The organism is Microbacterium sp. DMC48 (assembly GCF_056313825.1).
The window spans coordinates 678,705-776,497 of record NZ_JBQUZN010000004.1; the positions used below are offsets into that span (position 1 = coordinate 678,705).

Annotated in this window: 98 protein-coding genes, 1 tRNA gene and 1 rRNA gene (1 of these 100 only partly in view); 31 read left to right on the forward strand and 69 right to left on the reverse strand. The window is 68.3% G+C overall.

Going from position 1 to position 97,793, the window contains the following annotated elements:
* On the forward strand, positions 1 to 89 hold the 3' portion of the coding sequence (gene pknB / locus ACT53O_RS08570; RefSeq protein WP_476151841.1) for a Stk1 family PASTA domain-containing Ser/Thr kinase. 1,837 nt of this gene lie to the left of the window's left edge; the window shows 89 of its 1,926 coding nt (coding positions 1,838-1,926); its start codon lies off the left edge, out of view; the stop codon is at positions 87 to 89.
* 29 nt (positions 90 to 118) lie between these two features.
* Here the strand turns inward: pknB and ACT53O_RS08575 are convergent, their stop codons facing one another.
* From ACT53O_RS08575 to ACT53O_RS08585, 3 genes are all read right to left on the reverse strand, one after another.
* On the reverse strand, positions 119 to 1,456 hold the full coding sequence (locus ACT53O_RS08575; protein WP_036286495.1) for a class II 3-deoxy-7-phosphoheptulonate synthase: 1,338 nt from the start codon (positions 1,454 to 1,456) through the stop codon (positions 119 to 121).
* 51 nt (positions 1,457 to 1,507) lie between these two features.
* A complete protein-coding gene (locus ACT53O_RS08580; protein WP_476151843.1) occupies positions 1,508 to 2,191 on the reverse strand; it encodes a lysophospholipid acyltransferase family protein in 684 nt (227 codons plus the stop codon).
* Positions 2,192 to 2,257: 66 nt separating this feature from the next.
* A complete protein-coding gene (locus ACT53O_RS08585; protein WP_036286497.1) occupies positions 2,258 to 3,196 on the reverse strand; it encodes an ROK family glucokinase in 939 nt (312 codons plus the stop codon).
* 191 nt (positions 3,197 to 3,387) lie between these two features.
* Between ACT53O_RS08585 and ACT53O_RS08590 the strand changes: the two genes are divergently transcribed.
* Positions 3,388 to 5,223, forward strand: coding sequence for an AMP-dependent synthetase/ligase (locus ACT53O_RS08590; protein WP_476151846.1), 1,836 nt, complete (start codon positions 3,388 to 3,390; stop codon positions 5,221 to 5,223).
* Positions 5,224 to 5,283: 60 nt separating this feature from the next.
* Here the strand turns inward: ACT53O_RS08590 and ACT53O_RS08595 are convergent, their stop codons facing one another.
* From ACT53O_RS08595 to ACT53O_RS08605, 3 genes are read right to left on the reverse strand one after another with little or no spacing between them, the layout of a single operon-like run.
* On the reverse strand, positions 5,284 to 5,775 hold the full coding sequence (locus tag ACT53O_RS08595) for a peptide deformylase (protein ID WP_036286501.1): 492 nt from the start codon (positions 5,773 to 5,775) through the stop codon (positions 5,284 to 5,286).
* A complete protein-coding gene (locus ACT53O_RS08600; RefSeq protein WP_208657002.1) occupies positions 5,775 to 7,241 on the reverse strand; it encodes a MinD/ParA family ATP-binding protein in 1,467 nt (488 codons plus the stop codon). The genes ACT53O_RS08595 and ACT53O_RS08600 overlap by 1 nt, the downstream gene beginning before the upstream one ends.
* Before the next feature lie 33 nt (positions 7,242 to 7,274).
* Positions 7,275 to 10,682 (reverse strand): pyruvate carboxylase, encoded by a 3,408-nt coding sequence (locus ACT53O_RS08605; protein ID WP_135949327.1) that lies wholly within the window; start codon positions 10,680 to 10,682, stop codon positions 7,275 to 7,277.
* A 116-nt stretch (positions 10,683 to 10,798) separates the two neighbouring features.
* Here ACT53O_RS08605 and ACT53O_RS08610 point away from each other — a divergent pair, with 116 nt between their 5' ends.
* Complete coding sequence (locus tag ACT53O_RS08610) at positions 10,799 to 11,605, forward strand: ParA family protein (RefSeq protein ID WP_036286515.1); 807 nt, start codon at positions 10,799 to 10,801, stop codon at positions 11,603 to 11,605.
* Between the two features lie 90 nt (positions 11,606 to 11,695).
* Here ACT53O_RS08610 and ACT53O_RS08615 read toward each other — a convergent pair whose 3' ends face one another.
* From ACT53O_RS08615 to ACT53O_RS08625, 3 genes are all read right to left on the reverse strand, one after another.
* Positions 11,696 to 12,241: a MerR family transcriptional regulator gene (locus ACT53O_RS08615; protein WP_036286573.1), complete on the reverse strand. Its 546-nt coding sequence runs from the start codon at positions 12,239 to 12,241 to the stop codon at positions 11,696 to 11,698.
* Between the two features lie 103 nt (positions 12,242 to 12,344).
* Positions 12,345 to 13,028: a transcriptional regulator FtsR gene (gene ftsR, locus ACT53O_RS08620; protein ID WP_039416160.1), complete on the reverse strand. Its 684-nt coding sequence runs from the start codon at positions 13,026 to 13,028 to the stop codon at positions 12,345 to 12,347.
* Positions 13,025 to 13,519: an FHA domain-containing protein gene (locus tag ACT53O_RS08625; protein ID WP_187289962.1), complete on the reverse strand. Its 495-nt coding sequence runs from the start codon at positions 13,517 to 13,519 to the stop codon at positions 13,025 to 13,027. The genes ftsR and ACT53O_RS08625 overlap by 4 nt, the downstream gene beginning before the upstream one ends.
* A gap of 208 nt (positions 13,520 to 13,727) precedes the next feature.
* Here ACT53O_RS08625 and ACT53O_RS08630 point away from each other — a divergent pair, with 208 nt between their 5' ends.
* On the forward strand, positions 13,728 to 14,072 hold the full coding sequence (locus tag ACT53O_RS08630) for a hypothetical protein (protein ID WP_135949328.1): 345 nt from the start codon (positions 13,728 to 13,730) through the stop codon (positions 14,070 to 14,072).
* Positions 14,073 to 14,093: 21 nt separating this feature from the next.
* Here the strand turns inward: ACT53O_RS08630 and ACT53O_RS08635 are convergent, their stop codons facing one another.
* The gene (locus ACT53O_RS08635) at positions 14,094 to 14,492 is read right to left on the reverse strand and encodes a four-helix bundle copper-binding protein (protein ID WP_347417136.1); all 399 of its coding nucleotides are present in this window, start codon (positions 14,490 to 14,492) and stop codon (positions 14,094 to 14,096) included.
* Between the two features lie 101 nt (positions 14,493 to 14,593).
* Between ACT53O_RS08635 and ACT53O_RS08640 the strand changes: the two genes are divergently transcribed.
* Positions 14,594 to 15,172 (forward strand): copper resistance CopC family protein, encoded by a 579-nt coding sequence (locus ACT53O_RS08640; RefSeq protein ID WP_476151852.1) that lies wholly within the window; start codon positions 14,594 to 14,596, stop codon positions 15,170 to 15,172.
* A gap of 9 nt (positions 15,173 to 15,181) precedes the next feature.
* A complete protein-coding gene (gene lpdA / locus ACT53O_RS08645) occupies positions 15,182 to 16,582 on the forward strand; it encodes a dihydrolipoyl dehydrogenase (RefSeq protein ID WP_036286532.1) in 1,401 nt (466 codons plus the stop codon).
* A 101-nt stretch (positions 16,583 to 16,683) separates the two neighbouring features.
* Here the strand turns inward: lpdA and ACT53O_RS08650 are convergent, their stop codons facing one another.
* The 4 genes from ACT53O_RS08650 to ACT53O_RS08665 are packed head-to-tail and all read right to left on the reverse strand — an operon-like array spanning position 16,684 to position 20,106.
* Positions 16,684 to 17,328, reverse strand: a complete 645-nt coding sequence (locus ACT53O_RS08650; protein WP_476151854.1) for a CYTH domain-containing protein — start codon at positions 17,326 to 17,328, stop codon at positions 16,684 to 16,686.
* A complete protein-coding gene (locus tag ACT53O_RS08655) occupies positions 17,325 to 17,552 on the reverse strand; it encodes a hypothetical protein (RefSeq protein WP_039416402.1) in 228 nt (75 codons plus the stop codon). Before ACT53O_RS08655 ends, ACT53O_RS08650 begins: the two co-directional genes overlap by 4 nt.
* A gap of 54 nt (positions 17,553 to 17,606) precedes the next feature.
* Positions 17,607 to 19,130, reverse strand: a complete 1,524-nt coding sequence (locus ACT53O_RS08660; protein ID WP_378794762.1) for a CoA-acylating methylmalonate-semialdehyde dehydrogenase — start codon at positions 19,128 to 19,130, stop codon at positions 17,607 to 17,609.
* A 40-nt stretch (positions 19,131 to 19,170) separates the two neighbouring features.
* Positions 19,171 to 20,106: an NAD(P)-dependent oxidoreductase gene (locus ACT53O_RS08665; RefSeq protein WP_476151857.1), complete on the reverse strand. Its 936-nt coding sequence runs from the start codon at positions 20,104 to 20,106 to the stop codon at positions 19,171 to 19,173.
* Between the two features lie 200 nt (positions 20,107 to 20,306).
* Between ACT53O_RS08665 and ACT53O_RS08670 the strand changes: the two genes are divergently transcribed.
* Both ACT53O_RS08670 and ACT53O_RS08675 read left to right on the forward strand, forming a co-directional pair.
* On the forward strand, positions 20,307 to 21,158 hold the full coding sequence (locus ACT53O_RS08670; RefSeq protein ID WP_347417185.1) for a LysR family transcriptional regulator: 852 nt from the start codon (positions 20,307 to 20,309) through the stop codon (positions 21,156 to 21,158).
* Complete coding sequence (locus tag ACT53O_RS08675) at positions 21,155 to 21,886, forward strand: glutamine amidotransferase (RefSeq protein ID WP_433720856.1); 732 nt, start codon at positions 21,155 to 21,157, stop codon at positions 21,884 to 21,886. The genes ACT53O_RS08670 and ACT53O_RS08675 overlap by 4 nt, the downstream gene beginning before the upstream one ends.
* Positions 21,887 to 21,983: 97 nt before the next feature.
* Here the strand turns inward: ACT53O_RS08675 and ACT53O_RS08680 are convergent, their stop codons facing one another.
* From ACT53O_RS08680 to ACT53O_RS08730, 11 genes are all read right to left on the reverse strand, one after another.
* Complete coding sequence (locus tag ACT53O_RS08680) at positions 21,984 to 24,506, reverse strand: glycogen/starch/alpha-glucan phosphorylase (RefSeq protein WP_239498602.1); 2,523 nt, start codon at positions 24,504 to 24,506, stop codon at positions 21,984 to 21,986.
* Positions 24,507 to 24,570: 64 nt separating this feature from the next.
* Complete coding sequence (locus ACT53O_RS08685) at positions 24,571 to 25,599, reverse strand: YihY/virulence factor BrkB family protein (protein ID WP_476151860.1); 1,029 nt, start codon at positions 25,597 to 25,599, stop codon at positions 24,571 to 24,573.
* Between the two features lie 60 nt (positions 25,600 to 25,659).
* Positions 25,660 to 26,139 (reverse strand): prepilin peptidase, encoded by a 480-nt coding sequence (locus ACT53O_RS08690; protein ID WP_476151862.1) that lies wholly within the window; start codon positions 26,137 to 26,139, stop codon positions 25,660 to 25,662.
* A complete protein-coding gene (locus ACT53O_RS08695; RefSeq protein ID WP_039416397.1) occupies positions 26,132 to 26,428 on the reverse strand; it encodes a DUF1905 domain-containing protein in 297 nt (98 codons plus the stop codon). The genes ACT53O_RS08690 and ACT53O_RS08695 overlap by 8 nt, the downstream gene beginning before the upstream one ends.
* A 124-nt stretch (positions 26,429 to 26,552) precedes the next feature.
* Positions 26,553 to 29,273 carry a bifunctional acetaldehyde-CoA/alcohol dehydrogenase gene (adhE, locus tag ACT53O_RS08700; RefSeq protein ID WP_112931681.1) on the reverse strand — a complete coding sequence of 907 codons (2,721 nt, stop codon included), beginning with the start codon at positions 29,271 to 29,273 and terminating at the stop codon, positions 26,553 to 26,555.
* 176 nt (positions 29,274 to 29,449) lie between these two features.
* Positions 29,450 to 30,325, reverse strand: coding sequence for a hypothetical protein (locus ACT53O_RS08705; RefSeq protein WP_476151864.1), 876 nt, complete (start codon positions 30,323 to 30,325; stop codon positions 29,450 to 29,452).
* Between the two features lie 51 nt (positions 30,326 to 30,376).
* Positions 30,377 to 31,666, reverse strand: a complete 1,290-nt coding sequence (locus ACT53O_RS08710; protein ID WP_476151866.1) for a PucR family transcriptional regulator — start codon at positions 31,664 to 31,666, stop codon at positions 30,377 to 30,379.
* Positions 31,667 to 31,671: 5 nt separating this feature from the next.
* Entirely contained in the window at positions 31,672 to 33,090 is a 1,419-nt protein-coding gene (locus ACT53O_RS08715; protein WP_476151868.1) for a phytoene desaturase family protein, read from the reverse strand.
* On the reverse strand, positions 33,087 to 34,928 hold the full coding sequence (locus tag ACT53O_RS08720; protein ID WP_476151870.1) for a DUF3556 domain-containing protein: 1,842 nt from the start codon (positions 34,926 to 34,928) through the stop codon (positions 33,087 to 33,089). Before ACT53O_RS08720 ends, ACT53O_RS08715 begins: the two co-directional genes overlap by 4 nt.
* A gap of 114 nt (positions 34,929 to 35,042) precedes the next feature.
* The gene (locus ACT53O_RS08725) at positions 35,043 to 36,518 is read right to left on the reverse strand and encodes a class I adenylate-forming enzyme family protein (RefSeq protein WP_295820398.1); all 1,476 of its coding nucleotides are present in this window, start codon (positions 36,516 to 36,518) and stop codon (positions 35,043 to 35,045) included.
* The gene (locus ACT53O_RS08730; RefSeq protein ID WP_295778893.1) at positions 36,515 to 37,282 is read right to left on the reverse strand and encodes an SDR family oxidoreductase; all 768 of its coding nucleotides are present in this window, start codon (positions 37,280 to 37,282) and stop codon (positions 36,515 to 36,517) included. Before ACT53O_RS08730 ends, ACT53O_RS08725 begins: the two co-directional genes overlap by 4 nt.
* Before the next feature lie 249 nt (positions 37,283 to 37,531).
* Between ACT53O_RS08730 and nrdI the strand changes: the two genes are divergently transcribed.
* The 3 genes from nrdI (at position 37,532) to ACT53O_RS08745 (ending at position 39,803) form a co-directional block, all read left to right on the forward strand.
* Positions 37,532 to 37,972 carry a class Ib ribonucleoside-diphosphate reductase assembly flavoprotein NrdI gene (gene nrdI, locus ACT53O_RS08735; protein ID WP_036321720.1) on the forward strand — a complete coding sequence of 147 codons (441 nt, stop codon included), beginning with the start codon at positions 37,532 to 37,534 and terminating at the stop codon, positions 37,970 to 37,972.
* 68 nt (positions 37,973 to 38,040) lie between these two features.
* Positions 38,041 to 39,387, forward strand: coding sequence for a flavin monoamine oxidase family protein (locus tag ACT53O_RS08740; protein ID WP_476151873.1), 1,347 nt, complete (start codon positions 38,041 to 38,043; stop codon positions 39,385 to 39,387).
* 23 nt (positions 39,388 to 39,410) lie between these two features.
* Positions 39,411 to 39,803, forward strand: coding sequence for an HsmA family protein (locus tag ACT53O_RS08745; protein ID WP_036321710.1), 393 nt, complete (start codon positions 39,411 to 39,413; stop codon positions 39,801 to 39,803).
* On the opposite strand, the gene ACT53O_RS08750 is transcribed toward ACT53O_RS08745, so the two are convergent.
* From ACT53O_RS08750 to msrB, 6 genes are all read right to left on the reverse strand, one after another.
* Positions 39,784 to 40,980: a cation:proton antiporter gene (locus ACT53O_RS08750; RefSeq protein ID WP_476151875.1), complete on the reverse strand. Its 1,197-nt coding sequence runs from the start codon at positions 40,978 to 40,980 to the stop codon at positions 39,784 to 39,786. The genes ACT53O_RS08745 and ACT53O_RS08750 overlap by 20 nt on opposite strands.
* Before the next feature lie 4 nt (positions 40,981 to 40,984).
* Positions 40,985 to 41,374 (reverse strand): hypothetical protein, encoded by a 390-nt coding sequence (locus ACT53O_RS08755; RefSeq protein ID WP_112931687.1) that lies wholly within the window; start codon positions 41,372 to 41,374, stop codon positions 40,985 to 40,987.
* A gap of 45 nt (positions 41,375 to 41,419) precedes the next feature.
* The gene (locus ACT53O_RS08760; protein ID WP_036321705.1) at positions 41,420 to 41,842 is read right to left on the reverse strand and encodes a hypothetical protein; all 423 of its coding nucleotides are present in this window, start codon (positions 41,840 to 41,842) and stop codon (positions 41,420 to 41,422) included.
* Positions 41,843 to 41,973: 131 nt separating this feature from the next.
* Positions 41,974 to 42,438 carry a hypothetical protein gene (locus ACT53O_RS08765; protein ID WP_036321690.1) on the reverse strand — a complete coding sequence of 155 codons (465 nt, stop codon included), beginning with the start codon at positions 42,436 to 42,438 and terminating at the stop codon, positions 41,974 to 41,976.
* 63 nt (positions 42,439 to 42,501) lie between these two features.
* Positions 42,502 to 43,050: a peptide-methionine (S)-S-oxide reductase MsrA gene (gene msrA, locus ACT53O_RS08770; RefSeq protein WP_135949341.1), complete on the reverse strand. Its 549-nt coding sequence runs from the start codon at positions 43,048 to 43,050 to the stop codon at positions 42,502 to 42,504.
* Positions 43,047 to 43,535 (reverse strand): peptide-methionine (R)-S-oxide reductase MsrB, encoded by a 489-nt coding sequence (gene msrB, locus ACT53O_RS08775; RefSeq protein ID WP_476151879.1) that lies wholly within the window; start codon positions 43,533 to 43,535, stop codon positions 43,047 to 43,049. The genes msrA and msrB overlap by 4 nt, the downstream gene beginning before the upstream one ends.
* 222 nt (positions 43,536 to 43,757) lie before the next feature.
* On the opposite strand from msrB, the gene ACT53O_RS08780 reads away from it, so the two are divergent.
* The 5 genes from ACT53O_RS08780 to ACT53O_RS08800 all read left to right on the forward strand — a co-directional run bounded on the left by ACT53O_RS08780 (position 43,758) and on the right by ACT53O_RS08800 (position 47,089).
* Complete coding sequence (locus ACT53O_RS08780; protein WP_112931690.1) at positions 43,758 to 44,726, forward strand: intradiol ring-cleavage dioxygenase; 969 nt, start codon at positions 43,758 to 43,760, stop codon at positions 44,724 to 44,726.
* 28 nt (positions 44,727 to 44,754) lie between these two features.
* Positions 44,755 to 45,018, forward strand: coding sequence for a twin-arginine translocase TatA/TatE family subunit (locus ACT53O_RS08785; protein ID WP_112931691.1), 264 nt, complete (start codon positions 44,755 to 44,757; stop codon positions 45,016 to 45,018).
* On the forward strand, positions 45,015 to 45,812 hold the full coding sequence (gene tatC, locus ACT53O_RS08790; RefSeq protein ID WP_343234082.1) for a twin-arginine translocase subunit TatC: 798 nt from the start codon (positions 45,015 to 45,017) through the stop codon (positions 45,810 to 45,812). Before ACT53O_RS08785 ends, tatC begins: the two co-directional genes overlap by 4 nt.
* Complete coding sequence (locus tag ACT53O_RS08795) at positions 45,800 to 46,387, forward strand: Sec-independent protein translocase subunit TatA/TatB (protein ID WP_204359867.1); 588 nt, start codon at positions 45,800 to 45,802, stop codon at positions 46,385 to 46,387. Before tatC ends, ACT53O_RS08795 begins: the two co-directional genes overlap by 13 nt.
* A 93-nt stretch (positions 46,388 to 46,480) precedes the next feature.
* Positions 46,481 to 47,089: an HD domain-containing protein gene (locus ACT53O_RS08800; RefSeq protein ID WP_347417156.1), complete on the forward strand. Its 609-nt coding sequence runs from the start codon at positions 46,481 to 46,483 to the stop codon at positions 47,087 to 47,089.
* 31 nt (positions 47,090 to 47,120) lie between these two features.
* On the opposite strand, the gene ACT53O_RS08805 is transcribed toward ACT53O_RS08800, so the two are convergent.
* Together ACT53O_RS08805 and ACT53O_RS08810 are read right to left on the reverse strand one after the other, a co-directional pair.
* Positions 47,121 to 47,603, reverse strand: a complete 483-nt coding sequence (locus ACT53O_RS08805; protein ID WP_135949344.1) for a GNAT family N-acetyltransferase — start codon at positions 47,601 to 47,603, stop codon at positions 47,121 to 47,123.
* Between the two features lie 91 nt (positions 47,604 to 47,694).
* Positions 47,695 to 48,531 carry an SDR family oxidoreductase gene (locus ACT53O_RS08810; protein ID WP_476151883.1) on the reverse strand — a complete coding sequence of 279 codons (837 nt, stop codon included), beginning with the start codon at positions 48,529 to 48,531 and terminating at the stop codon, positions 47,695 to 47,697.
* Positions 48,532 to 48,629: 98 nt separating this feature from the next.
* Between ACT53O_RS08810 and ACT53O_RS08815 the strand changes: the two genes are divergently transcribed.
* Complete coding sequence (locus tag ACT53O_RS08815) at positions 48,630 to 49,340, forward strand: TetR/AcrR family transcriptional regulator (protein WP_476151885.1); 711 nt, start codon at positions 48,630 to 48,632, stop codon at positions 49,338 to 49,340.
* Here the strand turns inward: ACT53O_RS08815 and ACT53O_RS08820 are convergent.
* Complete coding sequence (locus tag ACT53O_RS08820; protein ID WP_476151887.1) at positions 49,329 to 50,264, reverse strand: NAD(P)-dependent oxidoreductase; 936 nt, start codon at positions 50,262 to 50,264, stop codon at positions 49,329 to 49,331. The two genes, ACT53O_RS08815 and ACT53O_RS08820, sit on opposite strands and share 12 nt — an antisense overlap.
* The gene (locus ACT53O_RS08825) at positions 50,261 to 50,809 is read right to left on the reverse strand and encodes a MarR family winged helix-turn-helix transcriptional regulator (protein ID WP_476151889.1); all 549 of its coding nucleotides are present in this window, start codon (positions 50,807 to 50,809) and stop codon (positions 50,261 to 50,263) included. Before ACT53O_RS08825 ends, ACT53O_RS08820 begins: the two co-directional genes overlap by 4 nt.
* Before the next feature lie 81 nt (positions 50,810 to 50,890).
* On the opposite strand from ACT53O_RS08825, the gene ACT53O_RS08830 reads away from it, so the two are divergent.
* Entirely contained in the window at positions 50,891 to 51,469 is a 579-nt protein-coding gene (locus ACT53O_RS08830; RefSeq protein ID WP_476151891.1) for an NADPH-dependent F420 reductase, read from the forward strand.
* Positions 51,470 to 51,500: 31 nt separating this feature from the next.
* Complete coding sequence (locus tag ACT53O_RS08835; protein WP_476151893.1) at positions 51,501 to 52,394, forward strand: VOC family protein; 894 nt, start codon at positions 51,501 to 51,503, stop codon at positions 52,392 to 52,394.
* 28 nt (positions 52,395 to 52,422) lie between these two features.
* On the opposite strand, the gene ACT53O_RS08840 is transcribed toward ACT53O_RS08835, so the two are convergent.
* The 4 genes from ACT53O_RS08840 to ACT53O_RS08855 form a co-directional block, all read right to left on the reverse strand.
* Positions 52,423 to 54,231, reverse strand: a complete 1,809-nt coding sequence (locus ACT53O_RS08840) for an alpha/beta fold hydrolase (RefSeq protein ID WP_476151895.1) — start codon at positions 54,229 to 54,231, stop codon at positions 52,423 to 52,425.
* The gene (locus ACT53O_RS08845; protein WP_476151897.1) at positions 54,228 to 54,827 is read right to left on the reverse strand and encodes a TetR/AcrR family transcriptional regulator; all 600 of its coding nucleotides are present in this window, start codon (positions 54,825 to 54,827) and stop codon (positions 54,228 to 54,230) included. The genes ACT53O_RS08840 and ACT53O_RS08845 overlap by 4 nt, the downstream gene beginning before the upstream one ends.
* A gap of 115 nt (positions 54,828 to 54,942) precedes the next feature.
* The gene (locus ACT53O_RS08850) at positions 54,943 to 55,716 is read right to left on the reverse strand and encodes a dienelactone hydrolase family protein (RefSeq protein WP_476151899.1); all 774 of its coding nucleotides are present in this window, start codon (positions 55,714 to 55,716) and stop codon (positions 54,943 to 54,945) included.
* A 237-nt stretch (positions 55,717 to 55,953) separates the two neighbouring features.
* Positions 55,954 to 56,658 (reverse strand): TetR family transcriptional regulator, encoded by a 705-nt coding sequence (locus tag ACT53O_RS08855; RefSeq protein ID WP_476151901.1) that lies wholly within the window; start codon positions 56,656 to 56,658, stop codon positions 55,954 to 55,956.
* 55 nt (positions 56,659 to 56,713) lie between these two features.
* Here ACT53O_RS08855 and ACT53O_RS08860 point away from each other — a divergent pair, with 55 nt between their 5' ends.
* Positions 56,714 to 57,493, forward strand: a complete 780-nt coding sequence (locus tag ACT53O_RS08860) for an SDR family NAD(P)-dependent oxidoreductase (protein WP_036315860.1) — start codon at positions 56,714 to 56,716, stop codon at positions 57,491 to 57,493.
* A 59-nt stretch (positions 57,494 to 57,552) separates the two neighbouring features.
* Positions 57,553 to 57,951, forward strand: coding sequence for an ester cyclase (locus tag ACT53O_RS08865; protein ID WP_476151903.1), 399 nt, complete (start codon positions 57,553 to 57,555; stop codon positions 57,949 to 57,951).
* A 27-nt stretch (positions 57,952 to 57,978) separates the two neighbouring features.
* Here the strand turns inward: ACT53O_RS08865 and ACT53O_RS08870 are convergent, their stop codons facing one another.
* Positions 57,979 to 58,557 (reverse strand): helix-turn-helix domain-containing protein, encoded by a 579-nt coding sequence (locus ACT53O_RS08870; RefSeq protein ID WP_476151905.1) that lies wholly within the window; start codon positions 58,555 to 58,557, stop codon positions 57,979 to 57,981.
* A gap of 78 nt (positions 58,558 to 58,635) precedes the next feature.
* Here ACT53O_RS08870 and ACT53O_RS08875 point away from each other — a divergent pair, with 78 nt between their 5' ends.
* From ACT53O_RS08875 to ACT53O_RS08895, 5 genes are all read left to right on the forward strand, one after another.
* A complete protein-coding gene (locus ACT53O_RS08875; RefSeq protein WP_476151907.1) occupies positions 58,636 to 60,027 on the forward strand; it encodes an MFS transporter in 1,392 nt (463 codons plus the stop codon).
* Positions 60,024 to 60,440 (forward strand): organic hydroperoxide resistance protein, encoded by a 417-nt coding sequence (locus ACT53O_RS08880; protein ID WP_476151909.1) that lies wholly within the window; start codon positions 60,024 to 60,026, stop codon positions 60,438 to 60,440. Before ACT53O_RS08875 ends, ACT53O_RS08880 begins: the two co-directional genes overlap by 4 nt.
* Positions 60,441 to 61,094: 654 nt before the next feature.
* Entirely contained in the window at positions 61,095 to 61,853 is a 759-nt protein-coding gene (locus ACT53O_RS08885) for an AbiTii domain-containing protein (RefSeq protein ID WP_476151911.1), read from the forward strand.
* Positions 61,854 to 61,871: 18 nt separating this feature from the next.
* Positions 61,872 to 62,261: a hypothetical protein gene (locus ACT53O_RS08890; RefSeq protein WP_476151913.1), complete on the forward strand. Its 390-nt coding sequence runs from the start codon at positions 61,872 to 61,874 to the stop codon at positions 62,259 to 62,261.
* A gap of 1 nt (position 62,262) precedes the next feature.
* On the forward strand, positions 62,263 to 63,045 hold the full coding sequence (locus ACT53O_RS08895; protein ID WP_476151915.1) for a hypothetical protein: 783 nt from the start codon (positions 62,263 to 62,265) through the stop codon (positions 63,043 to 63,045).
* Between the two features lie 180 nt (positions 63,046 to 63,225).
* Here the strand turns inward: ACT53O_RS08895 and ACT53O_RS08900 are convergent, their stop codons facing one another.
* From ACT53O_RS08900 to ACT53O_RS08940, 9 genes are all read right to left on the reverse strand, one after another.
* Complete coding sequence (locus ACT53O_RS08900; protein ID WP_476151917.1) at positions 63,226 to 66,642, reverse strand: DEAD/DEAH box helicase; 3,417 nt, start codon at positions 66,640 to 66,642, stop codon at positions 63,226 to 63,228.
* Between the two features lie 71 nt (positions 66,643 to 66,713).
* Positions 66,714 to 67,559: a hypothetical protein gene (locus tag ACT53O_RS08905; RefSeq protein WP_476151919.1), complete on the reverse strand. Its 846-nt coding sequence runs from the start codon at positions 67,557 to 67,559 to the stop codon at positions 66,714 to 66,716.
* 9 nt (positions 67,560 to 67,568) lie between these two features.
* Complete coding sequence (locus ACT53O_RS08910; RefSeq protein WP_476151921.1) at positions 67,569 to 69,011, reverse strand: hypothetical protein; 1,443 nt, start codon at positions 69,009 to 69,011, stop codon at positions 67,569 to 67,571.
* Positions 69,008 to 70,114: an XRE family transcriptional regulator gene (locus ACT53O_RS08915; RefSeq protein WP_476151923.1), complete on the reverse strand. Its 1,107-nt coding sequence runs from the start codon at positions 70,112 to 70,114 to the stop codon at positions 69,008 to 69,010. Before ACT53O_RS08915 ends, ACT53O_RS08910 begins: the two co-directional genes overlap by 4 nt.
* Entirely contained in the window at positions 70,107 to 70,904 is a 798-nt protein-coding gene (locus ACT53O_RS08920) for a hypothetical protein (protein WP_476151925.1), read from the reverse strand. Before ACT53O_RS08920 ends, ACT53O_RS08915 begins: the two co-directional genes overlap by 8 nt.
* Positions 70,905 to 70,998: 94 nt before the next feature.
* Positions 70,999 to 71,856 carry a tyrosine-type recombinase/integrase gene (locus ACT53O_RS08925; RefSeq protein WP_476151927.1) on the reverse strand — a complete coding sequence of 286 codons (858 nt, stop codon included), beginning with the start codon at positions 71,854 to 71,856 and terminating at the stop codon, positions 70,999 to 71,001.
* Positions 71,857 to 72,163: 307 nt separating this feature from the next.
* Positions 72,164 to 72,424 carry a helix-turn-helix transcriptional regulator gene (locus tag ACT53O_RS08930; RefSeq protein ID WP_476151929.1) on the reverse strand — a complete coding sequence of 87 codons (261 nt, stop codon included), beginning with the start codon at positions 72,422 to 72,424 and terminating at the stop codon, positions 72,164 to 72,166.
* A 280-nt stretch (positions 72,425 to 72,704) separates the two neighbouring features.
* Positions 72,705 to 73,352, reverse strand: a complete 648-nt coding sequence (locus ACT53O_RS08935) for a hypothetical protein (RefSeq protein ID WP_476151931.1) — start codon at positions 73,350 to 73,352, stop codon at positions 72,705 to 72,707.
* Positions 73,349 to 74,188, reverse strand: a complete 840-nt coding sequence (locus ACT53O_RS08940; RefSeq protein ID WP_476151933.1) for an ATP-grasp domain-containing protein — start codon at positions 74,186 to 74,188, stop codon at positions 73,349 to 73,351. The genes ACT53O_RS08935 and ACT53O_RS08940 overlap by 4 nt, the downstream gene beginning before the upstream one ends.
* 538 nt (positions 74,189 to 74,726) lie before the next feature.
* Between ACT53O_RS08940 and ACT53O_RS08945 the strand changes: the two genes are divergently transcribed.
* Entirely contained in the window at positions 74,727 to 75,893 is a 1,167-nt protein-coding gene (locus tag ACT53O_RS08945; protein WP_476151935.1) for a tyrosine-type recombinase/integrase, read from the forward strand.
* 209 nt (positions 75,894 to 76,102) lie between these two features.
* On the opposite strand, the gene ACT53O_RS08950 is transcribed toward ACT53O_RS08945, so the two are convergent.
* A tRNA-Pro gene (locus ACT53O_RS08950) sits at positions 76,103 to 76,176 on the reverse strand.
* Between the two features lie 92 nt (positions 76,177 to 76,268).
* Here ACT53O_RS08950 and ACT53O_RS08955 point away from each other — a divergent pair.
* Together ACT53O_RS08955 and ACT53O_RS08960 are read left to right on the forward strand one after the other, a co-directional pair.
* Complete coding sequence (locus tag ACT53O_RS08955) at positions 76,269 to 76,847, forward strand: GNAT family N-acetyltransferase (protein ID WP_476151937.1); 579 nt, start codon at positions 76,269 to 76,271, stop codon at positions 76,845 to 76,847.
* 46 nt (positions 76,848 to 76,893) lie between these two features.
* Positions 76,894 to 77,286 carry an RNA-binding S4 domain-containing protein gene (locus ACT53O_RS08960; RefSeq protein ID WP_433720795.1) on the forward strand — a complete coding sequence of 131 codons (393 nt, stop codon included), beginning with the start codon at positions 76,894 to 76,896 and terminating at the stop codon, positions 77,284 to 77,286.
* Positions 77,287 to 77,299: 13 nt separating this feature from the next.
* Here the strand turns inward: ACT53O_RS08960 and ACT53O_RS08965 are convergent, their stop codons facing one another.
* On the reverse strand, positions 77,300 to 78,193 hold the full coding sequence (locus tag ACT53O_RS08965; RefSeq protein ID WP_476151940.1) for an NUDIX domain-containing protein: 894 nt from the start codon (positions 78,191 to 78,193) through the stop codon (positions 77,300 to 77,302).
* 166 nt (positions 78,194 to 78,359) lie between these two features.
* On the opposite strand from ACT53O_RS08965, the gene ACT53O_RS08970 reads away from it, so the two are divergent.
* Both ACT53O_RS08970 and ACT53O_RS08975 read left to right on the forward strand, forming a co-directional pair.
* Complete coding sequence (locus ACT53O_RS08970; RefSeq protein ID WP_476151942.1) at positions 78,360 to 80,189, forward strand: ribonucleoside triphosphate reductase; 1,830 nt, start codon at positions 78,360 to 78,362, stop codon at positions 80,187 to 80,189.
* Positions 80,159 to 80,899, forward strand: coding sequence for an anaerobic ribonucleoside-triphosphate reductase activating protein (locus tag ACT53O_RS08975; protein ID WP_135950123.1), 741 nt, complete (start codon positions 80,159 to 80,161; stop codon positions 80,897 to 80,899). The genes ACT53O_RS08970 and ACT53O_RS08975 overlap by 31 nt, the downstream gene beginning before the upstream one ends.
* Positions 80,900 to 80,926: 27 nt before the next feature.
* On the opposite strand, the gene der is transcribed toward ACT53O_RS08975, so the two are convergent.
* The 18 genes from der to rrf form a co-directional block, all read right to left on the reverse strand.
* The gene (gene der / locus ACT53O_RS08980; RefSeq protein ID WP_476151944.1) at positions 80,927 to 82,450 is read right to left on the reverse strand and encodes a ribosome biogenesis GTPase Der; all 1,524 of its coding nucleotides are present in this window, start codon (positions 82,448 to 82,450) and stop codon (positions 80,927 to 80,929) included.
* Positions 82,440 to 83,141: a (d)CMP kinase gene (gene cmk, locus ACT53O_RS08985; protein ID WP_039416357.1), complete on the reverse strand. Its 702-nt coding sequence runs from the start codon at positions 83,139 to 83,141 to the stop codon at positions 82,440 to 82,442. Before cmk ends, der begins: the two co-directional genes overlap by 11 nt.
* Positions 83,138 to 84,259: a prephenate dehydrogenase gene (locus tag ACT53O_RS08990; protein ID WP_476151947.1), complete on the reverse strand. Its 1,122-nt coding sequence runs from the start codon at positions 84,257 to 84,259 to the stop codon at positions 83,138 to 83,140. The genes cmk and ACT53O_RS08990 overlap by 4 nt, the downstream gene beginning before the upstream one ends.
* Before the next feature lie 11 nt (positions 84,260 to 84,270).
* Positions 84,271 to 85,041, reverse strand: a complete 771-nt coding sequence (locus ACT53O_RS08995; protein ID WP_039416355.1) for a pseudouridine synthase — start codon at positions 85,039 to 85,041, stop codon at positions 84,271 to 84,273.
* Complete coding sequence (scpB, locus tag ACT53O_RS09000; protein ID WP_135950127.1) at positions 85,038 to 85,646, reverse strand: SMC-Scp complex subunit ScpB; 609 nt, start codon at positions 85,644 to 85,646, stop codon at positions 85,038 to 85,040. Before scpB ends, ACT53O_RS08995 begins: the two co-directional genes overlap by 4 nt.
* Positions 85,636 to 86,484 carry a segregation and condensation protein A gene (locus ACT53O_RS09005; protein ID WP_476151950.1) on the reverse strand — a complete coding sequence of 283 codons (849 nt, stop codon included), beginning with the start codon at positions 86,482 to 86,484 and terminating at the stop codon, positions 85,636 to 85,638. The genes scpB and ACT53O_RS09005 overlap by 11 nt, the downstream gene beginning before the upstream one ends.
* Complete coding sequence (locus tag ACT53O_RS09010; RefSeq protein WP_036285194.1) at positions 86,468 to 87,352, reverse strand: ParA family protein; 885 nt, start codon at positions 87,350 to 87,352, stop codon at positions 86,468 to 86,470. The genes ACT53O_RS09005 and ACT53O_RS09010 overlap by 17 nt, the downstream gene beginning before the upstream one ends.
* A gap of 87 nt (positions 87,353 to 87,439) precedes the next feature.
* The gene (locus ACT53O_RS09015; RefSeq protein ID WP_135950129.1) at positions 87,440 to 88,537 is read right to left on the reverse strand and encodes a hypothetical protein; all 1,098 of its coding nucleotides are present in this window, start codon (positions 88,535 to 88,537) and stop codon (positions 87,440 to 87,442) included.
* 1 nt (position 88,538) lies between these two features.
* Positions 88,539 to 89,795 (reverse strand): aminotransferase class V-fold PLP-dependent enzyme, encoded by a 1,257-nt coding sequence (locus ACT53O_RS09020; protein WP_135950130.1) that lies wholly within the window; start codon positions 89,793 to 89,795, stop codon positions 88,539 to 88,541.
* A 73-nt stretch (positions 89,796 to 89,868) separates the two neighbouring features.
* A complete protein-coding gene (locus ACT53O_RS09025) occupies positions 89,869 to 90,507 on the reverse strand; it encodes a vitamin K epoxide reductase family protein (protein WP_135950131.1) in 639 nt (212 codons plus the stop codon).
* Positions 90,508 to 90,599: 92 nt separating this feature from the next.
* Positions 90,600 to 91,526 (reverse strand): site-specific tyrosine recombinase XerD, encoded by a 927-nt coding sequence (xerD, locus tag ACT53O_RS09030; RefSeq protein ID WP_135950132.1) that lies wholly within the window; start codon positions 91,524 to 91,526, stop codon positions 90,600 to 90,602.
* 37 nt (positions 91,527 to 91,563) lie between these two features.
* Complete coding sequence (locus ACT53O_RS09035; protein ID WP_135950133.1) at positions 91,564 to 92,229, reverse strand: NUDIX domain-containing protein; 666 nt, start codon at positions 92,227 to 92,229, stop codon at positions 91,564 to 91,566.
* Positions 92,222 to 93,931: a CTP synthase gene (locus ACT53O_RS09040; protein WP_039416346.1), complete on the reverse strand. Its 1,710-nt coding sequence runs from the start codon at positions 93,929 to 93,931 to the stop codon at positions 92,222 to 92,224. The genes ACT53O_RS09035 and ACT53O_RS09040 overlap by 8 nt, the downstream gene beginning before the upstream one ends.
* 6 nt (positions 93,932 to 93,937) lie before the next feature.
* On the reverse strand, positions 93,938 to 95,641 hold the full coding sequence (gene recN, locus ACT53O_RS09045) for a DNA repair protein RecN (protein WP_476151954.1): 1,704 nt from the start codon (positions 95,639 to 95,641) through the stop codon (positions 93,938 to 93,940).
* Entirely contained in the window at positions 95,638 to 96,594 is a 957-nt protein-coding gene (locus tag ACT53O_RS09050; protein WP_294947485.1) for an NAD kinase, read from the reverse strand. The genes recN and ACT53O_RS09050 overlap by 4 nt, the downstream gene beginning before the upstream one ends.
* Positions 96,591 to 97,427, reverse strand: a complete 837-nt coding sequence (locus tag ACT53O_RS09055; protein ID WP_294947488.1) for a TlyA family RNA methyltransferase — start codon at positions 97,425 to 97,427, stop codon at positions 96,591 to 96,593. The genes ACT53O_RS09050 and ACT53O_RS09055 overlap by 4 nt, the downstream gene beginning before the upstream one ends.
* On the reverse strand, positions 97,424 to 97,582 hold the full coding sequence (locus tag ACT53O_RS09060; RefSeq protein WP_294947491.1) for a hypothetical protein: 159 nt from the start codon (positions 97,580 to 97,582) through the stop codon (positions 97,424 to 97,426). The genes ACT53O_RS09055 and ACT53O_RS09060 overlap by 4 nt, the downstream gene beginning before the upstream one ends.
* Before the next feature lie 140 nt (positions 97,583 to 97,722).
* A 5S ribosomal RNA gene (rrf, locus tag ACT53O_RS09065) occupies positions 97,723 to 97,793 on the reverse strand; the annotation flags it as partial.

Sequence of the window (97,793 nt, forward strand, 5' to 3'; positions counted from 1 at the left end):
GGGGAATCTTCACCGTGTCGAGCACGAGCCCCGCCGCCGGCACCATGCAGCTCCCCGGAACCAAGATCACGGTCCGCTCCACCGGCTGAGCCGGACGCGCACGCCGCGCGGGCGCGGATCAGCGCTTCTCGAGCTCCTCGGCAACGAGGAAGGCGAGCTCGAGGCTCTGCATGTGGTTCAGGCGCGGGTCGCACAGGCTCTCGTAGCGCGTCGCGAGAGTGGCCTCGTCGATGTGCTCTGACCCGCCGAGGCACTCGGTGACGTCGTCACCCGTGAGCTCGACGTGGATGCCGCCCGGGAACGTTCCGACCGCACGGTGTGCCTCGAAGAAGCCGCGCACCTCGTCGACGACATCGTCGAAGCGACGCGTCTTGTAGCCGGTCGGGGTCGTGATGCCGTTGCCGTGCATGGGGTCGGTGACCCACAGCGGTGTCGCACCGGAATCGCGGACGGCCTCGAGCAGCGGCGGAAGGGCATCGCGGATCTTGCCGGCACCCATGCGCGTGATGAAGGTCAGCCGGCCCGGCTCGCGCTCGGGATCGAGCTTGTCGATGAGCTCGAGCGCCGTCTGCGGTGACGTCGACGGGCCGAGCTTCACGCCGATGGGGTTGCGGATCTTCGAGAAGTAGTCGACGTGGGCGCCGTCCAGCTCGCGCGTGCGCTCACCGATCCACAGGAAGTGCGCCGAGGTGTTGTACGGCGTGCTGGTGCGCGAGTCGATGCGGGTCATGGGGCGCTCGTAGTCCATCAGCAGACCCTCGTGCCCCGTGTAGAACTCGACGCGGCGCAACTCGTCGAAGTCGGCGCCCGCCGCCTCCATGAACTTGATCGCTCGGTCGATCTCGGTTGCGAGACGCTCGTACTGCTGGTTGGCCGGGTTCTGCGCGAAGCCCTTGTTCCAGCTGTGCACCTCGCGAAGGTCGGCGAATCCGCCCTGCGTGAACGCGCGGATGAGGTTGATGGTCGATGCCGCCGTGTGGTACCCCTTCAGCAGGCGCTGCGGGTCTGCGGTGCGGGAGGCTTCGGTGAAGTCGTAGCCGTTCACGATGTCGCCCCGGTACGCGGGCAGGGTGACGTCGCCACGGGTCTCCGTGTCGCTCGAGCGGGGCTTGGCGAACTGGCCGGCCATCCGCCCCATCTTCACGACGGGCATCGAGGCACCGTAGGTCAGAACGACGGCCATCTGCAGCACCGTCTTGATGCGGTTGCGGATCTGCTCCGCGGTCGCGCCGGCGAAGGTCTCGGCGCAGTCACCGCCCTGCAGAAGGAACGCCTGGCCGGATGCCGCGCGCGCGAGGCGGTCGCGGAGGTTGTCGACCTCGCCGGCGAAGACCAGCGGCGGCAGTGTGGCCAGCTCCGCCGACACCGCGGCGACGGCATCCAGGTCGGTCCAAGAGGGCTGCTGCTTGATCGGGAGCGTGCGCCAGTGATCGAGATCGGCGTGCAGGGTGGGCATCCGCTCAGTCTAGTGGCGACCCGGACGGCGCGGATGCCGCATGACGACGGCTCACGCGCGCGCTGCGCGCTCCTTCACCGTGGACGCGTAGACGTCGTCGTACTGCTGCTCCCCCAGCCGCTGCAGCGCCACCATGATCTCATCGGTGACGGAGCGCAGGACGTACCGATCGGATTCCATGCCCTGGAATCGTGAGAAGTCGAGCGGTTCTCCGATCACCATGCCCACCCGGCCGACGCGCGGGATGGTGCGGCCGATCGGCATGACGGCGTCGGTGTCGACCATGACGACGGGGATGACCGGCACCCGTGCTTCCAGCGCCATGCGCGCGAGCCCGGTGCGTCCGCGGTAGAGCTTGCCGTCCGGGCTGCGGGTGCCCTCCGGGTAGATGCCCAGCAGGTCGCCCCGACCGAGCACCTGCAGTCCGGTGTTCAGCGATGCCTCCGACGCCTTGCCTCCGGTGCGATCGACGGGAATCTGGCCCGTCGCCTTCATGAACATCCGCGTCGCCCAGCCTTTGAGTCCCGTGCCGGTGAAGTAGTCGCTCTTGGCGAGGAAGCTCATCGGCCGGTCGATCATGAGGGGCAGGAAGATCGAATCGCTGACGGAGAGATGGTTGCTCGCGAGGATGGCGGCTCCCGACGACGGGACGTTCGTCCGCCCGACGATCCACGGTCGGAAGATCGCTTTGACGACCGGCCCGATCACGATGTACTTCATGACCCAGTAGAACATCAGGCGGGACTCACCTCTCTGTGACGTCTGTCCGTGTCCACGATGCGACGAGGATATCCCGACGGCTCACTGGCTGCGCAGCCCGGCGAGATCGGCGACGCCCACCATCCCCGCATCGTTGCCGAGTGTCGCCGTGACGAAGCGCGCGGTCGGTCGATTGCCGAAGCCGGGCAGAGAGGTCTCGTACGCCAGCCGCGTGGGCTCCAGCAGAACCTCGCCGAGGTCGGCGACGCCGCCGCCGATGACGTAGAGGTCGGGGTCGAGAACCGCCTGAAAGGCTCCGCAGGCCTCTCCGAGCGCGGTGGCCACGCGGCGCACGGCCTCGACGGCACCAGCGTCGTCCTCGGCGAGGAGGCGCGCCAGGTCGGGCCCGTGGACGATGCCGTCCGCATCGCGGTGCGCGGCCAGCCGCTCGCCGATGCCCCCGGCCTCGGCGATGTCACCCAGCTCGCGCTGCAGGGCGCGCCCCGACGCGTACTGCTCGAGACAGCCGTTCTGTCCGCAGCCGCACGGGCGACCACCGCGGACGAACCGCAGGTGACCGAGCTCCGCCGCGCTGCCGTTGGCACCGATGAGGAGACGTCCGTCATTGATGACGGCGCCGCCCACGCCCGTGCCGAGGGTCACCATCACCATGTCGGTGGATCCCTGTCCCGCTCCGAAGCGGTACTCGCCCCACCCGGCGGCGTTCGCGTCGTTCTCCAGCGTGACGGGACGGCCGATGCGTGCTTCGAACTGCGCACGCAACGGCTCGTCGTGCCAGTCGATGTTGGGCGAGAGCAGCATCACCGATCGACTGCGGTCGATGTAGCCCGCCGCAGCGACACCGACCGCCGCGACCTCGTGACGCGAGGCCAGCTCGTGCACCATCGCGGCGACGGCGTCGGCGAGCTCGCCGGTGTCCACCGGCGTGGCGACGCGGGCGCGCTCGATGATCGCACCCGTGTCGTCGACGACACCTCCGGCGATCTTCGTCCCCCCGATGTCGATGCCGACGTTGAGCACGGCGCTCCCTTCCGGCCGGCCCGGGCGGCACGGCATCCGAGAGTCTAGTGTGGACAGGACAGACCCACGGTCGGGGCAGGCCGTGCTTTTCGGGCGACGCTGTCTTCTGTGGGACTGAGTTCCACCAGGAGTTAGACTCGATTCCAGCCGTCGATCGCCGACGCCACCCGGTACCGAAGGAGTTGCCGCCCATGAGCGCCGTACAGTTCGAAGTCCCCGCCGTCGTTCCCGCCGACCCGCAGGCCAACATCGCCGATCTGCTCGTCGAACGCGTCAAGGCGACACCGTCCCTGGCCCTGTTCGCCGTCCCCGATGGTGACGGCTGGCGAGACATCACCGCCGCCGAGTTCGAACGAGAGGTGATCGCGCTCGCGAAGGGCTTCGCCGCCGCGGGCATCGCCCCGGGCGACAAGGTGGGCTTCATCGCCCGCACCACGTATGAGTGGACGCTCGTGGACTTCGCCCTCTTCTTCGCCGGCGCCGTCATGGTGCCCATCTACGAGACGAGCTCGGCGGCGCAGATCAGCTGGATCCTGTCCGACTCGGGCGCCGTCGCGGTGCTCGGCGAATCGGCCGAGCACGCGGCCCGCATCGCGGAGATCCGTTCCGAGGTGCCGCTCGTCCGCGACGTCTGGTCGATGGAGGCCGGCGACCTCGACACGCTCCGCGCGGGCGGCGACACCGTCGAGGATGCCGAGATCGAGCGTCGTCGCCGCATCGCCGTCGGCTCAGACATCGCCACGCTCATCTACACCTCGGGATCCACGGGACGCCCCAAGGGCTGTGTCCTGACCCACAGCAACTTCGTCGAACTCTCTCGCAACGCCGCCAAGGCGTTGGCCGAGGTCATGAACACCCCTGGCGGCGCATCGACACTGCTGTTCATCACGACCGCGCACGTCTTCGCCCGCTTCATCTCGATCCTCGACGTGCACGCCGGCGTGAAGACCGGGCATCAGCCCGACACCAAGCAGCTGCTGCCGGCCCTCGGCTCCTTCAAGCCCACCTTCCTGCTGGCCGTACCCCGCGTCTTCGAGAAGGTCTACAACTCGGCGGAGCAGAAGGCGGAGGCCGGCGGCAAGGGAAAGATCTTCCGCGCCGCGGCCCACACGGCGATCGAGCACTCCCGACTGCTCCAGGAAGGCAAGAAGATCCCGCTGGGCACGAAGGTGAAGTTCGCCCTGTTCGACAAGCTCGTCTACGGCAAGCTCCGCGAAGCCATGGGTGGACGCGTCACCTATGCCGTCTCGGGGTCCGCTCCCCTGGGCCCCCGTCTCGGCCACTTCTTCCACAGCCTCGGCGTGACCATCCTCGAAGGCTACGGACTCACCGAGACGACGGCGCCGGCCACCGTCAACCTCGCGACGAAGTCCAAGATCGGCACGGTGGGGCCGGTGCTCCCCGGCGTCGGCGTGCGTCTGGCCGACGACGGCGAGGTCGAGGTGCGGGGCGTCAACGTCTTCAAGGAGTACTGGCGCAACCCCGATGCCACGGCCGCCGCGTTCGACGACGGCTGGTTCAAGACCGGTGACATCGGCGCGTTCGACACCGACGGCTTCCTCACGATCACCGGACGCAAGAAGGAGATCATCGTCACCGCCGGCGGCAAGAACGTCGCTCCCGCGGCACTGGAGGACCCGATTCGAGCGAACCCGATCGTCGGTCAGGTGGTCGTCGTGGGCGACCAGAAGCCGTTCATCTCGGCGCTGATCACCCTCGACCCCGAGATGCTCCCGGCCTGGCTGGCGAACAACGGCCTCCCGGCGGACATGTCACTCTCGGATGCCGCGAAGAACCCGCAGGTGCGCGCCGAGGTGCAGCGTGCGGTGGACATCGCGAACAAGAACGTTTCGCGTGCCGAGTCCATCCGCAAGTTCACGATCCTCGACAGCGAATGGACCGAGGCGAGCGGACATCTCACGCCCAAGATGAGCATCAAGCGCAATGTCATCCTGAACGACTTCGCGAACGAGATCGAGGAAATCTACACCGTGCCGGTGACGACGACCAACGTGTCGCTGGGCTGATCTCGAGACGCGACGGCGGGGCGGCCCGGATGGACCGCCCCGCCGTCGCATCTCCCGAGGTCAGAACCAGGAGGACTCGCGGATGCGACGCATCGCGATCTTGCGCTCATCGGGGCTGAGCCGCGAGATGTAGAGCATGCCGTCGAGGTGGTCGGTCTCATGCTGCAGCGCCTGCGCCATGAGTCCCTCCCCCTCGAGCACGAGTTCGTCGCCGTCGAGATCGATGCCGACCACGCGAGCCCAGGGATAGCGCAGCGTCTCGTGCCAGAGATCGGGCACCGACAAGCATCCCTCACCGACCAGCGCCGGCTCACCCGACACCTCGGTCAGCACCGGGTTCAACACGTACCCGATGTCTCCGTCGATGTTGTAGCTGAAGGCGCGGAGACCGACACCGATCTGCGGCGCCGCCACTCCCGCACGGCCGGGCAATTCGACCGTGTCGAGCAGGTCCTGCACGAGCGACCGGATGCCGTCGTCGATCACGTCGATGGACGCGCTGGGAGCGCGCAGGACGGGGTCTCCGAACAGGCGGATCGGGCGGACGGCCATCAGGCGGCGACCCGCTGACGCAGGCTTTCGACGACGATGGCGGCCAGCTCGCGCGCAGCCTCACGCGTCTCGGGCTGCAAGTCACGGAAGACGATCGCGCTGCCCGATGCGATGTGCGCGTCGTAGGGCACGCGGACCACGTGCCCGACCCGTGTCTGGAAGTGGGACTGGAGCTCACCCGCCCGCACGAGTGCAGCGCCTGGACGTGCCGTGTTCAGCACGACCACGGCGGAGCGCACGAGATCGGCGTAGCCGTTGCTCTCCAGCCAGGTCAGCGTCTCCGAGGCCAGGCGCGCCTCGTCCACGCTCAGCCCTGCGACGACGATGAGCTGATCGGCGCGCGCGAGGGTCGCCCCCATGACGGAATGGACGATGCCGGTGCCGGTGTCGGTGAGCACGAGCGAGTAGAAGTGCGCGGCGACATCGGCGACCGCGTCGTAGTCGCTGTCGTTGAAGGCCTCGGACACATGCGGATCGGTGTCGGAAGCGATGATGTCGAGCCGAGTGTGATCGCGGGCGACGATCTCGGAGATGTCGTTGAACCCCTGGACGTCGGCGTGGGCTCGCACCAGATCGCGAACCGTCTTGCCGCTCGAGCGCCCGATGCGCTCGGCGAGGGTGCCGCGGTCGGGGTTCGCGTCGACGGCGATCACCCGGTCCTCACGGGCATCGGCGAGCGCCATGCCCAGCAGCGTCGTGATCGTGGTCTTTCCGACACCGCCCTTTCGCGAGAGCACGGGGACGAACTTCGCGCCGCCGTGCAACGGTGCCGCAATGCGCCGATCGAGAGCCTTGCGCGCACGCGCGCGCTTGCTGTCGCCGAGGTTGATCCGACGTCCCGACAGCGTGTAGACGAGGTGCTGCCACGCACCGTCGGGCTCCGGGCGCACCGCGTGGGCGGGATCCAGCAGCCGATCCGGCGTCAGCAGGTCGGAGCTCTCCCGCCCCGCCTCGAAGTCGCCCAGTCGGCGCGACTGCAGGGTGATCTCGGATGTGCGGGGCCGCAGGCGCTCGTGCTGAGCGGCATCCGCGGTCGCAAGGGAAGCCGACGTGAGCGCGATCGCTGCCGCATCGGGCGCCGACGCATCAACCGCTTCCTCGACCTCCTCGGCGACTGCCGATGCGGCGACGGTGTCCACCTCCTCGACGACACCCTCATGGATCTCGACCTCGTCGTCGAGCACGACGTCGTCGTCGAAGTCGTCATCGTCGACCGCTACGGGCAAGGCGACGTCGATCTGCGCGGTGGCTCCCTCGACGATGCCGATCCCGGTCGTCTCGGCGCCGGTCACGCTCTCCAGCACGCCGTTGTCGGCGTCCTCGCTCGCATTCTCGTTGCGGTCAGGCACGGCTACACACTCCAGTTCCGGGCCGGCGCCGTCGGGCTCCGGCCGATTCGGGTCGTCCTCGGGACGGCGCAGCCGCGGCGTCACCGCCGGGCCGCGGGGCGGGGTCCCGACCCCCATGGCTCGCGGGACGACTCACGCCCCCGCTCCAGGCTACTCGGAGGGTCGGACCACCAGCAAAAGATCGCCGGCCTCCACCGCGGCCGCCGCGCCGATGACGAGACGCTCGACGATGCCGTCCATCGGCGCCGTGATGGCTGCCTCCATCTTCATCGCCTCGATGGATGCCACCGGCTGACCCGCCGAGACGCGATCGCCCACCGCGGCCTTCGGGGTGACGACACCCGAGAACGGGGCGGCCACGTGGCCCGCTACGGTCGCATCGGCCTTCTCCGACTGACGCACCTCGACCGCGACGGCGTGGTCGCGCACGAAGACGGGACGCAGCTGCCCGTTCAACGTCGTCATCACGGTGCGCATGCCGCGCTCGTCGGCGTCGCCGATCGCTTCCAACCCCACGTACAGCTGGACGCCGCGCTCGATCTCGACGACGTGCTCGGTTCCGGGCGCGAGCCCGTACAGATAGTCCGCGGTGTCGAGGACGCTGAGATCGCCGTAGGTGTCGCGGGTCTCCCGGAAGGCCGCCGTGGGGGCGGGAAACAGTAGGGAGTTCAGTGTGGCGCGCCGGGTCGCACTGTCGGCTTCGAGGTTCGCGGCATCGGCGTCGGAGATCTCGGTGATCCCGCCGCGGATCTCGCGACCACGCAGCACCTTGGTGCGAAACGGCTCCGGCCAGCCGCCCGGAAGCTCACCCAGCTCCCCCGCCATGAAGGCGACGACGGAGTCGGGGATGTCATAGGTATCGGGGTTCTCGGCGAAGTCGGCGGGGTCCGCGCGCACGGCGGCGAGGTGCAGGGCAAGATCGCCGACGACCTTCGAGGAGGGCGTCACCTTCGGGACGCGCCCGAGGATCGCGTCCGCGGCGGCGTACATGTCCTCGATCAGCTCGAAGTCCTCCGACAGGCCGAGAGCGATCGCCTGCTGGCGGAGGTTCGACAGTTGACCGCCGGGGATCTCATGCCGATAGACGCGTCCCGTCGGCCCGGGAAGACCCGACTCGAACGGGCGGTAGAGGCGGCGCATCGCCTCCCAGTACGGTTCGAGTTCCGAGACGGCACCGAGGTCGAGTCCGGTGTCGCGCTCGGTGTGCGCGAGGGCGGCGACGAGCGCGGACAGCGAGGGCTGGCTGGTCGTTCCCGCCATCGGCGCCGCAGCGGCATCCACGGCGTCGGCGCCCGCGGCGGCGGCGGCCAACAGCGTCGCGAGCTGACCACCGGCGGTGTCGTGCGTATGGACGTGGACCGGGACGTCGAAGCGGTCCCGCAGAGCCCGCACCAGACGCGCAGCGGCGCCGGGGCGCAGCAGCCCCGCCATGTCCTTGACGGCGAGCACGTGCGCCCCGGCATCCACGATCTGCTCCGCCACGCGCAGGTAGTAGTCGAGGGTGTACAGATCCTCGGTCGGCGACAGGAGATCACCGGTATAGCAGAGGGCGACTTCCGCCAGCGTGGTGCCGGTGTGCAGCACGGCGTCGATGGCGGGCCGCATCTGGGAGACGTCGTTGAGGGCATCGAAGATACGGAAGATGTCGACGCCCGATGCCGCGGCCTCCGAGACGAAGGCATCGGTGACGCGCGTCGGATACGGCGTGTACCCCACCGTGTTACGCCCCCTCAAGAGCATCTGGATCGCCACGTTCGGCACCGCGGCCCGGAGGGCGTCCAGCCGCTCCCAAGGGTCTTCGCCGAGGAAGCGGAGCGCCACGTCGTAGGTGGCGCCGCCCCAGGCCTCGATCGAGAGCAGCTGAGGGGTGAGCCGGGCGACGTAGGGCGCGACCGTCACCAGGTCCCGTGTGCGCACGCGCGTGGCCAGCAGAGACTGATGTGCGTCTCGGAACGTCGTCTCGGTGACGGCGAGCGGCGTCTGAGCGCGCAGCTGCGCCGCGAACCCGGCCGGGCCCTGGCTGAGAAGGCGCTGTCGCGAACCGGCAGGAGGAGGCGTGGACAGATCGACGGACGGGAGCTTCGCGCGCGGGTCGGTGACGGCGGGGATCTCTCCGTGCGGACGGTTGACGGTCGTCTCGGCCAGCCACGCCACGATCTTCGATCCGCGGTCCTTCGACGCGCGACCGCGCACCAGCTCGGGGCGCTCGTCGATGAACGACGTGCTGACGTCACCGGCCACGAAGGCGGGATCGTCCAGCACCGCCTGCAGGAAGGGGATGTTGGTCGAGACCCCGCGGATGCGGAACTCGGCGAGGGCTCGACGCGATCGCACGACCGCGGCGCCGAAGTCCCGTCCGCGGCACGTGAGCTTGGCCAGCAGCGAGTCGAAGTGCGCACTGACCTGGGAACCCGCGGCCGTCGTCCCCCCGTCGAGGCGGATGCCCGCGCCGCCCGGCGAACGGTAGGTGGTGATCTTGCCCGTGTCGGGGCGGAACCCCTGGGTCGGGTCCTCGGTCGTGATGCGGCACTGCAGCGCCGCCCCGCGCAGGCGGATCTGGTCCTGGCGCAGGCCGAGCTCGGCGAGCGTCTCGCCGGCAGCGATGCGCATCTGCGATTGCACGAGGTCGACGTCGGTGACCTCCTCGGTCACGGTGTGCTCGACCTGGATGCGCGGATTCATCTCGATGAAGACGACCTCGCCGGCGCGGGGACCGGCCGTCTCGAGGAGGAACTCCACCGTTCCGGCGTTCTCGTAGCCGATCGACCGGGCGAACGCGATCGCGTGGGCGTGCAATGCCGAGGCGATGGTGGGGTCGAGGTTGGGCGCCGGCGCGATCTCGACGACTTTCTGATGACGTCGCTGCACCGAGCAGTCCCGCTCGAACAGGTGCACGGTCTCGCCGGTCTTGTCGGCGAGGATCTGCACCTCGACGTGACGCGGCCGCTGCACGGCCTGTTCCAGGAAGACGCGGGCATCGCCGAACGCGGCATCGGCCTCGCGCATCGCCTCCGCGATCGCCGGGGCCAGCTGCGGCGCGGCTTCGACCCGGCGCATTCCCCGCCCACCGCCGCCGGCGACCGCCTTCACGAAGATCGGGAAGCCGATCTCGTCCGCGCGCGCGACGAGCGCGTCGACGTCGTCCGACGCGGGCGTCGAGCGCAGCACCGGCACCCCGGCCGCGATCGCATGCTCTTTGGCGGTCACCTTGTTGCCCGCCATCTCGAGGGCGCGCGACGGCGGGCCGATGAAGACGATGCCGCTGCGCGCGGCGGCCGCGGCCAGCTCGGGGTTCTCGGAGAGGAAGCCGTAGCCGGGGTAGATGGCGTCGGCGCCCGCCTGCTCGGCCACGCGAATGATCTCATCGACATCGAGGTACGCACGCACAGGTTGGCCGATGGTGCCGATCTGGTACGCCTCGTCGGCCTTGAGCCGGTGCAGCGAGTAGCGGTCCTCGTAGGGGTAGACCGCGACCGTCCGCGCACCCAGTTCGAAGGCGGCACGAAAGGCCCGGATCGCGATCTCTCCGCGGTTGGCCACCAGGATCTTGCGGAACATGCGGACCTCTTCTCCGAGCGGCTCCCGCGCGCCGAGGGAGCAGATTCCCCGACGAGCCCACTTTTCACGAGGGCCTGAGTGTCCTCACAGCCTAGGGGACGGTAACGTAGAGCCTCGTGCACGTACTCTCCGTCTCCTCGCTCAAGGGGGGTGTCGGCAAGACCACCGTGACTCTCGGCCTCGCCTCCGCGGCGTTCGCCCGAGGGGTGCGGACTCTCGTCGTCGACCTCGACCCGCAATCTGACGTGTCGACGGGCATGGACATCCAGGTGGCCGGCCGGCTGAACGTGGCCGACGTGCTCGCCAATCCCAAGGAGAAGGTGGTCCGCCAGGCCATCACCGCCAGCGGCTGGGCCAAGGTGCACCCGGGCACGATCGACGTCATGATCGGCAGCCCGTCGGCGATCAACTTCGACGGCCCGCACCCGAGCGTGCGCGACGTGTGGAAGCTCGAAGAGGCTCTCGCCACCATCGAGGCCGACTACGACCTCGTCCTCATCGACTGCGCCCCCTCGCTCAACGCACTGACGCGTACCGCATGGGCGGCTTCGGACCGGGTCATCGTGGTCACCGAACCGGGACTGTTCTCGGTCGCCGCCGCCGACCGCGCGTTGCGGGCGATCGAGGAGATCCGCCGTGGCCTGTCTCCCCGCCTGCAGCCGCTCGGGATCGTCGTGAATCGCGTGCGCCCGCAGTCGATCGAGCACCAGTTCCGCATCAAGGAGCTGCGCGACATGTTCGGTCCGCTCGTCCTGTCGCCGCAGCTTCCCGAGCGCACGTCGCTGCAGCAGGCGCAGGGGGCGGCGAAGCCGCTGCACATCTGGCCGGGCGACTCGGCTCAGGAGCTGGCCGGCGACTTCGACGCACTGCTGGACCGCGTCATGCGCACCGGTCGGATCACCGCGGGCGAGCAGCGGGCCTGACCTTTTCCGTCGCACAGCGGTCGGTCGTCGATCGGACGCCGAAGACGCGAGTCGACAAGCAGCGCGTCGGCTCGCGGCGCCGTTGCCTTCTCAGGCGGACTTGACGGCGCGACGAGCGGCGAGTTCGTCGACGGGGTCCGGAGCCTGCGGATCGAAGTCGAGCAAGGTCGATTCGACCTCGTGCAGCACTTTGCCGACGGCGATGCCGAACACGCCCTGTCCTCGACTGACGAGGTCGATGACTTCGTCGTTCGAGGTGCAGAGATAGACGGACGCGCCGTCGCTCATCAGCGTGGTGCCGGCGAGATCGCGGATGCCGGCGGCACGAAGCTGCTCGACCGCCGTGCGGATCTGCTGCAGGGAGATGCCGGTATCGAGAAGCCGCTTCACCAGTTTGAGCACGAGGATGTCGCGGAAGCCGTAGAGACGCTGCGATCCCGAACCGCTGGCGCCGCGGACGGTGGGCTGGACGAGTTCGGTACGCGCCCAGTAGTCGAGCTGACGATAGGTGATGCCGGCTGCGCGTGCAGCGACGGCGCCGCGGTAGCCGACCTCGTCATCCATCTGCGGCAGACCGTCCGTGAACAGCAGCTCGGTGGCGAAGCGGACCTCATCAGGCGCATCGTGCGCGGTCATGCTCGCCTCCATGTGGACAGTGCGTCGTTTCCTCCACGGTAGATCAGCGGAGTGCCTGCGGCAACGACATCCGCATCCCGACGCTCGGCGTGTCGCGCCGCCGTCACGGCGCGATGCGGTCCAGCGCCGCGTGCGCGAACGCCGCGCGCACTTCGTCCAGGCGACGAAGCAGCTCGGGAGCGAGCTCGCCCGCACGTGCACGCGACACGGCGTCCGAGCGGCGCAACAGGGGCGTCAGCGCGCTCTCGACGAGCGCGACCTCACGCTCCGCCGCCTGCCGGACGCCCCGCACGTGGCGGGGCTGGATGCCGTGCCCGTCGAGGGCCACGAGCGCACGAAGCACACTCAGCGTCTTGTCGTCGTAGCTCTCGGCTGCCGCGATGAGCCCGGCGCGTACGGCATCGTTCAGCAGCGCCGCCGACGCTCCTGCCGTCTGCAGCAGTTCCTCGCGGCGATAGCGGCGCGGGGCGGTGACGATCGACGCCGTCGCCGGCGGCGCGACGGTGCCGCCGTGCTGTTCGTCGAGATACTCGCGAATTCGCGCAAGGGGCATGTAGTGGTCGCGCTGAAGCGTGAGCGCGGTGCGCAGTCGCTCGACGTCGAGAGGCGAGAACTTGCGATACCCCGACTCGGTTCGCAGCGGCGTGACGATGCCCTGCACCTCGAGGTAGCGCAGCTTGCTCGCGCTGAGATCGGAGAACTCCGGCGTCAGGCGTGCGAGCACCTGACCAATGCTGAGATAACCCGAGGACGACGCGCGTCCACGGGGTGAGACAGCCGGGCTCACCCGCTCGTCACCTGACCGCGGTCGACCGGCGACGCGAAGAAGTTGAGGCGGAACTTGCCGATGCGCACCTCGGAGCCGTCGACGAGCACGGCGCGGTCCACCCGTTCACCGTTGACATAGCTGCCGTTCAGGGAGCGCTGGTCGACGAGCTCGAAGACGGCGCCGGTGCGGGTGATCTCCGCGTGACGACGAGAGACGGTGACATCGTCGAAGAAGATGTCGGCCTCGGGATGGCGCCCGACCGTGGTGACATCGGTGTCGAGCAGATAGCGTGCGCCCGCCGTGGGACCGGAGCGGACGAGCAGCAGCGCAGCGCGAGACGGAAGCGCATCGATGGCCTCCCGCTCGACGTCCGTCAGGTCCGTTCCGAACGGCACGAAGGAGAGGTCGGAATCGTGACCGAAAGTCTGGGTGGTGTCGGCAGAGCCGGCACTCCCGGCGTCACGTCGGATACCGCTGACACCAGCGTCTCGAGCGTTCTCTTCCACCATGGCCTCCTTCCTCTTCACCCTAACGGATCGACCCGGGCTGCGAACCCCCGCCGGGGAACCGGGTTTCGCGCCGCGCCAGCCCCGATCCCGCCGAGCGGTGCGACTCAGCGGCGTGTGTCGATGTGTGACGCCGTCCGCGCGGACGGCCTTCGCCCCGACGTAGCCTGATCGCACCGCCACCACGGGCGGCATCCACGAGAGGAACCCCGTGTCTGCAGCGCAGAACCGCCTCACGCCCGCACCGGTGCGTCAGGACGCGATCTGCATGTGCGCGACGGGCCGGGCCTGCTCCTCCTTCGCGGCCGGACACGCCGTCCACTTGATCCAGTCGCGACTGGTGTCGGCAACGCCCGGAGAATGGGTCGACGCGATCGCGGTCGCCTCAGCGGCCGACGGCACGCTCACGATCGTCACCCTCGAGGGGCGCGAGATCGAACTGTGGAACGGCGCCGGGGCCGCGGCGTCCGCGCAACGGGGTACCCCGGTCGCGTTCCACCCGCGCTATCACGCGCTCCACGCCGGAGGACGGCTCTTCAACGTGCTCGCGGTCTGAGTCGAGAGTGACGGGTGCCGCTCAGGCGGCCGCCATCATCGCGTCTTTGACCGCCATGCAGGCGTCCATGCAGGCCCGGCACGCGTCCGCGCACATGGCGCACACGGGGCTGTCATCAGCGTGCATCATGCACATGTCCATGCACGTCTGACACATCGCGATGCAGGCGTCGAGCATCGCCATCATCGACGCCGGCGTCATGCCCGGCATCCGCAGCATGGCACGCATCATGGTGTTGCACATGTCGGCGCAGTTCATGCACGACGGGGCACAGTCCATCATCTGCATCGAGCACACCGTGCAGGCCTGCTCACAGGCGGCACAGGCGTCCATGCAGGCCTGCATGACCGCGGCATCCATCGCGGGCATCTCGGCCATCGACATTTCGCCGGCCATCGCTTCCATCATCCTGGCGTCCATCTCGCACCGTCCTTCCGGTCACGGCGAGCGCGACGCTCGCCTGCCGCCATGCTAGGACTCCGACCCGGCGCACAACAGGCGCGGATAGGGTCGAGGACGTGATGTCACACAGAGTTCATACGTTCCGTTCGGTCCTCGTCGGCCTCGTCGCACTCCTGCTCGGCGGACTCTCCATCGCCGTGGCCTCCCCCGCGTGGGCGCACGATGAGCTGATCGGCGCCGACCCGGGCGTGAACGCCGAGGTCGGCACGCTGCCCGCCCAGATCACCATGACGTTCAGCGGCGTGCTGATGGACGAGCCCGGCGCGACGCAGGTCGTGGTGACGGATGCCGCGGGAGCCTCGCTCACCGACGGCGATCCGACGCTGGACGGCACGCATCTGACACAGGGGCTCGCCGGCAACGCGTCCGGCCCGGTGACCGTGACCTGGCGCGTGGTCTCCAGCGACGGCCACCCGGTCTCGGGGCAGTACACGTTCACCGTGGCGGGCGGCTCGTTGCAGACGGCCGCTCCCGCCGAAACGACGACCACACAGACACTCACCGCGACGCCGACATCGAACGGCGATGGAGGTGTCCCGGTATTCGTCTGGGTGCTGCTCGGCCTGGTGGTCGCGGCCGCGCTCGGCGCCCTCGTGGCGGTGCTTCTGCGGAAGTCCCGAGCCACCCCCGAGGACTAGGCTGAGAGCATGCCTCATTTCAACGTCGTCGTCCTCGGTGCCGGCCCTGGTGGCTATGTCGCGGCGGTCCGCGCCGCCCAGCTCGGCCAGTCCGTCGCCATCATCGAAGAGAAGTACTGGGGCGGTGTCTGCCTCAACGTCGGCTGCATCCCCTCCAAGGCGCTTCTGAAGAACGCCGAGATCGCCCACACCCTGAAGCACAAGGCCGACTTCTTCGGCATCACGGGTGAGTTCAGCCTCGACTTCGGCACGGCGTGGGACCGGTCGCGCGTCGTCGCCGACGGCCGCGTCAAGGGCATCCACTACCTGATGAAGAAGAACAAGGTCACCGAGTTCGAGGGCCGGGGCACCTTCACCGGCCCCAAGGCGATCTCGGTCGCCAAGAGCGACGGCTCCACCGAAGAGGTCACGTTCGACAACGTCATCATCGCGACCGGCTCGACGGTGCGCCTGCTCCCGGGCGTGACGCTGAGCGAGAACGTCGTGACGTACGAGGAGCAGATCCTCACGCGTGATCTGCCGAACTCGATCGTCATCGTCGGCGCCGGCGCCATCGGCATGGAGTTCGCCTACGTCATGACGAACTACGGCGTGAAGGTGACGATCATCGAGTTCCTCGACCGGGCCCTCCCCAACGAGGACGCGGACGTCTCGAAGGAGATCGCGAAGCAGTACAAGAACCTCGGCGTCGACATCCTCGTCTCGACCAAAGTGGAGTCGGTCGTCGACTCCGGCGACAAGGTCACGGTGACCTACACCGACAACAAGAGCGGCGCGCAGGGCTCGATCGAAGCCGACAAGGTGCTCATGTCGATCGGCTTCGCTCCCCGGGTTGAGGGCTTCGGCCTGGAGAACACCGGCGTGAAGCTCACCGAGCGCGGCGCCATCGAGATCGACGACTTCATGCGTACCAACGTCGAGGGCATCTACGCCATCGGTGACGTCACGGCCAAGCTGCAGCTCGCCCACGTCGCCGAGGCGCAGGGCGTCGTCGCCGCCGAGACGATCGGTGGCGCAGAGACCATGGCGCTCGGCGACTACCGCATGATGCCGCGTGCGACCTTCTGCTCGCCGCAGGTGGCGTCGTTCGGCTACACCGAGGCGCAGTACAAGGAGACCGGACGCGAGTACAAGGTCGCGACCTTCCCCTTCATGGCCAACGGCAAAGCGCACGGCCTCGGCGAGCCGGTCGGCTTCGTCAAGCTCATCGCGGATGCCGAGCACCTCGAGCTCGTCGGCGGCCACCTCATCGGCCCCGACGTGTCGGAGCTGCTGCCGGAGCTCACCCTCGCCCAGAAGTGGGACCTGACCGCTCTGGAGCTGGCGCGCAACGTGCACACCCACCCGACGCTGTCCGAGGCTCTGCAGGAGGCCTTCCACGGTCTCGCGGGACACATGATCAACCTCTGAGCTCCGTGAGCTCTGGAGTACGCTGACTCCTACGACTGACGCCGCCCCAACCGAAGCCGGGGGCGGCGTCAGTGGTTTCGCGGCATCCGAGCGAGCCGCGATCAGAGGCCGAGCGTGCGAGCGAGCTTGGAATCGGATGCCGCGGGGCGTCCGCCCACCGCCGTGACGGCAGCGGTGACCGCATCGAAGAGCGCAGTGCGGGTGGCGCCGACGGGCGCCGCGGGTCCGAGCTCGAACTCCCACTCGCGCCATGTCGTCTGCACACCGCGGGTCTCGTCGGTCGCGACCACGTGGTCGTCGACGAATTCCGCGACGAGCGCGCCCGCCTCATCGCGGAGGGCGTAGGCATGGCGATCGTTGACGATGCGGGCGATGGGTGCCAAGGCGCCGGAGGCGATCTCTGCCACGGCGGCGGCGACGGCATCCGGGACGCTCACTTCACCCGCGGACGCGCCACCCTTCGCTCCATCGAGCGGCCAATGCGTCTCCAGCCGCCCGCCGTCAGCGGTCTTGGGTCCCTTGATGTGCCATCCCTCGTCCGGTCCGCCGGTGCGACGGCGCACCGCGTAACCGGAGCGTCCCAGGGCGAAGCCCGGCACATCCAGATACCGGGCATCGAGGTCGCGACGCGCAGGCCCCTCGACGACGGCGACACCCGGCAGACCCGACAGGTCGGGAAGCGGGGTGTCGCCGTGGACGTCGAAGGTCAGCTCGATCTCGAGCGCGCGTGCCGGCTCCGGCGTCACTCGTCCCGGCCGTCGGGGTCGGGATCGATATCGTCCTCCGCCTCCACGAAGTGGAACTCAGCGGATGTCGGGCCATCGCCCTCGCCCGTGTTCTCCGCCGCGCCCGCGCGCTCGTAGACGATCTGGGTCTCGCTGTAGGGCAGGATCAACCGGTCCTGGCTCTCGTCGTCCAGGGGAAGGACCTGCCCGTCCAGCGGGCCTCCGTGCAGTCGTGCGATCGCCATGGTGTACCTCCGACGATGAAGCGGAATGTGGAACTCCAGCCTAGCCCGGCGCGTTCAGTGGGTCGGGAAGCCGAGGCTGATCTGGCTTTCGCTGGGGTCGGGCCACCGCGTCGTGACGACCTTGCGGCGCGTGTAGAAGTTGAACGCCTCCGGCCCGTACATGTGCGTGTCGCCGAACAGCGAGTCCTTCCAGCCGCCGAACGAGAACGCGCCGATGGGCACCGGAATGGGCACGTTGACGCCGACCATGCCGACCTCGATGTCGTACTCGAACTGGCGCGCGGTCTTGCCGTCGCGGGTGAAGACGGCGGTGCCGTTCGCGTAGCGGTTGGCGTTGATCAGCGCGACCGCGTCGTCGTAGGTGGCGACACGCACCACCGACAGCACGGGTCCGAAGATCTCCTCGTCGTAGACGCGCATGCCCGGCGTGACGCCGTCGACGAGCGAGGGACCGATGAAGAACCCGCCCCCGTCCACGGTGACCTCGCGGCCGTCGACCACGACGCGGGCTCCCTCGTCCGCGGCACCCGCGACGAATCCGGTCACGCGATCGAGCGCATCGCGGGTGATCAGCGGACCCATGTCGGTGGCGGGATCGGTGCCGTCGCCGACGACCAGTCCGCCGATGCGCTCGGCGACCTTGCCGATGAGCGCGTCGGCGACCTCGCCCACCGCGACGACGACCGACACGGCCATGCAGCGCTCCCCCGCCGAGCCGTACGCCGCCGACACCGCCGCATCCGCAGCGGCGTCCAGATCGGCATCCGGCATGACGATCATGTGGTTCTTCGCTCCGCCCAGCGCCTGAACGCGCTTGCCGTTCTCGGCCGCCCGCGCGTAGATGTACTTCGCGATCGGCGTCGATCCCACGAACGACACCGCCCGCACGACCGGATCGTCCAGCAGCGCGTCGACGGCCTCCTTGTCGCCGTGGACGACGTTCAGGATGCCGTCGGGAAGCCCCGCCTCGGCGAAGGCCTCGGCCAGCCAGACGGCCGCCGACGGGTCGCGTTCGCTGGGCTTGAGGATCACGGCGTTGCCCGCGGCGATGGCGGTGGTCACCATCCACAGCGGCACCATCGCGGGGAAGTTGAACGGGGTGATGCAGGCGACCACGCCGACGGGCTGACGAACCTGGTGGACGTCCACGCCCGAGGCGACCTGCTCGGAGTAGTCGCCCTTGAGGTGGTGCATCAGACTCGTGCAGAACTCGACGTTCTCGAGCCCTCGAGCGACTTCGCCGAGGGCGTCGTCGACGGTCTTGCCGTGCTCGGCCGTGATGATGCGCGCAAGCTCCTCGGCGCGGGAGGCGACGATCTCACGGAGGCGGAACATCACCTGCTGACGCTTGCCGAGACCGGTGTCGCGCCAGCCGCGCTGAGCGGCCTGCGCACGGCGGGCGACGTCATGGACGAACGCGGCCGAGGCCAGGGCGACCTCTGCGCTCTGCCGGCCCGTGGCGGGGTTGAAGACGGGACCGGTGCGCCCTGTCGGGCCGACGCGTTCGCCCGCGACGATGTGCGGGATCACCGCGAGCGAGCCGATGGGCTCGTCGGTGGTGGCGGATGCGGTGGTCATGAAGTGCCCTCTCGATCGGGGTGTGCGGGAGATGTCGGGGTCAGGCCGCGGAGACGCCGTCACGCGACGGGTCGTAGCCGCGGAGGGTGCCGTCCGGCGAGGCGAAGCGCGCGACCAACGTGCAGTCCTTGCCGCCCAGCCCTTCGGCGATGAGGTCGTCGAGCTGACGGAGCGCAAGACGCGCCGCCGGCAAGTGCACGCCGGTGTCGTCTCCGGCTCGAACGGCCAGTCCGCAGTCCTTGCGCGCGAGATCCACCGAGAAGGTCGCGTCGAAGTTCTTGTTGGCCGCGGAGGTCTCCACGATGCCCGGCACCGGATACCAGGTGCGCAGGGCCCACGAGTCGGCGGACGAGACGCGCGCGACGTCCCAGAACACCTGCGGATCCAGACCGAGCTGCTCCGCCAGCTGCGAGCCCTCCGACACGGCCATGACGGAGATGAAGAGCATCATGTTGTTGACGAGCTTCGCGGCAATGCCGGCGCCGGCCTCCCCGCAGGCGATCACGTTGCCCGCCATCGGCGCCACGACCTCCCGCGCCCGCTCCACGTCGGCGGCGCGTCCGCCGAGCATGAACGTCAGCGTGTGGGCCTCCGCGCCCGCGGTTCCGCCGGAGATCGGTGCGTCCACGAACGAGAGCCCGTGCCGTTGCGCTTCGGCGTGGCACCAGCGCGAGGTCTCGACGTCGACGGTGGAGGTGTCGAGCAGCAGGGTCGACGGCGCCGCATGCGCGAGGATGCCGTCTGCTCCCCCGTACACACCGCGGACGTGCTCGGGCTTGGGCAGCGAGGTGATCGCGGCATCCGCACCGTCGAGCGCCGCGGCGACCGAGGGGACGATCTGCACTCCCCTCTCGGCGGCGGCCGCCGCGGCGACGGGGTTGAGGTCGACACCACGCACGACATGGCCGGCGGCGACGAGGTGCGCCGACATGGGCGCGCCCATGTGGCCCAGTCCGATGAAGGCGATCGTGGACATGAGACTCCCTTCGACGCCGGCGACGTTCGTCGTCGCGGGCGGTGACGGCCGTCGTCCTCGACGCCGCTCGTGGCCAGCGTAGGCACCCGAAGACCGTTGATCAATGCACACGTGAGCAACAAACTTGCACTACCGGTGTGCACTGGTGCACACTCGTCGGCATGCCCGCCGCCGCCCCGGATCCCCCTCTGGACGCACTCATGACGTTCCTGTCGGTCGCGCGCCTGGGTCGCTACACGGCGGCCGCCGACGTGCTGGGGGTGAATCACTCCACGGTGTCGCGTCGCATCACCGCACTCGAGTCCGCCATGGGCGGACGCGTGCTCGTACGGACGACCGGAGGATGGGAGGTCACCGAGCTCGGCCACCGCGCGGTGACCATTGCCGAGCGCATCGAGGCATCGCTGCGAGAGCTCGTCGACGGCGAGAACGCCGACGCGGTTCACGGCATGGTGCGAATCTCCGCCCCGGACGCCTTCACGTCGGTCTTCCTCGCTCCGGCGATGACAGCCCTGCGCCGGGAACACCCGCAGCTCGCGGTCGAATTGCTGTCGGCGACGCAGCGCGTGCGCCAGAACCGCTCCGGCGTCGACCTGGAGATCGTGGTCGGACGCCCCCAGGTGCTGCGGGCCTATGCGACACCCGTCTGCGCGTACGCACTGCGTCTGTACGCGACACCCGACTATCTCCGAGAGGCGGGGACCCCCGACTCGATCGCTCAGCTGTCCGCACACCCGCTCGTGTACTACGTGGAGAGCTCCCTGCAGGTCGATGAGCTCGACCGCGCACTGCAGGAGTTGCCGGACTCGCCCGCCTCGGTCCGTTCGACCAGCGTCTTCGCGCACGTCGAGGCGACGGCCGCGGGAGCGGGCATCGGCATCCTGCCCGACTTTCTCGGCGATGCCGACCCGCGCCTGACCCGGGTGCTCGACGGCGCCTACGCGCATCCCCTCGCCTACTGGGCCGTCGCCCGCGACGAGGGGCCGCGCAACCCCACCGTCGCCGCCACCCTCGATGCGCTGCTCGCCCATATCGAGGCGGTGCGAGGATGAAGCCGTTCCTGTTGCTCGCGACCCGGGCCGAGGATGTGCCCGCCGACGAGGAGTACGCCCTCTTCCTCCGCTTCACCGGGCTGACACCGGATGAGCTGGTCCGCGTGCGGATGGAGGCGGGGCCTCTCGGACCGGTGGATCTGGACGCCTACTCGGGCGTCTTCGTGGGCGGCGGGCCCTTCAACGCGTCGGACCCGATCGCGAAGAAGTCATCCGCGCAGCGCCGCGTCGAGGCGGAGATCGCCGCCCTTCTCGACCAGGTGGTGGCGCGCGACTTCCCCTTCTTCGGCGCCTGTTACGGTGTGGGAACTCTCGGTGCACATCAGGGCGCGATCATCGACGGCACCTACCGGGAGCCCATCAGCGTCATCGAGGTCGAGAAGACGGGCGCCGGGCGCGACGACCCGCTGCTGGCCGGGCTGCCCGACCGCTTCGCGGCCTTCGTCGGCCACAAGGAGGCGATCTCGACGCTACCCGCGACGGCGACGCTGCTGGTTCGCGGCGAGGCGTGTCCCGTGCAGATGTTCCGCGTGGGGAGCAACGTGTACGCCACGCAGTTCCACCCGGAGTGCGACCTCGAGGGCATCAGCACGCGCATCCGCGCGTACGCCGGCTACGGGTACTTCGGAGCGGACGAACTGGATCTCACGCTCGCGGCGGTGCGCCGACGGCCGGTCGTGCACACGGGCGCCATCCTGCGCGCCTTCGTCGAACGCTACGCCCGCTGAACCGAGCCTCGACTCGCCGCTGCGCTCCGCGCTCAACGACCGGGGCGCGGGGCCTGCCGGTCGTTGAGCGAGCGCAGCGAGTCGAAACGCGCCCGAGTCAAAGCAGCGGGGGCGTGTGCCAGATGCGCTCGATGTAGTCGCGCATCGAGCGGTCGGACGAGAAGAAGCCGGAGCGTGCGACGTTCAGGATCGCCGACCGCGTCCACGCGTCCTGATCGACATAGGCGGCATCCACCTGGTCCTGCGCCGCGACGTATGACGAGTAGTCGGCCAGCACCATGAAGCGGTCGTCGTAGAGCAGGTTCGACACGATCGGCTCGAACACGCTGCGATCGCCGCCCGAGAACGCGCCGGAGGCGATGAGATCCATCGCGCGGCGGAGGTTCTCGTCGCCCTGGTAGAAGTCGGCGGGCTTGTAGCCCCGGGCCCACAGCGCCTCGACCTCGGGCTCGCTCATGCCGAAGAGGAAGAAGTTGTCATCGCCGACGAGCTGACGGATCTCGACGTTCGCGCCGTCGTCGGTTCCGATCGTCAGCGCGCCGTTGAGGGCGAACTTCATGTTGCCCGTGCCCGAGGCCTCCTTGCCTGCGAGCGAGATCTGCTCCGACAGGTCGGCGGCCGGGATCAGGCGCTCGGCGAGTGTGACGTTGTAGTTCGGCGGGAACAACACCTTCAGACGCCCCTCGACGCGCGGATCGGCGTTGACCACTTCTCCGACGGCGTTGATGAGGTGGATGATGCGCTTGGCCATGGCATAGCCGGGCGCCGCCTTCGCCCCGAAGATGACGGTGCGCGGCAGGATGTCGGATGCCGCGACACGGCCCGACACGATGCTCTCGTACTGCGTGACGACGTGAAGAAGCTTGAGCATCTGCCGCTTGTACTCGTGCAGACGCTTGACCATCACGTCGAGCATGTGGCCGTCGCTGATCTCGAGGCCGTCCCGCGCGCGCAGCACATCGCCGAGGCGGCGCTTGTTCGCCGATTTGACCTCGGCGAACGCCTCGCGGAAGCGGGGATCCTCGGCGTACGCCTCGAGTTCGCGCAGACGCTCGAGGTCGGTGAGCCACCCCGTGCCGATCGCCTCCGTGATCAACTCGGACAGCCCGGGGTTGGCGAGACGCACGAAGCGGCGGGGCGTGATGCCGTTCGTGACGTTCGTGAACTTGCCCGGGAAGAAGTCGTTGAAGTCCGGCAGCACCTTGTCGCGCAGCAACTGCGAGTGCAGTTCGGCGACGCCGTTGACCTTCGCACCGGCGACCGTGGCGAGGTACGCCATCCGGACGCTGCGCTCGGGGAACTCGCCGATGATCGACATGTTGCGGATGCGCATCTCGTCATCGCCGTAGCGTTCGCGCACCGCCTCGAGGAACTCTTCGTTGATGCGGTAGATGATCTCCAGGTGGCGCGGCAGAAGCCGCCCGAGAAGGTCGACCGACCACACCTCCAGCGCCTCCGGCAGCAGCGTGTGGCACGTGTAGGCGAAACACTGCTGGGTGATCGCCCACGCGGCATCCCACTCGAGTTTGCGCTCGTCGACGAGCACACGCATCAGTTCGGGGACGCCGATCACCGGGTGGGTGTCGTTGAGCTGGAAGATCACGCGGTCGGGGAGCTTGTCGATGTCGAAGTCCGCCGGGAGGGTGTGCTCCAGGAAGTCGCCGATGGATGCCGCGACGAAGAAGTACTGCTGCTGCAGGCGCAACTCCTTGCCCTGGGGCGTGGAGTCCTCGGGGTAGAGCACCTTGGAGATGTTCTCGGCGAAGGTCTGGGCACGGACGGCTTCCTCATAGTCGCCGGAGTTGAAGACACGGAGATCGAACGAGTCGGTCGCCTTCGCGCTCCACAGCCGCAGCGTGTTGACACGACCGTTGAGGTAGCCGGGCACCATGTAGTTGTACGGTACGGCGAGCACGTCCCACCCCGGCACCCAGCGGGACCGGGTCACACCGGCGTCGTCGTACGTCTCGGTGTGACCGCCGAAGGAGATCCGGCGTGCCGCTTCGGGATGCGGGAACTCCCACGGTGAGCCGAGCGTCAGCCAGGCGTCGGGCTGCTCGACCTGCTGGCCGTCGACGAACGTCTGGCGGAAGATGCCGTACTCGTAGCGGATGCCGTAGCCGATGTTGGGCACACCCATCGTCGCGAGCGAATCGATGAAGCAGGCCGCGAGGCGGCCCAGACCGCCGTTGCCGAGCCCGGGTTCGACCTCCTGGGCGCGCAGGTCGTCGATGTCGATGCCGCACGCCGCCATCGCCTCGGTTGCGATCTCGGTGAGGCCGCTCGCGAGCAGGTTGTTGTCGAGCTGACGGCCCAGCAGATACTCCGCGGAGAGGTAGCACACGCCCTTGGCCTGAACCACGCGCTGTCGGCGGAGGTCTTCGAGCCACCGGGCCATGAGGTAGTCGCGCACGGTCATCGCGAACGCGAAGTAACGGTCGTTCGGGCTGGAGGCCGACAACGCGACGCCCCGCTCGTAGTTGAGGTTGCGCAGGAACTGTCGGACGAATCCGTCCACGGAGCTCGCAGGCCCGGTGACCGGCGCCAGCGCCAGCGGATGGGTTGCGTGGAGCGGATGGGGCGCGGGGGTGGGACCGGTCACAGCTTCGGGTTCTGACACAGATCACACGCTAACGTGCACCCCCGCCGGATGCACATCGACGGGGGTCATCTTCACGAGGCCCTTACCTGGTCGTTACATCCGCCCGCGACGAGGCAGCGGAGCGCTCGCGCTCGCCGCGTTCGGCGCGGCGCGCCTCTTCGAGCTCGGCCGCGGCGAGCGCGACGGCGTTCTCCGCCGTCCGCACCCGACGCTGGAGGAAGGTCGCCGACCCGTAGCGCGCACGCACGCGGTCGTCCTGCTCCTCGGCGACGGTGACGATGTACGACGTGGAGATCAGGATCACCTGAGCCGACAGGTTGACCCAGAGCAGCAGTGCGATGAGCGCTGCGAACGAGGCCAGCAGCGGGTTCGACGTGGCTCCGCCGACGAAGAGCCCCGACAGCTGCTGCAGCACCGTGAGCCCGACGGCGCCGATCAGGGCCCCCGTCCACAGCGCCGTAGCCGACGCCCGCACCCCCGACAGCACCCGGAACAGCACCGCGACGACGACGGCATCCAAGACGAAGGTGACGAGAATGGCCAGCCAGCGGGTGCCCCACGCGATGGCCGGGTCTTCACGGGCCAGACCCAGCCACTGGGCGACCACGTCGAGTCCGGCGGTGCCGATCATGGTGACGACGGCGGAGGCCAGCAGCGCGGCGCCGACGCCGACGGCCAGCGCAAGGTTGCGCAGCAGGACGAGCCACACGGGAACGTCGTCGATGAGTTTGTCGCACACGATGCGCATCGCCGTCCGCAGCGACCCGATCGCACCGATCGCGGCACCGACGAGACCCACCAGCGAGAGCGCGCCGGCGATGGACAGGCCGACCGGGAGCGAGATCTCGTCGACCTTCACGAGGCCGTTCTCGCCGACGAGGCCCGGCACAGCCCGGTCGACGGCCGCCACCAGCGCCCGCCACGCATCCGTGTCGCCGGACAGCCACAGGGCGGCGATCGAGAATCCGAGCAACACCGCCGCGAAGAGGCTGAACAGCGTGCGATAGGTGACGCTGTCGGCGAGCATCGGCCCCCGCCGTTCGCTGTAGCGCAGGAACGCTCGCACCGGCGTGAGCGTCAGGGCGCGCGCGATGATGCGGGACAGATCCATGCCGCCCAGGATATGCACCTCACGCACGACGCGCAGGGCCTTGACAGCGGCCGCCGTGCGTCACACGAGGTCGGCGAGCACTCCGATCCACGTCCCGATGACGAGGAACGGCCCGAAGGGGATGCGGGTGGACCTGGTCGCCCGTCGCGCGGCCAGCAGGACGATGGCGACGACGCCCGCAGCGAGGAAAGCGGCGACGACCCCGAGCAGCACGGCAGACCATCCGACCCAGCCGAGAAGCACGCCGACGAGCGCGGCCAGCTTGACGTCGCCGCCGCCGATCGCTCCGCGCCCCGCCACGCGCAGCAGTACGAAGAAGACGAACAGCGCCGCGCCGGCACCGAGCGCGCGCACCAGTGCGGCCCACGGGGAGCCGAACGCACAGGACGCCGTAAGAAGCGCGATCGTCACGATCAACGCAGGAAGAACGATCCTGTTCGGCAGGCGGTGCGTGCGCACGTCGACGACGGTGAGGACCACGCCGGCCACGGCGGCGACGAGGTAAGCCGATGCGGCGACGATCGTGGCCGGATCAGCCATCGAGAACCTCCAGCGCCACCCGTACGGTGCCTGCGGAACCGATGCCCTCGGCCTCGCGAACCGATCGCTTCAGCGGCAACACGTAGCGTGCGCGCTGCGCGTCGGGGAAGACGGACGTGCGCCACTGCGAGCCGCCGATGACGACCGCGACGCGGACAGCGCCGAATCCGCGCGGCGGCCGCGGGAGGTCGCGGATGTCGGCACTGAGCTCGCCCGGCAGCTCGACGAAGTACCAGTCCTCGCGTCGGGCGTCCCAGCGAAAGATCTCCCCGTCGAACTCGAAGCGCACGCGGTCATCGTAGCGACCTCGTGCGCGCCGCCGTCGACGGTGTGCACAGCCTCGAGGACGCCCGGCAGGCGCGGAGAAGGGGGCCGGGTATGCTCCCCCGGCCCCCTTCGTTCCGCAGCGTCGGTCAGGCGCTGGCCTTGGCCTTCTTGGCCGTCGCCTTGGCGGGCGCCGTGCGCACGGTTCCCGTCACGGCCTCGCTCTCGGCGTGGGCGACCTTGCGGGCCGCGCGGACCTCCTCGAAGGAGGTGCCGTAGTAGGCGGCCTCCATGAGGGTCTTCATGTCCTCGATCATCGGCATCCGCGGGTTCGCCGGAGCGCACTGGTCGCGGTACGCGGCCAGGGCGAGCTCCTGCAGGCCCGAGATGAAGGTGGTCTCGTCGACGCCCTGCTGCTGGAACGACCGCTCGATGCCGACCCGGTCGCGCAGCTCCTCGACGGCGCGGGCGTAGCTTTCCACGCCCTCCTCCGGGGTGGATGCCGGAAGGCCGAGGTGCTTGGCGATCTCCTGGAACCGCTCGGGCGCGATGTAGCGCTCGTACTTCGGCCAGCTGGTCAGCTTGGTCGGGACGGTGCCGTTGTAGCGGATCACGTGGGGCAGGTAGACCGCGTTCGTGCGGCCGTGCACCAGGTGATAGGTCGCGCCGGTCACGTGCGCCATGGCGTGGACGATCCCGAGGAACGCGTTTCCGAAGGCCATACCCGAGATGGATGCCGCGTTGTGCATCTTCTCGCGGGCCTTGATGTCCTCGGCATCCGTCGAGTTCGGCTGCGCCTTGGTGCTGCGCTCGATGTTCTCGAAGATGAGTTTGATCGCGTGCAGGCACAGGCCGTCGGTGTAGTCGTTCGCGTACACCGACACGAAGGCCTCGGTGGCGTGCGTCAGCGCGTCGAAGCCCGCGTCGGCGACCAGGAAACCGGGCAGCACCTTGGTGAGCACGGGGTCGATGATCGCGACCGACGGGGTGAGCGCGTAGTCGGCGAGCGGGTACTTCATGCCCGTCTCGTCGTCGGTGATGACGGCGAACGGGGTCATCTCGCTGCCGGTACCCGAGGTGGTCGGGATGCAGACGAGCTTCGCCTTCTTGCCGAGCTCGGGGAACTTGAACGCGCGCTTGCGCACGTCGAAGAACTTCTCGCACATGTCGGAGAACTCCACCTCGGGGTTCTCGTACAGCAGCCACATCACCTTGGACGCGTCCATCGGCGATCCGCCACCGAGGGCGATGATCGTGTCGGGCTGGAACTGACGCATGAGGTCGGCGCCGGCGCGCACCTCGGAGACCTTCGGCTCCGGCTTGACGGTGTTGATCAGCTGCACCTGCACGCGGTTGTCACGCCGGTTCAGCACATCCATGATCTTGTCGACGTAGCCGAGCTTGGTCATGGTCTCGTCGGTGACGATGGTCACGCGCTCGACGCCGCGCATGTCGGCGAGGTAGCGCACGGCGTTCGGCTCGAAGTAGGTCTTCGCCGGGATCTTGAACCACTGCAGGTTGTTGTTGCGACGCCCGATGCGCTTGACGTTCAAGAGGTTCACCGCCGAGACGTTGTTGGAGACCGAGTTGTGTCCGTAGGAGCCGCAGCCGAGGGTCAGCGACGGCATGAACGCGTTGTAGATGTCACCGATACCGCCGAGGGCCGACGGGCTGTTCTCGATGATGCGGACGGCCTTGACGACGGCGCCGAACTGAGCGATGACGTCCTGGTCGTTGGAGTGGATCGCACCCGAGTGGCCGAGACCGTCGAAGTCGACCATCTGGCGCGCGAGGTCGATGCCCTCCGCCGGCGTCTTCGCGCGCAGCACGGCGAGTACCGGCGCGAGCTTCTCGCGCGTGAGAGGCTCCTGCGGGCCGACGCTGCCGACCTCGGCGAGGATGATCGACGTGTTCTCCGGAACGGTGAAGCCCGCGTGCTCCGCGATCCACTGCGGCGACTGGCCGACGACGGTCGGGTTCAGCTTGGCGCCGGCACAGTTCTCGCTGTCGGCCGTGACGCCGAAGATGAACTCCTCGAGCAGGCGCTTCTCGGCGGGCGTCGCCATGTAGGCGTGCAGACGCGCGAACTCGGCGAGGGCCTCTGCCGCGATCGGCTCGTCGAGGATGACGGCCTGCTCGCTGGCGCACACCATGCCCATGTCGAAGGACTTCGACAGGACGATGTCGTTGACGGCGCGGCCCACCTTGGCGGTGCGTTCGATGAAGGCCGGGACGTTGCCGGCGCCGACGCCGAGGGCGGGCTTGCCGCACGAGTAGGCGGCGCGGACCATCGCGTTGCCACCCGTGGCGAGGATGAGGGCGACGCCCGGGTGGTTCATCAGCTCGCCGGACGCCTCCATCGAAGGCTCTTCGATCCACTGGATGCAGTTCTCCGGAGCGCCCGCGGCGATCGCCGCGTCGCGGACGATCTTCGCCGCGGCGACGGAACACTTCTGGGCCGCCGGGTGGAAGCCGAACACGATCGGGTTGCGGGTCTTCAGCGCGATGAGCGACTTGAAGATGGCGGTCGAGGTCGGGTTGGTGACCGGCGTCAGCGCGCAGATGACGCCGACCGGGTCGGCGATCTCGGTGATGCCGGTGATCTCGTCGTGCGAGATGACGCCGACCGTCTTCTGATTGATGATCGAGTTCGTCACGTGCTCGCAGGCGAACATGTTCTTCACGGCCTTGTCCTCGAACAGGCCGCGGCCGGTCTCTTCGACCGCCATGAGCGCGAGTTCGCCATGGAAGTGCAGGGCCGCGACGCTCGCCTTGCGGACGATGTGGTCGACCTGTTCCTGCGTGAAGGATGCGTACTCTGCGAGCGCGGCTTGTGCGCCTTCGACCAGAGCATCGATCGAGGTGGACATTGTGGGTTCTCCTACCCGGCGCGGACACGGTGTCCGCGTCATCGCTTTCCGGGTCCGAGGGCTCTCGGGCCTGTCTGAGACCAGTATGGCACTTGTGGTCTGACCACACAAGACCCGCGTGATTCCGCCGAAGTACACCGACCGTGAATAACCATCACGGCGCAGGTCTTCACGCCTCAGGGCGCGAAGCCGCAGGCGGTTGCGACGAAGTCGTAGAGCCGCGCGCGCTGCGGGTCGCTCGCGACGAGAGTGAGGCTCCCCCGGTCGATCGGGTCGCTCAGCACCGACACCGCAGCGTCGAAGCGGGTGCCGACCTTGTCTTCGGCGATCGCATGCATGTCGCAGCGGGCGGGCACGGCATCGATGCGAAGCGTGAGGCTCTCCCCCGCCGCCACGACCTGGGCCGGTTGCCACAGCCATCCGCCGGCGGCCGGCTGCAGCAGGGTGGTGCTCTTGACGGTGTCGAGCCGCACGGACGTGGCGCCGTGGTTGGCGATGCGCACGGTGAGCTCCGCCACCGCGGCACCGTCGCGGGTCACGGTGGCGACGTCGACGAGATCGACGGCGGCGGTCGCCGCGAACCGGCTCGCAAAACACCCCTGCTGTACGGCGCGCGCGACGAAGCCGAAGGGGTCATCGACGGCGTACTCGTCGGATGCCGCGCCGCGGTCGGTCTGGAAGACCAGATGCGCCGTGCCTGCGGCATCCGTCGGGCTTGCGCACGCGGGCGACATCAGGTCGGCGGTGACCGAGCGGGCTCGGCCCGGCGGCACCGGCAGCGCGCCGACCCATTGCAGCACGGACGCCCAGTGCGGGTCGGCGTACGTCAGAGCGGTGAGCGTCACCGCATCGGCGCCGTCGTTGTGCACGACGACCGACATCTTGCCGCGCGCGATGTCCAGCCTGTTCTGCTGCACCGAGACGCTGATGTGTGCAGGGGCGGGCACGGGAGGCACGGGCGTGCACGCGGTGAGGGCGACGACGACGAGGGCGCCCCCCATCGACCCCCTGGCGCGGCGGTGCCGGACATCGGGCGAGTCGGACCGCTGCATGCGGTCAGTGTAGGCCCCTGCCGTGGGCCGGATGCGACCGATTGCCGCCGGTCACAGCTGCGGCTGCTGCGATGAGGCGCGAACAGTCAGCTGATCGATGGGAAACGCGTCGAAGAGTCTGAGCGCCAGCGCGATCTCGATGGAATCGTAGGGTTCCGCTCGGCCGTCGAGGCAGCGCGAGATGCGCGCGCGAACCGTGTTGCGGTGGAGGCCGAGCGCGTCGGCGGTGCGCATGACGTTCTCACCATTCGCGAAGTAGCCGGCGAGCGTCGCACGCAGAGCCGCCGCCTGCTCTCCCGGCTCGGCGAGGGGGCCAAGGACTCCCGCGGCCCATGATCGCGCGGCGCCGGGGTCGGCCGCGAACAGTCCCAGCAGCACCACACCGGGGTCCGTGTGGGCCACCACCGCACGTTCTCGGCCCTGAGCGGTCGACAGCGCCACCAACCGTGCCGAGGCCGCTGCCTCGTGCGAGGCCACGAAGCCTCGCACGCCGACTCCGGCGTCGCCGATAGCAAGCCGCAGACGCGGCCACTGCGCCGCGACTCGCTCTGCGGCAGCGCGCACCTCGGCGACCGACGCGCGCGTCGCGATCCACGCCCATGCGGTCCCCCGGTCCGCGGCGACGGACAGCGGCGCCTGGGGCGTGCCCGCTTCGGCGGCAATGCGTCGCACAGTCTGCTCGATGCGCTGCTGGTCGGCATCGTCCGCGACGCCATCGACCCACGCGATAACGGCGACGTGCGTCTGATCCAGCGCGTAGCCCGTCTCTGCTTCGAAGGCATGGGCCGTGCGTACATCGCCGTGGAGGATCTTCATGACCGCGGCGACGTTCATCGTCGCACGCGCATTCCACCAACGGCGCCGCTCGGCCTCGTGCACGGTCGAGACGTACTGCAGGATCCAGTCGATGTAACGGTGCACGACGTCGGCCACACTGCGCACCAGCTCGATCCGCTGGTCGTCGCGCACGGGCAGCTTCTCGACGGCGTCGATACCGAGCCGCAGGAACATGCTCTGGCCGAGGTAGTACGCCCGAGTCAAAGCGGACACCGGCACATCGTGCTGAGCCAGTCGCGCCGCATACTCCACGGCGGCCGTCGTGGGCTGCAGGTTCTCCAGGCTGATGTCGTTGCCGAGCACATGGCAGATCGTCGAGACATTGCCCTCGATGCTCGCCTGCAGCATCTCCACGAGCTGCGGATCTCCGCCAAGGGGACCGATACTGGTGGCCAGCAGATCGCGCATCTCGCGGACGATCTCCGGAAGCCGCTCGTCCAGCTGCGACGCGACCTGAGCGAGGTAAGGCCGGAGGTCTTCTCGACCCGCGGCTGCCTTCGCCATCGCGCTCACTGCGACCGCGCCCATCGCAGTGCGCGACGTGCGGCGTTGACCCCGCTCATCCCGTGGATGCCGGGTCCGGGCGGCGTCGCCGCCGAGCAGAGGTAGCTGCCGGGCACCCCCGTATCGTACGGGAACGGGCTCAGCCGGGGCCCGCACAGGAACTGGAGCGGGGTCTTCGCTCCGGTGAGAATGTCGCCCCCGACGAAGTTCGGGTTGCGCTGAGCCATCTCCGTGACGGTGACCACACCCGTGGCGACGATGCGCTCCCGAAACCCCGGGGCGAACCGCTCGATCTGCGCGATGATCGCCGCGGTCGCGTCGCCTGTGTATCCCGCGGGAACGTGGGCGTAGGCGTACACGGGCACGATGTCGCCCGCGGCGCGCGTGGGGTCGGCGACGAACTGCTGCCCGACGAGGACGAACGGGCGCTCGGGCATGCGACCCTTCGCGATCTCCGTCTCCACGTCCGCGATCTCGCGTGCCGTCCCCCCGAGGTGCACGGTTCCCGCGCGCCCGACCTCGGGGTTGCGCCAGGGGATGGCACCGTGCACGGCGAAGTCGACTTTGAACGCAGCCGGCCCGGGGCGGAAGCGAAGGTAGGCCGAACGCGCGGCCCGCGGCATCCGTTCGCCCAGCAGGCGCGCGGCTTCGTGAGGATGAACGTCGAGCATCGCGACCTCGTGATGGGGAAGATCGCGCAGACTCCTCACCCGCACACCGGTCTCGAAGCGCACCCCGAGCTCGCGAAGGCCCGCGATGACCGCATCGGTCAGCACGCCGGTGCCTCCGGCGACGACCGGCCACCCGACCGCGTGCCCAGCCGTGATGATCCCGGCTCCGATGCCGCCGACGAGAGGTACGTCGATGCGGTTGATCGCGTGCGCGGCGACACCTGTGAACAGTGCGCGGGCCCTCTCGGTGCGCAGCGCCCGCGCCGTCCAGGTCGGGGGGAGAGCAGCGACGGCGCCGAAGCGCGCCAGCAGCAGCGGGTGGCGCGGCATCCGAATCATGGGCTGGAAGATGTCGGTGGTCAGATCGGCGAATCGATCTGACGGCGCGGCGAACATCGTGCGCCATGCTCGCCCGTCGGCGCCGAGCCGGTCGGCGGTCTCCTCGATCGACTGGCTGAGCAACGCCGCATCGCCGTCGTCGAAGGGATGCGCCGCATCGTAGGGCGCCCGCGCCCACTGCACACCGCGCTCGTCAAGCTGCCAGGAGGCGATGTAGGAGGACGCCGCGGCCATCGGGTGCACCGCCGAGCAGTGGTCCTGGACGAGTCCGGGAACCAGGCTCGGACCGGAACGCGCGCCGCCGCCCAGCACGTGATCGGCTTCGAAGACCGTGACCTCGACGCCGGCGCGCGCGAGCACGGTGGCGGCCGCGAGCCCGTTGGGCCCGCTGCCGACCACCACCGCGCTGGTCATGGCTGCGAGGCTCTCGCCCGGACGTCGCGACCGTCGGCGGACGCGGGAACGCGCGTGCTGTTCGTCGCCGAGGTCGCCGGCACCGTCTGAGCGCGCCACTGCACCTCGATCGGGATGGGACCATCGGGAAGCCACGGCTGCGCCGCGACGGCATCGGCGACCTTCCACGTTCCTCGCTCGATGACGCCGAGAGAGGCATCGATGATCTGATACGCCTGCGTCGTCTTGTGGATGGGCTGCGACTCCACCCAGAAGACGATGAACTCTCCCGGCTCGAAACGGCAGCGCGCTTGCAGAGCGCGGATGAGGTCGATGTTGTGCAGGTGACCGTCGCCGAAGTTGAACCCGATGAGCGAGTTGCACGCGAACTCGCCTTCGCGAATCGTGCGCGTCTCGATGTCGGGAAGGGTGCGGTAGGCCAACGAGAACAGCCCGCGGCCCTGGCTGTGCATCGACCGCCACGCGATCGTCTGCTGCATCGTGATCTCGGCCACGGCGTACGGGTAGCCCATCGCTTGCAGCTGATCGATCTGGTTGCGGGTCGGCCGCACCACCGCATCGAGCTTCGCCTCGGCGCCCGGCGCGAAGGCCCAGATCGCCGATGCCCAGTTGCCCGCGTACTGACGCAGCGAGGGCAGGAACGACACCTTGTCGGGACGCAGGTTGCCGAGAATCGGGAAGAACAGCAGCGCGATGGCGACGGCGGCGCCGATCCACGCGGCCGAGAAGTCGAACACCCCGTAACCCTGCCATGCGGGGAATCCGAGGAACAACGTCACCGCCCCGAACGCGAACAGCAGATTCCACTCGAGGGGCACGGCCAGGGGGAACGTCGAGACAATGAACAGGCAGAATCCGACCATGATGACCACCGCGACGAGCGTGACGATGCGGTTGGTCGAGAACAGCAGCACGAGGGGGACGAGGAGCTCGACGGTGGTGCCCATCACGTGCGCCATGAAGCCGGCGAGCTTCGAGGGGCGAAGATCGCGCGGGAAGTCCCGGTAGTGCGCGCGCTTGAGCCACCGCGGCGGCCAGAAGGGCGTGTTGGAGAGCATGGGCGGGATGACGTTGACGAAGTGCTTGCCGAACTTGGAGACCGCCGCTCCCACCCACACGATGACGATCAGCATCTTGAGCGCGATCATCATGTCGGTGAACGGCAGGACGACGAAGATCACGAGCGCCGGCAGGTACTGCTCGATACGCGCGGCGAGCGCGATCGTCTTGTCGCGCACTCCGACGAGCACCAACAGCACGATGGCGGCGATCACCGGCGCAGGCTGGACCAGACCGCTCGTGTTCTCGGGAAGCATCGCCGCCAGCGACGCAGAGGGCGTGCCGGGCATGAACAGCGCGGTGGCGAGGGCAGCAAGGAAGCCGAGGTAGAGCGCGACGTCGAGGACGGTGCGGGTGTCACCGGCGGTGCCCGGAACCCAGCGCCACGGCCGCAACCGAATCGTTCCCGGCCGCGCCCAGAACAGGATCCCGCCCGTCATGGGCGTGAACTTGCCGGCCATCGGCCCCCACGACCCGGCGATGCCGATCGCCTCGAGGAGCATGGTCCAGACGATGGCCTTCTGATAGACGATGGGCTGGTTCCACCACAGGTCGACCTGCCAGAACCACCCCACGCCGCTGGTTGCGGTGATGATCACCGCGCCCAGCAGTCCCCACACGAACACCACCTTCGCGATGTACGTGGTCGCGATCATTCGGGGTGAACCGAAGCCGTACTCTGCCCAGTGCAGTGCCAGGGTGCGCACTCGGTCGCGCAGCGGCCGGTGCAGGAACGTGTCGAGATCGACGGGCGGAAAGTCGCCGGTTTTGAATCCCATGTCAACTCCTTCGGTGATGGGTTTCGAGGTCTGGAAGGGATGTGGTGGAGCGCGGTGACGCGCGCGCGAGCATCGGGTGCCGCCGCAGCGGCATCCGAGACGCGTCGGCGCAGGTCAGACCTGGGCGAGAAGCATGCGGCGGAGGGCAGGTTTGTCGATCTTGCCGACGGGGTTTCGCGGCAGCGCGTCGACGATCTCGAGCGCGACCGGGATCTTGATCTTCGTCAACCCCGTCGCGCAGTGCGCGAGCAGTTCGTCGACGGTCGTGTCCGCGGCATCCGGACGCAGCACCACCTGCGCCACCGGCACTTCGCCGAGGACGGCGTCGGGTCTGCCGACGACGGCCGACTCCAGCACGGCGGGGTGCGTGGCGAGGAACGACTCGATCTCCTTCGGGTAGATGTTCTCGCCACCGCGGATGATCATGTCCTTGATGCGGTCGACGATCGTCAGATAGCCGTCGGCGTCGAGCACCCCGATGTCGCCGGTGTGCAGCCACCCGTCACGAATCGCCTGCGCCGTCGCATCGAGGCGCCCGAGGTAGCCCCGCATCACCGTCGGACCAGAAATGACCACCTCGCCGCGCTGTCCGACCGGCAGCTCTCGGCCCTGCTCGTCGACGATGCGTATCTGCTGTCCGGGCAGGGCGGGGCCGACCGTGCCGGGCTTTCGCGGCCCCCGGGGAGGATTGCACGCGGACGCACAGGTTCCCTCGGTGAGTCCGTAGCCCTCGGTGATCGCGATCTCAAAGCGTTCTTCGCAGCGTGCCAGCAGCTCGGCAGACGCCGGCGCCGCACCGCACACCGCGAAGCGCAGGCTCGACGCGTCGAGCGTGGCCTCTTCGGGCAGCACCGACAGGTGAGCGAAGATGGCGGGCACGCCCGAGAAGTACGTCGGCCGATACCGCTGGAGCGCGTCGACGAAGGATGCCGGCGCGAAGCGTTCCAGCACGGTCACCTGTGCGCCGACGCTCAGCGGCGCGAGGAACGTGACGCAGATCGAGTTGACGTGGAACAGCGGCAGGACCAGAAGCGCGTGGTCGTCGGCACTCAGCTGGAAATGCGTCGCCATCTGCGTCGCCATCGCTTCGAGGTTCTCGTGGTCGAGCATGACTCCCTTGGGCTGGCCGGTCGATCCGCTCGTGTACACGATCAGCGCGACACGGCTCGGCTCGATACGCGGATCGGCGACGGCCAGCTGCGGTTCGCGCTGGAGATCGTCGGCGCCGAGGCGAGGAACATCGATGCCGTCGAGGACGGGGCCGACGAGGAGCCGGGCGCCGGAGTCGGACATCTGGTACCCGGCCTCGCGCGGGGTGAAGGTCGGATTGATGGGAGTGACCGCCGCGCCCACGCGCCACGCGCCGAGGATGGCGACGAGCAGCTCGATCGAGTTGGGCAGCATCACGGCGATCACCGCGCCGTTGCCGACGCCCAGGGAGCGCAGCTGCTCCGCGAACCCGGCCGCCTCGCGCTCGAGGCCTCGGTAGCTCAGCTCACGACGCCTGTCGCGGACGGCCGGGGCGTCGGTTCCGGCCGCAGGTCCGTTCCACGGTAGCTGCGGCAACCGCCGAGCGCCCGCCGCGCTCACAGGAGCGCTCCCCGGAAGCCACCGTCCAGGATGAGACTGCTGCCATTGCACCAGGCCGACTGATCCGAGGCGAAGAAGACCGCCGCTGCGGCCACCTCCTCCACGCGACCGTAGCGAGTCTGCTTTCCCGTGATGACCGTATCGAAGCCACCGGGCTCGAGGCCCAACGCGGCCTCGAAGTCGGCTTGATGCGAGGTGACGAGCTCTGTGTCGATGAAACCCGGCAGGAGGGCATTGGCACGAATGCCGTGGGTGCGCAGTTCTGCAGACACCGTTTCGGTCAGATTGCGCACGGCAGCCTTCGCCGCCGCATAACTGGCGATGAGCGCGGATCCGGCCGTGGCGGTGATCGACGAGATCGTGACGATCGAGCCGCCGCCGGCGGCCAAGAGCGCAGGAAGTGAGTGTCGAATCGTCAGAAACACGCCGTCGAGATTGACGGACATCACGTCGCGCCATTGGTCGAACGACATTTCGGTGAGCGGCACGGTCGTCGCGATACCGGCGTTCGGCACGACGACGTCGAGCCGCCCGCACTCCGCGACGGCTCGCTCGATGAGCGCGCGCACCTGATCCTCGTCGCGAACATCGGCGCCGACGGCGATGGCACCCGGAAGGGTGTCCGCGACCTTCTGCGCTCGGGCCACGTCGATATCGGACACCACGACGCGAGCGCCCTCGGCGCTGAATGCTCTCGCGATGGCCTCGCCGATTCCGGCCCCGGCTCCGGTGATGATAGCGACTTTATCCGCGAGTACGGGCATGTGTTCCTCCTGGGGACGGTCGTGGCATCAGCGACGACGGCGAACATGGGGTCATCGATGACCTTTCCCCGTCAACCGCGACGGGGATCCGTGAGTCACAGTAAGCGGCCGTGAAAAACCAGCCATCGGCAGAAACGGCCCAATACCGCCTGCCCCTTGTGCACTGTGCACAGGCGAGTGTGCCGACGAACCGGGTTTGTCACGCCGATGCGGCCAGCGCGCGTGACGACATCCGATCAGACTGGCGACATGCGGAAGATCCCCGTGTACTACTACTCCTCGTCGTCGAACCTGACCGGGCGGTTCGCGGAGGCTCTCGCGCGGATCGACGGCCGGCGGGTGCTCAATCTGGCCCGCTCCGATGTCCGTCGCGGCGAGCCCAGCGGCCCCTGGGTGCTGCTGACGCCGTCGTACAAGGCCGGCAATGCCGATGAGGTGACCCTGCCCGCCGGGGTGCGCGCGTTCCTGCGCTCGCCGATGACGCGCCGACGAATGGTCGGGATCATCGGGTCGGGCAACCGCAACTTCGGGGACTACTACCAGGCGGCGGCGCGCCAGCTCTCGCACACCTCAGGACGGCCGGTGCTCTTCGAGTTCGAGCTCTCGGGTACCCGCGAGGACGTCGAGCGGTGCGCGGCGATCCTCGCGACCCTCGACGCGGCCCTCGACGACGTGCGCAGCACCGGATGAGCGGGCCCGCGCGCTAACGTCGCTCCTACGACGCCGAAGGAGGCGCCGCCGGGAGGAAGGGACGCGCCGTGGCCGCATTCGATTCGATCGTCATCGGTGCCGGGATCTCGGGGCTCGCCGCGGCGCGCCTGCTGACGGATGCCGGACGGCGCACCGTCGTCCTCGAGGCGCGCGATCGCATCGGCGGCCGCGTCTGGACCGATCGGTCCGACGGGCGCGTCACCGACCGGGGCGCCTCGTGGATCCACGGGATCACCGACAGCCCGGTGGCCGCCGCGGCGAGCGCATTCGGCATGCGCACCGTGGAGTTCACGGTCGGCGGCTACCAGCCCGACAGTCGACCGATCGCGCACTACTCCCCCGACGGGCGGCGATTGAGCACCGACGAAGCGGCCGCGTACGTGGCCGACATCCGTGCCGTGGATGCCGCCCTGGTGCCGCTGATCGCGGCATCCGCGCCCGACGCCACCTACCGCGACGTGACCGAGGCGGCCCTCGCCGCCCAGGGCTGGGAGGCGGAACGGGCCGAGCGCGTGCGCGAGTACCTGGCGCACCGCAGCGAAGAGCAGTACGGCGCGGCGATCGGCGATCTCGCGGCCCACGGCCTCGACGACGACCAGATCGACGGCGACGAGGTCGTCTTCCCCGACGGCTACGACGCCCTCGCCACGGGCCTGGCGCGCGGGCTCGACATCCGGCTCGCCCACGTCGTCTCCCGCGTGCGATGGGGCGCCGACGGCGTGACGGTGACGACCGACCGGGGCGCGTTCACCAGCCGGGATGTCGTGGTGACCGTGCCGGTCGGCGTGCTGCAATCGGCGTCGTTCGCGATCGAGCCGCCCCTGCCCGAGCCGGTGGCCGGCGCGCTCGGCCGGCTGCGCATGAACGCGTTCGAGAAGCTGTTCCTGCGCTTCCCGGAGCGGTTCTGGGACTCCGACGTGTACGCCGTCCGCCAGCAGGGGCCCCAGGGGCGGTGGTGGCACTCCTGGTACGACCTGACCGCGCTGCACGGCGAGCCGACGCTGCTGACCTTCGCCGCCGGACCGGCGGCGGTCGCGACGCGGCACGAGCCGGATGCGGAGGTCGTCGCCTCCGTGATGGCGCAGCTGCGACACCTGTACGGGAGCGACGTCCCCGATCCGGTGGCCGTCCAGCGCACCGCATGGCAGGACGACCCCTACGCGCGCGGCTCGTACGCCTACATGCGTCCCGGGTCGACGACCGACGACCACAACACCCTGGCCACACCGGTCGGCGGTGTGCTGCACCTGGCCGGCGAGGCGACGTGGACCGACGACCCGGCGACCGTCACGGCGGCGCTGTGCTCGGGGCACCGCGCCGCGCAGAACGTGCTCGGCACGGGCGTGCCGATCGAGCAGCTGTGGCGCGCCCCCGAAAACCTTCAACACAACTGAAGGATTCGGCGTAGAGTGGCCGCATGCTTCCACTTTCCATCGTCATCATCACCGCCGCCCTCGTCTTCTACAGCGTCGGCGTCTGGGCGGAGCGGATCCAGCGCACGCTGCGCTGGTGGCACGCCGGCATGTTCGCCCTCGGCCTCGCCGCCGACACCACCGGCACCCTGCTCATGACGCAGATCGCGGCCGACCGGCGCGCGGACGGCGTCGCCGAGACGGCCGCGGGAACCCTCATGGCCTGGACCGGCACCGCCGCGATCGTCCTCATGGCGATCCACCTGATCTGGGCGATCATCGTGCTGGTGCGGGGCCGCGAGAACGAGAAGCGCGCGTTCCACCGCTTCAGCATCGTCGTCTGGGCGATCTGGCTGATCCCCTACGTCGCGGGCGCGGTCAGCGCGATGGCGGGCTGACGCTCGACGCGGCATCCGTGCCGTCGGCGGCATCCGCACCCTCGGCACGAACCGCCGTGCGCCGGGAGGCGACCGCGGTGGATGCCGCCAGCGCCGTGATCGTCAGGATCGCCCCGAGCACGAGCGCCGCCTGCTCCCCCGCGGTGAGCGCTCCCGTCTCGGCTCCGATCGTGGCGGCGGCGATCGGGACGCCGAGTTGGGCGGCGGCGATCACGGCCCACAGCGGACGCTGCCGCAGCAGCACCCCGGACAGGTGCGCGAGGAGCGCACCGGCCCCGAGCAGCACTCCTAGCCAGAGGTACGCGGGCGCGTCGACGAGGCTGCCGAGCGAGAGCGACGCGCCGAGCCACACGAAGTAGAGGGGCGAGAGGAAGCCCTCCGTCACCGCGAACAGCTGTCGGGCGAGTCGCCGCGGCTCCCCGGCGCTGGCGACCGCCAGACCGCCGGCGAAACCGGCGAGCAGCACGGAGACGTGCGAGACGGTGGCGAGGGCGCCGAGTGCGCAGACCAGGATGAGGCTGACGCGCAGCTCGATCGCGAGCCCGTGCGTCTTGCTGGTCTCGCGCAGGCGCTTCCACCGGTCGCCGCGCGCGCCCCACCGCAGCCCCAGCGCCAGCAGCAGCGCCACGGCGGCGATGCCGAGCGCGCCGAGGGCCGCGACCGGTGCACGCTCCGGGTCCATCGCGAGGGGCAGGGCGACGATGCAGGCCGTGTCGGCGATCGCGACCTGCGCGATGGTCGCCAGCAGCGGCGCACCTCCGAGACGCGTCTGCTGGACGGCGGGCAGCACGAGCGCGGCGGAGGACGACGCCATGACCACGGCGTAGACGGCGGCGTGCCCCGTGTCGAACAGCGTCGCGAGTCCCCAGCCGGCGAAGGCGGCGACCACGCCGACCACGACGGCCTGCAGCGCGCCCCGGCCGAGCGCCGGGCGCAGGCGCGCGTCGCGAAGCGGCACGTGGGTGCCCGCGACGAACATCGTGAGACCGAAGCCGAGCGTCGCGAGGAAGCTGAACGTGCGGTCGGTGGGGTCGACCAGGTGCAGCCCGGAGACGCCGATCACCATGCCCGCGACGAGCTCGCCGATCACGACCGGCACGCGCCACCGACTGCCGGCGGACAGCAGCGGACCGAGCAGCGCGACCGCACCCACCAGCGCGAGCGTCTGCAGGTTCATGCGTTCACGCTGCGGCGGCGTCCGGCCCGACGATGCGGCACGGGATCTCCGTGTTCTCGTCGAGGTACCAGCTGGCACAGACGCGGTGATAGCCGTCGGCGATCTGCGCGGGCAGCGCGCGCGTGAGGTCGCCGTGGACGATGAGCACGGGCGACAGCGGCTTGCCCGCGCGCACCTTGCGGAGGTCATCGGCGACGTGCGGGTTGTCGATCGGAAGCAGCGGCAGGTTCGCCGCCCGCAGGATGTCCTTCGCCTTCTTCACCACCGTCGCCCGCGTGCGCAGGGCCGCGACGAGAGAACGGGCCCGCTCGGGATCGGCGACGAGGCGGAGGTAGTCCTCCGCCGCGGGGAAGTCATGCTCGTCGGGGTCGTTCTTCCAGATGGGGTCGGCCATGAGGACATTGTGCTCCGCGGCGGGGCCGGCGCCCGGCGCGACGCGTCACGAGTCCTGCGTGGCCGCCCCGTCCCGCTGCAGCGCGAAGTCGCCGAGGGCGGCGGAGGTGGGCAGATCGACCCACAGCCGGAGGCTGCCGGGGCGCGCTCCGGCCCCGTTGATGATCGCCGCGCCGCCGATTCGACGCAGGAGCGGAGCGATGGACGCGGCGACCTCGCGCGGGAGCGAGCCGACACCGCGGCCGTTGGAGGTCACGGCCACCGTGGTCGTGTCGTGCCGGGTCGAGGCGACGTGGCGCATCACGTAGGTGCGCCGCTCCTCACCGCGACGCTCACGGTCGTTGACGAGGAAATGTGTCTTCTCGAGAGCGACCCGCCGCGTCTCGAGCCCGCGCAGATCGGGGAGATCGTCGTGCCGGCTGACACGACCGGTCACGACATGGAGCACTTCTTCCCACCACGCTGGCATGGCACCTTCCTTTCGGGTCGGTATGCCATCACCGCAGTGGAGCATGTGTCCACCGTCTCACACCGGACTGTGGGAGTGCTGACCGCCTCAGTCCCGGGTCGATCGGACCGTCGGCACCGTCGTGTTCGGCATCATCCGGCAGCGGGCACGGCGCGCTCGAAGCTGACCGACGCGGCGAGGGCCACGACGGCGGCGGCGCGCTCGCGCTCTCCCTCGGCCGTCTTCTCGTCGCGCAGGGCGGCCGCGTCGCGGCGCTCGACGGCGCGGTCGCTGATCTCCGCGAGCCGGTCGGCGAGCACCGTTCCGAGACCGTCGCGCAGCTCTTCGAGGTTGGTGTTCGCGATCTCCAGGCGGCGATCGGACACCGTCAGCTCGACCACGGGGTATCCGTTGCGGATCAGCATCTCGCGCGTCTCGTCGCTCAGCAGATCGGCGATCTCCTCGCGCTGCGGCCGACGGGTGAACACCGCCTCGACGGTGTAGCGGGCCGGGGCGTCCGCTGTCATCAATGCGGACGGCAGCGAGCCCGCCAGCACCGATCCGAGGCCGAGGGCGGCGCTGTGGGACGGGCTCTTCGTCGTGCTCTGTGTACTCATGACCTGACGGTACGCCCCGAAGATGTGCGCCTCACAGCTTCGGGGCGTACTCCCGCGCGTCGCTCAGGCGTCGGCGCGGGACGGAAGGACCCAGCCGGCACGCGGGAAGTGGCACGTGTAGCCGTTGGGATAGCGCAGCAGGTAGTCCTGGTGCTCGGGCTCCGCCTCCCAGAACGCACCCAGGGGCTCGATCGTCGTGACGGCCGGGGCCGGCCACAGCCCGGACGCGTCGACGTCGGCGATCGTGTCACGGGCGACGCGCTCCTGCTCGGGCGTGACGGGGAAGATGGCCGAGCGGTAGCTCGTACCGATGTCGTTGCCCTGGCGGTTCAGCGTCGACGGGTCGTGGATCTGGAAGAAGAACGCCAGGATGTCGCGATACGTCGTCACACCCGGATCGAAGACGATCTCGACCGCTTCGGCGTGGCCCGGGTGATGCCGGTAGGTCGCGTGGTCGTTCTGGCCGCCCGTGTACCCGACGCGGGTGCTGATCACACCGGGCTGGCGGCGGATCAGATCCTCCATCCCCCAGAAGCAGCCACCCGCGAGGATCGCGGTCTCGGTGCCGGCCGGCTGGGTGATGGCTCCGGTGTCGCTAGGTCCGCTGGTCATGCTGCATCCTCCTGGGTGGTCGTCGGGTCGGTGGTGGGGGCGGTGGGGAATCGGTCGAGATAATCACCGTAACCCTGGTCGGCGAGCTCATCGACGGGCACGAAGCGCAGCGATGCCGAGTTCATGCAGTAGCGCAGGCCACCCTCGGCGCGTGGGCCGTCGTCGAAGACGTGACCAAGGTGGCTGTCGGCACCGGAGGAGCGCACCTCGGTGCGCGTCATCCAGAGCGTGCGGTCGGTCGTGGTGACCACGGCATCCGGATCGATCGGGCGGGTGAAGCTCGGCCATCCCGTGCCGCTGTCGAACTTGTCCGTCGATGAGAACAGGGGCTGGCCCGAGACGACATCGACGTAGATGCCGTCGTCGTGCAGGTTCCAGTACGCGTTTCGGAACGGCGGCTCGGTGCCCTCGTCCTGCGTCACGGCGTACTGCTGGTCGGTGAGGCGGCTGAGCGCCTCGGGAGTCTTGCGGTAGTCCTTCGACATGGTGTCTCCTCTGCGAATACCGCTGGCTGCGGCATCACTCGTTGCAACAGAGGATGCGCCCGATTTGGTCCCGTGAGGCTGGGCGGCGGCTGTGAGTTCTGGAGAGGCCGACCAAGGGAGGCCCTGAAGCTCCCATAGGAAACCCAAAGAATCGATGAGGGGTGCGCTTAGGCGTTGCTTCCACACTCGGAACATCTCGACCGCACTCCTGAGGAGAACGACATGAACCGCATCCCCGAACCCGACCAGACGCCCGACGGTCCGGCCTTCGAAGGTCGCCTGCTGGACCGCCCCGACGACGAGGTGGTCGACCAAGGCGCCGGCTTCGACATGCGCACTCTCGTCAGCCGCCGCAACGTCCTCGCGCTGGTCGGCCTCGGCGCCGGGGCCGCCACCCTGGCGGCCTGCAGCGCGCAGAGCGCGGCCAGCCCGACGACATCCACCGCGACGACGACTGCGAGCACGACGCCCTCGAGCTCCCCCTCCCCCTCAGCCACGTCGTCGGCGACCTACGCCACGGCGGAGATCAACCAGGAAACGAACGGCCCCTACCCTGCCGACGGAACCGGCGGGGTGAACGTGCTGAGCGAGTCGGGCATCGTGCGCGGCGACATCCGCTCCAGTCTTGACGGCGGCGCCACGGCAGAGGGAGTGCCGCTCACGTTCACGTTCACGCTCAGCGACCTCGCGAACGGCAACGCGCCCTACGCCGGCGCGGCGATCTACGTCTGGCACTGCGATGCGCAGGGCCTGTACTCGATGTATTCGGACGCCATCGTCGACGAAACCTACCTCCGCGGCATCCAGGTCGCCGACGCGAGCGGCCAGGTCACCTTCTCCACCATCGTGCCCGGCTGCTACCGCGGCCGGTGGACGCACATCCACTTCGAGGTCTACCCGGATGCCGCCTCGGCGACGAACGTGGAGAACCAGATCGCGACGTCACAGGTGGCCTTCCCCCAGGAGATGCTCGACGCGGTGTATGCGCTGAGCAGCTATCCGGGATCGTCGGCGAACCTCGCCGATATCGGCAGCCTGGACAACGACAACGTGTTCTCCGACGGCTACGAGCTCGAGATGGGCACCTTCTCCGGCGACACCGGTTCGGGGTACGTCGGATCGCTCTCGGTCGCTATCGACGCGAGCACCCAGGCCACGGTCTCGTCGCCCGGTGGCGGCAGCCGCCCGTGACCTCTCACCCCACCGAAGGAAAGAAATCATGCTGCAGAATCTGACGGGCTGGCACGCCCTCATCATCCTTGCCGTCGTCGTCCTCCTCTTCGGAGCCGCAAAACTGCCCGCCCTCGCCCGCAGCATCGGGCAGTCGGTGCGCATTCTGAAGAATGAGACCGCGGCAGAGGCCGGCACGGTGCCCGCCGCGCCGACGGACGTCGCCGCCGCAGAGCCGCACACCCTCTTATCCGCACCCGCCGCGCCGACCGCGCCGGTGCCCGCGCGCGCAATGCCGGAGCGCGCGTCGTGACCGCCGCCACCGCCGCGCGCGGCGCGATGCCGCTCGCGGCTCACGCCCGCGAAGCCCGCACGCGTTCGACCCGCGCGGCGGTGGCTCTGGCGATCGGCATCGCGGCGGGCTTCCTGCTCTCCGAGCAGATCCTCGCCATCCTGCGCGCCCCCATCGAGCAGATCGCCCAGTCACGCGACGCGAGCCTCAACTACGACAGCATCACGGGCGCGTTCGACCTCAGGGTGAAGATCGCACTGTTCTCGGGCATCGTTCTGTCGAGCCCGGTGTGGCTGTTCGAACTGTTCGCGTACGTCTCCCCCGGGCTCACGCGGCGCGAGCGCCGGTACACGTTCTCCTCTGCCGCGTGCGCCATCGTGCTGTTCGCGGCGGGGAGCGCGTTCGGCGTGCTGCTGTTCCCGCACATGGTGGAGGTTCTCGCCGGTTTCGCCTCCGACCAGGACAGTTCGATCCTCAATGCCGGGTACTACGTCGACTTCGTCCTCAAGCTGGTCGTCGCCTTCGGAGTGGCGTTCGTCCTTCCGGTTCTGCTCGTCCTGCTCAACACTCTCGGTGCCCTGTCGGCGCGCACCATCCGTCGTCAGTGGCGCATCGCCGTCGTCACCATCGCCGTGTTCAGTGCGGTGGTCACCCCCGCCGCCGACGTGCTGTCGATGTTCCTGGTCGCCGCTCCCATGTCGATGCTGTACGGCGCGGCGGTGCTGGTCACATCGATCGCCGATCGCCGCAGGGCCGGGCGAGCGATCACCCCGTCACGCCCCCGCCGCGAAGGAGCCCTCGCATGTTCGGGCTGACGTTTGAGAAGCTCCTCGTCGTCCTCCTCATCGCCACGGTGCTGCTCGGCCCGACGCGACTGCCGGCGTATACGCGCCGGTTCGCCGCGTTCGTGCGCGCCCTGCGCTCGCACGTAGACGCGGCGAGCGCCCGCATCGAGACGGAGACGGGTGTCAGCGCGGCGCAGTGGCGCGCCCTCGATCCGCGCCAGTACGACCCGAGGACGATCATCCGCGAGGCGCTGGAGGTCTCACCCACGCCCGGCGATGCCGCCGTCTCGGCTCCGAGTTCCGCCGAGCGCCCTGTGAGCGGGCCTCCGACCGAACTCGAGCTCCCGGCGCCAGCGCTCGCCGTGCAGCTCTCGGACGAAGAGCTCCTCCGCATCAGGCCCGGCCAGCGCTACCTCGTCATCGGCGGATCGGCGCACCCGGTGCGCGTCGCCATCGACGAGCTTCCCGACGGTCATCCGGCGCGCCTCGCCGCCCAGCCGCTGCGCGAGCCCGATGAGGCCATCACGGCGTCGGCATCAGAATCGGGCTCGGCTACCGCGCACGCGGCGTCGCAGGCCCCGGTCCTCTCGACCTCCGACACCTGACGACGTTCGGCGGTGCGGAGTCTGGCAGGAATACGACGAGGCTCGGCGGGCGGCAGCATACGCCCTGCGCGTCGGTGTCGGGAGACTGGATCAATGCACCTCACTGATTTCCGCGCACCCGACACGTTGGCTGCGCGCGGAGCACTCGAACTCGCCCGCCAGTACCAGTCGCCTGCGATCACGGCGCACGCGCTGCGGTCCTGGCTCTGGGCCGAGGCGTTCGCGCGCATCGACGGTCTCGGCGAGGTGGACCACGAGCTCCTCTACGTCGCCGCCGTGCTCCACGACATCGGCACGGTGACCGCGTTCGACAACCACACGATCTCGTACGAGCACGCCGGCGGTCACGTCGGTGTCGCCCTCACCGCCGGGGCGGGGTGGCCGGTGGAACGGCGCGAACGCGTGCTCGAGGTGATCGTGCGCCACAACTGGCCGCGGGTCGATCCGGCGATCGATGCCGAGGGCTATCTCTTGGAGGTCGCGACCGGTCTCGACATCTCGGGCGCACGCCCCGAGGCGCTTCCCGAGGCGTTCCGACGCGAGGTGCTCTCGGTCTACCCGCGCGGCACGCTGGCCGCGGAGTTCGGGGCGTGCGTGATCGATCAGGCCGCGCGCAAGCCCGACACCGCGGCACGACGACTCGTCGACGGTGGCGTCATCGAGAAGCTCGCGGACAATCCACTGGAGCGACTGTCGATCTGACCACAGGCCCGCGCCAGAGGGTGCGGATCGGTCAGCGCGGGACGAGCAGGTCACGGCCGAAGCAGACCGACACCTCCGACCCGGCATACGAACCGAACAGCGGGATGGGCGCGTAGCCCTCGCGCTGGTAGAAACGGATCGCGTCGGGCTGCGCCGTACCGGTCTCCAGCACGAGACGTCGGGCACCGAGGAGACGAGCTTGCTCCTCCAACTCGCGCAGCACCGCCCTGGCGACACCGGTGCCGCGAACCGAGGGCGCCGCGTACATGCGCTTGATCTCGACGACGCCCGGACCGAGAACATCATCCGGCAGCAGGCGAAGCCCGCCGCAGGCGACCGGTGTCCCCTCCTCGTCCCGCGCCACGATGAAGACCGGCACGTCGGCGGCTGACGGTGCCACACCCGGCTCGTGGTCGTCGGAGCCGTAGCGTGCGTCGAGCTCTTCGCGCTGGGCGCGTCGCAGGAGGTCGGCGTCGGGGTCGTCGAACGGAGTGTGCTGGAGAGCCCAGGGCATGGAGGCCTTTCGTCAGCCGCAGAGCGGCGGTCGCACGCTCAGAAGAACATTCTGGCCGATGGCGTCACCGCACGACGGCGAGCGGCTGGGCTCAGCGGAAGAGGTCCACATTGTCGCGGACCCACGTGCGGAAGGATCGCGCAGGGCGACCGGTGATGCGCGTGTACTCGTCGGAGATGTCCGGCACCGCACCGACGGCCTCGCGCCAGTCCTTGATGATCTGACGGACCCACGGCTCCGGCACGTGCGGGGACAACATCGCAGCCGCTTCTTCTTCCGTCTGCTCGACGACGACCAGGTCCCGCCCGATCTCAGCGCCGATGACGGCGACCTGCTCGCGCAGGCTGAGTCGCGCGGGGCCGGAGAGCACGGGGGCGCCACCGATCAAGGCGTCGGTGGTCAGCGCCGCGACGGCGACATCCGCGATATCAGCCTCGTGAATCGGCGCCTGCACCGCATCCGGGTAGGGAAAGGCGACCGCGCCGTCCGACGCGATGCCCCACCTCCAGCGCGCGGCGTTGCTCGCGAACCCGCCCGGACGCACGAAGGTGTAGTCGACGCCCGATTCGCGGACCGCCCGCTCGACGCGCAGGAACCTCGAGGCGTTGAAGTCACTGCTCGCATCCGGAGATGTGACGGATGAGGACGACAGCAGCACGACATGACGCACCCCCGACGCCGCGACCTCGAGAGCCACCGCCTCAGGGTCGTCGACATCCGCGTAGAGGAAGACCCGCTCCGCTCCCGACAGGGCAGCACCGAGCGAGCGCGGATCGTTCAGGTCGGCGGCAGCCACCGGCACCCCGGGCGGCACCACGAGCGCGTCGGGGCGACGGCTCGTCGCCCGCACATCGACCCCACGCTCGCGCAGGCCGGCGAGCACCGCTCCCCCGACCGCGCCGCTGGCACCGAAAACCACGACCGTCATGGCGACCTCTTCTCCTGATCGGCTCGCACATTGCGAACACTGTTCGCGAACAATGTTCGTCTAGAACAGTGATCGCGTCAAGTCGCTACTCTCAAGACATGTCCTCACGCGCGGAACCCACCTCCCGGCGGACCCGACCCGCGAAAGCCCCGTTGTCGCGGCGGTCGATCCTCGAGGCGACGATGGCACTCATCCGCGAACGCGGCGTCGAGGCGGTGTCGTTGCGCGACGTCGCGAAGGCCGTGGATACCGGAGCGGCATCGCTCTATGCGTACTTCGAGAATCGCGACGTGCTTCTCGAACACGCGCTCGACGACGCCTACGGCCGCGTGCCACTGGTGCCAGCCGTGGACGGAGACTGGCGGCCCGCCCTGGCCGCCACCATCACCAACACGATCACCACGCTCGAGAGCTACCCCGGCTTGGGCGCGGTGGCGCTGGGGCCCATTCCCACCCATCCGGGGGCGCTGCGACTGGCCGAGCACGAACTCGCTCTGATGGAGATCGGCGGTGTGGAGCCCAAGACCGCCGCGTTGGCAGTCGACGTCATTGCGCAGTTCGCGGCAGCCACGGCAGTCGAGGGCACCGGGCGACGGCGCCTGATGCGCGCCGACCATCAGCGCACCGAGGCCACGTCGGCCTACGCGAACGCAGACACGCAGCAGTTCCCTCGCGTGTCGGCACTCGCGACCGCGTTGACAGACGCCGATGAGCGCTCACGACGCGACTTCGCGATCGAGGTCATCCTCGGCGGCCTGGTGCACGTGTCGTCCACCGGTCACCCTCGTCAGCGGCCGTCACAGCGCTGACGGCGGGATGACACGAGGAGCCGCTCCGGCGTCAGCGGGCGCGCGTCCGTCGGCGCGCGCCTCAAGAGCACCGATCACGCCGATCATGTCGAGCGCTCCCCTGCCCTCGACGACCGCGCTCTCGTAGAGATCGCGGCTGGCCGTGATGAGCGGGTGGGCGGAGCCAGCCGCGTCCGCCGCAGCCTCGGCGAGCCGCGCGTTCTTGAGCACGTCGGCGATCGCCGCCTGCGCCGTCAGGTCGCCCTCGGTCAGCTTCTGCGCCTTGCCCCGCGATACGACCGACGCCATGGGTCCGGCGTCGAGCACGTCGCGCAGAATGTTCGCGTCGACGCCGGCGCGTTCGGCGAAGTGGAAGGTCTCTGCCAGACCCGTGACCATCGTGATGAGAAAGGTGTTCACCGCCAGCTTCATCGACAGCGCCGCGGGGATCGCGCCGCATCGGAACACCTGCCCGCACATGGCGGCGACGACCAGTTCGACGTGGGCGACGGCATCCGCCTCTCCCGCGAGCATCCCGACCAGCGTGCCCTCGATCGCCGGGCCCCGGGACCCCGAAACCGGCGCCTCGACATAGCGCCCGGCGGCGGATCGCACCTCGCGCGCGAGCTCCTGCGAGAACGCAGTCGTGAACGTCCCCATCTGCACGATCGTGCGGTCGGCGACGAGGTGCGCGAAGGCGTCGGTTCCCCGGCCGAGCACCGCGTCGACCGCCGCCTCGTCGCGGAGCATCAGGATGACCGTCTCAGCCTCCGCGAACACGCCCGCAACGTCCGTGGCGACGCGCGCACCCCGGGCGGCGAGCTCGTCCGCGGGACCGGCCGATCGCGCCCACACGACGACGTCGAACCCCGCCCGCACGAGATGGGTGGCCATGGGTACCCCCATGATGCCGAGGCCGATGAAACCGATGCTGCGAGCAGTCATCCGATTCCTCCGCTGCGCGGGTGGACCGCGCTCTCCGTCGCGGCGGGGTCGGCGGTACAGGTGATGCCGCCATCGGCGGTGATCGCGAGCCGCTTCTCGGGGTCGAGGGTGCTCAGGATGCCGAGCGACAGTGCCGCCAGCTGGTCGACGCCGTCGTCGTCGAGGCCGTCGAGGACCATGCGCTTCACGGCATCTGCGTAGAGAGCCGCACTGTCGAGGTAGACCGCCTCGCCGGCCGCGGTGAGCACGGCGTTCGTCGCCCGGCCGTCCTGTTCGCAGGGCGCGCGCAGCACGAGATCTTTGCGCTCCAGGCTCGTGACGACGCGCGAGAGCCGGGCGAGGGTCGCGTTGGTGCGCGAGGCGAGGGCGCTCAGGCGCAGGCGGTGGTCGTCGGCTTCGTAGAGCGCTTCGAGCAGGGTGAACTCGAAAGACGTGATGCCCGCGCGGGCGAGCTCTTTGTCGAGCGCGGTCGGGAGCAGTTCGAGCAGAGCGTGCAGGCGCGCCACGGCGACACGCTGAGCGTGGGTGAGTGCCGAGCCGGTCATGGAAGCAATCTACCGCATTAGTTGTATCTACAACGGATTGAGGCTATCGTTTTGCTTGTAGGTACAACCAAAGGAGACATCATGACTGCGTTCAGCATCATCGGCACCGGCACCATGGCCAACGCGATCGGCGGCGTTCTCGCCGACGGCGGCAGCAGCGTCACGTACATCGCGAAGGACCAGGTCGGCACCGCCGAACTGTCGGGCGACGTGGTCGTGCTCGCCGTGCCCTACCCCGCCGTTGCGGGCATCATCGCCGCGTACGGCGACCGGTTCGACGGCAAGACCGTCGTCGACATCAGCAACCCGCTCGACTTCGAGACCTTCGATTCGCTGACCGTCCCGGTCGGCAGCTCGGCCGCGGCCGAGATCCAGGCGAAGCTCCCGAATGCCCACGTGCTCAAGGCGTTCAACACGACGTTCGCCGGCACCCTCGTCGGCAAGACCATCGGGGGCCTTCCCACCACCGTGCTCATCGCCGGCGATGACGCCACCGCCAAGCAGGCGCTCGCCGCCGCCGTCGAGGCCGGTGGAGTGAGCGCGATCGACGCCGGCTCCCTGTCGCGCGCGCACGAGCTCGAGGCCATCGGCTTCTTGCAGCTCACCCTCGCCGCGAGCGAGAAGATCTCCTGGACCGGCGGCTTCGCCGTCGCCCGCTGACCGCATTCGACACCCAGACGTGGAGATCCCCATGGACACGCTCAACCCCGCGACGACGATGGACGCCGTCACCCTCCGTGTCGGCGACCTCGAGACGATGTCGTCGTACTACGCAGGGGCGCTGGCGCTCACTCCCCTCGAGGAGCGTACGCAGGGACGTGAGGTGCACCGCGTGCTGGGGCGCGGAACGGTACCGATGGTGAAGCTGGTGCACACACCCGACCTGCCGGGTGTCGATCCCCGACAGGCGGGCCTGTACCACACCGCCTTTCTCTTCGACGATGAGGCGAGCCTGGCGGCGACCGTCTATCGCGCCGCACAGAACCCGACGAGCCGGTTCGCCGGATCGAGCGATCACTTCGTCAGCGAGGCGTTCTACTTCACCGACCCCGAGGGCAACGGCATCGAGCTGTACCGGGATCGACCGCGCAGCCAGTGGAAGTACGACGACGGTGAGATCTTCATGACGACGGAGTACCTCGATCCGCGCGCGTACCTCCAGCAGCACCTCACGCAGGAGGCCCTGGATGCCGCGGCGCAGCACGCCGGACGCGTCGGACACGTGCACCTTCAGGTCGGCGACGTCGCGGCGGCGCGGGCGTTCTACGTCGACGCGCTGGGATTCGAGTCGACCGCCACGGGGGTTCCCGGGGCCCTGTTCGCGTCGGCCGGCGGGTACCACCACCACATCGCCATGAACACGTGGCATTCCGCGGGCGCGGGCCCACGCGCGGCGAGCCTGGGGCTCGGGGATGTCGCCGTCTCGGTGCCGGCGCGCGAAGACCTCGATGCGCTCGCGGAGCGGCTGTCCAGCCGCGGCATCCCGTTCTCCGACGACGGTCGCGCCGTACGCGTCAGCGATCCGTGGGGCACGCAGGTGACGGTCGCTGCGACCGCTGCGACCGCAGATGACCTGCTGGGCTGAGACCGTCGCGTGACGTCTCGACGCCACCTCAGCGCGGTGCCGCCAGCCGGATGGGCGTCGCGAGCAGGCCGGCGATATCCGTCTGATGGGTCAGCTGGGGGTGATGACCGGCCCCGGCAATCGCCACCAGCTCGACGTTCGGAAGAGATCGGAATTGAGCGACAGCATCCGCGGTGAGCGGGTCGCCGGTGCCCGTGATGATGCGCACCGGGCCACGAAACCGCGCGGCGGCATCCCGCATCTCGGCTCGCCACTGTGGCGATGTCGTACGCGCCACGTGTTGGGCCACAGCCTTCGCGGTCCGATCCCGGAGGTCGCTGACGCTCGAAGCGAGAGCGGAGGCGCTCGACTCTGCGCCGGTGAGCCGGCGTGACAGCCGCACGGGACTGGCACGGCGCAAGAAGGCCGTCACGAGGGGACGCAGTCGCACCGCGACACCCGCGCGCGGCTGGAGGAAGAACGGCGCCACCAGCGTCAGCGATCGCACCCGCTCCGGAAAGCGGTCCGCCGCGACGACGGCTGCCGCCGCCCCGAGGGAATGTCCGATGAGATCGATCGGCGCCTCCCCGATGACCGCGGGCAGCCACCGGTCCCAGTCGTCGATCCCCGTTCCGCCGCTCAGCCCGAGCCCGGGCAGGTCGACGACGCGTGCGCCACTGCCGACCGCCACCGGGGCCCACGTGTCGGCGTTCACCGGCAGGCCGGGAAAGATCAAGCGGTCGGCGTCCGACGGACCGATCTCCAGCGTCCGCACGCCGCCCCTCTCCACGACCCTCCGGCGATCCGCTGGCGCTGCGCCGAAGCGATGCGCCACCAGATGGTCGGCCCACCGCTCGAGCGACACCCGGGCATCGGGCATCTCGAGGTGGTGGCGGTGTGCGAACTCGACGGCCGACCCGGTCGGATAGCGATCGGACGACATGAAGCTCAGCGTCTCGGGATCCGCCTTCGTGATCCACGACGGCAACCGCGAGATGACGCCGACGGGAATGCGCAGGCGCGGAACCTTCGCGCCGATGTGACGGCCGACGTGGGCCAGCAGATCGGCGAGCGGCGGCGTGGCGTCGTCGAGGATCCAGTAGGCACGACCCTCGGCATCCGGATCGACCGCAGCGGCCGCCATGAAGGCCGCCAGATAGTCGACGGTGACGACGGGCAGAAAGGTGGTCTCGTTCCCCGGCAGCGCCGTCGCTGTGCCGTTCCAGAGCTGTTCGATGGTGGCCGCGAGGCCGATGTGCTGGTCCGACTCCCCCGTCACGCTGTCACCGATGACGCTCGAGGGGTTGACGATCGTCCAGGCAATGCCGTGCTCGTTCGCGCGGGCCTGGAACACGGCGTCGGATTCCACTTTCGACGCTTCGTAGGCGCCGAGCTTTCGGTACATCGCGGCGCGGTGCTCGTCGGGCCACGGGATCGTCGCGGGATCTTGACCGCCCACGCGGTACCCGGAGATGTGGACGACTCGCTGCAGCCGGGGCAGGGCGGCCGCCAACTCGATGACCCGCGCGACGATCCCGACGTTCGCGCTGCGGGCCTCGTTCGGCGACATCCCGAAGCGGTACACCCCCGCGCAGTTGTGGATCTCGGTCACGGTCGACACGGCCGAGGGGCCACCCCGGACGATCTCCGGCGCCTCGACGTCGACGATGATCGTCTGAATGCCGCGCGTCAGGCCGCGACCCCGCAGCCACCGTTCGACGCGCTCTGCGGACTCGGCACTGCGGACCGCTGCCGTCACCTCGGCACCCGCGCGGGCGAGGGCGAGGACCAGGTGGCGGCCGACAAGGCCGGATGCCCCGAAGACGAGCGCATGGCGGGACACGTCGGACGCCGTCATTGTGCCCCTCCGACCTTCTGGCACCGCACGTCGATGAGCTCGGCGAGAACGTCGGCGGCCGAGGTCAACGGCTGAGGGCTGCGCGTCGCGCGCGAGAGGATGACCGCCCCCTCGATGGTCGATACGACGACGGTCGCGAGCGACCGCGCAGGTGCCGCATCCAGACCCTCGGCTTCGAGCAGCGCGGCGGTCGGGGCGATCCATGATTCGAAGGCGGCGGCGCACGCGTTCCGCAGTCGCTGACTCTCGGCTCCCATCTCCAAAGTGACCACCGACACCGGGCACCCGAGCCGGTAGTCACTGTCACTCACGATCGCCGTCAGCGCCTCCACGGCGGCTCGCACCGCCGCCGCCGCGCCGCCGGCGGATGCCGCAGCCTCGGCGATCAGCTGGGCGAACTGAGCAGCGGCGAGATCGACCGCGGCCACCCCGAGCCCCTCCTTGCCGTCGGGAAAGTGGAAGTAGACCGAGCCCTTCGGGGCGCCGGCATGGTCGATCACCGCGTTCAACCCTGTGCCGCTGTAGCCGCTGGTCTGGATCAGTTCGAGCATCGACGCAGAGAGCCGCGATCTCGTCAGGTCGCCCTTGGAAGTCATACGCTCACAATAGACCGGTCTACATATTTTTGCGAAATGTGACACTCCGACGGGTACGGGTACACCCGCAACGTCGATGGGGCCGACCGCGTCGGAGCAAGGTCAACAGGTGACCTCAGGCGAAGACCTCGCTCAGGAACGTCTTCATCGCCGTCCAGCTGCGACGCTCGGCGGTGGCGTCGAACAGGGCGCCCTGCTCGGGCGCATTCGCGTCGGGGAGCGTGAAGGCGTGCATCGCGTTGGCGTACGTGACGATCTGCCAGTCGATGTGGGGAGCCGTCCGCAGGTCGTTCTCGAACGCGAGCAGCGCCTCGTCGGGGGCGACCGGGTCGGCCGCCCCGTGCAGGACGAGCACCTTCGCCCCGATTCGTGCCGCCTCACCCTCGGGACCGGTGAGCAGGCCGCCGTGGAAGCTCACGACGGCGTCGACGGCGGCGCCGGTGCGGGCCAGTTCCATCACAGAGGTGCCCCCGAAGCAGTAGCCGATGGCCGCGGTGCGCGCCGGGTCGACGGACGGCTCGGCGAGCAGTCGATCGAACGCGACCGTGAGGCGTCGGCGCCACAGCGCGCGATCCCGATAGAAGCCACCGGCGACGGCCGCGGCATCCTGAGGGGCGGGTCGAACGTCCGCCCCGTAGACATCCGCAGCGAATGCCGAGTAGCCGAGCCGGGCCAGCATGTCGCAGCGCATGCGGACATAATCGGTCACGCCGAGCCAATCGTGCACGACGAGAACGCCCGGGTAGGGGCCGTCCGCGGCGGGACGGGCGTGGTACCCGCGAAAAACGAGACCGTCCGCGGCGTAGTCGACGTCGCCGGAGATAATTCCGCCCGCGGGAAGCGCCTCACGGTCGAGGATCTCGGTGAGGTTCTGAGCGTAGGTGGTCATGTGGTGCTCCTCTTTTCGGCCGCACGCAGGCGATCGTAACCCTTCTTGTTAGGGACGTACCTTCCGCCGCGTGCACCGTGACGCAGCGCAGGTTCGGACGAGGGCCTCCTGCCACGAGAGCCTGCTTGGCCCACTCGGCAGCCGCGGTTGGACGGGATGAAGTCAGATGGGATGCCTCGCGCCGCACTGCTAACGACTCGACTTCGTCTCACCCAGCTCGCCGTCGTCGAAGCGCCGTCAAGCCCGCAGCGGGCTCGTCTCTTGACGCTCAGTGAGCCCAACGGTCTGAAAGAGCATTCGCTCCAGAAGCGCGCCACGCTCGGCCAGAAGGCGACCGGCCGCGTCACGGTCACCGGAGCTCAGGACGTCGACGGTCATCTTGAGGCCGTCGAAGGCGCCGACGAGCACGGTGGCGAGCGCGTCGGGATCGAGGGGCGGGTCAAGGTCGGCGACGAGACCGTCGTCGCGGATAAAGCCCGCGACGACGTCGATCCACCGCTGTGTCATCGCCGCGGCGAGATCACGGGTGGATGGGACGCCTGCGAGGCTCTGGGTGAGGCGTGAGATCACCCAGGCATCAGAGTCCTCGTCATGGAGTGAGAGCATCGCGGGCAGGAGCCGCCGAACGCGGGCTTCGCCCTCCGCGGCCTGGGCGAGGATGCGCTCCACGTCGGCGATCCATCGGCGGTGTCGTTCCTCGAGCACCGCGACTGCGAGAGCCTCTTTGCTGTCGAAGTGGAAGTAGACAGAGCCCTTCGACAGCCCGCTCGCGTCCACGATGTCCACCATGCGGGCACGGTCGTAGCCGAGACGGGCGAAGACGGCCGCCGCCGCATCGATGATCACATCGCGCGACGCAGCCCCCTGAGCGGTCGGGCCCGTGGGACGTCCGACGCGGCGCGCCGGAACGATGTCGTCATCGCGGTGTGGACGAGTGGTCATGCTCGTACTATAGTCGCATTTTATTAGACCGACTGGTTTGTTTATTAGGAGCATCGTGCGCACCATCGCCGCTGGAACCACCGCCCTCATCACCGGAGCGTCCTCTGGGATCGGGCGCTCGTTCGCCCATCGACTCGCCGCCGCCGGGAGCGACCTCGTTCTGGTGGCGCGCCGGGCCGACGTGCTTGAAGACATCGCCGCAGACCTTCGCGCACGGCACGGCGCGAGCGTCACCGTCCTCGCGCATGACCTCGACGCCCCGGACGCCGCCGAAACCCTTCTGGCACGCCTGGAGGCTGAGCAGATCGCAGTCGACGCACTGATCAACAACGCCGGCCTCGGCATCCATGGCGACCTCGGCACCACGCCCCTGCGCTCGGCGACCACGCAGATCGCCGTCAACGTGCGGAGCCTGACAGCGCTCACCGCACTCCTTCTCCCGCCGATGCTCTCGCGAGGCCGCGGCGCGATCATCAACGTCGCGAGCACCGCCGGATTCCAGCCGGTGCCCCACATGGCCGTCTACTCCGCCTCGAAGGCGTACGTCCTCACCTTCACCCGCGCCCTCTGGCGCGAGACCCGCGGCACCGGCGTCGACGTACTCGCCCTCTGCCCCGGAGCGACCGACACCGCGTTCTTCGCCACCGCGGGCGACGCCGCATCCGTCGGCAGCCGCCGGACTCCCGAACAGGTCGTCGACACCGCCCTGCGCGCACTGCACCGCGGCAGACCCTCGGTCGTCGACGGCCGCGGAAACGCGTTCGTCTCCTGGCTCGCGCCGCGCCTGCCCGAACGGTTCGCGCTGAACATCGCGGAACGCTCCGTCCGCCCCTGAACGCCCGGGCACGCGGGTACCCGGCATCCCACCACCCCAACGATCGAAGGAGATCGCCCATGCACATCCACGACTTCGCCGATGCCGCAGCCGCCGCCGTCAACGCGCATGACCCCGCCGCCGTGGTCGCGCTCTGGGCCGAGCCCGCCGCCTACGACTCCCCCCTCACGGGACCCCAGTCCGGGCTCGACGCGCTGCGCGCGCGGGAGGAGGCTCTCTTCGGCGGGTTCAGCGACCTCACCGCGACCATCACCCCGCTCGGACAGGAAGGCGACACGGGCGCGATGCTCGTCCGCTTCGACGGCACCCATGACGGTGCGTACGGCGACTTCCCTCCCACCGGCCGCACGATCGCCCTCGAGATGATCGCCGTCGTCACCTTCGCCGACGACGGCCGCGTCATCGGCGAACGCGTCTTCATCGACACCGCCGGCATCGCCGCTCAACTCGGCGGCTGACTTCACGTAGCGCGACGGAGCCGATGCTCAGCTAGGGCCAGCGTGGACGCGTTCACCTTGGGGGCCGAAGATGCTGAGGATCTCTGCATCAATCTCCCCATCGCTGCCGAACCAATGTGGCAGGCGCGTGTCGAACTCGGCGACCTCCCCAGCTTTCAGCACGAGGTCGCGCTCCCCTACGATCAACCGCATCCGCCCGGTCAGAACATAGAGCCACTCCGTGCCCTCGTGCGTTTTCAGCCGAGGAACCGAGTGTCCGCGCGGGACCACGATCTTCCAAGCCTGCGGCATCCCGGGCTGATGAGCGAGTGGCACGACCGTGCGCCCGTTCACCCGCCGGGGACGCAACCGCACCCGGGGATCGCCGGTCTCCGGAGCACCCACCAGTTCATCCAACGGGACGCGATACACCTGCGCGAGCGGCAGAAGCACCTCCAGGCTGGCGCGACGCTGCCCGTTCTCCAGACGTGAGAGCGTGCTCGACGAGACGCCCGTCCGCTCCGAGACGTCCGCGAGCGTCAATCCCCGCGCCTCACGCAACGCCTGCAACCGCGGTCCGACACGGTCCAGCACGGAGCGCACATCCGCTCCTTCGGTCGCCTCCACGGACACCATCGAACACGCTCGTCCCTGTTTCGGCAAGAATTGTTGCGGTATCAGCACTCGTGAATCGAGGCTGTGTCCATGTCCACACCATCGCGAGCCGTCGCGGGCCTCGCTCTTGCCATACTCACGGCCTCGGTGGGTACGAGCGCCGCGAACGTCGCGCTGCCCTCGCTCGTCACGGCGTTCACCGCGACGCCAGGTCAGGTGCAGTGGGTCGTCGTCGCATACCTGCTGGCGATCACTTCGGTGAGCGTGGCCGTCGGATCGGCAGGTGACCGGTGGGGTCGGCGCCGGGTGCTGCTCGCGGGGATCGCCCTCTTCACCGTCGGCGCTGCGGTCTGCGCTCTCGCCCCGTCGCTCGTGACGCTCATCATCGCGCGTACCGTCCAGGGGGTCGGGGCGGCCGTCATGACGGCACTGCCCCTCGCCCTCGCGAGGGACCTCGTTGCCGACGGGCACACCGGGCGCATCATGGGGCTCCTCGGCACCACCTCCGCAGTCGGTACCGCCCTCGGACCAGCTCTCGGCGGCGCGCTCATCGGATGGGGCGGGTGGACATCGCCCTTCTGGATGATGGCCCTTCTCGGGGCGGCGGCACTGCCCCTCGCCCTGACGGTCCCCTCAGCGCGAACGATCACTCGTCCGCGCCACCGCTTCGACGCCACCGGAAACGTCCTCCTCGGCGCGGGCATCGCCGCGTACGCCCTCGCGCTCACCGCGCCGATGCCGAACTGGCCGACGGGACCGCTCTTGGTCGGCGCCGCAGCACTTCTGATCGGCTTCCTCGCCGTCGAGCGACGCGCCGACGCCCCCGTCCTACCCCCAGCGGTGCTGCGCCACCGGACCATCACGACCGGCATGATCACGAACGTCCTCGTTGCCACGGTCATGATGACCACGCTCGTCGTCGGACCCTACGCCCTCCACGATGGACTGCAGCTACCGCTCCCCCTCGTCGGGCTCGTCATGGCCGTCGGTCCCGTGACCTCTGCCATCAGCGGCGTCCTCGCCGGGCGACTCGTCGACCGCACCTCACCACCCATCATGATCACCGTCAGCCTGACCATCCTGACCGTCGGCGCGGCAGCCCTCGCCACGGTGCCCAACTGGTGGGGCGTGGCCGGCTACATCGGCGCCCTCTTCATCCTCACGCCCGGCTATCAGCTCTTCCTCGCCGCCAACAACACCCACACCCTCAGCGCTACAGACTCCACGCAGCGCGGCGCCATCGCCGGCGCACTTGGACTCTCGCGCAACCTCGGCCTCATCACTGGCGCCTCCGCCATGGGAGCCCTTTACGCCACACTCGCCGCCGGGTCGGACACGGGAGCGAACGGCTCATTGGATGCCGCGCAGACCACCTTCCTCATCGCCGCACTGCTCGCCGCGATCGCCGCCGCCACATCTCTGCTTCCATCCCGCTCCCTCCAGCCCCGCGCCCAGACCACCCCACGAAAGGAACAACCGTGAATATCCTTTACACCGCCGAGGCCACCGCTCACGGAGACGGCCGCTCCGGCCACGTCGATACCCCCGACGGCACCCTCGACATCGACATGCGCATCGCCGTCGAGATGGGAGGCCCTGGTGGAGCAGCCAACCCAGAGATCCTCTTCGCCGCCGGCTACGCGGCCTGCTTCCACGGCTCCCTCCAGCTCGCCGCACGCATGCGCAAGGTCTCCCTTCACGACACCAGCGTCACCGCCCGCGTCAGCATCGGAGCCGACACCGACGGCGCCTACCGACTCGCCGCCGCCCTCACCGCTGTGCTACCCGGCATCCCCGCCGACCAGGCCCGCGAGCTCGTCGACGCCGCACACCAGATCTGCCCGTACTCCCACGCGACCCGAAACAACCTGGATGTCACGCTCAAGGTCGCCTGAGCGGCGCCCCACAGGCGCACCCGCTCGGCAACGATACGAGGCGCCAGCAGGGAATGGGCGGGAGCCTCGCCTGTCGGCGCTTCTTGAAGAAGTCGACAACAGCTGTCACGGCAGCCGAGGTTAGTGGTCGCGATGCCGAGCCCGTCACGCCGGAAATGAGAAGAACCTCCCGCATCACTGCGGGAGGTTCTTCGTCGACCTCTATGAGGCTCACCTCGTCCAATGGTTTGAACCTGCGACCCCTTCCCTTGACCCCCAGGCGTCCAGAGGGCGTCGTCAGAACGAAAAACCGCGTGAATCCGGGTCTCAATTCATCCAGAGAACGTCACGAGATGCATGGATTGCATGATTCTGGTCCCCAGTTGGTCCCCCCACCCGAAGGCGCGCGAGCCTGAGAAGGAGCTCCGCTAGGGCGCCGATGGTCAGAAATCCCAGCCCACACGACCTTCGCGTAGTCAGCGGGCTTGACCTGGACAAGTGGTTCTTACGCTTCTCCCCCGCGTCGCACGGACAGCCCGTCGAGCCGGGCGCATCGACATGTAGGAACGAGACGATTCTGGTCCCCGTTGGTCCCCTTCGGCATCGTCGTGGTTGCTCCGGGGTGTCGGCGGTGGGGGAGATAATTTGGCTGTGGGCAAACGGCCAGCAGATCTCATGGCGCAAATCGAGCGCGACCTCCTCGATGAGAAGCCCCTAGACACCCTCCTCCGCAAGCTCATACTGCTCGGCGGAAACGCGGGCTCGCCCGAGCTTCGCAACTGGGCTTCGCTAGAGCTACGCGGCTACGGGCGGGACGCGGAGCTGCCCCTGTACCGCACTGTGTCCGCTCCGCTGCAGATCGACGGTGCCGTTCCAGGCGGGATCGTGCGTCACGAGACAATCGGCTCGATGGACATTCCCGACTTCGCTCGTGATGAACTCAGCGAACAAGTTCCACTTCGAATGGGTGTGAGCGAGATCCACAGCATGGTGGATCAGCATCGAACCGACAGAATGGTCAAGCTCCAGCCACCGGGTGCTCCCGACCTCGTCACCTATATGAACGGCACCCGGGAGATGAACGGCCACATCACTGCGCTCTACTGGAGCGTCAGCACTATCGCGCTCGCAGGCGTGCTCGACCAGATTCGCACTCGCTTGGCTGAACTCATCGCCGAGCTGCGCTCCGCAACCCCACAGGGCCAGAATCTACCAACCCCAACGCAGGCCGCCAACGCCGTGAACTTCGTCATCAACGGGCGCGGGAACCGCGTGAGCATCGCACAAGCCGCGGACGGCAGCACGATCACTGCTGCCCCCGAAGAAGCGAAGCCGCGCTTCTGGACGCGAGCAAAGCTCGTCGGTGCAGCGGCCGTTGGACTCGCCACGATCGCAGGAACGGTCATCGCGGCACTCCAACTGCCGATCTGGTGAGGTAATCGAGAGGAAGCTATGACCACGCATACACCCCGATCAGTCACGTCCGTGCTGGCAGAAGTGGGAACCGACAGCGTCACCGTTACGTGGGGGCTCGGAGAGCCAGTCGATGTCGGCGATGTCGAGTTCTTCGGCTATGGCGTCTATTACTGCGACCCGACCGGCAACGGCGGAAAACGACTCGGCGTTCGCTTCGGCGACGCGATCACGGCGTGGGTCTTCGACAACGCCAGTGCCACCCAGGCCAACTACGAGGCCACGTCCGTCACGGCCACGAAGGATGCCGTGACGGCGCACTTCCACGACGCAAGTCTGGGCCTGGACGCGGTGGGCACGATCGCGGCCTACGCACACGTCAACGGTCACGATACGCAGGCCGAACTACCTGTCACCCTTCTGCATTGACATGAGCGATCTCCAACTTCCTGGCGGCGAAGAGACGTTCGGTGAACATCTCGTCGAGAACCTCTTCGCAACGTGGATTGATCTCGACCTCGAACAGCGCGCAACCGAGCTCACGCGGGCGCTCGTGTACCGCGCGGTGGTTGAGCTCCCGCCATCGGGTGGTGCACCGATCGTCCGAATCAACGAGGAGGTGTCGCTGCAGGCGCGGGCGGTCGCGTCGGCGCCCATCAAGAAGGGCGAGCCGGTCACTGCAGCGAACATCAGCAGCCTCGAAGCCTTCTGGCCTGTCGATGTCAACCCGAACAGCGGATGGCTGGCCTACATCATCGTCGGCGAGTCCGCATACATTGCCTTCGACTTGCGCTATAACAAACAGCGCAGTGCGGAGTTGCTCAGCCTTGCTGACGACTACCTCGACGTAGTCGAAGCGGTCCGGGAGGTCGCGCTGCGACCAGCCGTCGACAATCTCCTCTCCGCGGCGGAACTCACCGTTCAGGCGCAGATGCTCGCGCAGTCGCAGGAGACGAAGTTCCACAACGTGCGAGATCGATGGCTGCGTGAGAACGAACGGCTTGGCAATGCCCCGGAAGGCTTCTTCGCCACGCTCCAGCGGCTCCGGCGAGAACGAGGGGCCGCTAGGTACGGCGACGGCGTCTTAGGAGTAACAGCCGACGAGGTGCCAGCCTTGATTGCGACCGTCCGCTCCATGGTCGAGCACGCAGCCAATCAGATCGGGCTGGTCGCGGCCGACACAAGTTCACTGAATAGCAGGTCTCCTCAATAATCGTTGGGCGTGAGGAACGAACGCTCGATCGGCTCAGCCCGGCATCCACAGCGTGAACTTGACCGCGAGGCGTCCAAACGGCGTCGTCGAGGTCCGAATTCGCGCAGTTCTAGGCCTCAGATAATGCAGAGGATGTCACGAGGCGCATGAGCTGCATGCGTTTGGTCCCCCATGTGGGGGTCAGAAGAGGCGATCATCAAGGGGATCAAGCAACGTGATCTGCAACTGGTCATGCCCGTCGGGATGCTCAAGCTCGACTCGAAGCGCAAACCCCGTGTCCAAAATGCTCTGGATATCTGAGTGGTCTTTGGCCGAGATCGTCCCCAACAGCTGCACGCCTTGGTAGAGGCCGAACGGAGCGGGATGGGTCTCGCCCTCTATCTCCGCCAGGCGTAGCGGGATAGATCCTGTAGTAGGCGCAGCCTGGAGGTGGACGGGCACGTTCGCCTGATTGCGATCGAGCAAGTTCTTCAGCAGGCTTCGCCGTCGCTGACGCGTAAAGTCGAGGAGATCAATTACCTCAGAGGTCGATGCGGCAAACTCTTGGCGCCAGCCGGACACGCCGAGTGATGCCAGATGCTCTCTCACCACGTCCAGTTCCGCTACCCGATCGAAGCGACTTGCCACTAGGTTGGCGATCCGTCGTGAACGAATACCTTCGGTCACGAGTGCGAGCGCGACCGGCGAGCTGACTCCGTATCTGATGTACCCGCCGAGTTCTGGACAAACGAGTTCGTCGCCGCCGGCTGCTTGCAGGTGCGTGTTTACGAGGTCGATGAGCGCTCCAACTGTCCACGACAGATAGTGCTCGAAGTGCTCTGTGGTCGCAGTGACTATCTGTTCAATCCTCCATGCTGGATCGGCGACGGCGCCCAAGTGACTCTCTGCCAGCTGCGGTAGCGAAGCACCTTCGAGCCAGTCGCGCAAGACATCGGCGGCATCTACATCTAGAGTTGCGCCCTGTACAGACTCGCGAAATCCCCATTGAGGTGCTTCAGGAAGCCGGAGCAACTCTGCGATCGTCGGACGAAGGATTCCCACCGCTTCTAGAGCCGTAGAGACAGAAGTTACGTCTGCGGAGATCAGGGCACGGGCAATCTGCGACGCCCATTCATCAATCTTACGAGCGGAACCGATAGAGCAGCCGATCCGCGACCATCTCTGACGGGCAGCGGAATCGACAGATACATACGCCTCCCGAGCTCGCCCCGCGAGTCGTGTATATCGAGTTCTAGCTTGGGTGGATTGATTTGCTGCCAGGGTGAACCTCACCACCGTGTCGAGGTCGACCGTCTCTGGGCTGGTCAGTTCCCGCTCGGCCGCGGCTAGCATCATCCAGACGAAGCTGATGAAGTCCGCGGCCGCACCGTTGGCTGCGAACACTGCGTCGGCGTCGGCCCTTTGAACACCTTCGAGTTCGGCGACAGCCTGGAGTGCGGAGTCAGTCAGCAGGGAGGACGTGACCTCTAGGTCCTGATCGTCAGGGTTGAGGTCGGCGAAGTCCTGACTGCTCGGCGAGGCCGCCCTTACTAGTACGATCCAGCCCTCGGTCTCGCGTCCTGCCCGCCCTGCCCGTCCCATCGCGTTCACGAGCCGGGCACCGCGTAAGCGGGTATCTTCGGGCTGGTCTGGGTATGGGGTGTCGTATAGGACGACGGTCCTGACCGGCAAGTTCACCCCGTCCGTGAGCGTTGAAGTGCAAGTCAGATAGAGGAGATCATCACTTCGCACGGCAGCCTCAAGCGCTTCGAGCACCTCGACGGGCAACCCTGCATGATGGAATCCCACGCCTCGCCTAAGGGTGCCGACGAGTGGATGTGCGTCGCCCAACTGTTGGCGTACAAAGTCAACCAGCGCGGCCAGGTGCGGTTGCTCATCGAGCTCGTCCGCAATGCCACGAGCGAGTGTCTGGGCTTGCTTCTTTGTTGACGCAACAACTAGTACCGATCCTGCGTGCCCTAGAGCGGTAATCATGCCGCTGGCAATCGAGTAGTGTTTCGTGTTTCGTGAAGAATCAACTTTCACTTCGACTGGACGCTCTCCCCCGTCCTTCGACTTTCGGACTAGACGCCAACCCGTGTCTCCTTGAGTGCGGAGTGACTTGGTGCTCCCGTTTCCGAGCCGCAATCGGATCAGTCCCGAGAGCGGTGTGGTGTGCCGGTAGGGCCACACGGACCCGGCCCCTCCTTCAACGACGGTCTGATCCCATTGCGCTTCGGTATTGAAGACTGCATGCAGTCGCCTGGGCCCCCGCCAGTCACTTGTCTGACTCAGGGCACCGCCGTTTGGATCAAGCCACTGAGCGATCCCACCGACGTTTCCCATCGCGGCCGAAAGGAGGATTATGCGATGCGGTCGGCCCTGTGTTTGCAGGTTCAGGGCAGATATCACGGATTCAAGCACGAAGCCACGCCCCTTCTCCTTCAACAACTGTGCCTCATCGAAAATGAACAGACTGTACTTGTCGAGTACCGCTTCGAAGTCGTTTCTCAGGAGATGACTGAGTCTTTCCGGGGTCATAACATCGACGTCGGCCTGCTCAGCCTCCGAAAGCGAGAGGCCCAATTCTTCCAGCCAGGCGGAGAAGTCAGTCTTCTCCGCTCCGACCTCTTTCTGGAGAATACGGACTCGTGCGCTCATCGCGCGCCGAATTTCTCGACCAAGACTCCTTGTTGGCACGACAAAGCAGATACTCGTGTCCGTCTGCGCCAAATGCGCGACGGCGAGCATTTGGGCGACGAGCGTCTTCCCCCCGCTTGTGGGAACGGAAAGTACCATTCGCTTGACTTCTTGCGAGCACGGTGATGGCTCTCCGGTGAGCAGCTCTCGCTGCGGCTCCCAGAGCGTCAGCACGGCAGGGCTGCCAACCGCGAAAGCCTGGCGTACGGCGATCGGTACGTCTGGCGGCAGGATCGACGGGTTCCAGGGTGAGCCTGCCTCCGCGATGGTCGCGAAGTTCAGTAGATGTGTAGCGACCCATCGCGCGTCGAGCGAAGCGCCCCCGGTTTCGCCAGTCGCTACCTCCCGCAGTCGTTGAGACCCCTGACTGTAGCGTTCGTAGTCTCCACGAGTCAGGTACGAGAGTATGTCTTCCACAGCCAGGACGAGCGTCTGCAGCGAACCGAGGGCCGTTGAGTGCAGGCTATCCATCGCCGACTGCTGTGCTATTGATGCGAAGTATCTGCGCCACCGAGCCAGCCAGCCGAAGGCTCGTTTAGCATCGAAGCTCAAAAATACGAGTCCGGCACGCATGGAGAGATTCTCGAGTGACGGCTCTTGCGTACTATCTGCTCCACCTAAGAGGGGCTGAAGTCGGGTTATGATCGCGGACGCGTTTGGGTCACGACCACCTCGGCGATACCCGATCGCAGCAGCAAATCCGATTGATAGGCGATCTTCATCGCTCCAGTCATTGTGAGCCAGAGCGAGATCGAAAATATGGGCGCTCACCAAGAACGCTTGACGTTGGCGAGCTGCCGAGTAACGTTGGCGCGCATCACTTACCGATGCCACGCCATGCAAGTACCATGCTGTCTTAATTAGCTTCTCGTCAACAGATGGACGATTAAGCACTAGGGCGATTTCAGCCTGCGCCATGCGCTCTTGTAAGCGCTCAGCCGTCGGGAGACCCGAGCGACCCGCGAGCGCTTCCCCAAGTAGATGTATGTCTAGAGACCGCTCCATACGATCTCCTTTACCTTCGAGGCAAAATCAGGAAAGTTCGGCAGCGCAATAACGATTGACTCGGTTTGTCCAGCCGCCACAAACTCCGGGAATTGTGTGCCGAGCGATTTGAACGTGTTGCTGTTTCGTGGGCGATGCTCGAGAGACGCCCCTACGGAGACCCCCACGCCTGCTCTTGCGCTCCGTTCGAACCAGAGGTCAACCATGCCGTCGTAAAGCTCCCCCAGGGCACCTTCAGCAGTGAGGGTCGCCGGTCCCACGAACTTGGCAAGGTAGTGGTGGCCTCTCTTGCGCAACTGTTTCGCCGCCCGGTTGATCGTTTTCGATACCCGAGCATCTGCGTCGTGTTTCTTGATCTCCCAGAGCCGGAAAACGAGGGTTCCGCCAGAGTCCTCGTAGACGACGAGCCCATCTCCCCCTGGTTCGAGTGCATCGGCCTTGATGGGTGGCGCTTCTACGAGAGTGCGTCCGTCCCGACAGGATGTACGCTCGGCCACGACGCGGTGCCAGAGCAACTCCGCGACGTGCCCTTGTACATGATCGGCGGGCTTCGGAGCATCCGGAAGGCCGAAACCGATGGAAACAAATGCTTTGACGGCTTCTAGTTGTGCTCCCGTTGAGGGTGCGCCCCCGTCACGACGCGTGCGCCACCGGTCGAGTACCGGTGATTTCCCGCATGCAACGACCATCGCATCGTCAGCGATGATCGCGGCGGCAAGGTCGCGCGCATCATCTACCAATTGCTCGCCACCGATGACGTACTCAACCTTCGACTTGCCATCGCTTTCTTCAAGCGTCAGCAGCGGAGTCAAGAAGGCTGGTGAACTCATAATGACGACCTATCTGTCGAGTTGCGGATCGCCGTTGATCTTGGATGCGGAGAGCGGTCGGCGAGCATCGACCGCGGTGAAGCGGATCTCCTTGCCGGTCGCAGTCGAGACTTCGGACACCTCGGCAGGGAGTGCGCGGAGGCGGTCCACGGCGGCCTTGTTGCTCCGGTATTGCAGCGCGATGAACCAGCCTTTGGTGGCGTTGTCGGATTGCAGATAGCTCGGGAGCTGGTACCGCAGCCCGTTCCAGAACCTGCCGTTGTGGAGCTTCTTGACTTCGATCAGCAGACGGGCAGATGTGCCTGAGGATGCTTTGAAATCAACCGGACCGCGTCCGAGCTCTACTTCGCGGTCGAGCTCGACATCGAACTGCCGGAGGTACTGCTGAGCGATGCCCAGGAACACCAGCTGTGCTGCCTCTTCGGGTTTCTCGGAGCCATCATCGTTCCACAGCAGGCTCCAGCCTCGCTGGTCTTCGATGAAATGCCGGAACTGTTCCACGACTTCGGCGGCGAGGTCGACGAGATCATCGTGAGTTGTGATCGTGCGCGGCGGGAGAGGATGCTCAGCGGCGTATTGTGCCGGTTCCCGGTCCCATTGGACGACGCCGAGCGGGTCAGCGCCGAAGTCGTAGCCGATGAGGTCTTCCCGGCTGGTCTGGGCTCGCGCCCAGTCCCGGACTCGATCGGGGTGTTGGCGAGCGAAAGCGACGATGCTCGCCTTAGTCACTGCCTGACCGACCTGGAGGTTGAGAGACAGGCGGATGTCGTCATTGAAGTGGGAGTCGAACCAGTCATCGGCGTTCAGCGTCGGCAGGCCATTGAGGATGAACGCCGGGACGAGGATCACCGGGCGCCCAGTGACAGGGTTGGTGGGAAGGGCAACGTCCTCGTCATGCCATCTGGCGCTATCCAAGCTGACACGAGCATGCCGGACCTTGTGCTGGTCGAGGGGGACGTTGTGGTGCATTGCGATGGCCTGCGTGTATGCGATCAGGCGGCTCTTGATGACATTGGCGGTCGCATCGGAGATCCGATCCGCCCCGATTCCCTCGTTCAGGATGCCGATTTCCTCGATGTGCTCGGGCTGCCCGAGGCCGGCGGCGATCGCAACGGCGATACCGTCGGCCATCCGCGCCGCGAAGCGATCGCCGGCGCCGGAACCGCGGGTTCCTTCGGCCGTATATCCGAGGCCGAGCTCGAAGGGCTCCGGGAAAGTGAGCAGTCGCCGCGCCGCCTGTGCTGACACCGAGGTGCTGCTCGTTGCCCTGGCGACGAGGCCGTAGCAGTGGACGAAGTGGGCGATCAGCTCGTTGTGCGCTTGTGCCCATTTGCCGCCCGCTTCGAGAAGAAGCAACGGGTCAATGAAGAGCTTGGTGTCGATGGTGAGGTGCGGATCAAACCAGTCGTCTGCCTCGGAGCGCTCGATCCCGAAGGCTTCCGAGAATCTCACGATCGATCCCCGGTCAGCGGAACGCGAGATGCGGCTATCTCGTAGAGATGGGCAGGGAGCCCCAATCCCGAGAGGAATCTGTCGTCGTCGATCCCTGAGGAGCTCATGACCTCACGGGCGCGCGGCAGCATCGAGGGCATCTCAAGTGATGCGACCCGGCCGGGCTCGGCGCGGCGCCAGCCGTTCTGTGACATACGAATCATGGCGTTCCGGTATGAGACGTCGCCCATGATGCCGAGTGCACGAGCCCTGTACAGCAGCGCTGCCAGGCTGACTCCCCAATGCTCCTTGAGCTCGGCGAGCTGTGCCCATGCACGGCCAGCCGTAGAACTCGGCAGGAACGGGGCGATCTCCTCCGCAGGCATGAGGAACTCGGATGCGAATCGATGAGCCTGCTCTTCAGCGATCTTCCCGCCGGGTTCGGCGTCGTGATGCATGATCAGATGCCCGAGCTCGTGGGCGACGTCGAACCGCTGCCGGTAGTAGTCGTCCTTGGCGGGATTCAGAACGACAATCGGCCGCGTGGCCGTGTGCAGGGAGTAGGCGTCGATAGCCGCAATCCCCGGCTCACTGAAGACGACGACTACGCCCGCGCGCTCGGCGAGACGGATCACATGCTGGATCGGTCCTGGGCCGACGCCGAAGAACTCACGGGCATCCCTGGCCGCCTCTTCCGGAGTTGTTGTGCCCTCTTCAGGGTCGACAGGCAGATCGGGCAGCAGCGCTTCCGGAAACTCGACGGCGTTTTCCAGCATGCCGGTCACCTCGGCGACGAACTGCCCATACGCTTCGGCTTCATCCTGAGCGATCTGCGGGGTGGAGCGGAGCGACCGGAAGTGCGGCTTGTTCACTCGTGGCGGGGCGCCTCCGCCGAAGAACTGCGGCTCGACCTTCAGGGCAAGCGCCAGCTTCGCCACAGTGGCCCGGTTGGGTTGCTTCGCGCCACTCTCCCACGCTGTCACTGAAGCCGGCGACATTTCGATCAGGGCAGCGAGATGCGCCTTCTTTAGCCCTGCGAGTTGTCGCGCCATTGCTAGACGCTCGCCGTTGAAAAATGAGGCGGCGGCGGCGAGCGTCTGGGACGGCCGACGCGGGCTATCCATTCGCCGCGCCCGCCCCCTCGCCCGCGAGCGGCTTCTTCATTCGCACGACAACATCGTCCACATTGGTCGATGCCGAATCCCCAGGCAGGGCGGGCGGCACACGCACACCCGTGCCGACCATCGGAGCTCCGCCTGAAAGCAGCAACTGACGCCAGTGCCAGCAGGAGTCCTCGGGATGAACGGGGTTCTTGCTTTGGCCGAGGTAGACCTCGAAATGCTTAGTGATCGGGTTGAAGGCATGTGCCGCCACGAGCGTCACGCCGACGAACTCGTCATCATCAGGGATACCGGGAATCGACTCCAGACCGAAGTCGGCGTCGTCGAACAGCGTGTTCCCGCCGATGAACTGCTGGGAGGCGACTCGGCGCTTGGCATCGCTGCGCTCCACCCACTTGATGTCGTCGATGCGGCCGAAGGTGTAGGACTGCAGCAGCACACGGTGCCCGTCGGCTGCCCAGCCTGGTGACTGCCGGTAGTTGCGCCGCGCAATCGCCTCGGGAGAAAGTGACGGCATAGACCGGAACGCCTCGGGAGCGATACCGCGCTCGAGAACATCTGAGCCAGTTCCATCCACATCTTCTCCCAGAGCGAACCGCCCGTTCGAGGTCGCGCGGTCCATCAGATCCTTGAGGTGCTTGAAGTTCAGGTAGCCGATGACTCCCTGGTCATGTCCGGCGTCCTCGTCATAAATCTGATCGGTGGCGGCGAAGGCTGCTGGCGCGGCCCACGCGAGCACGTCGAGGAGGCCGGAGGTCCGGAGGCTCGCGATGGCGTCGTCTTCAGCAGTCACAAGGTCAGCCTACACCCAGGTCAGTAAGTTGCGCATTAGTTTTTACTACCAGCGTGTCTTGTGTCTTCTAATTTGCTTCGTGCGTCACGGGTCCTCACCCCGCTCTTCCGAAAGCTCGCTCGAGGTGCTCGGCGGTGGCGGGGTTCACGGTCTCATTTCGGTGAATGTAGTGTTGCATCGTGATCCGCGGGTCGGTGTGCCCGAGGAGTTCGGAGGCGAGGAGCGCGCCTTGGGCGTCGTTGGCGACGGTGCGGCGGAAGCGGTGCGGGGTGACGTTCTCGATTCCGGCCTCGTCCATCACATCGCGCAGGAGTCGGCGGATGTTGTTTGTCGTGTGTGGCGTCCCCATCCGCGTGCTGAACAACAACGCACCTGGTTCCGTCTCGCCACTACGCAGAAGCCGTGATCGGATCGCCTGCAGCGCGAATGACGGCAGCGCGACGCGGCGAACCGAGCGATCCGTCTTCGGATGATCCTGCCGGTGGGTCGGCTCACCCTTGCGGCTGATGATCGTCCCGGCGATCCTCGCTGTCGGGATCGGGCCATCAAGATCGAGATCCTGGAGTCGGATGGCCAGGACCTCGCCGATGCGCGCAGAGGTACCGAGCATGACCTCGACGATCTGCCCGAGTTGCCGATCCGGCCTCGGTCCCGCCAGAACCCGCCGGGACTCCCAAGCCTTGATCGCCGCCCGGATGTCCTGCACCTCGCCGATTGTGAACGCGTCGGGGATGGTCTTCTTCCGGTGGAGCCGGGAGACGTGATCCATCGGGTTGCTAGGCAGGATCTCGTGACGGACCGCGAGGGCGAGGGCGAGGCGGAGGACGACGCGGGCGTGCTTGGCGCGGCTGTAGCTGCGCTTGGCGAGTTGCTTGAGGAGGTAGTCGCAGCGGGCGACCCCGATCTCCCGGAGTGTGAGGTCTTTGAACGCGGGGAGGACGAGGGCGCGCATGTCGCGCTAGTAGAGGTTCCTTGTGGTTCGTGAGAGGCGGTCTTCGATCTCCATGTCTTCCAGCCAGTAGGTGACGAGCTCCGGGAACGAGCTGTCGGCGCTAATGCCGTCGAAACCGGGCTGGTAGAGGGAGCGTTCGGCGAGCTTCTGCTTGAGCTTGCGCTCCGCGGCAGCTCGTTAGGGACCAGTGGCCTGAACGAGCCGGTTGTTGCCGTCCCAGTCTCGGTACCGAGCGCGGGCCACGTGGTTGCCGTTCGACTGGGCACTGGTGGCGATGACTCCGAAGGTGCCGATCGGCGTGCGGGGCCTACCCACGTGCGCCCTCCCCCGTTCCGGGAAAAGTGGCGGCCCCGGTAGGGGCGGCGGGCTCGCGCATGGTGTCCATCCAGGCGCGGATGACGGTGATACCGAACATGATGCGCTTGCCGAGGCGGTAGGCGCGGCGGCCTTTGCCGTTGGTACGCCAGTCGTAGATAGTGGAGACGGGAACGCCGAGGTAGCCGGCGAGTTCGTCGATGTTCAGGAGCGGTTCGAGACCGTGAGGGTTGGACCGTTGTTCTTCGTTCATCCCTCCAGTCTCAAAGGCTATGAAACGCGGCGATGCCGTCCGGGGGCTTCTAGAGACGAGGGACGCAACCGCTGTTGCGGGACGGACGGGTCACGCAGATCGGGCGATGCGTCCGACCCCACGCCCCCCCAGAAGGTCCGCCGTTCGCCATCTTCGCAGACAGCCCACCCGTCGATACAGGTCGTCACATGTCACCTCTGACACTTGAAGCGGTTTCCTGGCACCGACCGGCACCTTCTAGGACCCAAAACCCTGTGAACGTAGTCACTTCGACGTCCATTTATGGAGCGGGAGAAGGACTAATGATGTTGACGACTACGGGCGAGGGAGTGTCATCCAGCGGAACTGCCCACGATACGGCGTGAGCGACTGCGAGCAATGCCAACCCAAGCAACGCGATCAGGAACCCATCACGGAAGACCGTGACCATCGCGCGACGTGTCCTTGACGTCACGTACGCTGCCCAGACGTACTGACGAAGCTCCTCGCGCTGTCCGTCCTTGAGGTGGGCGAATTCTTTGACGTCCACGACGCCTAGAACCTTCTTCGATACCGCGACGCCCCCGAAGATCAAGATAGAAAGGACGACGATTAGAACACCAATACTCCAGATGATGAGCGGCCAGGGAGAGTCCGGAGTGACAGCCCAAAGTCGCTCGAAAGCACCTGCGCTGAGCCCTACCGCAGCGATAATCGCGGTGAGCGCGAACTCAGCACGGCGCCGCACAGATTCGACGCCTTCCGATTCGGATTTCAAACGATCTTGATAGATATCGCGAATGACAGTGATGTTTCGCTTGTGGGTCCCGTCAATCCACTTCGTGTCGGGCGCCTCCTCTTCCGGTAGCCACACGGTTCTACCGAAGAGGAGTCCAGCTACTGTGCTTGCGACCATGCGCGCTTCGTCACGAAGCTCCTCCATACTCATGACGTCACGAGTAATAGATCTGCGATCGCTTCGGCGACGGCGTCACCAATCACGCGAGGCAAGAAGAGCCACTGTCCAGCCGGATTCACATCGATGAGGAACGTCTCGCCATCAGGCTCCTGAATCCAGTCTTGACTTGTGTAACCCAACCCCAGCTCTCGCGCGACCGCTACAGCCCCATCCCGAACGATCGGCGACACATCGTTGGCTTCTTTGAAATCCGAGTGATTCGCCGAACTCTGTCGCCAATCTGCTGGAGCGCTCGCTTGCACGTCCAGAGCGGCCGCCCATACGCGATCGCCAACGGTCACCACGCGGAGGTGCCTAGATGCATGCAGGCGTTCTTGGATGATGAAGGGCGCAGAACTCAAGGCGCGCAAGCGATCATCGTCCGGCATCATTGGTTCCGCGTACACGGTCTTGACGTCGCCGTCGGCAACGAACTGACCGGTCCCGAGTGGCTTGACCACCACCTCCCCGGAGAAGGCAGCCACGACGGCGCTTCTGCTCGTCGTTACCAGCGTTCGAGGGTAAGGGACACCAAGTGTCCGCGCCGTCCGCCACTGGGTGAGTTTCGACTCAGCGCCTCTAAGCGCACGCGGTTCTGTAACCCAGCTGACGTTGGCCGCATCTATCAGCCATGAGTAGGCCGAGTGCCACGTGCCCAGTTCCAGAGCCTCCACCGAACCGGTTTCAACCCCGAGGCCCCAATCAGCACGGTGAAAACGCCGCAACCATCCGGCGCGGGGACGATCGAGGTCGATCGACTCTCCCTCCGCGTTCACGACGCAACCGGTGTCGCCGATCACGAGTCCCGAACCGTCGCCATCATCCATGATCGACTCCAGATCGACTATGAACGGTCCGTGGCCACGCGCCATAAGCGCATCTGCAACTACTACAACGTGCGGGTCTTCTCGATGTCCGATGATGATCGGTGCTTCAAGAGACAAGGTTACTGGCGAGAGGTCAAGACGAGAGGAGCAACTGACTCGTCAGAATCGGACGTTTCGATGGACTCGGTGAGCGTCGCCGTGCCGCGCATTCGCTCCGCTCTGATCGGCGACGAGCGAGCGAGCTCGACGAACAGTGATCGCCGGGCAGGTCGAAGCGACATCAGCCAACACTGGAGATAATCGTCGGAACGTATCCGAACCCGTGATCGGAGGTCTCGATCGTAGCCGTAAGTGTCGAGGGCGCGGGTCGAGGGCGCGGCTCAGGCTCCGGACGTTGCCCGCTGACGGCGAGCATCCCGAATAAAGATTCTGAGGTACTCATCGCAGCTCCCTGAGTTGATGTAGAGGATATGGTCACACTCTACTGGGACGCTCCGACAGGTGAGCTTTGTCTCGCGGGCCGGTGTCTCCGGTCGGCGTGAGGATCTCCACCGACCTGGAACGTCGCTCCTATGGCATCCGCGCCCGTGCCCGCTGGACGGACCCGATCAGCAAACGCCGCATCATCCGCTCCGAGATCGTCGCTGACCAGGCTGCAGCGCATGAGTTCTTCGACTCGCTGCGGCAGTCATCGGCCAAGGGCATGGACGTGTCCACGACGCTCACCGAGTTCGTCACCACGATCGGCGACCGCTGGGCGCGCGGCCTCGACCCCACCTCAACCGCGGAGACCTACGGGTACGGGCTCAAGCTCCGCGTACTGCCTGCTCTCAGGCACCTGCCCGTGACGCAGATCACCGCAGGCATGATCGACCGCACCATCGACGCATGGGAGAAGTACCATGGCGCGTCAACGATCAAGAACTCCATCGCCCCGCTCGTGCGGGTCCTCGATGAAGCAGTGCGTGACGGGCTCATCCCGATCAACCCCGCCAAGAACCGTGCCAAGCGCAGCCTGAACCGCAACGCCTTCCGTCTCCAGCCTGCGGAGGATGCCTCCCCACGCGCCCATGCGATCCCCGACATGGCAACGCTGACGAGGCTCGCTGAAGCCTGCGGGAAAATTCACCAGTCGTACTCCGACTTCGTTATGCTCGCAGCGCTCCTCGCCGCGCGTTCTTCCGAGGTCTCAGGCCTTCAGGCCGGTGACGTCCGCTTCGATAAGAACATCGTGGTGATCGTCCGGCAGACCTACCCCGTCAAAGGCGGGCTCATCACGAAGCAGACCAAAGGCCGCAGAGAGCGACGCGTCCCGATCCTCGACCCGCTCCGCCCGATCCTGGAACGCCTCACGGAGAGGAAGGAACCCGAGGACAGGCTGCTGGTCGGCCCGAAGGGCGGCGCTCTCACGACCGCGACCGTGCGGGACGCGACCAACTGGCACCAGATCGTCAGTGATCTCGGCCTCCCCGACCTCACTCGGCACGGCCTCCGGCACACCGGAGCCACCTGGATGGCCGACGCCGGTATCCCGCTGCACGTCCTCCAGGACATCCTCGGCCACGCCTCCGTCGAGACCACCCGCGGATACGTGCACCCCGACGACCGACACCTTGCATCAGCCGCAGAGCAAGCCAACGCTTTCCTGGCCCGATCCTCCAAGGCAAGCAGACCGAGCCGGCGCGAGGCGTCGAGGTCGCTGTGACGGGTAGCCAGAAGCCACGATCAGATGCTCTGGTCCCCTTTTGGTCCCCTTACTCACAGGCGACGACTTCCAGGGAGCCGGCTACGCCCTCCGCCGTCCGCGGGCTGGCGCCGATACCTTGGCGAGGGGACCAGAGGGGGACCAACGAAAACCCGTCGCCAGACATGACGAAGCCCTGATGAAAATCGCTCCTCATCAGGGCTTTTCCGTCGGGATGACAGGATTTGAACCTGCGACCCCTTGACCCCCAGTCAAGTGCGCTACCAAGCTGCGCCACATCCCGGTCTGCTGTCCGCTCGCGGACAACTCCCCTATCCTACCGGTTCCGCGGAGCGCTCGCGAACGCGTGTCGCAAGTCCGGAGTACGGTCTGGTCATGAGCCAGATCGAGATCCTGCCGGCATCGGCCGATCGCTTCGCCGATGCCGAGCACGCCCTCAACGGCGGAGGCGACGGCGCCTCGTGCTGGTGCCAGTGGTGGATGCTGCGCAACAAAGACTTCCAAGCCGCCACCACCGACGAGCGTCGCGAGCTGCTGCGGAGAGACCTCGCGGCTACCCCGGCATCCGCGCTCATCGCCTACGTCGACGGCATCGCCGCCGGTTGGGTGAAAGTCTCACCGCGACCCGACCAGCCTCGGCTGGCCGCCACCCGCGCCTTCCAGCAGTCACCCAAGCCGTTCGACGACGAATCCGTCTGGGCGATCACCTGCTTCGTCGTCCGCAAGGAGTTCCGCGGTCATGGGCTCGCCCGGCGCCTGCTCGACGCCGCCGTCGAGCACGCCCGCTCCCACGGCGCACGGATCATCGAGGGCTACCCCGTCGACACCGACGCGGGGAAGACGTCGTCGAACGACCTCTACCATGGCGCGCTATCGAGCTTCGAGGATGCCGGATTCATCGAAGTCGCTCGTCCGGGCGCCCGGCGCGCGATCGTCTCCCTCACCGTGGCCTGATCTCCCGCTCACCACGCCGAAGAATCCGACAGGGCAGAATCGAGGGATGAGCGAGCCGTCCGTCCGCATCGATGCGTGGCTCTGGGCGGTGCGCGTCTACAAGACCCGCTCCGCCGCGACCACGGCGTGCCGCGCCGGGCATGTGCGCATCGGCGGCGAGAAGGCGAAAGCCGCCCAGGCGGTGCGCATCGGCGACGAGATCCGCGTGCGCATCGCCGGGTTCGACCGCATCCTCGTCGTACGCCAACTGCTCACCAAACGCGTCGGCGCACCGATCGCCGCCCTCGCCGCGGAGGACCGCACACCGCCGCGCGAGCCGGTCGCCCAACTCGCCGTCCGTGACCGCGGTGCCGGCCGGCCCACCAAGCGCGAGCGCCGCGACATCGACCGCCTGCGCGGACGCGACGCTGTCACCGGCTACGCGATCGACGACGACTGACCGCCCGGCGACCTCAGTCGAGGTCGAGCCACGACGGCCGGTGTGTCACGGCACCGAGCGCACCCACACGCGCCCGCAGTTCCCGGTCACTCGTCACCACGACCACACTCCGGCCCGCAGCAGCAAGCGCTGCGACCTCCGCGACGATCGCATCGTCACCCTCGGCGTCGGCGCGCACCACCGTGAGTCCCGGAACCTCCTCGACCGCTCGCGCCTGCCCCTCGACCACGACACGCAGCTCGGGGAACCACACGTCCGCGGCAAGCCCCAGCCGTCCGGCATCCATTCCCTGCACCGCCAGTGCGCGCAGTCGATCCAGCAGCCGCGCGGTCGCGCCGGCCCGATCCTTCCACCAGCCGTCCGGCACCGATCCGACCACGTTCGCTGCGTCGACCACCACGACCGGGTGCACCTCGAGCAGCGACCGCAGCAGCGGCCACGACGCGGCGAAGCCCGGGTGCAGCGGGAAGGAGTCGACGGCATCCACGGGCACCCACGCCAGCTCACGGCTCTCCGGATCGCTGATCACCGGCTCGAACGGCACGACGACATGCGCGACGACCGTCGCATACGTCCACACATCCACGTCGTAGACGCTGATCAGGCGCGGCTGCACGGCGGATGCCGGCACTCCCGCCTCTTCCGCCGACTCGCGCAACGCCCCCTCGCATGCGGACTCGTCCTGATGGCGCGCACCACCCGGCAACCCCCACGTGTCGCCGAAGTGGCTCCAGGCCACGCGGTGCTGCAAGAGCACGCCGCGCTGCGGATCGACGGCGAGCAGGCCCGCGGCACCGAAGCGCCCCCAGTAGCGCGTGCCATCGTCGGCCACGACCCACGCGTCACCCGGATCACGCGGCCCGTCGGGGCGGCGCGGCTCGCCGGGGGCGGGAGGCACGATCGTCACCCGCCCAGCCTGTCACACCGCTCGGGCAGGGACCGCCCTGTGGCGAAGTTTTTGCACGGCGCATGACTCCCCGACACGCCCACATCTGGACGCGACAGCGACTCACACCCCCACATATTGTGGTCAGACCAAGCTCGCCTCCCTAGATATCGAAGGCAGGATCATCATGACCTCCCCCCGTTCCGTCTCCGTCGCCGAGACCATCGACGAGTACCTCGCCCGCGCCGACTGGCGGGTCAACGCGAACGCGAACCAGGGGTACTCGCTGGGCGGCATGATCCTGAACGCGGCGGGAAAGCTCATCGCCAACTACTGGCTCGACGAGGTCTACGCACCCGAGGCGGGCACCGCACACCGCGAGGGCGACCTCCACATTCACGACCTCGACGTCTTCGCCGGCTACTGCGCCGGGTGGTCGCTGCGCATGGTGCTCGAACAGGGCTTCAACGGCGTGCCCGGCAAGATCGCCTCGGCACCTCCCCGCCACTTCTCCAGCGCCCTCGGCCAACTGGTCAACTTCCTCGGGACGCTGCAGAACGAGTGGGCCGGTGCGCAGGCGTTCAGCTCGTTCGACACGTATCTGGCCCCCTACGTGCGCATCGACGACCTGAGCTACAACGAAGTGCGCCAGGCGATGCAGGAGTTCATCTTCAACCTCAACGTGCCGTCCCGCTGGGGCACGCAGACACCGTTCACCAACCTGACCTTCGACTGGGTCTGCCCCGACGACCTCGCAGATCAGCATCCCCTCGTCGGCGGCCGGGTGCAGGCGTTCGCCTACGGCGACCTGGCCGCAGAGATGGCCGTCATCAACCGCGCCTTCATCGATGTGATGACCGAGGGCGACCAGGACGGCCGCGCCTTCACGTTCCCCATCCCGACCTACAACATCACGAAGGACTTCGACTGGCACGGCCCCAACACCGACGCCCTCTTCGCGATGACCGCCAAGTACGGCCTGCCCTACTTCCAGAACTTCGTGACCTCCGACCTCGACCCGCACATGATCCGCTCGATGTGCTGCCGGCTGCAACTCGACCTCACCGAGCTGCTCAAGCGCGGAAACGGACTGTTCGGCTCCGCCGAGCAGACCGGGTCGATCGGCGTCGTGACCATCAACTGCGCGCGCCTCGGGTTCGTGCACTCCGGCGACGAGGATGCCGCCATCGCCCGCCTCGACGAACTGCTCGAGATCGCCCGCGACAGCCTGGTCGCCAAGCGCGCCGTCATCGCCCGCCACCTCGACGGCGGCCTCTTCCCCTACACGCAGCGCTACCTCGGCACGCTCGACAACCACTTCTCCACGATCGGCGTCAACGGCCTCAACGAGTACGTCCGCAACTTCACGCGCGATGCCGACGACATCACCACCGCACGCGGCATGAGCCTGGCCACGCGCCTGCTCGACCACGTCCGCGCGCGCATGGTCGAGTTCCAAGAGCAGACCGGGCACATGTTCAACCTCGAGGCGACGCCCGCCGAAGGAACGACGTACCGGTTCGCGAAGGAAGACATCGCGCGCCTTCCCGGCATCCGCCATGCGGGCACCGCCGACAATCCTTACTACACGAACTCGTCACAGCTGCCCGTCGGCTACACGAGCGACCCCTTCCTGGCCATGCAGATGCAGGAGGCGCTGCAGGCGAAGTACACCGGCGGAACGGTGCTGCACCTCTACATGGGAGAAGCGATGCCGTCGGCCGAGGCCTGCCGCGAACTCGTCCGCCGGTCGCTGTCGCGCTTCCGACTGCCGTACATCACGGTGACACCCACCTTCTCGATCTGTCCCCGTCACGGCTACCGGTCCGGCCACCACGAGCAGTGCCCCGACTGCGGGGCCGCGTGCGAGGTGTGGACGCGCGTGATGGGTTACTTCCGGCCGATCGCCAGCTTCAACATCGGGAAGAAGGGCGAAGCTGAGGAGCGGGAGTACTTCTCCGCTGCCCTTCCCGCCGAGGAGGCGACATGGTCCGCACCGCTGCAGCCTGCGAACTGAACATCGCGGGGGTCACGGCGTTCTCGACCGTGGACTGGCCCGACATGATGACCGCGACGGTCTTCCTGCAGGGCTGCCCGTGGAACTGCTTCTATTGCCACAACCCGGCGCTCATCGATCCGCGGGCGGAGGGCGCCGTCACGTGGGCCGACGTCACCGACCTGCTCTGCGAACGGATGGGACTGCTCGACGGCGTTGTCTTCTCCGGCGGCGAGCCCACCCTGCAGCACGCGCTGGTTCCGGCGATGCAGATGGTGCGCACGCTCGGCTTCCGGGTGGGCCTGCACACCGCGGGCGCCTACCCGGGGCTGCTGGCTCGTGCGCTGCCCTACGTCGATTGGGTGGGACTGGACATCAAAGCCGCGCCCGACGACTACGCCACCGTCACCGGCCGCGCCCCCAGCGGCGGACACGCCTGGCGCTCGCTCGAACTCGTGCTCGGCAACCGGCTGCTGCGCGCTGGATCGGATCACCCGCTCGACTACGAGGTGCGCACCACCGTGCACCCGGCGGCGATCGACGACGCGGGACTCCGCGAGCTCGGATGCCGTCTCGCCGACGCGGGCGTCGACACGTGGGCCGTGCAGCGGTTCCGCGAGACGGGAGCTCGACAGCCACTGCCCCGCGTGAGCGCGACGGATGCCGAGGCTGCTCCCCTGCGCTTGGACGACCTGCCAGTCGAGCGGTTCCGCTCGCTGGTCATCCGCTGAGGGCGGGGCAGGAGCGCAGACGCGCGCTCAGCGCTGGCGACGCTCGCGCACCCGCATGTTGACGACGATCGGGGTGCCCTCGAAGCCGAAGATCTCGCGCAGGCGCCGCTGGATGAATCGGCGGTAGCCCGGGTCGAGGAATCCGGTGGTGAACAGCACGAAGGTCGGCGGACGGGTGCCCGCCTGCGTGCCGAAGAGGATGCGCGGCTGCTTGCCTCCGCGCAGCGGATGCGGGTGCTCCGCGATGAGCTCGGCGAGGAACGCGTTGAACTTTCCGGTCGGAATGCGCTGATCCCACGATTCGAGCGCCGTCTCCAGCGCGGGGACGAGCTTGTCGAGGTGGCGGCCGGTACGGGCCGAGATGTTCACGCGCGGAGCCCACGCGACGTGCGCGAGGTCCTGCTCGATCTCGCGTTCCAGATAGCGGCGCCGGTCGGCGTTCTCCATGTCGTCGTCGTTGAGGCGATCCCACTTGTTGAACGCCAGCACGAGCGCCCGCCCCGACTCGAGCACGAGGTCGATGATGTTGAGGTCCTGCACGCTGATCGACTGCGAGACGTCGAGCACGACGACGGCCACCTCGGCCTTCTCGAGCGCGGCCGAGGTGCGCAGCGACGCGTAGAAGTCGGCGCCCTGCTGCAGGTGCACCCGACGGCGGATGCCGGCGGTGTCGACGAAGCGCCACAGCTTGCCGCCGAGTTCGACGACCTCGTCCACCGGGTCGCGCGTGGTGCCGGCGAGCTCGTTGACGACGACGCGCTCCTCACCTGCGGCCTTGTTCAGCAGTGAGGACTTGCCGACGTTGGGGCGGCCGAGGATCGCGACGCGACGCGGTCCGCCGAGCTCGCCCTTGGCGACCGCCGAGACCTCCGGCAGCACCTTCATGACCTCGTCGAGCAGGTCGGCGACCCCGCGACCGTGGATGGCCGACACGGGGTGCGGCTCACCGAGGCCCAGGTTCCACAGCGCCGCGGCCTCGGGCTCCTGGCGGGCGTCGTCGATCTTGTTCGCGACGAGGAAGACCGGCTTCTTCGTCGTGCGCAGCAGCTTCACGACGGCCTCGTCGGTCGCGGTGGCGCCGACCATGGCGTCGACGACGAACAGCACCACATCGCACAGGTCGATGGCGACCTCGGCCTGCGCCGCGACTGAGCGGTCGATGCCGCGCGCGTCTGGCTCCCAACCGCCGGTGTCGACGAGCGAGAAGCGGCGATCCATCCACTCGGCCTTGTAGGTGACGCGGTCACGCGTGACGCCCGGGGTGTCCTCGACGACCGCCTCGCGCCGGCCGAGGATGCGGTTCACCAGCGCCGACTTGCCGACGTTCGGACGGCCGACGATCGCGACGACCGGCAGCGCGGGCAGCATCTCGACGACCTCGCCGCCGGCGGTGAAGCCGGCGAGCAGGTCGTCGTCCTCCTCGTCCAGGTCGTAGTCGGCGAGCGACGCGCGCAGCGCGGCGGCCCGCTGTTCGGCGAGCTCCTCGTCGAGGTTCGCGAGCTTCTCTTCGATCTGGTCGGGACCGGCCTCGTACTCGTCTTCAGCGGCCATCGTGGTTCTCCTGTGGGGTGGGGACAGTCGCAGAGATCACGTCGAGGACGGCCTCCACGGTCTGAGCGAAATCGAGATCGGTCGAATCGACGACCGTCACGCCGTCGGCGGCGGTGAGGAAGTCGACGACGGCACTGTCGGCGGCATCCCGGCGGTGCAGCGCCGCAGCGACGGCGCCGGCGTCTTCGCCGGACAGCTCCGCGCTGCGCCGGGCGGCGCGCACGTCGGGTGCGGCGGTGAGGAGGATCCGCACCGGCGCGTCGGGGGCGACGACGGTGGTGATGTCGCGGCCTTCGACGACGACACCGGGACGGCCCGACTCGCGGACGAGCCGGCGGAACAGCTCGTTGACCTGCGCGCGCACGGCGGGAACGCGCGCGACGCCGCTGACGGCGGCGGTCACCCGCGGCTCACGGATCGCGGCGGTGACGTCGGTCTCTCCCACCCGCACCCAGTAGTCGTCGGGGTCGAGCGAGATGGCGTAGGGGAAGTCGGATGCCGCAGCCACCACGACCGCTTCGTCCGCCGTGTCGGAGGCAGCGCCCGTCCCCCGCGCCAGCACGTGCCATGCGAGGGCACGGTAGGCGGCGCCGGTGTCGAGGTAGCCGTAGCCGCGTGCGCGCGCGACCTGTTTGGACACGCTGGACTTGCCCGAACCGGCGGGCCCGTCGATGGCGATGGTGAGGGTCATGAGGGCAGGCTCGCGATCTTCCAGCCGCGTGCGAGAAGGCCCTCCTCGGCGTGACGGACGATGGTCGGGTCGACACTGATCTCGGCCAGACCGAACTGCGCTCCGGGCGAATGCTCCAGGCGCAGGTCTTCGACGTTGACCCCGAGCTCGCCGAGCTCGCCGAACAGGCGTCCGAGCTGCCCCGGCGTGTCGTCGACCATGACGACGAGACTCTCGTATCGCCGGTTCTGCCCGTGCTTGCCGGGAAGACGCTCCACCCCGTCATTGCCGCGACGGATCGTGTCGGCGACGGCGCGACGTGCGCCGGGGGCGTCGGGGGCGCGGAGGGCGTCGGCCACGGCGCGCAGGTCATCGGAGAGTGCGTCGAGCACGTCGACGACCGGGGCGGAGTTGGCGCCCAGGATCTGCACCCACAGCTCGGGCGCCGAGGCCGCGATACGCGTGGTGTCGCGCACGCCCTGCCCGGCCAGACGCAGCGAGCCGTCGGGGGCGTCGACGAACCGCCCGGCCAGCAGCGATGCCACCAGCTGCGGCACGTGCGACACGAGCGCGACGGCGCGGTCGTGCTCTTCCGGCGTCATCTCGATGGGAGTCGCGCCGAGGTCGAGGGCGAGTCCCTCGACGAGGGCCAAATCGGATGCCGGAGTCTCGGCATCGCGGCAGACGACCCACGGACGGCCCACGAAGATGTCCGCGCGCGCCGAGATGGCCCCGCCGCGTTCACGACCCGCCATCGGGTGCGAGCCGATGTAGTGCGTGAGGTCGACGCCGCGCTCCCGGAGCTCGTGCAGAGGGTCGAGCTTGACGCTGGCGACATCGGTGACGACGGCATCCGGGAATGCGGCCAGCTCGTCGGCGACGACGTCGGCCGTCACGTCCGGCGGAACGGCGACGACGACCAGCAGCGGGCGGTCGTCGTCACTTGCCGCACGACCGGCACCGTAGTCGATCGCGAGCCGCAACTGGGCGGGCGACGCGTCGGCGAGGGCGACGTCGACGCCGAGCGCGCGCAACGCATGGCCGATGCTGGCACCGAGCAGCCCGGCACCGACGATCCGGACCGTGCCGGAGGTGCGGGCCGCGCGGGTGCGCAGATCGGCAACGGCCTGTTCGGTCACTGTTCTCCGCCTCAGCTGTCCCCGGGCGGCGTGGGCGCCGCCTGGCGCGCCACGGTGAGCAGCGCGCCGCGTTCCACTGTAGTCAACTCGCGGGCACGCCCCGCCGGGAGGGTTCCCAGGTGGAGCGGCCCGAACTGACGCCGTACGAGGTCGAGCACGGGGTGACCGACGGCGGCCATCATGCGCCGGACGATGCGGTTGCGTCCGGAGTGCAGCGTGAGCTCGACGAGGGAAGTGCCCCCGGACGTGTCGAGCAGGCGCGCCTTGTCGGCGGCGATCGGACCGTCCTCCAGGTCGACGCCCGCGGTCAGCTGTGCGATCGTCTGGGCGGTCACGCGACCTGTGACCTTAGCGATGTAGACCTTCGTGACCCCGAAGGAGGGGTGAGCCAGCACATGGGCGAGCTCGCCGTCGTTGGTCAGCACGAGCAGTCCCGAGGTCTCGGCATCCAGCCGGCCGACGTTGTAGAGCCGCTCGTCCCAGTCCTTCGTGAAACGGCGGAGGTCAGGTCGGCCCTGCTCGTCCTTCATCGACGAGACGACGCCGGTCGGCTTGTTGAGCATGACGTAGCGCTTGGTGGTGTCGAGCTGGATCGCGGTGCCGTCCACATCGACGAGGTCGGATGCCGGGTCGATGCGGCGTCCGAGCTCGGTGACGACCTCTCCGTTCACGCGGATCCGGCCCTCGACGATGTACTGCTCGCAGACCCGACGCGAGGCGACTCCGGCATTGGCGAGCACCTTCTGCAGGCGCACGCCCTCGGCATCCGCTGTGTTCGTCATCGCAGCACCTCCGCGTCGAAACCGTCCGAGCCGTCGTCGAGCAGCGGCGAGATGTGCGGCAGCTCGTCGAGGGAGTTGATGCCCAGGTTCACCAGCAGCGCGTCGGTCGTGCCGTAGTTGATCGCGCCGGTCTCGGGGTCGGTGAACAGCTCGGTGATGAGGCCTCGCGCCAGCAGCGTGCGCACCACCGAGTCGACGTTGACGGCGCGGATCGAGGCGACCTGGCTGCGTGTGACGGGCTGCTTGTACGCGATGACGGCGAGCGTCTCCAGCGCCGCCTGCGACAGGCGCGACGGGGCCTGGCCGCCGACGTACTCGGCGATGAGGTCGTCGTGCTCATCGCGCACGTACAGCCGCCAGCCGCCACCCACTTCGCGAAGCTCGAAACCGCGGCGAGGGCCGCCCGTCTCGCCGTCGTAGTCGGCGACGAGCGTTTCGACGGCCTGACGAACGGTCGGCACGGGGGCACCGACGGCGGCGGCGAGGGCGACGAGGCTCTGCGGCTCGTCGACGATCAGCAGGACGGCCTCGATGCGGCGCGCGACATCAGCGGGCTCCTGTGAGCGCACCGGTGGGGCGGTGTCGTTGTCGGTCTCAGTGGTCATAGTCGGCTCCCAGGGTGGCGAGGTTCTCTTCGGACCACCGCTCGGCGGTCCAGCGCAGGGTGAGCTCGCCGAGCGGCTCGAGCTGCTCGAACGAGAGGGCGGCGTGACGGTAGAGCTCGAGCACCGCGAGGAAGCGCGCGACGACGACACCGGTCTGCGCGACCCCGGCGACGAGCTCTCGGAAGTTGAGGGTTCCGGCGTCACGCAGCAGCGTCACGACGATCGCGGCCTGCTCGCGGATGGATACGAGCGGCGCGTGCAGGTGGTCGAGCCCGACGTGCGGAATCTCCTTGGGGGCGAAGGCGAGCATCGCGAGGGCGGCGAAGTCCTCTTTCGACAGCGTCCAGACGAGCTCGGGAACGGCGCGACGGTACTTCTCGTCGAGGCGCACCGCGCGCACGTGCCGCCGGTCTTCGCGGCGGAGGCTCCGTTCGAACCAGGCCGACACCTCCTTGAACGCGCGGTACTGCAGCAGCCGCGCGAACAGCAGGTCGCGCGCTTCGAGCAGGGCGACGGACTCGGCATCCACGAGCTCGCCCTGCGGCAGCAGGCCCGCGACCTTCATGTCGAGCAGCGTCGCCGCCACGACGAGGAACTCGGAGGCCTGATCCAGTTCGTCGTCGGACTCGAGACCCTTCAGATACGCGATGAACTCGTCGGTGACCGTGCTGAGGGAGATCTCGGTGATGTCGAGCTCATGCTTGCCGAGCAGCGTCAGCAGAAGGTCGAACGGGCCGTCGAAGTTGCCGAGGGAGACCCGGAACCCGGTCGACTCGCTCTCCGGGGCGGTCGGACTCTCCGCGGTGACGACCTCGGGGTCGTCAGGCGACGGCGCCACGAGCCACCAGCTCCCGCGCGAGGCGCAGGTAGGCCTGGGCGGCGGCGTGCTCCGGGGCGAACGTCGTGATGGGAACGCCCGACACCGACGCGTCCGGGAACTTCACCGTGCGCCCGATCACCGTCTCGAGGACGTCGTCGCCGAACGCCTCCACGACGCGCTCGAGCACCTCGCGCGAGTGGAGCGTGCGCGGGTCGTACATCGTCGCGAGCACGCCGTCCAGCTCGATCGCCGGGTTGAGCCGGTCGCGCACCTTGTCGATCGTCTCGATGAGCAGGGCGACCCCGCGCAGGGCGAAGAACTCGCACTCCAGCGGGATGAGCACGCCGTGGCTCGCCGTGAGCGCGTTGACCGTCAGCAGACCCAGGGAGGGCTGGCAGTCGATGAGGATGACGTCGTACTCCCCCGCGACCTTGCGCAGCACGCGGGCGAGGATCGTCTCACGGGCGACCTCGTTGACGAGGTGCACCTCCGCCGCCGACAGGTCGATGTTCGCCGGAATGACGTCGAGGCCTTCGACCGAGGTGTGCACGATCGTCTCGTGCGGATCGCGCTTCGTGTCCAGCAGCAGGTCGTAGATCGTCGGGATGTCGTGGGTCTGGATGCCCAGGCCCGCCGAGAGCGCACCCTGCGGATCGAAGTCGATGGCGAGGACGCGTCGCCCGTACTGGGCGAGCGAGGCGGCCAGGTTGATCGTGGTCGTCGTCTTGCCGACGCCGCCCTTCTGGTTGCACAGGGCGATGATGCGCGCGGGGCCGTGCGCCGACAGCGGCGGCGGGGTCGGGAAGCCCTGGTACGGCCGACCGGTGGGACCGATGGGCACGTCCTCCGAGAGGGCCTTCTTCGTCCCCCGCGTCTTATCCGCCACCGACACTCCTGCTTCCTGATGCCCTTCCCAGGGCCGGACGGACCTGCGCCGCCGTGTTCCTCGATTCTCGCACAGGGTGGCGGCGGCTCAGCCGAGGCCCCGCAGGGTGTCGACGTCGACGAGCCCGGCGTGAAGCCCTCCACCGGCGATCAGCGACGGGATCGATACGGTCCGGATCTCGTTCTCGACGACGTCGCGTGCGTGCTGGAGGGATGCCGCGACCTCCGGCGATCCGGTGAGGGCGGCGATCCGCGCGACATCGTCCGCGGTGTAGCCGTCGTCGGTCAGCCACTGCTGCAGTCGCTGGGTCGCGTCGGCGGCGCTCGCGGCGTTCATCCATTCCTGGGTCGTGGTGCCGTCGGACGCCTGCGTCGTGAACAGCTGCTCGAGGATGTACCAGTCCCCGGTCTGTGCGGCAGCGGCGTTCGACGCGCCCGCGGCCCCGCGTTCGGCCTCGAACGCGCGGGTCGCGGCGAGATAGGTGGCGACCAGCTGCGAGTTGGCGAACTTGTCACCGAAGCCGCCGCGGATCGGATACGCGAGGTAGGTCACGTTGTGTGTGCCGTCGAAGCCGGCGTCGCGCATGTTGCGGAACAACTGCGCGCAGTAGCGGCATCCGGGATCGAGAACCTCCAGCGCCGTGGGACGCCCGGCGGTGTACCCGCCGAGATAGGTGGCGTCGGCGGAGGCGAAGTCCGCGGCATCCCAGGTGCGCAGTCGACTCGGGATCGTCGCGATCGTGTCGCCCACCGACGCGAACTCGCGTCCGAAAGCGCCGAAGACGTCGCCCTCTCCGATCGACTCCCAGAAGCCGGGCTGGCCGGCGTCGATCGAGCACGCCTGCGCGGCCAGCGAGCAGGCCTGCGCGTTCTGCTTGTCGCAGGTGCCGTAGACGAAGAGGTTCAGGCCGCTGCGCCCGACGAGATAGAGGCTGACGACGAGGCTCAGCACCATGAGCCACGCGACCACCTCGATCGCGATGCTGGCCGGACGCACCAGTCGCGGCGCCCGCAGCGCCAGAGGCGCCAGCAGCGAGTTCTTGACGTCGTCGCGGAACGTCGTGTCGCACGGACGCATGGTCACCCGGCGCCACGCGCAGCTCCACGCCGTGCCGAGAAGCCTGCGGTATTTTGCCGATACCGCCGAGAGCACCAGCACGACGATGAACGCGACGATGCAGACCATGTCACAGTCCCTTCATCATCGCGGTCATGACCTCGAGCGTGCGGTCGATGTCCGCGTCGGTGTTGTGGGCGCCGACGCTGAAGCGCACGAGCGGCCCGAGGCCGCGGCGCTCGAGAATCCAGTAGTGGGCGCAGAACGCGCCGCTGCGGACGGCGATGCCGGCGCGCGCGAGGAAGGCGGCGAGCCGGTGCCCGTCGACGCGCTCGGGCAGCACCGAGATCACCGGCGACGCCGCACCGACCATCTGCAGACGCGGCAGCGCGGCGAGGCCGTCGTGAAGTCGCGCGCCCAGTCGGGCTTCGTACGCGGACAGTGTCTCGCCGCCGGCGCCGCGGACGTCGCCCAGCCAGTCCAATGCAGCCCCGAACCCGATGATCTCCGCCCATGCCTGCAGACCCGGTTCGAGCCGCGTGTGGGGGTCGGGCAGCAGGGCGAAGTCGTCGGCCGTGACGGCACTGACCTGGCCGCCGCCCACCAGGACGGGATCGAGTGAGAGCAGCAGCTCACGGGTGGCGACGACCACACCGAGCGAGGGGCCGTACATCTTGTGCGCCGAGAAGCAGATCGCGTCGGCGTCGAGACCGCGAAGAGCGTCGAGCGCGTGACCCGCCGCCTGAGCCGCGTCGACGATCACGATGCCGCCCCCGCGGTGCACACTCGCGATGAGCTCGCGAAGGTCCGGCGTCACGGCACCGATCACGTTGTCCATCGCCGACACGACCACGACGGCGTCCCGCACCGCCTCGGGATCGACGAGCACGCGGGCGTCGTCGTCTCGCTCCACGACGACGCGCGGGATGCCGGCACGCCGCGCGGCCGCGATCGTCGAGAGGAACACGGCGTTGTGCTCGGTGACGGTCGTGACGATACGCGCGAAGCGCCCGGGCGGAAGTGCCGACAGCAGCAGGTTGAGTCCGTACGTCGTGTTCAGTGTGAAGGCGCACGAGTAGTGGCGGGGAGACACCCCCAGGGTGGCCAGGACCCGCTCTCGGACCCGTGCCACCTCGGCATCGACCCGGCGCCCCGCGTCGTAGCGCACACGCCCTCCGCAGGCGTAGAGGCGCTGGTAGTAGTCCTGGACGGCGTCGATCACCGGCTGCGGTCGCAGCGTCTGGCAGGCGGAGTCGAGGTAGACCTCGTCGGCACTCAGATACCCGAAGCCCGGTCGGCCGCCGGCTGCGGCCGTCGGCGCGCCGGACGCGCGGTCGGCGTGCCGGCCGAACAGGCCTCGTCGGGTCGGTCGGCGCGCGGCATCCATTCCGCCATTGTGGTCGGACCTCTCGGGTCCGCGTCGGGGCTCCGGCCGTGAAAGATCCGGACGCCGCCGAGGTTCAGATGAGACTGCCGATGACGTCCAGTCGCACCTGGGCCGCCACCGCGATCACGAGGTAGTCCAGCACGACGACCAGGGGAAGCCACGACAGCACGGCGACGCCGATGCGCCGCACGCCGGCCGCACTGCCCCAGACGCCGTCGGCCAGGGTCCACCCCAGCACCGTCCAGAACAGCGGGATCGTCACGAGCCAGATGACCATGCACCAGGGGCACAGCGAGCCGTACTCGAAGACACTGCGGTAGGCGAGCACGTGCACGAACACGAACGCGCCGGCGACGAAGATCGCGTACACGCGCCAGAACCACGTACGCAGCCCTCCGGGCGCGGCGAGGGCCGAGACACCGGCGTAGACCGGCCCGAAGAACAGCATGATGCCGATGATCGCGTTGCTGAATCCCAGCAGGTTGCCACCCGGCGACAGCAGGTTCGGCCCGCACGTCACGATCGGGCTGATGCTGCAGCTGATCAGCGGCGTGCCACCGGTCAGCTGGCCGATGTACTCCAGGTACAGCAGAAACGCGACGATGCCGCCGAGCGCCCCGGCGACGATCCACCAGATCGCAAGACCGCGCCCCGGAAGGTGAAGGCGAGGCGTCGCGGCGGTGGTCGCGGGGGCGGAAGGCGCAACGATCATGGCGCCATCGTCTCTCGCCGTCGGTCGTCGCGTCGTCTCGATGCGCCGTATTTATACCGCCGCGGCGGCGGGAGCCGACATCCGCGCGCGGCTCAGCGTGCCCGCGGGTGCGACGTGAGGTACACGTCGCGCAGGGCGTCGACGGTCACGTGCGTGTAGATCTGCGTCGTCGCCACCGATGCGTGACCGAGCAGTTCCTGCACGACGCGCACGTCGGCCCCGCCCTGCAGGAGGTGCGTCGCGAAGGAGTGCCGGAAGGTGTGCGGCGACACGTGCGCGCGCAGGCCCGCCCGCTCGGCCGCCGCCTGAATGATCAGCCACGCACTCTGGCGCGACAGAGGCGCCCCACGCGCGCCGAGGAACAATCGCGGGGTCGCGTGCCCGCGACGTGAAAGTTCCGGGCGCGAGCGCGCCAGATAGGCGTCGACGGCGGCCCGAGCGTACGAGCCGACCGGCACGATGCGCTCCTTCTGTCCCTTTCCGCGTACGCGAAGCAGATCGGCGTCGCCGGCGATGTCATCGACGTCGAGCTGCATCACTTCCGAGACGCGCGCGCCGGTGGCGTAGAGCAGTTCGAGCAGGGCGCGGTCGCGAAGTCGGATCACATCGGTCTCGGTCGCGGCGCCGGGTGCGGGGCCCGCGGCATCCAGGAGCGCGCCGATCTGATCGATCGTCAACGCCTTCGGCAGGCGCTGGGGGGTCTTCGGCGGGGTCAGGCGATCGCTCGCGTCCGACGTCTCGATGCCCTCCCGCACGAGGAAGCGGTGCAGGCCGCGCACCGATGACTGCAACCGCGCCAGAGACGTCGCCGCGGGCGGCGGATCAGCAGCGGCGCGATCGGCGGCGAACTGCGCGACGAGCGCCGGAGTGATCGCCGACGTGTCCTCGACGCCTGCTACCGCAAGCCACTCGCGATAGCCTTCGAGGTCACGGCGGTAGGCCGCGATCGTGTGCTCGGAGAGCCCGCGCTCGATCGTGATGTGACGCAGGTACGCGTCGACCGCACGCTCGAGCCTCACCGCGTCACCGGCCGCGGGGAACGCTCACCGACACGCGTCATCGCGCGAAGCCGGATCCGTCCTCGCCGATGCGCCGCGACCGCCGCGGCCAGGGAGCGTCGCCCGGAGCCAGCGTCACCCAGTCCCGCGCACGCGACGCGTGGGCGGCGAGCGTGCCGACGACCAGAGACGGATTCTGCACGCGGCGCGCGAGCACGGCGTCGACGACCTCGTCCAGAGGCACCCACCGCACCTCGATGTCGGCTTCCTCCGCCTCCCGCGCGAACGTCTCGTCCGCCGCACGCAGGTCGCGCGCGAGGTAGATGCGGATGGTCTCGTCGCTGCCGCCGGGCGAGGTCATGAACTCCCCCAGCACGTGCCAGGATGCTGCGACCAGGTCCGCCTCCTCGGCGAGCTCACGCTGGGCCGCCACGAGCGGCGACTCCCCTCCGATGTCGAGCAGCCCCGCCGGGATCTCCCAGTCGCGCAGTCGCACGGGGTGACGGTACTGCTTGATGAGCAGCACCCGATCGTTCTCGTCGAGCGCGAACACCGCCACCGCGCCGGTGTGATCCATGTACTCGCGAACGATGGACGTCCCGTTGTAGGCGAGTTCGTCGCGACGGATGTTCCATACCCGACCGACGAACGGCGTCTCACTGCGGACGACCTCGACGTCCACTGCCTCGTCGGCCAGCGGCTCCGCACCGCTCGGATCAGTCACCCTCCACCTCGAAGAGCTCGCTCGAGCGGTGCCGCTCCAGTGCCGCCGCGATGAGACCGCGGAACAGCGGGTTCGCCTCGGTCGGCCGCGAACGCAGTTCGGGGTGGGCCTGCGTGGCGATGTAGTACGGGTGCACCTCGCGCGGCAGCTCGACGTACTCGACGAGCCCATGGTCGGGCGACAGCCCCGAGAACCACATGCCGGCGTCGGCGATCTGATCGCGGTAGCGGTTGTTGACCTCGTAGCGGTGGCGGTGACGCTCGCTGGCACGCTCGGCGCCATACACCTCCGCCGCCAGCGACCCCTCGGCCAGCTCGGCCTCGTAGAGCCCGAGCCGCATCGTGCCGCCCATGTCGCCGTGGTCGATGATGTCGACCTGCTCGGCCATCGTCGCGATCACCGGGTGGGTGGTGTCGGGATCGAACTCACTGGACGACGCCCCCTCGATGCCGGCGACGTTGCGCGCGTACTCGATGACCATGCACTGCAGTCCCAGGCAGATGCCGAGCGTGGGAATGCCCTGCTCGCGGGCGAAGCGCAGCGCGCCGAGCTTGCCCTCGATACCGCGGATGCCGAAGCCACCGGGAACGACGATGCCGTCGAGCGCGCCGAGCGCCTTCTCGGCACCCTCGGGCGTCTCGCAGAGGTCGGAGGCGATCCACTGCACCTGGACCTTCGTCTCCTGCGCGAATCCTCCGGCTTTGAGGGCCTCGGTGACCGACAGGTACGCGTCCGGAAGATCGATGTACTTGCCGACGAGCCCGATCGTCACCTCGTGCTTGGGGTTGTGGACCGCGTTGAGCACCTTGCTCCAGCGCGTCCAATCGACCTCGGCGGCCTTGTTCGTAAGGCCCAGCGCGTCGACGATGTAGCCGTCGAGGCCCTGCTCGTTGAGCATGGTCGGAATGTCGTAGATCGACGGCACGTCCACCGCGTTGACCACGGCATCCTCGTCCACGTCGCACATCAGCGCGATCTTGCGCTTGTTCGATTCGGTGACGGGGCGGTCGCTGCGCAGCACGAGGGCGTCAGGCTGGATGCCGATGGAGCGCAGGGCCGCAACGGAGTGCTGCGTGGGCTTGGTCTTCTGCTCGCCGGACGCGCCCATGAACGGCACGAGCGAGACGTGCACGAAGAAGACGTTCTTGCGTCCGAGCTCATGGCGGATCTGACGCGCCGACTCGATGAACGGCTGCGACTCGATGTCGCCGACGGTGCCGCCGATCTCGGTGATGATGACATCGGGCTTGGGCGTCTCGTCGGCCTGCAGGCGCATGCGGCGCTTGATCTCGTCGGTGATGTGCGGGATGACCTGCACCGTGTCGCCGAGGTACTCGCCGCGGCGCTCGCGGGCGATCACCTGGGAGTAGATCTGCCCCGTGGTCACGTTGGCGGCCTGACTCAGCTCGATGTCGAGGAAGCGCTCGTAGTGGCCGATGTCGAGGTCGGTCTCCGCGCCGTCGTCGGTGACGAACACCTCGCCGTGCTGGAACGGGTTCATCGTGCCCGGGTCGACGTTCAGGTACGGGTCGAGCTTCTGCATCACCACGCGCAGTCCGCGCGCTGTCAGCAGATTACCCAAAGACGCGGCGGTCAGACCCTTCCCCAAAGACGAAACGACACCGCCCGTCACGAAGATGTGCTTGGTGGTGTCGCTTGAAGTCTTGCCCGCCGTCTTACCTGCTGAATGAGTGTCCGTCACGGGCTTTCATCCTATCAGTCCGGAGTGGCCGAGGCTCAGAAGCTCCCGGGCGTGCTCGAGCGCGGTCGTCGAATCGGCCAGGCCGGACAGCAGCCGCGCCATCTCGGCCTCGCGGTCGGCGCCGGTGAGCGCGCGCACGCTCGAGGCGGTGACCGAGCCGTCGCCGGCCTTGACGACGCTGAGATGGTTCGAGGCGAAAGCGGCGACCTGGGCGAGGTGCGTGACCACGATGACCTGGCTCGTCTCGGCGAGGCGGGCGAGGCGGCGCCCCACCTCGATCGCCGCGGCACCGCCGATCCCGGCATCCACCTCGTCGAACACGAACGTGGGCACCCCGCCGGTGCCCGCGATGACGACCTCGATCGCGAGCATGACGCGGCTGAGCTCACCGCCGGACGCGCTCTTGGCGACCGGGCGGGGCTCGGCGCCGGGATGCGGCGCCAGCAGAATCGTGACCTCGTCCCGACCGGATGCCGAGGCGACTGCCTCCTCGACGGCGACGACCACCCGCGCGTCGGGCAGCGCCAGGGCGTGCAGCTCCTCGGTCACGGCGGCAGCCAGACGCTCCGCCGCCGCACGCCGGGCGGCGGTGAGCCGCGCTGCGGCCGCGTCCAGCGCGGCCGCAGCTTCGCGCTCGTCGTCCTGCAGACGCGCGATCCGCTCGCCGTCGTCATCGAGCTCGGCCAGTCGGAACGCGCCCGATCGGGCCAGTTCGAGTGCGGCGTCCAGGCTGCCGTGGGCTCGCACGATGCTCGTCACGGCGGCGCGGCGCTCTTCGACCGCGGCGAGTTCGTGGGGGCCGGCATCGTCCAGATCGGCGAGGTACGCGCTCAGCTCTGTGGCGAGATCGGCGACCCGATACGAGATGTCGTCGAGTGTCGCGGCGTGGGCGGCCAGCACGGTGTCGGCGCGCACCGCCCGTTCCAGAGCACGACGCGCCTCGGCGATGAGTAGGCCCACGTCGGGAACGTCACCGCCGCCCGACAGTGCGTCGTGCGCAATGGCTGCCGCCTGACGCAGCGCCTCGACGTTCGCCAGTCTCTCGGCGCGGTGCGCGAGCTCGACGTCTTCGCCCGGTTGGGGATCGACCTGCTCGATCTCGGCGAGGGCGATGCGCAGCTGCTCGGCTTCGGCCGCGCGCGCCTGCGCATTGCCGGTGATCTCCGCGATGTGAGCGGCGAGCTCACGCTGCGCGGCGTAGGCCTGGCGGTACTCCTCCGCGACGGGCGCGATCTCGGCGGCGCCGAAGCGGTCCAGCGCATCACGCTGGGCCGCACTCGAACGCAACCGCAGTTGATCGGACTGGCCGTGGACGACCACGAGCTGCTCAGCGAGATCGGCGAGCACGCCCGCGGGCGCGGCGCGGCCGCCGACGCTCGCACGACTGCGCCCCTCGGCGGTGACCGTGCGCCCCAGATACAGCTCGGCACGCCCCCCACCGATCGGCTCGACCTCTCCCCCGGCATCCGTCACGCGGTCGGCCACCGGGCCCGACTCGGGAACCAGCCAGACGCCCTCGACGGCGGCCTGGGCCGCGCCCGCGCGGACGACGCCCGAGTCCGCGCGCGCTCCGAGCAGAAGACCGAGACCGGTGACGACCATCGTCTTGCCGGCGCCGGTCTCTCCGGTGATGGCCGTGAAGCCGGCACCCATCGGGAGGGTCGCGTCAGCGATGACACCGAGGTCGCGGAGCGTCATCTGCTCGATCACGCCCGGCCCTCCGCACTCGTCGGTCGCGTCGCGGAGGTCTCATCCGGACCCCGCCACCCGGTGACGGGCAGCTGGAACTTCCGGACGAGCCGGTCGGTGAAGGGCGCCGGATGCAGGCGAGCGAGGCGTACGGGGCGCGAGGACTTGCCCACGACGACGCGGGCGCCGGGCGGCAGGTCGTGCGAGCGTCGCCCGTCGCACCACATGATCCCGGTGCCGTCCGTGCGCGCCAGCACCTCGATCGCGACCGTCGCCTCCGGCCCCACCACGAGAGGGCGTGCGAACAGTGCGTGGGCCGACAGCGGAACCACGGCGATCGCTTCGACGGTCGGCCAGATCACCGGCCCGCCGGCGGAGAAGTTGTACGCCGTGGAGCCTGTCGGTGTGGCGATGACGACGCCGTCGCAACCGAAGCTCGAGAGAGGACGGCGGTCGATCTCCATGACGACCTCCATCATGCGCTCGCGCGCCGCCTTCTCGACCGTCGCCTCGTTGAGCGCCCACGTCTCGTAGATGACGTCGCCGCCGGCGTCTTTGACACGCACCGAGAGCGTCATCCGTTCCTCGACCTGGTAGTCGCAGGCGATGATCCGACGCATCGCGTCATCGATGTCGTCCGGATCGATCTCGGCGAGGAAGCCGACATGTCCCATATTGATACCGAGGATCGGAGCGGCACCGTCGCGCACGAGTTCGGCGGCGCGCAGAATCGTGCCGTCGCCGCCCAGCACCACCGCCAGCTCGATGTCGGCGACGGGCACGTCCGTTCCGAGGGCGGCGAGCGGGCCGAGATCAGAGAGTGCGTCAACGAGCTCCGGGTCGTCGACGGCGAGAACGGGACGCGCCTCGGCGGCGATGAGCGCAGCGATCACACGCCGAGCCGCTGCCACCGTGTCGTCGCGGCGCGCGTGCGCCACGACGAGGATGGAGCGCGGCACCGTCGAATCTGTCATACCGCTCCCGTCGCTTCGTCGATCGTCCTCAGCCATTCTGTCGGATTGCCGCTGGCGACCGGACCGTCACCGTGGCCGAGTGGAGGCTGATCGCGCCGACGCAGGTGGACGAGGTATTCGTGGTTGCCATGCGTGCCGGCGAGGGGCGAGGCGATGAATCCCGCCGTCGCCAGCCCCGCGTCCCACGCGGCCCACAGCACGCCGGCAGCCGCGTCGGAACGGGCCGCGGCATCCGTGACCAGTCCCTCACGAACGCCGGTCCGCCCCACCTCGAACTGCGGCTTGATTAGCAGAACGATGTCGCTCTCCGCCGTCGCGACGGCTGCGACAGCCGGCACCACGAGAGTGAGCGAGATGAACGACAGATCAGCGACGATCACCTCGGGATCGACCGCGAACCCGGCAGCCTCGGACAGCGACGCCGCCGTCATGTAGCGGACGTTGAACCCCTCGACGACGGTGACGTGCGCGTCGGCACGGATCACGGGCGCCAGCTGATCGTGGCCGACGTCCACGGCCACCACCCGGCGCGCACCGCGTTCGCGGAGAACCTGGGTGAACCCGCCCGTGGAGGCGCCGAGGTCGAGCGCTTCGCGTCCGGCCACTTGCACGTCGAAAGCATCCAGCGCAGACACGAGCTTGTGGGCCGCTCGGCTCACGTAATGGTCGGCACCGTCGACGACGAGAACCGCATCGTCCGACACCGGGGTCGACGGCTTGACGACATAGACGCCGTCGACGCTGACCAGACCCGCCTCGATGTCACGCACCGCCTGCGTGCGGGACCGCGAGAGGCCCCGAGACGCCAGCGCCGCGTCCAGTCGAGCCGTCACTGCGCGCCGTCGCGCGGGCCGGACTCCAGCCGGCGCGACAGATCATCGTGCAGCGCGGCATAGGCGGCCGCCCGCTCGGCGAGCGGCTGCTCCTCGATCACCTCGAGCGCGGACAGCAGGTCCTCGCGGCGGGCGTGCGAGTCGTCGGCGTTCATGGACATACCTTCCACGATAGTCGCCGGTGCCGACACGACCACGGCGCCGCCGCACGTCCCGCCATCGGCGGGGCCGGCGCGTGGAGTCGTGTTAACGGGAAATGGCCACCCAGCGTTGGGTGGCCATTTCCTGGAAAGAAGTCCGGCGGTGTCCTACTCTCCCACAGGGTCCCCCCTGCAGTACCATCGGCGCTGTGAGGCTTAGCTTCCG

Bases quoted from the DNA above. Each gene is read 5' to 3' on its own strand.
- ACT53O_RS08575 (WP_036286495.1), bottom strand. From the start codon at position 1,456: ATGCCCACCCTGCACGCCGATCTCGATCACTGGCGCACGCTCCCGATC.
- ACT53O_RS08580 (WP_476151843.1), bottom strand. From the start codon at position 2,191: ATGTTCTACTGGGTCATGAAGTACATCGTGATCGGGCCGGTCGTCAAA.
- ACT53O_RS08590 (WP_476151846.1), top strand. From the start codon at position 3,388: ATGAGCGCCGTACAGTTCGAAGTCCCCGCCGTCGTTCCCGCCGACCCG.
- ACT53O_RS08595 (WP_036286501.1), bottom strand. From the start codon at position 5,775: ATGGCCGTCCGCCCGATCCGCCTGTTCGGAGACCCCGTCCTGCGCGCT.
- ACT53O_RS08600 (WP_208657002.1), bottom strand. From the start codon at position 7,241: ATGGGGGTCGGGACCCCGCCCCGCGGCCCGGCGGTGACGCCGCGGCTG.
- ACT53O_RS08605 (WP_135949327.1), bottom strand. From the start codon at position 10,682: ATGTTCCGCAAGATCCTGGTGGCCAACCGCGGAGAGATCGCGATCCGG.
- ACT53O_RS08615 (WP_036286573.1), bottom strand. From the start codon at position 12,241: ATGACCGCGCACGATGCGCCTGATGAGGTCCGCTTCGCCACCGAGCTG.
- ACT53O_RS08625 (WP_187289962.1), bottom strand. From the start codon at position 13,519: ATGGTGGAAGAGAACGCTCGAGACGCTGGTGTCAGCGGTATCCGACGT.
- ACT53O_RS08635 (WP_347417136.1), bottom strand. From the start codon at position 14,492: ATGGACGCCAGGATGATGGAAGCGATGGCCGGCGAAATGTCGATGGCC.
- ACT53O_RS08640 (WP_476151852.1), top strand. From the start codon at position 14,594: ATGTCACACAGAGTTCATACGTTCCGTTCGGTCCTCGTCGGCCTCGTC.
- lpdA (WP_036286532.1), top strand. From the start codon at position 15,182: ATGCCTCATTTCAACGTCGTCGTCCTCGGTGCCGGCCCTGGTGGCTAT.
- ACT53O_RS08655 (WP_039416402.1), bottom strand. From the start codon at position 17,552: ATGGCGATCGCACGACTGCACGGAGGCCCGCTGGACGGGCAGGTCCTT.
- ACT53O_RS08660 (WP_378794762.1), bottom strand. From the start codon at position 19,130: ATGACCACCGCATCCGCCACCACCGACGAGCCCATCGGCTCGCTCGCG.
- ACT53O_RS08665 (WP_476151857.1), bottom strand. From the start codon at position 20,106: ATGTCCACGATCGCCTTCATCGGACTGGGCCACATGGGCGCGCCCATG.
- ACT53O_RS08670 (WP_347417185.1), top strand. From the start codon at position 20,307: ATGACGTTCCTGTCGGTCGCGCGCCTGGGTCGCTACACGGCGGCCGCC.
- ACT53O_RS08675 (WP_433720856.1), top strand. From the start codon at position 21,155: ATGAAGCCGTTCCTGTTGCTCGCGACCCGGGCCGAGGATGTGCCCGCC.
- ACT53O_RS08685 (WP_476151860.1), bottom strand. From the start codon at position 25,599: ATGGATCTGTCCCGCATCATCGCGCGCGCCCTGACGCTCACGCCGGTG.
- ACT53O_RS08690 (WP_476151862.1), bottom strand. From the start codon at position 26,139: ATGGCTGATCCGGCCACGATCGTCGCCGCATCGGCTTACCTCGTCGCC.
- adhE (WP_112931681.1), bottom strand. From the start codon at position 29,273: ATGTCCACCTCGATCGATGCTCTGGTCGAAGGCGCACAAGCCGCGCTC.
- ACT53O_RS08705 (WP_476151864.1), bottom strand. From the start codon at position 30,325: ATGCAGCGGTCCGACTCGCCCGATGTCCGGCACCGCCGCGCCAGGGGG.
- ACT53O_RS08710 (WP_476151866.1), bottom strand. From the start codon at position 31,666: ATGGCGAAGGCAGCCGCGGGTCGAGAAGACCTCCGGCCTTACCTCGCT.
- ACT53O_RS08715 (WP_476151868.1), bottom strand. From the start codon at position 33,090: ATGACCAGCGCGGTGGTGGTCGGCAGCGGGCCCAACGGGCTCGCGGCC.
- ACT53O_RS08720 (WP_476151870.1), bottom strand. From the start codon at position 34,928: ATGGGATTCAAAACCGGCGACTTTCCGCCCGTCGATCTCGACACGTTC.
- ACT53O_RS08730 (WP_295778893.1), bottom strand. From the start codon at position 37,282: ATGCCCGTACTCGCGGATAAAGTCGCTATCATCACCGGAGCCGGGGCC.
- nrdI (WP_036321720.1), top strand. From the start codon at position 37,532: ATGCGGAAGATCCCCGTGTACTACTACTCCTCGTCGTCGAACCTGACC.
- ACT53O_RS08745 (WP_036321710.1), top strand. From the start codon at position 39,411: ATGCTTCCACTTTCCATCGTCATCATCACCGCCGCCCTCGTCTTCTAC.
- ACT53O_RS08750 (WP_476151875.1), bottom strand. From the start codon at position 40,980: ATGAACCTGCAGACGCTCGCGCTGGTGGGTGCGGTCGCGCTGCTCGGT.
- ACT53O_RS08755 (WP_112931687.1), bottom strand. From the start codon at position 41,374: ATGGCCGACCCCATCTGGAAGAACGACCCCGACGAGCATGACTTCCCC.
- ACT53O_RS08760 (WP_036321705.1), bottom strand. From the start codon at position 41,842: ATGCCAGCGTGGTGGGAAGAAGTGCTCCATGTCGTGACCGGTCGTGTC.
- ACT53O_RS08765 (WP_036321690.1), bottom strand. From the start codon at position 42,438: ATGAGTACACAGAGCACGACGAAGAGCCCGTCCCACAGCGCCGCCCTC.
- msrA (WP_135949341.1), bottom strand. From the start codon at position 43,050: ATGACCAGCGGACCTAGCGACACCGGAGCCATCACCCAGCCGGCCGGC.
- msrB (WP_476151879.1), bottom strand. From the start codon at position 43,535: ATGTCGAAGGACTACCGCAAGACTCCCGAGGCGCTCAGCCGCCTCACC.
- ACT53O_RS08780 (WP_112931690.1), top strand. From the start codon at position 43,758: ATGAACCGCATCCCCGAACCCGACCAGACGCCCGACGGTCCGGCCTTC.
- ACT53O_RS08785 (WP_112931691.1), top strand. From the start codon at position 44,755: ATGCTGCAGAATCTGACGGGCTGGCACGCCCTCATCATCCTTGCCGTC.
- ACT53O_RS08795 (WP_204359867.1), top strand. From the start codon at position 45,800: ATGTTCGGGCTGACGTTTGAGAAGCTCCTCGTCGTCCTCCTCATCGCC.
- ACT53O_RS08800 (WP_347417156.1), top strand. From the start codon at position 46,481: ATGCACCTCACTGATTTCCGCGCACCCGACACGTTGGCTGCGCGCGGA.
- ACT53O_RS08805 (WP_135949344.1), bottom strand. From the start codon at position 47,603: ATGCCCTGGGCTCTCCAGCACACTCCGTTCGACGACCCCGACGCCGAC.
- ACT53O_RS08810 (WP_476151883.1), bottom strand. From the start codon at position 48,531: ATGACGGTCGTGGTTTTCGGTGCCAGCGGCGCGGTCGGGGGAGCGGTG.
- ACT53O_RS08815 (WP_476151885.1), top strand. From the start codon at position 48,630: ATGTCCTCACGCGCGGAACCCACCTCCCGGCGGACCCGACCCGCGAAA.
- ACT53O_RS08820 (WP_476151887.1), bottom strand. From the start codon at position 50,264: ATGACTGCTCGCAGCATCGGTTTCATCGGCCTCGGCATCATGGGGGTA.
- ACT53O_RS08825 (WP_476151889.1), bottom strand. From the start codon at position 50,809: ATGACCGGCTCGGCACTCACCCACGCTCAGCGTGTCGCCGTGGCGCGC.
- ACT53O_RS08830 (WP_476151891.1), top strand. From the start codon at position 50,891: ATGACTGCGTTCAGCATCATCGGCACCGGCACCATGGCCAACGCGATC.
- ACT53O_RS08835 (WP_476151893.1), top strand. From the start codon at position 51,501: ATGGACACGCTCAACCCCGCGACGACGATGGACGCCGTCACCCTCCGT.
- ACT53O_RS08840 (WP_476151895.1), bottom strand. From the start codon at position 54,231: ATGACGGCGTCCGACGTGTCCCGCCATGCGCTCGTCTTCGGGGCATCC.
- ACT53O_RS08845 (WP_476151897.1), bottom strand. From the start codon at position 54,827: ATGACTTCCAAGGGCGACCTGACGAGATCGCGGCTCTCTGCGTCGATG.
- ACT53O_RS08850 (WP_476151899.1), bottom strand. From the start codon at position 55,716: ATGACCACCTACGCTCAGAACCTCACCGAGATCCTCGACCGTGAGGCG.
- ACT53O_RS08855 (WP_476151901.1), bottom strand. From the start codon at position 56,658: ATGACCACTCGTCCACACCGCGATGACGACATCGTTCCGGCGCGCCGC.
- ACT53O_RS08865 (WP_476151903.1), top strand. From the start codon at position 57,553: ATGCACATCCACGACTTCGCCGATGCCGCAGCCGCCGCCGTCAACGCG.
- ACT53O_RS08875 (WP_476151907.1), top strand. From the start codon at position 58,636: ATGTCCACACCATCGCGAGCCGTCGCGGGCCTCGCTCTTGCCATACTC.
- ACT53O_RS08885 (WP_476151911.1), top strand. From the start codon at position 61,095: ATGGCGCAAATCGAGCGCGACCTCCTCGATGAGAAGCCCCTAGACACC.
- ACT53O_RS08890 (WP_476151913.1), top strand. From the start codon at position 61,872: ATGACCACGCATACACCCCGATCAGTCACGTCCGTGCTGGCAGAAGTG.
- ACT53O_RS08895 (WP_476151915.1), top strand. From the start codon at position 62,263: ATGAGCGATCTCCAACTTCCTGGCGGCGAAGAGACGTTCGGTGAACAT.
- ACT53O_RS08900 (WP_476151917.1), bottom strand. From the start codon at position 66,642: ATGGCGCAGGCTGAAATCGCCCTAGTGCTTAATCGTCCATCTGTTGAC.
- ACT53O_RS08905 (WP_476151919.1), bottom strand. From the start codon at position 67,559: ATGAGTTCACCAGCCTTCTTGACTCCGCTGCTGACGCTTGAAGAAAGC.
- ACT53O_RS08915 (WP_476151923.1), bottom strand. From the start codon at position 70,114: ATGGATAGCCCGCGTCGGCCGTCCCAGACGCTCGCCGCCGCCGCCTCA.
- ACT53O_RS08925 (WP_476151927.1), bottom strand. From the start codon at position 71,856: ATGCGCGCCCTCGTCCTCCCCGCGTTCAAAGACCTCACACTCCGGGAG.
- ACT53O_RS08930 (WP_476151929.1), bottom strand. From the start codon at position 72,424: ATGAACGAAGAACAACGGTCCAACCCTCACGGTCTCGAACCGCTCCTG.
- ACT53O_RS08935 (WP_476151931.1), bottom strand. From the start codon at position 73,352: ATGAGTATGGAGGAGCTTCGTGACGAAGCGCGCATGGTCGCAAGCACA.
- ACT53O_RS08940 (WP_476151933.1), bottom strand. From the start codon at position 74,188: ATGGATGATGGCGACGGTTCGGGACTCGTGATCGGCGACACCGGTTGC.
- ACT53O_RS08955 (WP_476151937.1), top strand. From the start codon at position 76,269: ATGAGCCAGATCGAGATCCTGCCGGCATCGGCCGATCGCTTCGCCGAT.
- ACT53O_RS08960 (WP_433720795.1), top strand. From the start codon at position 76,894: ATGAGCGAGCCGTCCGTCCGCATCGATGCGTGGCTCTGGGCGGTGCGC.
- ACT53O_RS08970 (WP_476151942.1), top strand. From the start codon at position 78,360: ATGACCTCCCCCCGTTCCGTCTCCGTCGCCGAGACCATCGACGAGTAC.
- ACT53O_RS08975 (WP_135950123.1), top strand. From the start codon at position 80,159: ATGGTCCGCACCGCTGCAGCCTGCGAACTGAACATCGCGGGGGTCACG.
- der (WP_476151944.1), bottom strand. From the start codon at position 82,450: ATGGCCGCTGAAGACGAGTACGAGGCCGGTCCCGACCAGATCGAAGAG.
- cmk (WP_039416357.1), bottom strand. From the start codon at position 83,141: ATGACCCTCACCATCGCCATCGACGGGCCCGCCGGTTCGGGCAAGTCC.
- ACT53O_RS08995 (WP_039416355.1), bottom strand. From the start codon at position 85,041: ATGACGAACACAGCGGATGCCGAGGGCGTGCGCCTGCAGAAGGTGCTC.
- scpB (WP_135950127.1), bottom strand. From the start codon at position 85,646: ATGACCACTGAGACCGACAACGACACCGCCCCACCGGTGCGCTCACAG.
- ACT53O_RS09015 (WP_135950129.1), bottom strand. From the start codon at position 88,537: ATGGTCTGCATCGTCGCGTTCATCGTCGTGCTGGTGCTCTCGGCGGTA.
- ACT53O_RS09020 (WP_135950130.1), bottom strand. From the start codon at position 89,795: ATGGATGCCGCGCGCCGACCGACCCGACGAGGCCTGTTCGGCCGGCAC.
- ACT53O_RS09025 (WP_135950131.1), bottom strand. From the start codon at position 90,507: ATGATCGTTGCGCCTTCCGCCCCCGCGACCACCGCCGCGACGCCTCGC.
- ACT53O_RS09050 (WP_294947485.1), bottom strand. From the start codon at position 96,594: ATGACAGATTCGACGGTGCCGCGCTCCATCCTCGTCGTGGCGCACGCG.
- ACT53O_RS09060 (WP_294947491.1), bottom strand. From the start codon at position 97,582: ATGAACGCCGACGACTCGCACGCCCGCCGCGAGGACCTGCTGTCCGCG.